The sequence below is a fragment of the Sphingobacterium haloxyli genome (genome assembly GCF_002980525.1).
GTDB lineage: Bacteria > Bacteroidota > Bacteroidia > Sphingobacteriales > Sphingobacteriaceae > Sphingobacterium > Sphingobacterium haloxyli.
In genome coordinates, this window is sequence record NZ_PVBQ01000008.1 from 1 (window position 1) to 115,343 (window position 115,343).

Consider the following 115,343-nt stretch of genomic DNA (forward strand, 5'->3'; position numbering starts at 1 on the left):
GGGATCAGAACGCTGATATACAACAGGATAGATGAATAAAATATCAACAAAAAATAGAAATAATGTGGAGAATAGTAGAAAATAAAAAAAGGCTGCTCAAAAATTACTTTTGAGACAGCCTCCTTTTTATGATTTTAGACGTCGTCTCCGTTCCTTTTCTTTCTGGATCAACTCCAGTTCACGGTTAGTTTGTCCGCCGACAGAAGTATTTTCTTGTGCCCGACGGAATAAATAAGGCATAACTGCTTTTACAGGACCGTAGGGCATGTATTTTGCGACATTGTAACCAGCTTCTGCAAGGTTAAACGATAAGTTGTCCGACATGCCGAGCAATTGGGAAAAGAAAATATGCTCATTTCGGGCGGAAATACCACGTTGGATCATTTCTTCCGCCAGTAACCGAGAACTTTCTTCATTATGCGTACCAGCTACCAATCCAATGCGATTGATATGTTCCAAACAAAAGTGGATCGCCAGATTGTAATCTCGATCACAAGCTTCCTTATTAGGTTGTATAGGTGAGGGATAACCTTTTTCCGCCGCTCGTGCACGTTCTATCTCCATATAGGCGCCGCGTACGATCTTTGCGCCTAAGTAGAAGTTTTGGTTTTGGGCATAAGCGAAGTCGGCCTGTAATGAGGCCCATTTGTCGTGACGGTACAACTGATATGTGTTATAAACGGTAACGCTATCCTTGTTGTACTTTTCCATCATTTCCCGCGCCACATCATCGATAGTGTCTTGTACCCAGGAATGTTCCGCATCAATCAATACCCTATGCCCCGCGTCGTAGCATGCTTTGCAGATTCGGTCGATACGTTTGTAGATTCGGTCAAACTCCGCTTTCTCATCCGACGATAAGTGTTCACCAGCATCCATTTTGGCAAATAAGTCAAAGCGACCCAGACCTGTCGGCTTAAATACACAGAACGAAGTGTGCTTATTGCGATTGGTGTATGCCACCGTCCGCAGGATTTCTTCGCAATTGGCGTCGAAGCTTCCTTCAGCTCCTTTTCCTTCTACGGAGTAGTCGAGAATAGTCGTGACCTTTGCTTGTCCAAGCTCCGCGATTGCTTGGTCACAATCTTCAATAGACTCACCCCCACAAAATTGTTTGTAAATGGTATTTCGGATAATTCCCTGTATGGGAAGTCCTATTTTGAGCGCAAAATTAGTCAACGGTGTGCCGATTTTGATAAGCGCATTGCTTGAAACCATTTTAAAAAGCCAGTATGCTTTTTCGAGGTCTTTGTCGGATTTATTCCGGAATGCAATTTCAGTGTTGTTAAAATCCAGTTTAACCAAGTTATTGGCAGATATCATACGTGTAAAATATTAACGGTCAAAATTAAATAATTATTTTCATCTATTTGTTCCTTTTCGGCAGCAGATAAGCTTTTATAGTTAACGATAATTATCCTTTTTTTTACTCATATTATTTACCACTTAGTATGATAACGCCTATCTTTACGAAACTGTTGAAAATAGTAGAAATAGGGATATGCAAAATTTTATATTAAAAGGGGATTATATTCAATTAATTCAATTGCTAAAAGTCATGAATTGGGTAGAACACGGTGCCATGGCCCAATTCGTGGTAGAAGAGGGATTGGTAAAATACAATGGCCAAGTAGATTATCGAAAAAGATTAAAGGTAAAAGTGGGAGACATCATCGAATTTGATGGTCAGCAAGTAAAAATTGTTTAATTTAGTGCAATAATTTATTTCAAACATCATCATACATGACAAAACAGCTTGCCAGTCTTGGTTATCAGATATTTTTCGAAAAAAATCTTGAATCTTTAGAAGCGTTTGTTACTTCACGAAACTATTCCCAAATATTGGTGTTGGTTGACCGAAATACGAACGACTATTGTTTGCCTATATTGCAGTCGGCGCTTTCAGAGATAACGGATTACGACATTATTGAAGTAGATCCCGGGGAAGAAAATAAAAATATTGATTTCTGTATTGGTGTCTGGAAAACCATGCTCGACTTTGGCGCAGATCGAAAAGCGCTTATGATAAATCTTGGAGGAGGCGTGGTGACGGATATGGGCGGGTTTGCTGCCTCTACTTATAAAAGGGGAATAGATTTTATCCAGATTCCAACGACGCTACTCTCTCAGGTAGACGCATCGGTGGGAGGGAAAACTGGAATAGATTTAGACAACGTGAAAAATATAGTAGGGACGTTTACCCAGCCTCAAGCAGTCTTTATTAGCGGTCAATTTCTTTCAACGTTGGATGAACGTCAAATGCGTTCTGGTTTTGCCGAAGTTATTAAACACGGCTTGATCCATGATAAGGACTTGTTTATAAAGGCTAAAGGAGTCAATCTGAAAACAGATGATTTAGATGATGTCATTTTTCGTTCAGTGGCAATTAAGAACGAAGTTATTACGCAAGATCCGACTGAAAAAGGTATGCGGAAAATCTTGAACTTCGGGCACACCATTGGACACGCGATAGAGGGATACTCTCTGGCTCACGACGCTGACCCACTTTTACATGGCGAAGCAATAGCGTTAGGTATGATTTGCGAGGCCTATATCGCGCACAGGATCAACGGTCTTCCGACAGCAGATTTGTCTGAAATAGCACAAGCATTTGATAGTAGGTTCCAACGGTATTCCTTTTCGGAGGATATATATCCGGAAGTTATCAGGCTGATGCAAAATGATAAAAAGAACGAAGAGAAGAAATTGGGTTTTGCCTTGCTTTCCGAGATCGGTAAATGTGATTACAATATCTATGCGGAAGAAGAACTGATTTTAGAAAGCTTAGATTTTTACAGAAATAGAGAATCGTTATGAAATATGTTTGCTTGCTAATGGGATTGATTTTTGTAGGACAGTTGTTTTTGGGATACGGTCAGGAGCGTATATTGATTTTTACGAAAACAACAGGTTATCGACACAAAAGCATTCCTAAAGGAGTGGAAACAGTTACAAAGCTGCTTAAGGCCGAAAAAATAATTCCTGTCCATTCGGAAGATGCAAACTATTTTTCGACCGACAGCTTACGTCAATTTGCTGCAGTTATATTTTTAAATACATCAGGTAGTGTATTAAATGAGCAACAGAAAGTCGCTTTTCAAAACTTCATCCGCTTGGGAAAGGGGTATATGGGTGTTCACGCCGCTTCTGATACCGAATTTGAATGGCCTTGGTATGGTGAATTGGTAGGAGGCTATTTTACTCAGCATCCTCCAGTGCAAGAAGCGAAAATTGAAGTCGTTGACCGCACACATGCCGCCACGGAACATTTGCAAGACGTTTGGTGGCATAAAGACGAATGGTATGATTTTAAAAATATACAGCCGGGATTGCATATTCTTATGACTTTAGATGAGCAAAGTTACGAAGGCGGAACAATGGGTAAGTTTCATCCGATTGCCTGGTTTAGAGAATTTGATGGTGGGCGCTCATTCTATACCGCGCTTGGACATACCGAGGAATCCTATGATGAAGTTTACTTTCAGAAGCACTTAATAGGCGGTATTAAGTACGTGCTAGGACGTTAAGTAAATTTGACTGCTTTTTCCTTATGAATAAATTTCTGTTTTCTGTAATCGTCTTATCCTTTTGGTCTTCCATTGTGAGTTCACAAGATATCAACCTAATACAGAGGGAACTCGATCGATCACCTATATTAAAAAATCACTTTTTCAGTTTCAGTCTCTATGATATCGAGCAGAATCGGTTTCTGTTGGGATTAAATGAAGATAAGCATTATACACCGGCTTCCAATACAAAAATATTTACCTTGTTCGCCGTACTTAAGCATATTGGCGATTCGATACCGGCGATTCATTATATAGAAAAGGGAGATTCTTTGCTCTTTTGGGGGACGGGTGATCCCACTTTTCTACATCCAAAGTTGGGTGCTGGTATCGTGTATAACTTTCTATCAGCAACGGATAAAAAGTTATTTTACGTAGGAGAGGTGCGGACAGAAGAGCCATTTTATCGTAAAGGGTGGGCAATGGAGGATTACGATGCGTATTACCAACCTGAAATAACGCCATTTCCAATTTACGGCAATGTCGTTACTTTTAAAAGTACTGGGAATAGACTAACGGTTTTTCCGCAGCGCTTCCAATTTGCGGTTGAAAAACAAGCCTTCGCAGAATCGAACCGCTTCAGAATTCGCCGAAAATTTGACGAGAATATTTTCCTTATTAGTAGTGCGCGAATTCCAGACAACTATCTGGTTCATAAACCTTTTAAATATTCCGATGAACTGTTCGTACAGCTATTGCAGGACACCCTACAAAAACAGGTAGAATTAATTCAATATCCCAAACCTACGAAAGTAGATACTTTATTTTCTGTCGCTACAAAAGATATATTACGAGAAATGATGTTGATCAGCGATAATTTTTTGGCAGAACAGTTGATGATGACCGCGGCAATGAATAAATATGGAGAATTTAATACTGATCGTTTAAGAAAAGACATGGAAGCTACTTACTATGCTTATTTCACGGATAAAATAGATCTATACGACGGCAGTGGCTTATCACCTTACAATAAAGTTACCGCGAGAAGCGTGGTGGAACTCCTGTTAATGATAGCGCAATCGGTGCCCGAAGAGAACAAACTTCGATATTTATTTGCCGCCGGGGGGAAAGAGGGGACCCTGAAGACAACCTACCGATTGGATGGTGGGTTGCCGTTTGTGTGGGCTAAAACGGGTACAATAAAAAGTGTACATTGCCAAAGCGGGTATATCTATACGCGTGGGGGACGAACCTTGGCTTTCTCTTTTCTCAATAATAATTTTTTAGGCTCAGCTGCTCCGGTACGTAAAGAGGTCGCCCGTATTATGACCTTTGTCCGAGAGAACTATTAGATCATCAATCACTATTTTTTTACTATCTTCGCTATTATTTATGCGTGTTATTGAAAAAAACGACAAACGCTTGATTCGCTCTTGGTCGATGTTTGATTGGGCGAACTCTGCTTACAATCTGGTTATCACATCGACCATTTTTCCGGCTTATTATACAGCCATTACACAGACAGCAGAAAATGGTGATATTGTCCATTTTTTCGGATTTAAGGTAATCAATACTGCTCTTACCAATTTTGCTTTGGCATTCTCTTATCTCTTCATGGCGTTTCTATTGCCCTTTCTCTCCTCCTATGCCGACGTACAAGGAAGAAAGAAGACAATGATGATGTTTTTTACCTATTTTGGAGCGATAGCCTGCATGGGGCTTTTCTTTTTTCGTTTGGAGACCCTTGAATTAGGGGTAATATTGTTTGGATTGGCTGCAATGGGGTACATAGGCGGTGTATTATTTAACAATTCCTATTTGCCAGAAATAGCCACGATAGATAAACAAGATAGTGTGAGTGCACAGGGTTTTGCGTACGGTTATGTAGGGTGTGTTACATTACAGCTCATCTGTCTGGTGTTTATTTTAAAACCCGAATGGTTTGGTATAACAGAGCCATCTTTTGGTCCGCGATTATCGTTCTTGCTCGTAGGTATATGGTGGGCAGGATTTTCCATCATCCCGTTCGTAGCACTTCCTAATAATCAAAAATCAACGATCCGCGCTTCTAAGAAGGTCTTTCGTACCGTAATAATAGAGTTTCGTATCGTGATGCGGCGTATAAAGAAAATGCAACGTATTCGCCGTTTTTTGCCAGCTTATTTTTTCTATTCTGCCGGTGTGCAAACAGTAATGATCGTAGCTGCTGCTTTTGGTGCAAAAGAACTTCAGCTGGAGACCTCTAAACTGATCATCACCATATTGTTAATTCAGCTCGTCGCCATATTGGGGGCTTTTCTAATGTCCAAGCTTTCGAAAAGGTTTGGTAATATTAAGGTTCTAATCGCTGTCGTATTGGTATGGATAGTTGTGTGTGTATCGGCGTTTATCATAAAAACAGAAATCGAATTTTATGTTTTAGCTTGTTTGGTTGGGTTAGTGATGGGCGGCATTCAGTCCTTATCGAGATCTACTTATTCTAAATTCCTACCGGAAAACACGAAAGATACGACGTCGTTCTTTAGTTTCTATGATGTCACAGAAAAACTGGCTGTCGTGTTAGGATTGTTTTCTTTTGGATTGATCGAGCAGTTTACACATAATATACGTTATTCGGCATTATTTCTTTCTATATTTTTTATCATTGGATGTGGTTTGCTCTTTCGTTTACTACGATTCAATAAGGCTATGACAATATGAAGGTAGAGCTATTTATCCCTTGTTTTATAGATCAAATTTATCCTGAGACTGCATTTAGTACCATTAAATTGTTGCAAAAGGCAGGATGTGATGTAGTTTATAACCCCAAGCAAACCTGTTGTGGACAGCCCGCCTATAACGCTGGGTTTTGGGACGAGGCCAAACAAATCGGACTTAAATTCCTTGATGATTTTGCTGAAGATTGTTTTATTGTGTCGCCATCGGCTTCGTGCACGGGTATGATAAAGAACGGTTATGATGATTTATTTACGAATTCTACGGTGCATAATCGCTGTCGTAATATCCAGTCAAACATCTATGAATTGAGCGACTTTTTGGTAAATGTGCTTAAAAAAGATTATTTTGGAGCGGAATTAGTGGGAACCGCAGTCTACCATGATTCTTGTTCAGCGTTACGGGAGTGCAAAATTAAAGATGAACCTCGGCAGCTATTAACGCAAGTAGGGGGGCTCGAGGTTATCCCAATGCGCGATCAGCAGACATGTTGTGGGTTCGGTGGAACTTTTGCCGTAAAATTTGAAGGCATATCGGCGGCGATGGCCGAACAAAAAATACAAAATGCGATGGCCGTAAAAGCTGACTATATTATTTCGACAGATAGCTCTTGTTTATTACAACTACAAGGATATATTGATAAACATCAACTACCAATCAAGACGAAACATATTGCAGATGTGTTGACGTCTGGATGGGCAAATATTTAACAAAACCTAATAATCCATGAACTCAAGAAGAACATTTTTAAAAAACTTAGGTCTAGCAGCAGCAGGGGTAGCGGTAGCACCTTCTTTAGATGTATTTGCAGCGACAAAACCATGGTTTGAGATTTCGTTAGCACAGTGGTCTCTTCACAAAACACTATTTGCTGGGGATCTGAAAAATATTGATTTTCCCGAATTTGCGGCGAAAAAGCTCAATATATACGGCGTAGAGTATGTAAATCAATTCTTTAAAGATAAAGCGAAGGATATGGCCTATTTGAAAGACCTAAACAATAGAGCCAAAGACAACGGTGTTAAAAATGTGATGATTATGATCGATGGCGAGGGGAATCTAGGCGACGAAGATAACACCAAGCGCCTCCAAGCGGTAGAGAACCACTATAAGTGGGTAGATGCCGCTGCTTTTTTAGACTGTAAATCTATTCGAGTAAACGCAGCCGGAAAGGGAACACCGGAGGAGGTTGCACAACGCGTCGTGGAGAGTTTAGGCGCGTTGGCGGACTACGGCAGCAAGGCGAAAATAAACGTTATTGTTGAAAACCACGGTGGCATTTCGTCGCACGGAGATTGGTTATCGGGCGTATTGAAAGCGGTAGATAAAAAGAACTGCGGAAGTTTACCGGACTTTGGTAACTTCTATGAATACGACCGTTATCAAGGTGTACAGGATTTAATGCCATATGCCAAAGGTGTCAGTGCTAAGTCGCATGATTTCGATGTAAATGGTAATGAAACGGGCATCGATTATCATCGTATGATGAAAATTGTGAAAGAGTCGGGCTTTAAAGGCTATGTCGGAATTGAATACGAAGGTAAGACACTCCCGGAGGTAGAAGGTATTTTAGCCACCAAAAAATTGCTGGAGCGATTTAAGACGTTATAAATTACCCGTGTTGCTAATGCATTTTTTATATTTTTTCAGTAAGCCGTAATTGAAATTTTACAAAATTAAAAATGGAGATAACGGAAAAAGCTAGAATTTTTATTTTCTTTGTAGCGAAGTTACCAAAATCAATTAGGAAAAACGCATCTAGATGATTTTGGTTTTGATGACTATAACTTAAAAAGATGATTCAACAAAAAGAAGACGAAGTCCTGGTAAATCACCTTACCAAGCAGGGCATTGACAACAAAATGGTGATGGGGCATCCCGCAAGTTTATTTGTCCTGTTTTTTACCGAAATGTGGGAACGTTTTAGCTATTACGGTATGCGCGCCCTATTGACGGTGTTCCTCATAACGGAAATTGTCAAAGGTGGCTGGGGATGGACAAATGCAGAAGCCATGCAACTTTATGCCTGGTACACAGGTCTAGTATACCTCACACCTTTGATCGGGGGAATGATCGCGGACAAGCTTACAGGCTATCGGAAAGCAATTCTACTCGGGGCCTTAATCATGACCTTGGGGCACTTGTCCATGGCCTTCGAAGGGTTTGGAGACAGCTTTTTTTACTTGGGATTAGTTTTAATGATCCTTGGTAACGGCTTGTTTAAACCCAATATCTCCTCCATGGTGGGCCAGTTATATCCCAATACGAGTACAAAGAAAGACGCGGGGTACACCATTTTTTATATGGGTATCAATGCAGGAGCTTTCCTGGGCATGTTGCTATGTGGCTATATCGGCGAGAAGATTGGCTGGCATTATGGCTTCGGACTGGCAGGTGTATTTATGTTCTTTGGTATGTTGCAATTCTTTTTTGCACAAAAGATATTTGGTGTCATAGGAGAGAAGCCCGATACAACGCATAAGCCCCAAGAGCACGTAGAGAAGGCTACGGAAGAGGAAACACCCAAACATGTTGTTCGTGATCGACTTATCGTTGCGGGAATCCTGATGTTGGCCAGTGTGTTTTTCTTCTTTGCTTTTGAACAGGCCGGCGGCTCCATGTCGATATTTGCCAAAGACTACACACAACGGGTTTTGGACGGAAATGCTGGACTAACTTTTAAATGGGTCGATGCAGCCCTGACTATTTTTCCAATCATGATTGTTACCTGGGTCTTGTACGGCCTAGCGAAAAAAATTGCCCCCACTTATCCTTTGACGATCTTATTTACCGCGTTATCTTTCGCTATTATCTGGGGGTTGGGTATTTGGAAGGTATACCGCGAATTCAGTGCTGATCAAACGGAAGTGACCGTTTCCTGGTTTCAAATTTTAAATTCCTTCTTCATCATCACGTTAGCTTCTTCTTTCAGTAAAATGTGGGAGAAAATGTGGAACCCTTCTGGTGCTGTTAAATTCGCCTTGGGACTGCTGCTTGTAGGTGTAGGTTTTGTCGCTCTGGCTTTCGGAGCCAGTTCCATTCCCGCGGGAGCAACAACGGCTTCGGTCAGTATGGTGTGGTTGATACTTGCCTATTTCTTTCATACGACGGGTGAACTATGTTTATCACCGGTAGGATTGTCGTATATTAGTAAGCTGTCACCCAAGAAATTTGTGGGATTGCTTTTCGGGCTTTGGTTTACTGCCTCAGCTATCGCGAATTTTATTGCTGGCATGACCGGATCCTATATTGACAGGATTTCTGAGGAGTATTCCATGTCAATATTCTTTTATATCGTTGCATCCATTCCAATCGCAGCAGCTTTGTTGTTGTTGATCTTTAGCAGCAAGTTACGGAAAATGACACATGGTATTGATTAAGAAAAGCACCTAATAATACTTCATCAAACGTGGTAGACAGTTTAGTTATTATTCCGACATATAACGAAAAAGAAAATATAGAGAAAATCATTCGAAAGGTATTTTCCCTGTCTATTCCGTTTGATATTTTGGTCGTTGACGATGGTTCTCCGGACGGCACTGCAAATATTGTAAAGACTTTACAGCAGGAATATCCTCAGCGACTGTTTATAGAGGAGCGAGTTGGAAAGTTGGGATTGGGGACAGCTTATATCCATGGATTCCGATGGGCTTTGCAACGCCATTACGCTCATATTTTCGAGATGGATGCTGATTTTAGCCATAATCCCGAGGATTTGATCCGTCTACGACAAGCGTGTTTGGAGGGTGCCGACATGGCAATAGGATCCCGTTATATCAAAGGAGTCAATGTCGTGAATTGGCCCATGAGCCGTGTATTAATGTCGTATTTTGCATCGGCCTATGTGCGGTTTATCATGCGGATTGATATCCAAGATGCCACGGCCGGATTCGTCTGCTTTTCAAGACGGGTGCTGGAAACGATTCCACTTGATAAAATCAGGTTTATTGGTTATGCATTCCAGATTGAAATGAAGTTTACAGCCATTCGATATGGCTTCAAAGTAGTCGAGATACCAATTATATTCACCGATCGCACGCACGGAGTTTCTAAAATGAGTACGCGGATTTTTAGAGAAGCATTTTTCGGAGTTATCCAGTTAAAAGTAGGGAGTTGGTTTAAGAAATATAATTAGTTAACTTCGCACAAGTATGAATGAATATCTTGACCCGAATCCAGAAAAGCTAAATCCTGTCGATAGGGATATAGAGAGGGCTTTACGACCGCAGGTTTTTGAAGATTTTACGGGGCAGGAGAAAATTCTAGAAAACCTATCTATTTTTGTAAAAGCTGCCAAACTTCGTAGCGAAGCGCTAGACCACGTACTGTTACACGGACCTCCCGGCTTAGGCAAGACGACGTTATCCTATATTATCGCCAACGAAATGGGCGTGAATATTAAAATCACATCAGGTCCGGTATTGGATAAACCAGGTGATTTAGCAGGACTCTTGACCAATTTGGAAGAAGGAGATGTGTTGTTCATCGATGAAATTCACCGCTTAAGCCCATTAGTTGAAGAATACCTGTATTCGGCAATGGAAGACTTCAAGATAGATATTATGTTGGAGACAGGACCTAATGCGCGATCCGTTCAAATTTCATTAAACCCCTTTACCCTTATCGGTGCTACGACCCGATCAGGGCTGTTAACTGCTCCACTACGTGCCCGTTTTGGAATTAATTCAAGGCTTCAATATTATGATGCTAAACTATTAACTACAATTGTGTTAAGGTCGGCTCATATCTTAAATACGCCAATTACGGAAGAGGGGGCTTATGAGATTGCACGGAGAAGCAGGGGAACACCTCGTATTGCCAATGCTTTACTACGCAGAACCAGGGATTTCGCACAAATTAAAGGGAATGGATCTATTGATAAAGCTATTGCACAGTATGCATTGAATGCCTTGAACGTAGATGAAAACGGTTTGGACGAAATGGATAATCGAATCTTAGCGACGATCATCGAGAAATTCAAAGGCGGTCCTGTCGGATTGAAAACAATTGCTACTGCAGTCGGTGAAGATGAAGGGACGATTGAAGAAGTATATGAACCTTTCTTAATACAAGAAGGTTATCTCATGCGTACTTCTCGTGGGCGGGAATGTACCGAACTAGCATTTAAACACCTGGGAAAAAATACTTTCCATAAAGGGAATACACTGTTTTAACCCATCTTTTTCAATATCCTTTTTGCCCTGCTAGCTAATGCTGGCGTCGGCTTTTTGAGCAGATGTTGGATCTGCGCTTTCAATTCATTTTCTATCCAAGGATTTCTATGACGCAGGTTGAACAGTATATCCAGACAGTTGACGACAACGGCTACTGGACATTCTGGGTCGATTAACCATTGAAAACATTGTTCGATCAGGACTTCTTCTTGTTCGACGGTGCGGATTATCGTCGTCTTTCTGTTAGTAGCTAACATCGCTATTTTAGTATAGCTCCGGATGGTTCCCCAGTGTTTTTGTTTGGGCAATCCTCCTATAAAAGAATCATATATTTGCGAAATGAGCTTTGGCTGTTGCATGCAAACATGCTCCAGCAGCCATGACGCCCGAAAAGAAACCTGATTATCGGGATGATACGAGTATGCTAACAAGCTTTGCTCGGTAAAACCATGGCGATGAATAAAGTCCAGACTAAATATTTTCGCCTGATATTGCCTAATATCTATTTTTAGAAAATTAACGAGTGTAGGGTCAAAATCGTTATTCGCCATAAAATTTAGGGTTAAAATTAACCAAAAACAACTGCTCGGTGGCGCGAGTGACGGCGGTGTATAACCAACGTAGAAATTCCGTATTTAGCATTTCATCGTTCAAATATCCCTGGTCCACAAATACACAAGGCCATTGCCCTCCCTGCGCCTTATGACAGGTAATAGCGTAAGCGAATTTAATTTGCAGGGCATTATAATAAGGATCTTTTTTGATAGCATCCAGTCGGTCCTTTCTGGCAGGAATGTCCACATAATCCAGCGCAATTGACTCGTACAGTTGCTGTTGTTGTTCATATGGCATGTTTGGTGCATCTACATGTAGACTATCGAGCAGGACGCGACATACAATCGGCTCCAGCTCATCATCATCTATTAATTCCAAGGATATATCGGCAAAGCGAAAACCATGTTGATCGTGTATATTACTTACTTTCTGTACTTTCGCTAAATCGCCATTGGCGATGAATCCCGTGTTTTTCTCGTCATGTTGCTGCAGCCAATAGTAATTGTTGCGTACAACCATGAGCAAGTCTCCGCCAGTAATTTCTTCGTCGCGAAAGAGAATTTGATTTCGGATATGTTGGTTATATAAATTTGCAGATTTGTTAGAACGGCATATCACGATGGTATTCGCTATATCAAAGCGGTCATAGCTGTAATGCAAGCCTTCAAGGAGCTTATCACCGTTCATCCGGAAGATGTCTGTAAACCCCTTGGTGTGGAATTGTGGAAATGCAAGATTAGCTTCTTGCTTTTCCAAATCAATATCGTCGCGTACTTTTGTTGCATTGTAGAGTATACCCGAAGCCTTCTGTTGTCGTACGACTTCCTTAAGTTCGTAACGAAAGACCTCTAAGTTATAATTCGTCTCGAGGTAGTTCGGGTCTAAGGCGGGGCTTTCCAACATACCGACTGGTGGAAGTTGTGCTGTATCTCCAACGAACATGAGGCAACAATTTCCGCCAGACTGTACATATCGGATCAAGTCATCCAGTAAACTTCTGGATAAGAATTGGTCCCTTGAATCAGAAATCATAGAGGACTCATCGATAATAAATAAAGTGTCTTCATGCGGATTCTCTGCTAGCGTAAAGTCTAACTCCAAGGTGGCGGCAGATTTTTTCCGATATATCTTCTTATGTATAGTCAATGCTTTTTTACCGGAATAATGACGCATCACTTTTGCAGCACGTCCGGTAGGTGCCAGTAAGACTGTTTTCTTTTGTAACACAGGTAAAATCTTCACTAGAGCGCTAATGATGGTTGTCTTTCCTGTCCCGGCGTAACCCTTTAAAATAAAGCAAGTTGTCGGACTAAACGCGCTTAAAAAATCTTCCAAAAGTATAAATGATTCCTGCTGTTGTTGGGTCGGTTGCCACACAAACTGTTGGGTAAGCAGGTTCTGAATATGCATAATCAAAGTTAGGGAAAAGGTTGGTCATATCAATTGGAAAAGCTAATTTTGTTAACATATAAAATAGCCTAGCGGTGCTGAGAATGAAATACACATCAAAGAATTTCCACTTACATTATATACCACAGTATAAACTGTTTGTAAAAGCTGACTTTTTAGAGGATACTTTAATTGTTGTGGACGAATCGAACGAAGTTCAGGCAATGTTTAGGTATCCGGCAAATGAGCCCAACGCGGAGGCGATCAAGTTGTTAGGTTTACCGTTTCAGTACGTATTTATTAGCTTGCCTGTACAAAGCTTAGTGTTTATTCCGACGGAAGTGTATGAAGAGGAAAATCACCCTTTGTATCAGACGTTTTTGATAGATGATCACGTAGAACGCACGCAAGTTTATACATTAGATAACTTACAGATAACGGCATGTTATCAATATGATCTATTGTTATACAATCGTTGGCGGGCCATCTTTCCCCATGCGAAATTTGCAGCTGATTTTCAATTTATTTTGAGTGAAGTTCAAACATATATTCCCATGCAGGGTGCGGTGTTGGGTGCTCATTTCAACAATACACAGGTAGAATTATTTGGTTTTAAAAATGGAAGGTTTTTATTTTACAATGTATTCGATATAAAGAATGTTGACGATTTAAATTATTTTGTTCTAACAACATGTCAAGCGTTCGATTTGCCTATTAAACTCCATAAAATACTTTTATCAGGCATTGATGCGAAACATGAGTATAGTGTAGCACTTTCTCATTTTACGAATCGCACCGAGTTTATGCAGGCTCAGTTGGATTTGTATGCAGATGATGAAAACATAGCGGAGGAAGCCAATAAATTTAATGTTATAGCAAATGCTCTCTTATGCGTATCATAGCCGGACAATATGGTGGGTTGCGCTTATCTCCGCCGTCAACGTTGCCTGTTCGCCCGACGACGGATATTGCCAAGGAAGCGCTGTTCAATATTTTGGACAATCGGATTGCCTTAGACGAATGTACTTGCCTCGATCTTTTTTCCGGAACAGGTAATATTAGTTTTGAGCTAGTCTCTCGCGGCGCAATATCGGTGGAGGCTGTTGATATCCATTTCAAATGTTTACAGTTTATTAACGATACAGCGAAGAAACTAAAGATCGACGTTATTCACACGCGTAAAGCGGACGTGTTGAAGTTCATTACGACATGTAAAGATCAGTATGATTTCATCTTTGCCGATCCGCCCTATGATTTAGCGTCATTGCCGCAATTGGCGAATCTCATCATAGAAAATGAATTGCTGAAATCAGGTGGGACAATGGTTATTGAGCATCCGTCTACGCGAAAAATGGACGACGCTCCATTTTACATTGAAACGAGGAAATATGGTTATTCTGCATTTAGCTTTTATAAACTTGATTCGTAAATCTCTAAATTTTGTCGCATATGAAAACCGCCGTTTTTGCCGGATCCTTCGATCCTTTTACATACGCCCATCAAAATATCGTTGAGAGAGGCCTATCCTTATTTGATAAGATTGTGATTGCGGTAGGCGTGAATAGTACGAAAAAGGGATTGATGTCTTTCGATGATCGTGTAAAAGCTATTTCGGATCTATTCCAATCAAATGGAAGAGTGGAGGTAAAGCAATTTTCAGGTCTTACCATTGACTTTTGCAAGCAAATAGAGTCGAAGTACCTACTTCGCGGTTTGCGCAATATCGGTGATTTCGAGTTCGAAAACGCGATAGCGCAGAACAACCTTTTGCTCGCACCAGAAATAGAAACGTATTTTCTCATGGCAAAATCCGGATTAGCTCACATTTCTTCGACGATAGTCCGCGATATTTTACTCCACAAAGGTGATGTTACAATGTTGGTTCCGAGAGAGGTTTTACGGTATATCGGATGAAAGTAAGGCGATAGACGTCTTGGGCAGATAGATAAAAACCCTACGTTCTACCAACCCGTACCTTCCGGCCTTTGATCTTTTGATTGTTTGCTTGTTTGATGATGCTGGCCGCTATCGAACGTTCTACGGCTACATAGGATTCCTTGTCTTTGACCTCGATTATACCGACCTGTTCTTTGGATATGTCATTCAGATTTAACAGAAAACCTACGATGTCTATCTTATTGATTTTGTCTTTTTTACCCCCAGTAACGTAAAGTGTTGCAAAAGGTGAGTTCGGTGGGAGAGGGTACTCATCTTCCAAAACTACGGTTTCGCTGTCTTCCGGCACATAAGGATATTCCTCTTCGGGTTTCAAGATAACATATACTTCTCCACTGGCCTGCATACGTGCGGTTCGGCCGTTACGATGTATAAAAGCATCCCCTTTGTAGGGTAATTGGTAATGTATAATTACATCTACTTCGGGTATATCTAGTCCACGGGCGGCTAAATCCGTCGTGATCAAAATACGATTGGAGTTGTTACGAAATTTTAGCAAGGCAAGCTCACGGTCTTCTTGTTCTAAACCGCCATGAAACATATCATGGATGATTTCCCGATTTTCAAGCAACTCACTAATGTGATCTACTGCTTCGCGATGATTACAGAAAATAAGCGTTTTCTTTTCTCCGTTCTTGCACAGCAACTTAAACAAGGAACTTAATTTATATTGCGCGGGGGTGATTACTTTCTTTATCGTAATTTTAGGGGTTATGTCTGCATCGGCGGAAAAATCAACCGTAACAAAATCACCGATTCCGGTAAAACTTGGAATATCTATCATCTTCGTTGCGGAAGTGAGAATGCGATGCTGCAGGCGCGGTAGCTGTTCGATGATATATTGCATCTGTCCTTGAAAACCAAATTCTAGCGATTTGTCAAACTCATCCAAGACAAGTGTCTGTATCGTAGAAGGATCCAAGTACGTCCGTTCGATGTGATACATTACGCGTCCGGGAGTTCCAATTAATAAGCTTGGAGCTTCGCGAAGCTTATTGCGTTCCGTCTTCGTGTCATTCCCCCCATACACGCAGGTTACTTTGAAACCGGCAAGTACTTTGCGCATAACCTGTTCTATTTGAAGCGCTAATTCCCGTGTCGGTACTAGGATCAATGCTTGCACACCCTGCTTATCTTTTTCTAGTTGTTGTGCGAGCAATAAAGCGAAAGCAAGTGTTTTACCACTTCCCGTAGGCGAATGTAAAACGAAATCTCTTGTACTATCATAGGTGTTTAGGACAGCATGTTGCATCGCATTCAATTCTGCAATCTGCATCCTATTTAGTATTTTTTGAAGCTCCATGCGTCAAAAATACGGATTATTTTTTGTGTTCTTTTTTAAAATTTGGCATATTAATTGTTATTGTATCAACAATTCATAATTTAGGTTAATAATTGGTTAGTTAGTAAAAGGCTTCAATCTCCCCGGTTGAGGCCTTTTTAATTTTCTCCGAAACATATTCAATCTTTATACGTTGTGTCAAAGAAAGGATTACCTATATGCATATCAAAACAATAGCCATCGGATTGTTATTGCTGATTGTAAGTTGCAATCAATCAAGGCAGCAGGGCGACGTGCAAGATGAAGCAGACACGATGTCGTTAGATAAACCAAGGAGCGTAGAAAATCCATTACATTATGTGCCGGCGGAGGCTCTTTGGGAGTACCAATTCGATACCCTCGCTAATGATTTTAGACCCGTTAAGGTACGGGACGTCCGCGCGGATAGTTTGACAGCAGAAAAGATAGAAGCAATCATTAATAATACATGGCCAAATGTACAAATTAGATACCTCGAGACATCGGGCGACACGGTTGCTATCGAGATAGCAGAAAGTACCATCTTGACGCAGCAAATGGGAACGGCAGGAGCAAAACAGTTTATGGTCTCTACCACCTATTCGTTCACAGAGCTATCAGATGTCCGTTATGTTAGGTTTGATTTTGAGGAGGGAGACCATGCCGTTCCAGGCGTGTATCACAGAGGTTCGTGGAATAGTCGACCACATTAAATAGTTACTTTTCCTTATAATAGATATCACCATTGATTTTAAGTGTTTTATTATCTTTAAGAGAGGTTTCAATATTTACCCTGACGGCACGTTGGTGTAGCCAAGTGAAGATTTGACCATTCCATGAATCGGGTGTATTGCTAAAATCAACTTGTATGTGAAACGGGATTGCTGTAGCTACAAAAGTTGGTGGAAATTCGCCGCGCTTATCTGTAGACAATAAGATAACGGTGTCGGTATGTGTTTTATTTAATTTATAGAATACCTTATCGGGTAGTAAAGAAGCCAACGGCACATTTCCCTTCCAAACACTTTCGATCACGGGCACGCTAGTTTCCTGTACCTCTTTTTTTTCGATACTGTTAAAATCTTCATCGTAATCGTATACTACAATAGTATCCTTCTGTGTAGTCGTTCTATTACGTATTACTAGGTCTGTATATCCATACGAATTGTCTTTCAGTATGGTCTCCTCGATGTCAGAAAGAACCGATATGTACTTAGTAAATGTAGGCATCTGCTCCAGCGAAAGTGTGCTCCAAAATAAGAAAAAAAGATCTGCATCCCGTTTAAGTTTACGTACCTGTCCACTGCTTGGATGCTCAGCATTAAATTCCCATTCGCCAGCCAAGGTTATGTGATTTTTGGACAGGTTGGCGAGTAATTGAGACTTTCCGTCGATGTCACGGTAGGTTATATGTGTATTTGTTTTTTCCGTCGAAAGGAGAGGGAGATTCCGAACATACACCCAATCGTTTTCTATCGACCATATCGCTTTCATTTTCTCCTCGCTGTCCTTTTCTGGAAGACCGATACGAAATAGTGCGTAATGTTCATTGGAGAGTATGGTCGGGAGCGAAGGAGACTGCACTAAAGTTAGCCGTTCAGAGCTGTCAACGGTTTGTATATAGTCCGCTGCATATTCTTGTAGAAAAGCTTCCCATTTGCCGATATTTTCAATACGTTGGATTGTATAGAATGTCAATGGATTTTCGCGCAATGAGAAAAAATGGATCTGTGCGGGAATCGAGACTCCTGCTTCTAACCAATTTTTAACTACCGATAAAGGCGATTTTTGATTCGCTGTAGCAAGTGTTCGGCGTTCAAACAGTTGATCTATATTATCCAATAGCAGATCATCTAATGCAATAGATACGACGGCATGGCTGTCGCGATGTACGTATTGATTATACGCCCTGCTCTTTCTGTAAACGTATAGTGTCACGAGGGCTATACCCATAACCAAAACCGAAAGGATAATAAACTGCAGCGTCTTTTTTATCAGCGTCATTCTGTCGCTAGTCTTCTATGATGTGTAGCAGTTCTTTTAAAAGGTACTGTAAAGCATTCGGTTCCTCTTTTGGGAAATCGACTGCGATCTCGCCCGTTATCCTTCCCTTTTTCGCTCCCTGCGCCGTTATCGTTACATCGCCATATTGAGCGAGAGTTTTCACCGTATTATCCCAACGTTTTATAACCGGTATACCCAATCTATTGATGGTTTCAGGTATTTCAGCGAGATGCGTAACGGCAGTCATATTGTTGCTAAAAATTTTCTTTTTAATAGACCTGTCATTTGAAGTCCGGAAACGATTCGTACGAATTGCCGAAAGCTGCTCTTCATCGTTGCTTACGAATACGATATTATCTTTAAACAAAACATGGATAACTTCTCCCCTGGGATTATCGACGATTTTATATATTCCATTGTTCTGAGTAACCTTTTCTTTATTTTCACCTAATGCTAATATTTTTTTGTATATCCGTTGATCTTCAGAAGTAAACATCCAAAGAAAGGTCGGTATATAATCGTCCTTTGTCTTTTTTATTTCTGTATAATCGAACGTGTTTTCGTCATATTGATAGTCGATATACTCTTTTTTTACCTTTTTCAGTCCATTGATAAAAACAAGGTGGTCACCACCCATGACCTGTGCGATAGCTTTCTCGTCAAGAATAACCTCGAAAGCCGTAGCCGCAATACCTGCAATATCACGGTAGGAGTAGAGGGACGGGCCGCCCCAACGCTCCATGAGCGTCGGGAAGCTTTTCAGATACGATTCTGTATTAATATTTATAGAAAAATATCCAATGTGATTTTCGGGAATATATTTCGAGAACTTACGGTTCATCTTGTTTTTATATATCGGTCTAATCATACGGTCCATTTCCGCATTCAAAGCAAGCGACCCCTTTAACCTCAAAGTATGTTTGTCCTGTACAAGATCGAGCACAATATCTTGATATGCATATATCAACTCTTCCATACCGTAACCAAGCTGCATGCTTGCCAAGGTGTAAGGCATAGCCTCCCGGTAAAACCCAATTAGGTCTTTAGCCCAAAAATGCACAAGCGTATTTTTTTTATCAAACTTCCTTAACGATCGAGAAGAAGCTGCATTTTCGTCGGGATGCAAATAACTACTAAAATCATGTGCTAACCATAGTGCGAAGGCTGCGTTGCGTAGCGAGTCATTTTTAGCATTCCGTGTCCTTTCCGTTTCGTAGGTAGTGTCTGCATATCCATCAAAATCAGAATAAACCGTGTATTCGTCGTCTTCTATCGTATCCATAACTCCATCTGAAACATTTTCAGTATGAATATCGTCCGGTGGGGTTTCGTATTCATAAACCGGTAATGCCACTGCGTTATCGTAACTCGGTAATTCGAGGCCATATCGTTGGGCAACAGAATCATTGTCAAAATAATAGTGATGAGCATCGCCGGTCAAGATCAAAACGCTATGGTCATTCCAGGCAACTTGTGTTTTCCCATCCGTGCTAACACGCCGTTCATAGCCCTGTAACGTCGGCAGCGTAGAAAGTTTGCTAAAGAGATTCGTGCCTACTTGGTGCCCTGACTTTAATGGGAGGAGAATACCGGTATAATAAGAACTATCGGTATCTGTTTTGTATATGTATGCATTTCGATCATAAGTTAAATCTAGGTCGGCTATACTTTCCAGTTGTAAGTCTTCCGTGTCAATGTTATTAAATAATCCCAGTTTTTCCAACGCTTGGTTTATTTTTTCGAAAGAACTATGCTTGACGATAGCCGGATTATTAATCACCACCACAAATGATGCATGTTCAGGTACTTGTTGGATAAGGTCGTGCTGTCCGTAGGTAATGCTTGCTATAGATAGGCCTAACAATGTGGCAATATAGTTTTTTTTGAACTTCATCTATTTGTATTTTATTTTATAAGGGTAATGGTATTTGTTAAACTTGTCTTGCCATCAATCAGATCAGGCGCACTTACTTTTAATAAGACGGCTCGTTTATTCGCAGACACCTTCGCTTCTTTATGGCTCTGCGATTGAATATCCTTATCGAAGCGAATAATGTTGGTGTAATATGCCTCCGCAAAGAGATTTTTATCTTCGTCTGGGATTTTAGAGAACTCTTTTGCTAGCTGTGGTGAGTAGGTATAAGAACGTGTAAACGTTCTTGATGCCGGATTATACCTATAGTTATTGTAGCTTGTAATCGACGTTTTAAATTGACTGGACAGAGCCTCACTAAAATCATTTAAAGCCTGCACATGTTCAAAACTGCACGACAGCGTGGCGATATAATTGTTGAAGTCAAGATGATATTGAACATTGTTTATTCCTTGAGTGGATTTTAATGTCTGTACAACTTTCCCCATTTCTTGTTTGATACTTGCTTCTGAAGGAATATCAATACCATTGAACTTTTTCATTTTCAGCAGAGAAGCGACTTTTGTACGACTCTTACTTAGATTCAAAGTCACTTTAATCGTACCAGCCCCTTTATGATTCATATCAATCTGCTCGACGAGATCGAAACAGCCGCTCAATGTCAAACAACTTATTATTAACAACAAGAAAAGTGAGGATCTTTTGATGTATACATCTACATTTTTACGCATATTATTTTTTGTGAAGCAAAGGTAATAAATAGTTAGCACTGAAAAATACCTAGAATCCGGGATTTTCTAGATGTATATATATTGTAGAGACCTCGCGCCAAGAGCTGTAACTCCTGAAAAACCGTTGCGAAGGTTTTCGCAACAGAAAAATCCCGAAGCGGGGAGCTCCGGGATTTGTACAAACCAATTATTAACCTAAATTATGAAATTATGAATCTATTATCTTATACTGTAATGAAAACGCTAACTTGGCGTCTTTCGTATGTAGAACACGCTGTATTAACATATTTTAACAAACGATCAATCCTCTTCGCGGATGTTTTGGCCAAGAAATATTTCATTTTTCTGATCGGAGGACAAGCTAAGGAAACGTTCGTACTGTTTTAATACATCGCTAATAATTTCGTCTTTCGTGAAGTACTGTATGTCATAGCCTTTCCTGCTATCACCAAAGTAAGTCCTCGGAATATATGTTCGCTGGTGCTCGATATCCGGTGCATTGTCTTCATTTCGGAAATAATCGGAAACAGCCGCCTCGACGTTTTCTACCCCATACATGAAGTCAGCCATATTTTCGTGCTGGATCTTAATTTCTACGTGATGAGGTGATTCCGTCATAGAGCTTTCAACCGTTGCAATAATACCATTCCCCTTAAACGCATCGGCCAGCTGTTCGAAAGCTACTTTTACGGTTTTGGACAGAAACTGATTGATGTCGCTCTTACCATGGTACGAGATAATCCTGTCCAACCGCTCTCTCCAATAAGTTCCCGACCATCCCGTAGTAGAGTGAGATAAAGGTCGCGTATAATATTCATTATCGATAAACAATCCTTTTACCAGGCTGTAACAAAAAAGCAGCATGATAATGGCAAAAGGTAAAGCGGTTATCAACGTCATCGTTTGAAGCGATTGGAGCCCTCCCGCATTAAGTAGGACCAGGGCCACCAGGGCCAGCATGCCCCCCCAGAAAACCAATTGCCATTTAGGCGATTTCATTGCATTTTTCGTAGAGATGTTGTTCATCACGAAAATCCCCGAGTCTGCCGATGTGATAAAAAAGATGACAAGAATAATAATCGCAAACAGACTGATTACCGGGGTAAGGGGGAGATACTTGAAAAACTCGAAAAGAAGGACATCGGTATTGTCTGCTACTTTCGAAAGAGCGCCCTGTGCAGTATGTTGATCTAACCATGTAGCGCTGTTTCCGAAGAAAGTCATCCATGCAAAATTAAACAAGGTGGGGATAACGAGCACAGCACCAATAAATTCACGTATTGTACGACCCTTGGAAATCTTGGCAATAAACAAACCCACATAAGGCGACCAGGAAATCCACCATGCCCAATAAAGAATAGTCCAATTAAAGAACCATTCCTTATGTTCTGGTTCGTATGTATGTGTAGCAAAGGTGAGATTAAAAAACTCATTGATATAATATCCTAGATTTTCCGAATAGCTCCCTAGTAGATAAACCGTTGGGCCAAATATCAGCACAAACGTCATCAGTGCGACAACGGCTACAATATTGATCTGACTTAAGAACTTTACACCTTTAGCTACACCCGTCGTTGCCGATAAAACCGCTATGGCCATAACAACGATCACAAGCATGATCTGCGAACGAAAGGTAACCTCGTCCATTACCCCGAGGTAAACTAAACCGGCACTTAATTGCGAAACACCAAAACCAAGACTTGTAGTGATTCCAAAAAACGTGCTACACAGTGCGAACATATCGATAATATCCCCGCCTTTACCATCTATTTTTTCTTTCAAAATAGGGTAAAAACAACTTCTGAGCGATAACGGCAATCGGTATCTGTACGTAAAATATGCCAGACTTAACCCCACAATGCCATATATGGACCAGGCATGTATTCCCCAGTGAAAAAATGTATACAACTCTGCGTTTTTAGCCCTTTGTATGGACGAGGCCTGTCCAAAGGCCGGATCAGTATAATGTGACATAGGCTCTGCTACGCCGAAGTACATGAGGCCAATTCCCATTCCTGCTGCAAATAGCATCGAAATCCAGGAAAAAAACGAAAATTCGGGCTTGGAATCGTTCGTGCCCAGCTTGATGCCGCCGTACTTACTAAAAAAAAGGAAAAGCAGAAAAAAGACAAACACGGTTACCACCATTACATACAACCAATTTAGGTTTACGAATAGCAAATTCTTGACAATGGATAGATAATATTCTGTCCGGTTAGGAAAGAACACTGATAAAATAGTTACACCAAATATAAAGATAAGGCTAGGTATAACAATTCCCGGAAGGAATGTCGTTTTGCTTTTTTTTAACATATTTGATTGTCTATAGTATATTAAATAGTTATTTGATAAAAATTGTTTTATTACACTATTCCTATTTTTAAACTTTCTGAACCCGGCTTTTTCCCGGTGCCAGCTGCTCGGTCATTGAAAAACAGCCCTGATATAAGTCTTCAGAGCAAACCTAAATAAATTCAATTTTATATGCAATATAATTGCGTGAGCATATGAAATGAATTTATTTCGCTCTCCTCTGCCATTGAAGAATTATTTTATAGAGGAAATATAAAAAAATCCTGGCGTAGGAGGTACCAGGATTTAACTCATAAACCAAGCGTAAATTACGCAATAACGGCCATTTCTTTTTTAATCGCTTCCTGAGTTTGCGGACTAACCGGTACCAGTGGTAAGCGGACCTCATCTGTTGTAATAATTCCCTGTTTTTTAAGAATATATTTCACCCCACAAGGATTCCCTTCAATAAAGCACAGATCGGTAATCTTCAGTAAAACGTTATGTAATTCCCGGGCTAACGCATGATTGCCGTCCGCACATTCCTTTACTAACGTTGCAACTTTTTTCGGATAGGCATTTCCGACAACAGAAATAACACCTACAGACCCTAATGCCATCATAGGCAGCGTGGCCGGATCATCTCCAGAAATCAATAAAAAATCGCTTGGCTTGTCTCGCATAATTTCGCCGAACTGGGCAAAGCTGCCCGAAGCTTCTTTAATAGCGACAATATTGCTACACGCTTTTGCCAAACGGATAGCTGTGGTTGGTAAGATATTGGTACCGGTTCTTCCCGGTACATTGTATAAGATTATTGGAAGTTTGGATACTTCCGAAATAGCTTTATAATGCTGATAAATACCTTCTTGTGTAGGCTTATTATAATAGGGGGAAACGGAAAGAATAGCACAATAACCATCTATATTAAATTGATCGACTTGTCTTACAGTTTCTCGTGTGTTATTGCCACCGATACCGGCCACAAGGGGCAGCCGTCCTGCTACATGTGTAGATGCAAACTCCCACACTTGTTTTCGCTCCTCGGCATCTAGTGTGGCGGTTTCTCCTGTTGTACCTAAAACGACCAAATAATCCATACCCTCCTTGATCTGATAATCGATTAGATTGCCTAACGATCCATAATCAACTGTTCCGTCCGTGTTAAAAGGTGTCACCAATGCTACACCCGCTCCCTGAAGCTCATTCATTATATTATGCTATCTATTTTATTTGTTTTGACTAATCATTTCCAATATTTTCTTATCCGAGATAATAGGGATTTTTAATTTTTCTGCCTTCGTCAACTTTGACGGACCCATTTTATCGCCTGCCACTAAGTAGTTTAATTTAGCTGAGATAGAGGATAACATTTTCCCTCCATGTGACTCGATAAGTTGCGCCAATTCTTCTCGCGAAAAATCAGCAAATACCCCGGAAATAAGAAACGTCTTTCCTGCTAAGTTATTGCCAGCCAATACTATCTCACTTTCTTCAATCTCAAACTGTAATCCCGCGGTCTTCAGTTTGCTTATTTCCAACAGATGTTGCTCACTGTGGAGATAATTATATACACTTTCTGCAATACGTATTCCAATATCTTGCACGTTCGCAATTTCCTCTACGCTAGCTTGCGCTAAGTTATCTAAACTTTTGAAATGCAAAGTTAGTTTTTTTGCGATAGTTTCACCAACGTGACGGATGCCTAAAGCAAAGAGAACCTTCTCAAAGGGTTTGCTTTTCGAGTTTTCGATACCGATCAGCATATTTTCGATCGACTTTTCGCCAAACCGTTCAATGGTTTTCAATTCTTCCCGGCGTTCTTTTAGCGCGTAAATATCGCTGATATTACGTAGAATACCTAAGGAATAAAACGTTTCCATTGTTTCATTTCCCATTCCTTGTATATCCATCATTTTACGACCGATGAAGTGTTGCAGTTTACCAACAATCTGTGGTCTACATCCGTTTTCATTAGGGCAATAGTGCACGGCTTCACCCTCCTGCCTTACAAGTGGCTCATGGCACTCGGGACAAGCTGTTGGATATACAATAGGAGAGGTATCTCGGGCACGTTTTTCATTATTAACACCGATTACTTTTGGAATGATTTCTCCTCCTTTTTCCACATACACCGTATCACCCTCATGCAAGTCTAATCGCCCTATTTCATTCGCATTATGCAGAGACGCACGTTTTACTGTTGTTCCTGCTAACAGAACAGGTTCAAGATTAGCCACCGGGGTGACAGCACCCGTACGACCAACTTGATAGGTTATGTTTTTCAATAATGTCTCCACGCGTTCGGCCTTATATTTATAGGATATCGCCCAACGTGGTGATTTTGCGGTAAAACCTAGTTCCTCCTGCTGCGCATAGTCATTCACTTTGATGACGATACCATCGATATCGTAGGTCAGCTGGTGACGCATCTCTTCCCAAAAATCAATAAAAGCTAATATTTCATCTATGTTGTTGCACAATTTTGTGTGTTCACATATAGGGAATCCCCAGCTTTTAACCGCTTGTATACTGTCCCAATGGCTGTCGAAAATTCTATTTCGATTATCCGCATATAAAAAATAAAGAAAACAGTCCAGTGGACGTTTGGCAACTTCCTTCTGGTCTTGTAGTTTGATGGTACCCGACGCAAAATTACGCGGGTTTGCATAGGGCTGTTCACCGTTTTCCTCCCGTTGTTGGTTCAGCCTTTCAAAAGCGGCGTGATGCATAAATATTTCGCCGCGTATCTCAAATAAATCGGGGTAACCACTCGTTTTCAACGAACGAGGGATACTCCGGATCGTTTTGACGTTATTGGTAACCTCATCTCCCTGTGTACCGTCGCCACGGGTCACGGCACGGACAAGCTTCCCTTGCTCATAGGTGATAGAGATAGAAAGCCCGTCAAACTTCAATTCACAGACATATTGCACCTCATTTCCGACAGCTTTGCGAACACGTTCGTCAAAATCACGTAGCTCCTGCTCATTATAGGTATTACCCAGCGATAGCATCGGCCAGCGGTGTTTTATCGTGTTGAATTTATGGGTAATATCGCCACCCACCTTTTGTGTTGGAGAGTTAGGGTCTTTAAATTGCGGATATTCTTCCTCCAGAGCCTCCAATTCTTTCAGTTTTATATCAAATTCATAATCTGATATAACGGAATTGGCAAGTACATAATACTGATAATTATATTCCTTCAACTCTTGTGTCAGCCGTGCTATTTTTTCCTGAATGTCTGCAAGCATAGTGGACAAAACTAGATAAATTTAGGTGTATGCGCAAAATTAAACATTAATAAAAGTTCCTGCTTTTCAATTGGGAAAACTTCCGCAGTTTATTTATATAAAAATCCCAGATAATAGATTTTTTATACAACCCAGTCCGGTTTTCCTTTACAGGGTAGCGTTTTCTCTTTTTAGCATTCTTGAAGATATTAAGAAAAACGTACTGATGCGCTCTACTGATAGCCCAGGCGTCGCGCGGTTTGCCATCGACAAGAAACTTGATCAATGCTAATAGATCCAGCCATAGACGTGCAAAGATGATCCACCAACAAGCAAAAAAACCAGCATTTTTTTGTATCATCAGCAGGTTGTTGCGAAAGTTAAGATAAGTCTTTTTAGGGTTGCTGGTGTTCAATGTTCCGCCACCTACATGATATACGGTAGAGTCGGCAACGTAACCAATACGGTACCCCATTCGTTTAAGTCGCCAACATAAGTCAATTTCTTCCATGTGGGCAAAAAAATCATCGTCAAACCCGCCGGCTTCTTGCCATACGTCGGCGCGAATGAATAACGCCGCACCCGTTGCCCAGAAGATTTCCCGATTATCATCATATTGCTGTTGATCTGATTCCACCTGATGGAGCAACCTGCCTCGGCAGAATGGATATCCTAGCTTGTCGATGAATCCGCCCCCTGCTCCGGCATGTTCAAAGATTCCTTTATCATGATAGGCCAGAATTTTAGGCTGCGCGGCGACCATATTAGGTTCTGTTTCCAAATAGCGAATAACAGGTAATATCCAATTGGGTGTGACTTCGACGTCAGAATTTAACAGTATGTAATAATCAGCCTCGACGTGCTTTAATATTTCGTTATATCCGCCTGCGAAACCATAGTTTTTATCGTTTTTAATAATTTTGATAGAAGGATAAGTATCCTGTACAAAAGATACGGAGTCATCAATCGAACCGTTGTCGCCAACGACAAATTCGATATTAGGATAGGTGCTATTATATATATAAGGAAGGAATTTCTCTAGAAAAAACTTCCCGTTCCAGTTTAAGATAACAACGGCGACTTTGGGATAATGTGTCATATTCTGCGTTTTCTTTTCCAACGTCTGTGTGTCCATAGCCAGTATTCCGGCTGTTCTCTAATTATTTGTTCTGTAAAACGATTGTGTAGCTGTGTAATTTCATGTTCTTGATAATCGTCCGGATTCTCAACTAGCGTTGTGAATTTACAAAAGTAATGCCCCCGTTTTTTCTTTCGCCCAATATGGCAATAAACAATCGGGTTTTTAGTCAGTCGGGCGATTCGTTCTGCACCTGTATACACCAGTGTTTCTTGATTTAGAAACTCTATAAAATAATCAGAATCCTGATAAGTTGGCGTTTGATCCGCTACAAACACACTGGCGAAGGGCGCCCCGTTCAGCCGAATAATATGTCGTAAGATCTGTTTCATCGGTACCATCGTCGCTCCGAAACGGCTACGCAATCCATTATAAACCTCATTAAAATCCTTATCGTTAAGTGGTTTATAGACAATCAACCGCGGACAGTTCGTCAGGAGGGACAAACTGAATATACCCCATTCCCAATTCCCGTAATGTGCCGTTACGCCGATAACGCCTTTGTTCCGTTCTAAATGCTTATGCACCTCTTCCGGATTAAGAAGTTCGATGCGCCTTAGCACCTGTTCCGCCGACATTGTTCGCATTTTAATCGCCTCGACGACTAAATCCGGAAAAAAGCGATAGAACTTCTTTGCTAGTCGGTATCGCTCCTGATCCGATTTTTCAGGAAATGAATTTTTCAGGTTATCAAATACCACGTGCTTCCGATATCGAATAATATAGAAAAGAACATAATACAACGCGTCGGATATACCATACAATATCCAAAAAGGCAATAACGAGAGCATATATAGGAGTACGTCTATACTTTTTTTTCTCATCTCCAAAAATTTGCTTTCATGTGCGATGAAGCTATCTTTCTCATGAATACGGTCAATTCTAAATCTCCTCAACCCTAGTAAAGGGGCTATTTATAGAGAAAATTCCCTAAATAAGTTTATTTTTGCCTAAATTAGTTAAAATACATGGAATCACAGTTGCTTTTACCTGCTTTTTATTTACCTGCTGTCGGTTATTTTCATATCATTCAACAAAATGAGCAACCACTACTGATCGAACGATTCGAACACTATCCAAAACAAACCTATAGGACACGCGCAAAAATAGCAACTGCAAATGGCGTACTAGATCTTATCGTTCCTATTTTACATGGAAAGAAAGAGCACGTTCCTGTGAAAGATATTCGGATTAACTATGATTTTAACTGGCAACGTCTACATTGGCTTAGTTTGCAGACAGCATATCGTAGTTCGGCATATTTTGAATATTACGAAGACGATTTCTATCGATTTTATGAGAAAAGGCATGACTTTCTCCTAGATTTCAATATCGAACAGTTACAGCTCCTGCTGACATGCTTGAAAATAAATCGTTCCGTTACGTTTACACAAGCTTATACTTCCCGGATAGAACCCGTAGATTATCGGGACGCTATCCATCCCAAGAAACCTAGCCTATTGGAACGTCCGAAACCCTATTATCAGGTATTTGAGGATAAACATGGTTTCTTGCCCGATCTTAGCGTAGTTGATCTTCTATTTAATCACGGTCCGCAGAGTAAAAGTTATTTGTAGTTATATCGCGAAACATTTTGTTGGAGTCACTTGTTGTATAAAGGCAATACAATTATTTCATGAAAATATTTTTTTCACTTCTTGTGCTATGTGCGGGCTGTCTTATGTTATCTGCACAGACAGAAGTAGACAGTTTACACCACCGTAAGATTTACTATATGGGAGGGACAGGGCTATCTTTTCCGTTGGGAAAATCAAAGAACGTATTGGGAACAAAGCTATTTTCAGGGAGTGCTGGTCTCGATATTGCCTTAAAAGATAGCCGCTATTTTCTTAGTCCCACACTCTATATGTTGACCTTTCGTTACGATCAGCAAAAACACGATCCCAAATACAATTATATAATCGAGAATGGTCGAACTAATTTTTATATGCTTAGCCTAACGGCGGGAAGAAGACACCAATATAAGCGTCTGAATACCTTTGCCTACATTGGCCCCGTAGCGGGGTTAATTGTGGAGCCCAGAGGAAATATTGTTGCCGAAAAATTGCGGATGTCTAATAAAAATTCACTGACTGTTGCGGGAAAAGTAGGTATGGGAGCAGATTACAAATTTCCCGGTTTTTTCATTGGTGGAGAAATAGGTTATATGTATAATTTTAGAGAAATCGAGGGTAACCCTATACAGTTTCTGACGATAATGTTTGGACTAAAATCTGATATTACTCGTTTAAGTGAAAAAGTCACAGAGGTAATCGGTATCGAAACGTATAAAAATTAGCATATGTATGGTATTTACAAGTTTAAACGGATAGGTCATATTCTTCAGGTATTGTCTAAACACGGGTTGGAAGAGGTGGTGTCACGTTCGAACATCGACCGGATTATCCCAGACAGCTTCTTGTTATGGAATACCCATACGCGTCGGATTTTTGAGGACGATTTTAATGTTCGTGTGCGTGCCGCCATCGAAGAACTAGGTCCTACATTTATCAAACTTGGGCAACTTCTTAGCAACAGGGCGGATATCGTTCCCCGGGATTTAAGACAAGAACTGGTAAAATTACAGGACGAAGTACCTACGACGATTATCGATATAAAAATAAAACTTCAACAGGCCTTCGATATAAATGTCGACGAGCATTTTGACCATATTGATGAAATGCCCATAGCTGCTGCGTCTATTGCGCAAGTGTATCGTGCAGTGTTAAAAGATGGAACGGCAGTCGTTTTAAAGGTGAGACGAAAAGGAATAAGCGATATTGTTCATGCTGACTTAGATTTTATACGGGATTTGGTAAAGCTTCTACGCGACAAATACGAATTTATTCAGAAAATCAACCTTTACGAAGTCGTTCAATCATTTGCCAACTCTTTACTCAACGAACTGTCCTTTACAAATGAGTTAAATAACATCGAACGCTTTCGTCGAAATTTTAAGGGAAATCAAACCGTTTACGTACCTAAAACATTCCGGGCGTATTCCAACGATGAGATATTGTGTATGGAATACGTGGAAGGAATTAAAGTAAACGATATCAATGGCCTCGATTCTTTTGATATTTTGCCCCGAACTATTTTGCAGAATTGTTTGGACTTGTATTTGGAGCAAATACTGCAACATGGTTTCTTCCATGCCGACCCACACCCGGGAAACGTATTCGTTAATAAACAAGGACAGGTGGTATTTATAGATTTTGGTTCGATGGGGTTCATGATACCGCGTGATCGCGATATTATCGAGGCTATGGTCATTAATTTTTTAATGAATGATGCTAAGGGGCTTATTCGCAATGTTAAAAAGTTAGCGGTGGTTCACCATATCGAGGACGAACGTCAGCTGGAACGTGATGCTTTTGAAATTTTTCAGATGATCGAAGAAAATACGTTGGACGATATTGATATCGCTGTTATGTTCAGAAAACTAAATAAGATACTGCAATATAATAGCATTTTGCTTCCAGATTTTGTCTATGTCCTGTTACGCGGAATTTCTTTGCTAGAAGGTACCGGAAGGCAACTCGATGCACAACTTAATATTCCGCAAAGTATCAAACCATTTGCTGCAAAAATAGCAAAAGAGAAAACCTCGGCCGGTTATCTGAAAAAACAGCTTTTGGAAAAAAGTAAGTTTATAAAGGATGTACTAACGGAGGTGCCACAAGATTTGATTACCTTATTAGAAAAAACCAAATCGGATAAGTTGACACTGAATCATAAAATTCAAGATTTTGACCGCATGCAATTGATTTTTCATCGTATAGGAAATAAATTCTTACTTTCTATATTAGCTATGACATTCGGTGTAGGAGCAAGTATTTTAGCCCACGGCAGGGTAGGCTATTTGCTGTTGGGGGTTCCTATTCTATCTTGGCTCGGGTTTATAGCCAGCTTTGTGCTGTCTACTATACTAATAATATACCTGTTGCGTAGTAAATAGCCTTATTTTTTTATTCTCTAAGTTTTCTTAACTTCACATCTTTCAACACAAACATTATGAGACATTTCATCCTATTTTTCGCCTTGCTAGGGAGTGTGCGCATTGGTTACGCGCAGGAGATTCGTTATGAAACTATTGAAAATATTAGCTACGTTAATGAAGTTGCGTCGGACTATGCGAAGGAACAATGCAAACTGGATATACATTATCCGACATCGGGTGAGGATAAGCCTATCGTGCTTTGGTTTCACGGTGGAGGATTGACGGGTGGCAAAAAAGAAATTCCTACTTTCCTAAAAGAAAAAGAACTTGTGGTAGTCGGTGTAGGCTATCGACTGGCCCCGAATGTAAAGGTAGAGGATATTATCCGGGATGCGGCTAAAGCGACATCGTTTGTCGTTCGAAATGCTCACAGGTATCGAGGAGATACATCCAACATATTTATATCAGGACATTCCGCGGGAGGGTATCTGGCCTTGATGTTATCATTGAATAAAACATATCTTGAAGCCGAGGGATTCGACGCCGATAAATTGGCAGGGATAATTCCGTTCAGTGCACAAACCATCACACATTTTACTGCTCGTAAAGAACACGGAATAAAAGAAGAGCAACCGATAATTAACGAGCTGGCTCCTTTGTTTTGGGTGCGAAAAGATGCACCTCCCATCACGTTGCTGACCGGCGATCGTGAACTCGAGATGTTAGGTCGTTATGAAGAAAATGCGTATTTAAAACGTATGTTATCCCTGATCGGACACAAGCACGTAAAACTTCTGGAATTTCAAGGATATAACCATGGTATGGTGTATCCCGGACTCCCTGTTTTGGTAGAGGAGATAAATCGCTTAGTGAAAGAAAGGGGGTGAAAACATTTTATCCGTGTCGGTAATTTCCCGGATCACACGACATGGATTCCCTGCCGCAACAACGTTGTCTGGAATACCTTTAGTAACAACCGATCCTGAACCAATTACGGTATTCTTACCGATAGTAACGCCTGGATTTATGACCGCGTGTCCACCAATCCATACGTTGTCACCGATGGTGATAGGTTTTGCAAATTCCCAACCTGCTATACGAGGCTCGGGATGCACAGGGTGTCCGGCAGTGAAAAGCGACACATTGGGTCCTATCATTACGTTGTCGCCGATGATAACGGCGGCACAATCTAAAATGATTAAATTGTAGTTTGCGTAGAAATTATCACCTAAAAAAATATTATAACCATAATCACAACGGAACGGAGGTTCAATAAAAAAGCGGCTGGTAGTCTTGCCAAACAGTTTCTTTAGTATTTGATTTCGTGCTTTTATTTTGGATGGTTCAAGACTGTTATACTGAAAAAGTTGTTCCTTTGCGTATTGACGTTCGGCCATAAGTTCTTTTGCCGTTGCTTGGTAAAACTCACCCGCGATCATTTTTTCTTTTTCTGTTTTTTCCATTTTAATACGAAGGTAACTTTTTTTTCCAACCGTAACCGGTTCATAGAGAAAGAACACGATAATTATAGAACACCTTTTAATATGACTTTATTACAACATGATAATAATTGCGTATAAAATCAAATTTATCTAAGTTTGAAAGAAACAAGCAAACGACAAACATGATATTAGAACAGATAGAACCGAAGTCGGTATGGCAATATTTTGAAGCGTTAAACGCCGTCCCGCGGGCGTCTAAGAAAGAAGAGCAAGTCATTCAATTTATGTTGGATTTCGGGGCTCGTTTGGGACTGGAAACTATACAAGATAAAGTAGGTAACGTCATTATTCGGAAAGCGGCTACCATTGGAATGGAAGACCGCAAAACGGTTGTTTTACAATCTCATTTAGATATGGTTCACCAGAAGAACAACGATACCGATTTTGATTTTGACACACAGGGAATTTCGATGTGTATCGATGGTGATTGGGTGAAAGCGAAAGGCACTACATTGGGCGCGGATAACGGGGTTGGTGTAGCCGCCATAATGGCCGTTTTAGCATCTGAGTCCATTGCTCACCCCGCTATAGAGGCATTGTTTACCGTAGATGAAGAAACGGGAATGACCGGAGCAAAGGGGCTACAGGGCAACTTACTGAAAGGGGAAATTCTATTGAATCTCGATACAGAAGAAGACACCGAAATTGACATCGGCTGCGCCGGAGGAGTGGATGTTACGGCTCGTCGCACCTATATACCCGAACAAATTTCGAATGAGGTTGTCTTTTACACGTTAACGGTGAAAGGATTACACGGTGGACATTCGGGGATGGAAATTCACAAAGGTTTAGGCAATGCCAATAAAATCATCAATCGGTTATTGTATAGCTTGTTGCCATTGGACATCCGTTTAGCTAGTATCGATGGAGGTGGATTGCGTAATGCTATCCCGAGAGAGAGTGTGGCCGTTTTTGCTGCCGACGAAACGACAGATGACCTGCTTTTGTCGGTAGTAGAACAAGAGAGCGCAGCAATAAAGCAAGAATTTGCGACAGTGGACGACAAGCTCGAAATCACGTTGAAGCGTCGTGAAAAGTCTTCGACCGGCGTATTACCGATAGACATACAGACAAAATTAATTCAGACGCTCTATGCAGCACCAAACGGCGTCTATCGGATGAGTGCTGATTTCAATAATTTGGTGGAAACATCGAATAATATTGCACGCGTGAAAGTCGGCGGGGGAAAGATAACGGTTAAATGTTTGACACGTTCATCTGTTGAATCGGCTAAAGTTGATTTGGCGAACGCGATAAAGTGCTGTTTTGAGTTGATGGATGCTGAAGTTAGCTTTTCGGGCGATTATCCTGGCTGGACGCCCAATCCTACTTCTGAAATCCTTGACGTATTGAAATCAACCTATACGAACTTGTTTGGAGACGAACCCCATGTCGTGGCTTGTCATGCTGGGCTGGAATGCGGTATATTGGGAAGTCACTATCCCCAGATGGATATGATCTCGTTTGGTCCGACCATTTTAGGCGCTCATTCACCGCAAGAACGTGTATCGATACCTTCCGTGCAAAAATTCTGGCAATTCTTGCTGGAGATCCTGAAACAGATTCCGGTAAAGTAGGTCCAATTAAAGATAGGTTGGTACTAATGCGCGAACAATGATCTTAAAAGGACGAAAGAAAGTATCGTTGGTGCTTGGTGGCGGTGGAGCACGGGGCCTTGCCCATATCGGTGTCATCCGGTGGTTGGAAGAACAAGGCTTTGAGATTGATGAGATAGTCGGTTGTTCGATTGGTGCGCTCGTGGGTGGCGCCTACGCGACGCGACGCCTCCCGGAATTAACAGATTGGATGAAGACATTAACGCGAGCACAGCTATTTAAGCTTATGGATTTCTCCAATCCACGCTATGGTCTTCTAAAAGGCGAGCGTGTATTGCATACCCTGCACGAGGTGTTCGATGATGTCAATATCGAAGACTTAAGTATAGGTTATACCGCTGTTGCAACAGATTTAAAAAACGAACAAGAAGTCGTCTTTCAGAAGGGGAGTATCTATACCGCAATCCGTGCTTCTATTGCTATTCCCGGCGTATTTCGGGGTATCGCTCAGAACGATCAATTTTTAGTGGATGGGGGGGTATTAAATCCTTTGCCATTAAATTATGTGTCCCGAGACGGAAATCTGATTATCGCGGTCAGTTTGGATGGTATACCTATTAAAGACGAACCTACTGCGCCTACGAATTTTACGGCGAGGGCCCTATTGGTTGAATCCTATTACGCAATGCGCCGTCGATTGAGTTCGTTAATGCTGCAGCTTTATAAACCTGATTATGCGGTATGCATTCCCCATAACGCAGCCGAAATCTGGGAGTTCCATCGTTCTGCTGAGTTGATCGACGTAGGTTACGAATTGGCCCGCACGGTAATTAAATCCGAATCATAAACTCCTTTATCGCCGCATTAAATTCCGCTGGTGCTTCTAAATTGGGCAAATGTCCACATCTTGCTATTTCTATAAGCTGTGCCGTTGGAATAGCCTCTTCTAAGTCCTTCATATCCTGTAGGGAGGTTATCCTATCATCACTACCGCGAATCAGCAAGGCGGGAACGCTAATGTCTTTTAATATATCGCTTGTATCTGTTCTAGCGGCTAAGGCTAACAATGTCGAACAGATACTTCGTACACTGCTTCGACGAATAGCACTTTTAATATATTCAACTGCCTCCGGTCTTTCTAAGACACTATGCGGTGAAAATACGTTTTCTACAAAACCAATCGAAAACGGCCTACGGCCGTAGTTCAAGATAGCTTGTATACTATCAAATCTCTTTTGCTTCGCCACATTAGTATCGGCTTTACTATGCGTATCAGCCAAGATGAGGCCATTTATTTTCGCTGGAAATAGCTGATAGGCGCGTAAAGCGATATAGCCACCCATTGAAATACCACAGAACACGGCCTGTTCTATATCCAGTTTTTCCATGAACACCCGGAGATCCTTTGCGAAAACATCGATGGAAAAAAAACCGTGTCCACTAGTTGTTAAACCATGTCCGCGAATGTCTAACGCAATTGCTGTGATATCTTCTGATAGTGCTTCCAGCTGATTACGCCACATGTTCTTGTTAAACGGGAAGCCGTGTAAAAATATAATGGTTTTATTTGATGTTGTTGTCGTTTTTCTGATGAGATAGGAGATGCTGATGTCTCCGATTCGTATTTTGTTGCTCTTTATTAAGCGATCGGTCATGTGGTAAAAATTAATGTTTATGTAATTATTTTTTAATCAGCAATATACATACCACGACGCTATTTTGAGTGCTTTTTTTCGAAAATAATTTGGAAAAAAGGAAAAAGTGACGATATTTGCATCACCAAAAGCAACAATTAAATGTTGTTATCGACATAAAAAGTCTGCGCTTGTAGCTTAACTGGATAGAGCACCTGACTACGGATCAGGAGGTTAGGGGTTCGACTCCCTTCAAGCGCACTTTTTACTACCTAACTTGATACTACATTTCGAAATGCTTCATGCGGCATCCTTTGTGTTTTTAACTAGACCTATTCCCGAGAAGAAGAAAATCAACGAGATAACACCAATAACAGCGAGTGATATATAATCCGTATTTTGGTTAATCAGTTCGTAGCCTGTGTATATTAACCCGATAATACCCAAGATAGTTAATATAGTTCCAAATATTCGTTTTACATTCATGGTTATGCTTTTTAATATTTGAACAATATTGATGCCTGAAAGGTTTTTATCGCCAGACGATTAAATTTAAAATCTCGTCGTAACGTTCTCCAAAGCTGGCCCTGGTTTGTAGCGAACCGGGAAGTTTTTTACGCTTTTATAGCGAAAATATATCACCTAGGTTCTTATGCAATAACTCCTCCGTAATTTGACGTTTCAGTTCTGAGAAATTCTCTCTATTAGCAGCGGCACTAAACTTTCCGTTACTTAATAAGGTAATGGAATCACAAGTTTCGGCCAGCGAGCCAAAAATATGAGAAGATAGGATCACGGTCTTGCCTTTGGAACGTAATCGATGGATGATATCCGTTAGAATGAGGCTACTTTGAAAATCAAGACCATTATAGGGTTCATCCAGAATATACAAGCTGTTACCTTGCAACAGTACACCTAGAATACCCAGTTTCTTTTTCATGCCGGTGGAATAGCTGCTTACATACCGATCTAACGGAAGATCAAAAATATTTTGATCGTTGAGGTTCTGCGGTTTCTTATTGCGAGCCTCTATTAGCAAGGTGAGATATTCTTTACCTGTAATCTTAGGTAGAAAATAGATTTCCGAAGGGAGGTAGCCGACATATTCTTTAAGCGGATGCAGATCGGCGGAGATATGTCCATCATATTTTTCTAGCCCCGCCAAACAGCGAAAAAGAGTAGTCTTGCCGGCTCCGTTGGCACCCACAATTCCATAAACTTTCCCTGCGTGAAAATCCATTTGTAGGTCTTTTAAGACCTGGTGCTTTCCATAAGATTTATATAAGTTACGAATAGTAATCATAAATATTTTTCGAGATTTTGAACGGCTTTTTTATAATAATAGGGGTAGGCGACTACGACAAGTAAGGGCATCATGACGATTATTACACACGCTATAGCTTCCGTTATGCCAACAGGACGCGGATATGCAGCATATTTCATTAAAACAACCAATATGAGCAGTAATAATCCGCTAATCCAGCTAAGAATCGCCCAAAAGAACATCGAGGTACCAAAAAGGAGCAGCAATAGCACGAGTGGCATCACTATTATACTTAATTGCACACATCCCATATGTATTTTATTTTTAATAAAACCCGAAGCTGACCGTGCGTTATTCCATACAATATACTCATCTTCGATAATATCGTAAGCGCCCAACGCCATTAGCATGACAATCCCTAACAACACAAATGGAAGATTTATATTGCCATAATAGATACTTATGCAAGCGAGTGCGTAGCCGATAAGCAATAACAACCAAAGCCGGCGGAAAAAAATAACAAACTCAAATGCTGAACTCCGAAACGGGGTTGGCGTGCTCCGGATTTCCACCCGTCTAACTGAAATAACAGTGAATATTAAGCTAAGCGTAATTAGTAGTATCGTTAGTAACCACTCCCTTCCATAAATAGCGATGGGTATAAAGGGCGAAATGCAGGCTATATTTTCTCCGCATCTTGTGATTAAGAACTTTTGTCTTGTAAATATATTTTTGAGAAAATCTACTCTATTCGGATTGGTGAGTTTATATAGTAGGGAGATAGATACGTATCCAAGTAGCCAGGGAGTATACTGGGGGGCTCTTATCGTAATCGCAAATAGAAGAATGTATAATAGCCCGAAGAGTAAGAGACCAACTAGAAAAGGAAGCCCTATATCTTCTATCTGGCGTCGGAATACTTGATATTGCAACTGAAAGTAGTATTTCATTTCCCTGTTTTAAGACGGCTATTTTTTAGCTTGTATATTCTCTTCTGCTCCGAACAGATATTGGTAAATGACTTCGGGACTTTTAAGTTCGCCTCCGTTTTTGTTCAGTTCATCGGCATAATCCAAGATTGATTCACAGCCAGATTTGGTAAAAATATTTCTCAAATCGTGATCTCCCGAGATATCATAGGTAAGAAAGGCATGCATACGATCGAGCATGAGATATTTCGTGTCCAAACGCTCCAGCTGTGTCAATCTTTTCAATTTATTGCCTTCCGGTGTACCTTCGTTGGTTAGAAATAAGAAGGTTCGTATTAACCATTTATCCTCATGGAGGGAAACCACAAAATAGCCCACTTTGAAGGGGCCAATGTAACATTCCAACAGAACGTGTCCTTTTCTTACCACGGTTCGGGCCTGGCCCTGCGAGAACGTATAACCGAGAAAAGCTTGGACATAGCCTCGTCCAAATAACGCGCGTTCTTCAAAGCGGTCAAGCGCATGTTGTTGGGCGTACAGGGGCAATGCGATCTCGTCTTCGATATCTGTGATCCCTAGTTGGCTAGGTTTGATCATCAGCCAATCAAATTCGTCCATTTTAGTACTAGAAGGTATCCCCATACGAACCACCACCCGTTTCTTGCCATCCACTTCTTGTAATAGCGAACTGTGTTTCAGACGATAGATATGGATTTCATTCGTGCCCCCCAGTCTCTCGACCGCCATCTTATCAAAACGAAATCGCACGGTACCACGATAGAAATCATATAACTGCATATCATTCAGTCCCATAACCTGTAACACCTTTGTTTTCCAGGTGTCAAACCAAACGGTTGTCGTGAAATATGGCGCGAAAGCCTCGTGCAATTTGGAAAAACCTTTGATTCGGTTGCCTATACGATATTGTATGTAATGGATTAGGACAAGGACGTCGGTCAGGAAACGGGCGAAAGATATCTGTTCGTTTAGTAAGGTATCAACGTAATGTTCACTCAAAAGACTAGTCAGCGTCTGCTTATATGCGAAGAGCTCCTCCTCGTTCATCACACGTTTCCCCTGGGGAATGACTTTAATAGGGGGGTAGCGATGCACGTATAGCAATCGTAAACTACTTTCAGGCAGAAGCTCAAAGTACCCTTTACCCACCATCTTCTCACAGGTGGTCCGGAGCCGGTGGTAGAAAACCCGGCGGTGTGCCAGTTTCTTTTGGGTCAATGATGTTTTCCTTTTGCTGGATTTTGCCATCATTCATCGTTTTTCTATGAGTGCTTTAACGGTTTTGTGTATCCGTTAGGATATTATACAGCCTAAATATAGCAAAGTCTATGGAATTATCCTAGCGGAGGATGATCGGCTGATGGAAAAGCCGGCCTATTAGTATGCTATTCCAAGAATTCATTTTAGAGGGTAGGGAGCTAGCTTGGCAGTATCTCAAACGTTTATTTAGAAAGATATTTTCTCCTTCCTCGAAACAGGCCCAATCTTAATTATTGTTAAATTCTTCGTTTTTTTTGTTGTCTAACAATCATTTTTCGATATATTCGTTTTGTTATAAAGCTGAATTTGATTCATGAAGCCTTCGAGATTAGCTGTTTATGTTTCGGATTTACAACGCATGACCGGGCAAAGCGAACGCAATTGCCGAAGACTGCTCAACAAAATCCGTGATTTATTCGGACTGGAAAAGCGACAATATGTAACAATCTATCAAGCCTCAGAATATACGGGGATGCCGGTAGCGGACATGATTCGTTTCATGAAATAGCTTAAAAGCCACAAAAAACCGACCCTAGGCTGGCCGGTGCAGCAGAAAGACCGCAACCGCGATAACAGATAGTTGTCGCGGTTTTTTTGCAATGACTAGCTCTCCATTCCTCAACACGAACGATGCATTCGTCAACATGAATAGTCCATTCCTCAACACGAATGGCGCATTCGTCAACATGAATAGTCCTTTTCTCAACACGAACGACGCATTCGTCAACATGAATAGTCCTTTCCTCAACACGAATGGTGCAGTCGTCAACATGAATAGTCCTTTCCTCAACGCGAATGGTGCAGTCGTCAACATGAATAATCCTTTCCTCAACACGAACGATGCATTCGTCAACATGAATAGTCCTTTCTTCAACACGACTGACGCGGTTATCAATGCGAAAGGACTAAACAAATTGTCCAAAAGCACGCAAATCGGCCGATATATGCCAAATACGGTCAAATCCGGACAAATGTGACCAAATGGGTCATAAACGGACAAATCGGACAGGCCTCATTTTTTTGCTTTTTACATTTGAACCATACAGCCGCGCATGTGCTGTAAATAACAAATTGTAGGATGTAATAAAAATAAAAATGAGGATACTGAAACCACCATAGGAATGAGAACAATGGCAGAAGATGGAGCCAAGGGAAACATTAGCAGAAAAAATTAATATTATCAAATTTAAAAATAGTAAGAATGAAATACACAAGAGCATTAGGTGAAACGCCCAAAGGAACGGGCGACACTGAAATTTTAAGAAGAGCTGGAGCTGTTCTGGAGGCAATGATAGTCAATGAAGAAATCTTTCCTGATCCGTTGCCTTCTCTGGAAGCGTTGCAGGTAGCTAAGGACACTTACGAATCGAGACTGGCAATCTCGAGCAAAACACGAGGTTTGCAGGATATCAGTTTAAAAAATGAAGCAAAGGCTGCGTTAGCCTATACCTTGCAAAAACTAGCCTTCTATGTCAATACTGTAGCCGATGGTCATCTACCGACGCTTTATGCATCGGGATTCCGAATTACCTCGCCGGCGGTTAAAGGACAAGTTCCATATTCGCCTTCGTGGATAAAAGGTGGAGATGGCCACCTCAGCGGTTCGGTGAATGTGGATTTTCAAAAAGTGGACGGCAATAATGTAGCTTATGAATATTGTTATGCTGTGACAGATGATTTGGATGGTGTACCAGCGTGGGGTGATATTGTCCATACCCGGACGACCAGAAAAAACATCATTGATGGATTAGTCCCGAGAACAGTCCTGCACATTCGGGTGCGCGCGGTTAATGCCAACGGCGTAAGCGAGTGGACTCCACCGATTAAACACATCGTCCGATAAATATAAAATAGGAAGACGACACAAAGAGAAAAGCATCGGGCAACCGATGCTTTTTTAGGACTTGTAAGTTATAACTTATCACTGATACCCCAGTAATTTCATCACTTGCTTGGAGTTCTGTTCTTCTCCAAATACCTCGAAATTGAACGTCTCGTCTCGATTTCTACGAACGAGGACGTGTTTCGGTGACGGAAGCAGGCAATGGTGAATGCCACCATACCCACTAAGCACATCCTGGTAAGCTCCCGTGTGAAAGAAACCCAAGTATTGCACTTTACGTGTTTTGGGCATAAAGATGGAGTCCATGTGTGCCTCCTGGCTATAGTAATCTTGGCCATCACAGGTAATACCACCCAGATTCACCCTTTCGTATTCGAAATCCCAGTTATTTATTGGCAGGAGTATATATTTCTGATTCAATGCCCAAACATCAGGCAGGTTGGTAATAAAAGATCCATCAATCATAAACCATTTTTCCCTATCGTTCTGCAGTTTACGGCCGAGGACTTTATACAGAATACCCGATGCTTCGGCTACCGTGTATTTTCCGAACTCGGTAATGATATCTGGTTCCATCACTTCATGATGTGCGCAGATCTGCTTGATACGGTTAACGATTTCATTCACCATATATTCGTAGTCAAAATCGTGCACCAACGAATCTTTGAACGGCATGCCACCACCGATATCCAACGTGTCGAGGTCTGGATTTACTTTTTTGAATTTGCAATATAAAGTCACATATTTCTCGAGCTCGTTCCAGTAATAGGGCGTATCAGAAATACCGGAATTGATAAAGAAATGCAATAGTTTTACCTTGAAGTTCGGATTTCCGGCAATCTTGCTGTTGTAGAAATCGATAACATCTTCCGAACGTATACCTAACCGTGAGGTATAAAACTGCGCATCGGGCTGTTCCTCGGAAGCAATACGAACTCCCAGGGCACAAGGTTCATCTAGCTCAATCTCATCATCATAAAGATTGAATTCTTCTTTATTGTCCAAGACAGGGATAATATTAGTATACCCATCATGTATCATATCAATGATATACTGTTTATACTGATACGTTTTGAATCCGTTACAGATCACGGTGATGTCTTTTGACACTGTCCCAGCGCGCTCCAATGAATCAATCATCGGCATATCGAAAGCGGATGAGGTTTCCAGGTGAATGTCGTTCTTCAGCGCTTCTTCAACGATGTGCTTAAAATGCGACGATTTTGTACAATAACAATATTTATAAGATCCTCGATAATCGTTCTTCAAAATCGCCGTTTGAAATAAGATCTTCGCCTGCTGAATTTTCTTACTGACAATAGGTACATAGGTAAAACGTAAAGGTGTGCCGTACGTTTCTATCATCTCCATCAAATTCAGATCGTGGAAATACAATTCGTCGTCGATAATCTCGAATCCGTCTTGCGGAAAACCAACACTTAAGTCAAGAAATTCCTGATAGCTTTGCATTTTTTATTATTTTTGGCAAAGATATACTTTCATGATGAATACTTTACTATAGTGGATTATATTTTTTGCATTCATTATCAGGAAGTTATAAAAATTACGAAATAATTACATGACGAATTCTATTCAACAAACTTTAATTGCACATACGATCCAAGCAGTGCGAGAGCTTTACAGTGCGGATATTCCTGAATCGCAGGTGACTTTGCAGGAAACCAGAAAAGAGTTTGAAGGGCATATCACCGTAGTCGTTTTTCCCGTGACACGTTTCTCTAAAAAATCGCCGGAACAAACTGGGAACGACATCGGAGAATTCCTTCAACGTACTGTACCTGCGATATCAGCCTTTAATGTAATCAAAGGCTTCTTAAATATCAGCTTTGCCGATCAGTATTGGATAGCGTTGGTTAACAAGAAGTTGATAGACGCGTCTTTTGGCATATTCCCTTCGAATGGAAAGAAGTTGATGGTGGAATATAGTTCGCCGAATACCAATAAACCGCTTCATTTAGGGCATATTCGGAACAACTTATTAGGATATTCCGTTTCGGAGATTTTAAAGGCTTATGGTTATGATGTGGTGAAAGCCAATCTTGTCAACGACCGCGGTATCCACATCTGTAAGTCGATGCTTGCCTGGCAGAAATACGGAAATGGGGAAACACCTACACTAGCAGGGCTGAAAGGTGATCATCTGGTAGGTAAGTACTATGTTGTCTTCGATAAAGAATATAAAAAGGAAATCGACACACTGAAAGCGCAGGGACAGACGGAAGAGGAAGCGAAGAAAAATGCGCCCTTGATAATGGAAGCGCAAGCGATGCTCCAAAAGTGGGAAGCTGGTGAGGAGGAGGTTATCCAGTTATGGAAAACGATGAACGGATGGGTATATGAAGGGTTTGAGAAAACATATAAACAGCTGGGCGTAGATTTTGACAAGTTTTATTATGAATCGAACACGTATTTGCTAGGAAAGGATATTATTCAGGAAGGATTAGACAACGGCGTCTTCTTTCGAAAAGCGGACAATTCGGTGTGGATTGATTTAACAGACGAGGGACTAGATGAGAAACTGGTGTTACGGGGCGATGGTACATCGGTATACATTACGCAGGACCTGGGAACAGCCCAACTGAAATACGATGAGTTCGAGATGGACGAATCTATCTATGTGGTAGGAAATGAACAGGATTATCACTTTAAGGTGCTGTTCTTGATCTTGAAGAAATTAGGAAAACCTTGGGCAGAAGGGCTTTTCCATTTATCGTATGGTATGGTCGACCTGCCGTCCGGCAAAATGAAGTCGAGAGAGGGAACGGTTGTCGATGCGGACGACCTGATGACAGAGATGATCGAAACCGCTAAAGCGCGTACCGAAGAATTGGGTAAAACGGAAGGACTGGACGAAGAAGAAAGAGCTTCGCTGTACAACACGATAGGCATGGGTGCTTTAAAGTACTTCTTGTTGAAAGTAGATCCTAAGAAACGGCTTTTGTTTGACCCAAATGAATCTGTCGATTTTCAAGGACATACGGGGCCGTTTATCCAATATACACATGCGCGTATTAAATCAGTTTTACGCAAAGCATCTTACAATGAGTCGATAGCGTTAGGTTATCCAGCGGATCTCTCTGTTTACGAGCAAGATTTAATACAAGCTTTGAGCAGATTTCCGGAGGTATTGGAAGCTTCAGCGAAGGAATTTTCGCCGGCCCAATTGGCCAACTATGCTTATGAGCTCGCCAAGCTTTATAATAAGTTTTATCACGAAGAAAGCATTATAAAAGCCGAGGATGATACTGTCAAGAATTTCCGTTTACACTTGTCGGCGATAGCGGCACGGATTATTTCGGAAAGTATGCGGCTATTGGGGATTGAGGTGCCGGAGAGAATGTAGGTTTTTCTTTTCTTTTTCTCCGCGAAAAAGAAACAAAAAGCTCGCCGCTGGGAATCTTTGCATAAGGGTGAGGTGCAAAGGCAAGTTTGTACAGATGCAAAGTTTCCAAGGCGGCATTTAGTGTTAATAAAGGGTACAACAAATTGATTATAAATCAAAATATTATGGAATCTATGCAAACCAAATATAAAATAGGTTTAATAGGCTTTTCAATAGGCGGACAGGTATTCCATGCGCCTTTTATTGTTGGAAATCCGTCTCTTGAGTTGTATAAAGTCACGGCGAGAAAACCAGAACAGCAGCAGGTTTTGGCTAATAAATACCCTGCAGCTCTTGCTGTACAAACACCGGATAAAATCATCGACGATCCCCTAGTGGATATTGTTGTGGTGGCAACGTCTAATGACGTGCATTTTTCACTGGCCAAACGAGCGTTGGAAGCGGGCAAACATGTAGTTGTGGAAAAACCATTCACCAATACAACCGCAGAGGCGGATGAGTTGATCGCGTTAGCAAAACGGAAGGGACGGATATTGACAGTTCATCATAATGCTAGATTTCACTCTGATTTTAAGACGGTAAAAAAAATTATAGAAAGTAAAAGATTAGGTCCTGTGGTTAATTATCAAGCACGGTTTGATCGTTTTAGAAACTTTCTGCGAGCGGGTGCATGGCGGGAGCAAGATTTGCCGGGTTCGGGTATCCATTATGATTTGGGTGCGCATCTAATAGATCAAGCACTGCAACTTTTCGGCAAACCCGATGCTGTTTTTGCCGATTTGCGGAAGCAGCGTGAACACGCCAAGGCGGTTGATGATTTTGAATTTATATTAAGTTATCCAACGCGCAAGATATCTTTATTCGGACAGATGCTTGCAAAAGAACCCACTCCCCGGTTTGCATTGTACGGCCTAAACGGTTCCTTCGTAAAACCAGGTGTCGATCCGCAAGAAGCGCTATTACGGCATGGCGCATTACCGCACGAGGACTTAAATTGGGGGAAAGAGCCCGAGCATATCTATGGTATATTAAATATCGTGGAAAACAGACAGGATATACGAGAAACAATCCCCAGTGAGATAGGTTCGGGACAGGATTTCTATCGAAATTTGGTAGGCGTATTGCGAGGTGAAAGTGCTTTAATTGTAACTCCTGAACAGGCCCGGGATGTTATCCGCATCTTAGAAACCGCAGAGCAATCTTGGAGGGAACAGCGGGTTATTTCCCTTAAGGATCAATTAATTGCGTATTAATGACCTACGATGCGATTATAGTTGGCGGAGGCGCATGCGGACTGATGTGTGCGGTGCAGGCGGGACTGTTGGGCAAACGTACATTGATTCTGGAAAGAAATGACAGACCCGGCGCAAAGATACTAATTTCGGGAGGTGGACGCTGTAATTTCACTAACCTATATACCGCACCGGAAAATTTCATTACGGAAAACCCTCATTTTTTGCACACCGCTTTTTCGCAATGGACGGTAGACGATACGATTTCTTTTTTTGAGAATTTCGGTGGAATCCAAGGACAGGAGAAAACACTTGGTCAGCTTTTTCCGAAGTCTAATAAAGCGAAGGATGTTGTTGCGGTTTTTACAAAGCTGATGTATGAGACCGGGCAGGATATTTGGGTGGACACCGAAGTGAAATCTGTTAAGCAACAAGAAGATGGATACGCGGTGTCTTTTGTACGACAGGGAAACGAACAACAGCTTTTTTGTAAGAAAGTCGTTTTTGCTTCCGGAGGCTTACCTGTCGCTAAACTAGGTGCTTCGGATTTTGCCATAAGGTCAGCTCGTCAATTTGGTTTATCCATCATCGACACTGCACCAGCACTTGTGCCGTTAACTATAACCGGAAAAGATGCTTCTTGGTATGCTTCGTTAGCGGGGAATAGTGTTTTTGCGCGTGTCTATAACAATAAGATTAATTTTGAAGAAAATATCCTCTTTACCCACTGGGGATTGAGTGGTCCGGCTATTTTACAAATATCGTCCTATTGGCGTGCAGGTGAAACGTTTACGATAGATTTGCTACCTAAATTTCGCTTAGTTGACCTGATCAAAAACGAACGAACAGCAGGAGGGAAGCGTACTGTCGGACAATTGCTGAACGATTATTTTACAAGAAAGATGGTAGAAGCCCTAGGAAAATATCTTCCGATCGATCTAAAGATTGCCTCGCTAAGTAAAACCGACGCTAAACTAATCTGCGACACGATACATGAATTTATAGTGAAGCCTGCAGGTGATAAGGGCTATGATAAAGCGGAAGTGATGCGGGGTGGCGTGTCAACGGATGAGCTTAACCCGCGTACGCTGGAAGCTAAAAAACAGCCGGGGCTTTATTTCGGAGGCGAAGCAGTAGATGTTACCGGATGGCTTGGCGGTTATAACTTTCAATGGGCCTGGGCTTCAGGTTATCTGATTGCGCAGGATCTATAGGAGGTGATTAGTCCCGCAGCGGACAAGCGTAGTCGTTTTTCGTCTCAACCTCACATAATTTTCGTACATTTGCATCGAAGCAAACTGGTTCTATCGCTGTCGCATCTTCGGATGGGAAAGAGGAAAGTCCGGGCAACATAGAGCAACACGCTTCCTAACGGGAAGGCTCTTACGTAAGTAAGAGACAGAAAGTGCCACAGAAAATATACCGCCCCGACTCGTCGGGGTAAGGGTGAAAACGTGAGGTAAGAGCTCACGGTCTTGCATGGTGACATGCATTGCGGTAAACCTCGTGTGTTGAAAGACCAAATAGGTTACGAACCTCGAAGGCTGCTCGTCTTCTTCCGATCTTTTCGGAATTCGTAATGGGTAGGTTGATCGAGCTTGCGTGCGAATGCAGGCCTAGATAAATGATAGAAATCCGCTCGTGTTATGCGATGGGATACAGAACCCGGCTTACAAGGTTTGCTTCTTTTATAAAAAGATAGTTTTTATTCACCAAGATAAATACATATATGACAACAATCTTAATCATCGACGACGAACGCCCCATAAGAAGCTCGCTACGCGATATTTTGGAATATGAAGATTATAAGGTGCTGGATGTCGATAATGGATTTGATGGCTTAGCTATCCTGAAAAAGGAAAAAATAGACCTTGTTCTATGTGATATCAAAATGAACAAAATGGACGGTATGGAGGTCTTGACGGAGGCACAAGATATCTGTGATACACCATTTATCATGATTTCCGGTCACGGTACCATTGAGACTGCGGTAGAAGCTGCGCGAAAGGGCGCTTTTGACTTTTTGGAAAAGCCGCTCGATCTTAATAGGTTGTTGATAACTGTTCGTAATGCCCTTGAAAAAGGGGTCTTGGTCAAGGAAACCAAAGTTCTTAAGAAAAAAGTCTCCAAAACGAAGGAAATATTAGGGATATCTCCAACTATCAGCCTTATAAAGGAAACAATAGATCGCGTGGCTCCGACAGAAGCACGTGTTTTGATTACTGGAGAGAACGGCTCGGGAAAGGAACTGGTAGCCCATTGGCTTCATGAAAAGTCTGCTCGTTCGAACTCACCTTTAGTAGAAGTCAATTGTGCGGCAATCCCCTCAGAATTGATAGAGTCCGAACTGTTTGGGCATGAAAAAGGCTCCTTCACGTCTGCCGTAAAGCAGCGCATCGGAAAATTTGAACAGGCCAACGGTGGAACTTTGTTTTTGGATGAAATTGGCGATATGAGCCTTTCTGCACAAGCAAAAGTACTGCGTGCACTTCAGGAAAACAAAATAACGCGGGTAGGAGGGGAAAAAGAAATAGATGTAAATGTCCGTGTAATTGCCGCGACAAATAAAGATTTGCTAAAAGAGATAGAAGAGGGCAACTTCCGTATGGACCTTTACCACCGCCTAAGCGTAATCTTGATTCATGTGCCACCTTTGAAAGAGCGGATTTCTGATATCCCGATTATTGCCTCTAATTTTTGTGAAGAAATATGCGGGGGATACAATACGCCAACAAAGGAAATTACAGAAGGCGCAATGCAAGCGTTACAAGCTTTGCCGTGGACGGGAAATATTCGCGAATTGCGGAACATGATCGAACGTTTGATTATCCTGAGTGATAAAAAGATTACCGAAAAAGACGTGGCTTTGTACGCGAACCCATCGAATGGCAACCTCACCATTGGGAATAACGCAGGTTCAAAAGAGGAAGGAATGCTTGATTTTGATAAATTTGAATCTTTTCAAGATTTTAAGGATTACGCAGAAAAGGAATTTATCAACTTTAAATTGGATAAGAATGGGTGGAACGTTTCAAAGACCGCTGATGACATCGGAATACAACGCAGCCACTTATATCATAAAATTGAAAAGTTCGGTTTGAAACGCGCGGAATAGTAAAATAACGGAAACGATGGACATATTAAACCATCGTTTCCGTTATTCGTTGAATTTTCGTTTTTGCCTTCTATAAAGTACAATAATAATAAGTAAAAGAATAATCGCTCCCACAATAATCGCTGCTGTGGATGACGTTTCCTCTCCTTCTGTATTTATATGTTGTTCTGCTTTTGCAAGCAACGTGATATAGCTAAATAAAATAATAAACCCCACTTTTCTCATAACTTAAATATTAAAAAACACAATGAACGTAATGTAATGTTTTCGTACACAAATAACAAATGTGTTGGTTGCAAATATGGGTTGTTTTTTGTTAAAATATGTTAAATAAGTGTTAAAGTCGTTTTATTTTTTTGTTGGCTTTAGGCTTAATGTCTTTATAACGAGACACTAAGCCGTTCGGGGCACTAACTAATATCAGCTGACGGACTGTGAATTAACTCCTGCGCCTCTATTAAAATACGTTTTTTTTGTTGCCGATTAGTTTGTAAATACTCGAGGTACTCTGGGTTTTGCACTAAATCGCGAACGAGTATACAGCTGTTCTTGAGCAGCAGATTTTTCTCTGCACCATTTAGATTAGTTAAACAGGTTATAGGATATAATTCTAAGTTATCTACTAGATGCTTAATGTTATTGTGAGTGGGGTAGTCCCAGGCCAACATATTTAATTTGTAATATTCCCCAAAACTGATGGAATCAGCGGTAAGGTACGCGTTCGTCACCAACCAACCATCCGTAAATTGTCGCGCTGTCTCAAAAAAGGAAAAGGACAGACCTTTGATGTCTTTTACCCTAGAGAGGAAATACATCGGAGTGGTCACAGAAATTTTTGCGTCTACATCGTTCCGGAATTTACACTCTATGGCTAGCATAGCATTGCCCTTTGTAGCTATAACATCAATCTCATGTGTTACAGCATGGCCTTGTACTGTCTTTCCTGTGACTGTACTATAGCCGACATTCGCAAACACCTTTCCGATCCATTTCTCAAAATAAAAACCCTCCGGACCTAAATCTCGGAGTGCTTTCTTCAACGAGTATCTTGCTGCGTAAGAATCACGGAGATTTTTTAGCAAATCAAAAGCTAATTCATAAAGTTCGCGTGTAGTGATGCCCTCATATAGGTGGGGCTGTATGCGCTGGAAAACCTTATTGACTTCGTCTTCCGAAGCTTCGGACCTGGACAGAGAATATCGTAGTTTATTTGGTTCGAAAGGAACTAGTTCTCCCGAATGTTTCTTTACGTTGATTGTCATCGTATTTGTTTAATGCCAGAAAGTACAATTTTTTATATTAACAGCAAAACATTTTAGACAAATAGTTTGTTCTATCTAAAAATCATGTTATGGGAATAATAGAACAAGCCGCAGATAAAATGAAGACTAAACTGGATGATGTTTGTGAACATGGTAAAATAGCAAGTTCAGAACGTATGCTGTCTGTGATAGCAGGGGGTTTTATCTTAGGATATGGTATCAAAAAGATATTAAAGAACCCTTTGCGTGCTATTTCTGGTGTTACGCTCGGAAGTGCCCTAGTTATGAGGGGCTTAACGGGGAAATGCCCTGTAAAGGGTGCTGTAGAAGCAGCGGCAGGTGAAGAGGAACGAAACTTGGCGTTAATTGAACGCCGCTATTTCGAGAAATAAATCAAGGTTTGTTATATACTAATTCAAGCTAAACCATCTTAAAGTGGTTTAGCTTTTTTTATTAACTTATAAAACCTTTTACATATTGCTGCGTAATTTCATGCTGCGGATTTAACAGTACATCTTCTGTCTTGCCAAACTCTATTATTTCTCCGTTGTACACAAATATAATGTAGTCCGATACACGACGTGCCTGTCGAAGAATGTGAGTAACAAGTACAATCGTGTAGTTCTGCTTAAGTGATATTAATAAATTCTCAATTGTTTGCGTAGATACGGGGTCCAGAGCTGACGTGGATTCATCTCCTAAAATAATCTCAGGCTTAACAGCCAGACCTCTGGCCAAGCATAAACGTTGTTGCTGCCCTATAGATAACTGCGTTGCAGATGCATCTAAACGATCCTTAACCTCCTCCCATAGACCGACATTCCGCAGCTGCGTTTCTACGATCTGGGTCAATACCTGTTTGTTTTTCTCCCCATGTATCCGGGGACCGTATGCGACGTTTTCAAATATAGACATAGGCAAGGGGAAGGGTTTCTGAGACAGTAGGCCCATCTTTTTGCGTATGTGGGTGACCTCTGCATTTTTGGCATACAAGTCCTCGCCGTTCACTAGAACAGATCCCGTAATCTCCACGCCTTTAGCATCGTCTACCAGACGATTTAAGGTCTTGAGCAGCGTCGTTTTCCCTCCGCCCGACGGCCCGATAATGGAAGTTACCGAATTATTAGGGATAGACAAATTGATATTCCTTAAAATACGTTTACCTTCAATCGTGACGTTCAGGTCTTTAATTTGTATGTGTGGGATAGAAGTGCTCACTAGATCTTGTGTTTCTGCTGTCTGGATGCTAGAAGATGTGTACATATAACGATTATTAAAATAATAAATGTTAAAACTAATGCGGAAGCGTAGGCACGCCCCTGTACTTCCGGAATTGGACTGCTCAACTGAAAGAATATTGCCAATGGCAACGTGGCAGCAGGTTCGTCTATATATTTTGGGAGATTATCGCTAAACCCAGTCGTCAACAAAACGCCTGCCACATCGCCTATTGCCCTGCCAAATGCCAGCAAAATAGCAGTAAAAATACCTGGTTTGATATATTTTAGAAGAACCTTAGCTAATTCCCACCGGGTCGAACCGAGCGAAAAAGTAACATGTTTTAAATCTACGGGAATTGTTTTTAACAATTCATCTATGGTACGCACTACGATGGGAATCGTAAGTAGTGTAATCGTGATAATGCCTCCCAATAAAGATGCCCTGATACCCATCCAGACCATGATACTGAAAGCAATAGCACCGTAAACAATGGAAGGGATACCGAAGAGAACGTCAAATAACAGCTTGCAAGAACGCTCCAAAAAAGATCCACTCTTTACATATACGTTGAGGAAGATGGAAATCGGAATTCCAATCACTGTAGCAAGCACGGTTGAGAATGTTGCTAAATAAAGCGACCCTAAAATAGCATTCAAAATACCGCCCTCTTTTCCAATATAAAAGCCACCTTTTGGAGCTTGGCTAATCATTTCCCATGATAAATATGGGAGCCCCTTATAAAGAATGGTGCCGACGATAAAAAATAATGAACCCGTAATTGTGATCCCAGAAAGCTGCATTGCCATCTTCGCTATTTTCTCTTTCAGTAGTCGCTTTTTTATATTAGTCATTAGGATTTCCCCTCCAATCTATTAAGAATCAAACGTGATATTAAATTAAAGCCAAAAATGAGCACGAACAAGAGTAGAGCTGCGAACATTAAAGCAGAGTCGTACAATGGTATTGACATCATCTCGCCAAAGTTATTTGCAATTAAGGCCGGCAAAGGGTAACCTGCATCAAAAAAAGATTTCGGAATTTGTGGTATGTTCCCACAAACCATAAGCACAGCGATCGTTTCGCCAAAAGCCCGAGAAATTCCTAAAACAACAGCTGCGATTAACCCTGGTTTCGTTTTTACCAGTATAACCTTAACAATGGTTTCCCATTTTGTTGCTCCTAACGAAAGAGAAGCGGCTTTCAATTCATACGGTATAGTTTGTAGGACCTCCACCATTATACTGACCATAATGGGGAAAATCATTACTGCGAGGACAATTCCTCCTGCAAATACGGTGTAGCCAGTGGTTTCCGCGCCCACGATAGGCGCAATGTAATCGCTTAAAAAAGGAACGACGAACAATACGCCCCAAACACCGTAAAGTACGGGGGGAATTGCAGCTAGCATATTCACCAAAGGTAAAACCATTCTGCGCAGTGCTTCGCTAGCGTATTCCACTAGGTAAACAGAAGCCAAAATACAAAGGGGAGCAGCAATAATAAGGGATATAAACGTTACCCAAATGGTTCCCATGATGAACGGAAGAAACCCAAAGCTTCCATTGAGTGGCGACCATACACTCTCTGTGAGGATTGCACCTAAGCTTTCCGCATGAAGCAACGGCAAAGATTTGAAACCAAGCCCTATGAGGATAAGGACAATAACAATAAGGGATATGGCCAACAGCATGCCAAAACTACGCTGAATGAGCTTATCTTTTATTAATCTCCAATTCACTTTATAACGATAATTTATTTAGTTCTTTACTCTTAATCTCTTCGTTCAAAGGCACATACCCGTTTTCGAGCAGATAACCCTGTTGTTCCTTCTCTAGGACAAACTGTATAAAAGCTGTCAATAGCTTTGTCTTTTTCTCGGCATGAATGACAAATGTTAAGTTACGAGAAGGGGGAGAGGGATAACGATCGGTGGCAACAGCATTTGTTAATGAATCAATTTGGTCATAGAAATCCTCCCCTTCATCGATACGCCCGTTGCTGTTAAGGTCCAGGGGAAGGATGGCAATATTTTCTACGGTGTGCTTTGTCTTGAGATCATAAACAAAGTTAATATTACTGAAACCGATCGAAAGCGGTTTATCCTTAATCGCCTGTACCAAACCTGGGTCTCCGAATATACCTACTCCCTTCATTCCCTCTTGATGTACGCCGAGAAACTTTGCCCATGTTTCGGCAGCTCCCGCCGCGTCTGAACGTACATATACTTCAATAGGCTTTTTCACAAAACGAGCATCTATATCGCTCCAAAGTTTATATTTTTGGTGTACAAAAATACCCTCTAGTTCTTCATGCGTAAGGCCGCGCTCTTTGATAAGTGTATAATTAGGGTGGTTACTATTGAAAGAACCTACAACAGCGTCCTTTGCTACATGTATCGGATACGCTCCACGAACAAGCTCCTGCTGATGCAGGTCGCGTGACACCAAGCCGATATCCACCATATTTGACAAAACGTCGGAAATACCCTTTCCTGCGCCCCCCGCAGAAATATTAAACCGTACGTTTGGATGCTCTTTTTTAAAATCTTCACTCCACAATACAACAATTGGATATAATGCGAATGCGCCCGAAATAGAAATATTTCCCGTGTAACCATTTACTTCATCGTATCCTTCTTTTACTTTTGGAGCGCAAGACGTTGTCAAGAATAAAAGAAATAGACTGTATATTAAACACTTAAATTTATTCACTTGTTTTATCGTTTGAATTGCTTCAAAAAAATATTTTTACAAATATATACTAAATTGGTAGATTTTATATGATTAATAGATGAAAATTTTATAACTTTGTCATCAAGTTGTTGAGAAGACGTTATTAGATGATGACGATAATTGACAAAATTAAAAAATGAGAGAATAGATTATGCAAAGCTTTCGCACAGAATTAGAGAATCCAGTAGTAGAGCAGGAGATAATTGAACTGGAAAGAAAGATAAGATCCTACCGCCAGGGGGAAATGGTAGAAGATAAATTCAAATCTTTACGGTTAGCTCGTGGTATCTATGGCCAACGGCAACCTGGCGTCCAGATGATACGTATCAAATTGCCTTTCGGTAAGCTGACATTTAAACAACTGTTAAAGATTGCGGATATTTCAGATGAGTACGCTAGTAGCAATATCCATTTTACGACACGACAGGATATTCAAATACATTTTGTAAGCTTGGAACGCACTCCGGAGTTATGGGCAAAACTAGCAGAAGATGATATGACGCTCCGCGAAGCTTGTGGTAATACAGTCCGGAATGTCACAGCTTCGCCTGCAGCTGGGGTAGATCCCGACGAACCTTTTGACGTTTCTTCTTACGCACAGAGTACTTTCGAGTATTTTGTTCGGAACCCGATCTGTGCCGAAATGGGTCGAAAGTTTAAGATAGCATTTTCTTCTAGTGTAAAAGACACCGCTTTTTCCTATATACACGACTTTGGTTTTATCCCTAAGGTTAAAATGGTAAACGGTCAGGAAGTACGGGGTTTTACCGTGATGTTCGGGGGTGGCTTGGGCGCGCAACCGATACTGGCGCATAAAACACATGATTTCTTGCCGGAAGATGAGCTTCTCCCATTGATGGAAGCAACTGTACGCGTGTTCGACCGCTATGGAGAACGCAACAATAGAAATAAAGCACGCTTTAAATATGTGGTCCAGAAATTAGGGTTAGAGGAAGTATTGAAACTAGTTGAGATCGAACGCAAAGCAAACAAAAATAAACGGGTTGTAATTGATAGTAATAAAATTGCACAACCTGAACCTCCAGCTGTATTTTCGGGTATCGTGGAGCCTCTCGATGCAAACGCTTATGAAATATGGTCAAGAACGAACGTTTTTGAACAGAAACAAAAGGGTTTTTATGGTGTATATGTCAAAGTTCCGACAGGAGATATATCCACAGCCAACGCGCGTTTATTGATAGCAGGAATTCGCGATCATGTTGCTGACGATATGCGGATTACACAAGATCAGAACTTACTATTAAAGTATGTTCGAAAAGAATCATTACCGCATATATACAATGTACTGCATCAGTTAGGTTACGCGAAGTTTGGATTCAATAGTACATTGGATGTGACGACCTGCCCGGGTACTGATACCTGCAATTTAGGGATATCTAACTCTACGGAAATGGCGCGTGTTCTTGAACAGTATATAGAGGAATTTCATGCAGATTTCGTCGATGAGACGAACCTAAAAATTAAAATCTCCGGTTGCATGAATTCATGCGGTCAGCATGGTTTAGCACATATCGGATTCCATGGAGCATCCCTTAAAGCGGGGGGTAAAGTATTGCCCGCTGCACAGGTCATGATAGGAGGCGGAACTGTCGGCGATGGAATTGGCCGGGTATCGGATAGAATAACCAAAGTGCCAACAAAGCGCGTCACACAGGTAGTGGATCTGGTGTTAAATGATTTCAAGGTAAATAAGTTAGGAGAGGAGAATTTTCATAACTATTACGACAGACAGACAAAGGATTATTTCTACCGTCTTTTAAAGCCCCTTGCCGATTTAACTAATCTGACAGACGACGAGTTTGTGGATTGGGGCCGTGACGATGTCTATAATACTGCCATTGGCGTTGGAGAATGTGCTGGGGTGGTTATTGATTTAGTTGCTACGCTGTTGTTCGAAGCTGAAGAGAAAATCGATTTAGCAAAAACAACATTAGAGAAAGGGCTATATGCTGACAGTATATACCATGCGTATAGTGCCTTTGTGTGGACAGCGAAAGCGTTGCTACTGGATAAGGGAATAAATGCCAGTACCCAAATAGCGATTATAGATGAATTTGATACGCAGTACGTCCAAACGGAACTATTCACTTTTCCGACTTCGTTCAAGGAGCGTGTGCTGCAAATCAACAAATACGAGCCGTCCCAAGAATTTGCAGAAGCATATATTACACAGTCCATTGCATTTTATGTTGACGCTGCTGCCCGGAGAGAAGAATTACGGACAGCGACGACAACTGCTTAGTTTAATAGGAGAGAAAAGAAATGCAGATTAAACCATTTATCACGCTAGTAGGAGCCGGGCCGGGAGATCCCGACTTGATTACGCTAAAAGGTATAAAAGCCATTCGTGAAGCAGACGTTGTTCTCTATGACGCTTTGGTGAATGAAGAACTATTATCCTATGCCAAACCGTCTTGCACACTGATTTATGTTGGCAAACGAGCTGAACGTATATCAACATCACAGGATTATATCAATAAACTTCTTGTTGATTACGCGTTAACCCACGGCCACGTCGTACGGTTAAAGGGCGGAGATCCGTTTGTATTTGGACGGGGAGGAGAAGAAATAGATTATGCACGCAAATTTAATATTCCTACGGCGGTTGTGCCTGGTATATCCTCATCTGCCGGTTTGACAGGATTGCAGCAGATTCCATTAACTTATCGTGGAATAAGCGAAAGTTTTTGGGTTATTACCGGATCCACATCGGATGGCCGCCTTTCAGCCGATTTAAAAGCGGCAGTACATACGAGTGCAACGGTTGTGATACTCATGGGCTATGCTAAATTGGCGGAAATCGTAGATTTCTACCAGCGACATGGAAAAGGCAAGCTGCCTATTGCACTTATTCAAAATGGTTCGCTACCAAATGAGCGCATCGCATTAGGACGAATAGACAATATCTTGGAGGAAGCAAAACGAAATTTGGTTGGCGTTCCCGCAATTATCGTATTGGGTGAGGTTGTCGCTAAACATCGAGAATTTGAAAATCTAAAAAATGGAATTCACTCACTTACTGTTTAGATGAACGAATTGTTTCCCATATATGTAAAACTTCACCAGATTCAGACGCTGTTGGTGGGTGCTGGAAATGTAGGACTGGAGAAATTGGAGGCAATCTTAGCCAATTCACCACTGACAAACCTACATATTGTGGCTACAAACGTGAGCTCAAAAGTTTATGAACTGGTAAGTGGAAAGGAAAATATAAAAATTTCTGAGCGGGCATTTAGCGACAGCGATATCAACGACGTCGATTTAATTATTCTTGCGACAAACAATGCGGCATTGAATGCCCACATTCGTCAACTGGCTACCACGCGCCATATTTTGCTGAATGTGGCTGATAAACCCGCTCTTTGTGATTTTTATTTGGGTTCGGTAGTTTCTAAAGGTAATCTTAAAATCGGTATATCAACTAATGGAAAATCCCCCACCATGGCGAAGCGGATCAAAGAGTTTCTTAACGACTTGCTTCCAGAAGAAATTGACGAAACACTGGAGTTAATGGGGCAATTAAGGGATAATTTAACAGGTGATTTCCAAGAAAAGGTACGGGTTTTAAATGCACATACAAAAGATGTCTTAAATAAAAAATCGTATGATAGCACAAATTAAGCAGGAAATAAAGGGGTTGAACGCTGCGGAAATTATCGAATATGTGCAGGCGAAATACGGTCCGAGAACAGTTTTTTCGACCTCATTTGGTATAGAGGATCAGGTTATCACGCATTTAATTGCGCAATCTGGAAAAGAAATATCCTTGTTTACCTTGGAAACAGGCCGTCTTTTTCCTGAAACATATTACGTATGGAATAGAACGTTGGAGAAATATAAACTTCCTATCAAAGCCTATTATCCAAACACCGATGCAGTAGCACAGATGGTCACCGAAAAAGGGCCGTCAAGCTTCTATGAATCAATAGAAAACAGGAAAGAATGTTGCTATATTCGTAAGATAGAACCACTGCATCGTGCGATAAAAGGTTTTGATATTTGGATTACAGGCATTCGCGCGGAACAGTCTGCCAATCGGGAGCATATGGAAAATGTCGAGTGGGATGCAGCAAACGCTATTATTAAGATACACCCGTTGTTCGACTGGACTTTAGAAGAAGTAGAGCGTTTTTTGAAAAAAAATGGGGTTCCTTATAATCCGTTGCATGATAAGGGTTTCCCAAGTATAGGCTGCCAACCTTGTACACGGGCAGTACGCGAAGGAGATGATTTCCGTGCTGGTCGATGGTGGTGGGAAGATAAAAGCAAAAAAGAATGTGGTCTACATGTTACGCAATAAACAGTAAATAGATTATAAACAGAAGATGGATTATTTAGATCATTTAGAGGCGGAGGCAATATATATCCTGCGTGAGGTAGCGGGACAATTTGAGAATCCTGCACTTTTATTTTCGGGAGGTAAGGATTCTATAACTTTAGTGCATCTGGCAAAAAAGGCATTTCGTCCAGGCAAATTTCCTTTTCCATTGGTGCATATTGATACCGGGCATAATTTCCCGGAAACAATTGAATTTAGAGACTGGCTAGTAGAACAGCTAGGAGAAAAGCTGATTGTTGGACTGGTGCAAGAAAGTATTGATCAGGGAAAGGCCGTAGAACAAAAAGGTAAGAACGCTAGTCGTAATGCCCTCCAGACCGTAACCCTTTTGGATACGATAGAGAAGTATGGTTTCGACGCCTGTATAGGAGGGGCTCGACGGGACGAGGAAAAGGCCAGAGCCAAAGAACGTATTTTTTCTGTACGTGATGAATTCGGGCAATGGGATCCGAAGCGTCAACGTCCTGAACTCTGGAACATCTTAAATGGAAAAATCCATAAGGGGGAAAACGTACGTGTGTTCCCTATTTCGAATTGGACAGAGCTTGATGTGTGGAATTATATAAAACGCGAGCAAATAGCATTGCCTTCCATATACTTTAGTCATGAACGTGATGTGGTGTTGCGGAATGGACAGTGGATGGCAGCAGCATCGTTTCTACAGATTGATGAAGAAGACACCGTAGAGCATAAATCTGTGCGTTTCAGGACGGTAGGAGACATGACTTGCACAGCTGCAGTAGATTCGGTTGCCACCGAACTCGATGATATTATCGAAGAAATAAAGGCTTCAACTGTTAGTGAAAGAGGAGCGAGGATGGATGACAAGGTTTCGGAAGCTGCGATGGAAGACCGAAAAAAACAGGGATATTTTTAAGGAAGTAAGCTAGAGGGAAATGAATATACTGAAATTTATAACAGCGGGTTCTGTAGATGACGGCAAAAGCACCTTAATTGGTAGATTGTTATATGATACCAATTCTATTTTAGACGATCAATTAGAAGCCATAAAAAAAGCCAACCGGAAAAACAACGATGGGACAGTTGACTTGGCGATTTTGACTGATGGTCTAAAAGCTGAGCGGGAACAAGGAATAACCATTGATGTTGCATACAAATATTTTCAAACGGAAAAACGAAAATTTATTATTGCCGACGCGCCCGGACATATCCAATATACCCGCAATATGGTGACAGGTGCATCAAACTCGGAATTGATTATTATTTTAATCGACGCGCGTAAAGGTGTTATTGAACAAACTAAACGTCACTCGTTTTTAGCTAAATTATTGTCATTGAAGAAAGTGCTGGTCTGTGTCAATAAAATGGATATGGTCGGGTTTGACTCCTTTGTTTACGAGCAAATCAAAGCTGACTACCTAAAGTTGGCGAACCGCTTAGGTCTGGAGAATGTCGACTTTATCCCTGTTTCTGCTTTAAGAGGGGATAATATAGTGCTTCGCTCAGAAAGAATGCCTTGGTATACCGGATGTTCTCTATTAGATTACTTGGAAACGGTCAATATAGAAGATGATAAGTTGCAACCATGGCGTTTTCCTGTTCAGTGGGTAGTACGACCGCAAACAGAAGATCTACATGACTATAGGGGATATGCCGGGCGTGTCCTAGGAGACGGCTTAAAGGTAGGAGAAGAGGTCATCGTATTGCCAAGCGGCGTAAAAAGCACCATAAAAAGCATCGCATTAGCAGAACAACAGCTGGACCAAGCGCAAAACGGGCAGTCCCTTATCGTCCATCTAACGGATGATATAGATATCTCGCGGGGAGATATTCTGGTGTCCGCCGATCATCCGGCATTAGCGGAAAGAAACTTTGAAGCCAATATATGTTGGTTTGACAACAAGTCATTAGACGTCAATCAAATTTATCTTTTGCAGAATCACAGCACGCTCACCAAAGTCAAGGTTACAGCGGTCTTGTATAAGTTTGACGTGAATACACAGGAAAAACATTATAACGGAGATATTCACTTAAACGATATTGGTAAGGTTGAAATCAAAGCCGCTAGTGAAGTCGTATTTGATTTGCATAAGGATTTCCCAGATAATTCACAAGCTATATTAGTTGATCCCAGAACGAATTTAACGGTCGGTGCCGTAATGATTGAGCGTGTGGCATGATTGATTAGCATATATGCGAGCATAGGAAGCGAGATTGGGTAATTGGTGCCTAATCTCGCTTTTGTTTTGCGGCGTGAGCTAGAGAGGACGGAATGCAATTGTTTTTCTATTTAACATAATGTCAATTATGGTTCTTTTGAATAATGGTGAATTTTATACAACAGCGGTACGTTTTTCGCAGATATTCGCTATTTGTGAAATATTTTAATAAATTAGCAAGCTGAGGGAATATAAAAAACATAATTTCTAACAAATGTCACTTAACTTTAAAAAGTTTATCAAATACGTTGAGGATAGAAATCCAAACGAACCAGAGTTTTTACAAGCTGTTGCAGAGGTCACTGAAGATTTAGTGCCATACATCAATGAACGACATCCAACATGGAGCGACTTAAAAATATTAGAACGTATCGTTGAACCGGAACGTGTTATTTCTTTCAGGGTTACTTGGTTAAATGACAAAAATGAAGTTCAAGTCAACCGTGGATATCGTGTGCAAATGAATAGTGCAATAGGACCATATAAAGGTGGTCTTCGTTTCTCCCCCACTGTGAATCTCAGTATTCTTAAGTTTTTAGCTTTTGAGCAAGTTTTCAAAAATAGCCTAACTGGAATACCCCTTGGAGGTGGAAAAGGCGGTTCGGACTTTGATCCGAAAGGCAAGTCGAATATGGAAATTATGCGATTTTGTCAGAGTTTTATGACAGAGCTTTATCGCCATGTTGGAGCTGAAACAGACGTCCCGGCTGGAGATATAGGTGTAGGCGAACGTGAGGTCGGTTATATGTTTGGCCAATATAAGCGCATCCAAAATAACTTCACCGGTGTGTTGACCGGGAAAGGACAGCATTGGGGGGGCTCTTATATCCGCCCGGAAGCAACAGGATATGGTCTGCTTTATTTTGTCGAATGTATTTTTGAAAATATAGATGAACAAATAGCAGGAAAAACTATTGCTATTTCGGGAGCAGGTAATGTGGCCTACTATGCGGCCGAGAAAGCTATACATTTGGGTGCTAAGGTAATTTCTTTGTCGAATAGTACCGGAACATTGCATGATCCGGAAGGGCTAACGCTTGAAAAATTAACGTATGTTGGAACGCTAGGACGCGAGCTAGCAAAATACCCGCAAAAATTTAAGGCGGCATCTTTCCATGCGGATAAAAAGCCTTGGCACCTTAAATGTGATATCGCCCTTCCGTGCGCTACGCAAAATGAACTAGACCATGAAGATGCTAAATTGCTTGTTAAACAAGGTTGTGTATGTGTTGCTGAGGGTGCTAATATGCCGTCTACTGCAGACGCAATCAAGGTGTTTCATAAAGCAAAGATTCACTTTGCACCTGGTAAAGCAGCTAATGCAGGTGGTGTAGCTGTTTCGGGCCTAGAGATGTCGCAGAATTCGATCGGGCAGCAGTGGGCTACAGAGAAAGTAGACGCCCGATTGAAAGGAATTATGGGTAACATTCATAAAACTTGCCTTAAATATGGGAGAGAGGATGACGGATATATCAATTACTTAAAAGGTGCAAATATAGGAGGTTTCATTAAGGTGGCCGTAGCTATGAAAGCCCAAGGGTTGGTTTAATCCATACTTTCGCGTAAATTCGAAAGCTCCACAAGTATATTGTGGAGCTTTATTTTTATCTAATTTAATATATGAGAACAATTGCAGAACTCCCCCATCCCGATTGCAAAATATCTATTTTTTCAATGAACCAAAAGTTTATCGTTAAGTTCGAACAGGGGGCGCTTGAACAATCTTACAAGCTAGCTGAGACAGATATAGTTGGTGGCGTCAACGGCTTATTTGAGCTGTTGGATGAAACATTTATAAACGACGTGCTGAAACAATTTAAGGAGATGCGTCAGCTTTTTATTGACGCCTATAATAGATATGAATAAATTGTTTTCATTGCACCTGTAACACGCTGATAACTAATTGCGTATTCGTTTATTTTAATGTAAACAGAATAAAATTTGGCAAATAGTATGCGCCAGTGATTTTACCTGACCTTTATACGTAAATCAAATATTAAGCATATTGATATAACTATTTGATTTGAAATTACATATTATATCTGTCAAAATATTATTTGGTATAGAAATGTGGCCGGTGTGTTGTTGTAAACCAAACATCCAAACAGGATGTTGTTGTTTGGATGTTTGGTATTATTTGCATTAACTGTTATAAATGGTCTAAGGGGCAAATGCTCGATCTCCTTTTTTGTACGGATAGTTGCCGTCATATTTGCCCGGAATTTTAACGTAGCGTAATGCTTTCGTCATTCCGACCTCTGATGTGAAGAATCCGGTTAGTGTCAATTGCTTCAGCATATGGAAGAAATGGTTTGGAAGCTGTTCGATTTCTTCTGGACTCTTTCCGGTCTTTTCTGCGTCTTCGTTCAATTCTCGTTGTTTGTCACCTCTTTCTTTTTGGAATTCTTTCGCTTCTTTATCTAAGATATTAACAAACTGCAATTGGTCATCTTTTGATAACTCTTGGAATTTTTTACCAAATTCTTTTTTTGCCCTGTCGTCTATTCCATCTAAACCTTCCAAAAATGCTTTTTGGTCATGCGGATCATAACAGTCCCGGATCATCACCGGAATAAACTCGCCAACGCCAGCTTCCTTCGCTCCGGGCGTAGAAGTTTGAGGTAGAATTGCTTCCGCAAGATCTCCTAAAAAATTCACATTATCTTTTTCGAACAACACGGCCACATCCTTAGAAGCGGGCCTTGTACACCCTTCCAAGAATAAATTGGCTCCGATAACAGAACCGCCGATCAGCATGGCCACACGTTGAATTGCTTCTCTTCTATTCATCTTAACTCATTTGAAATTAAATACTATAATCTATTTCCCACCCTTGGCGATATTCACGCTTCACAAACTGATTTACAAGGTCAAAATTGCTCACTTTCATTTTGTCCTTATCCCATAACAATTTAAGATTTCTGCCTGGGAACTTGCCGTCAACCTTGAGATCCGCACCGCGAATCGCCAAATTCGCCATCAGAATAGCTTCTGTAAGCGGACCCGAAATATCAAATGGTGCACTGACTTCCATATTCCCATATCCTGCAATACAAGCCTCTACCCATTGCGCGTAATGTCCACTTGCTTTGCCCGGAACGCGTGCATATTTCTGCGCCACACTTTCTTTACGACTGGTAGGTAACAAACGGGCATTATCTCCATACGTGTCAGCCAATAGTTTACCCTTTGTGCCTATAAAGAGAATACCGTTACCGCCATCGCCAAAAATCTCGTTAGGCTCTAGTTCGTCTGGACGGGCAGGCTGTATGCCACCATCCATCCAGTGTAGTGTAACTGGCCCCGCGGTTTTTTCCGTTTTCGGAAATGTCATCGTAACATGGCTTGACGGTGGACAACTCTCAGGGAAATAACCTCGTTTGAATTCATCAACGTAAATTGTCCCGACAGAGGCCTGTACATCCTGCACATACTGAAGCCCTAAGGTACTAAATGGCACTTCTAATAGATGGCATCCCATGTCGCCTAATGCCCCTGTCCCATAATCCCACCAGCCGCGCCAGTTGAATGGCACCAGCTTTTCAATATAGTCTTTATAGGGAGCTGTTCCTAACCAGAGATCCCAATCTAATTCGTTTGGCACGGGAGCCGTCTGCGTTGGCCAAGGTATCCCCGAAGGCCACACGGGCCTATCCGTCCAACAATAGATCGTGTGTACGTCCCCTATTAAGCCAGCTTCGTACCATTCTCTAATTTCACGAGGGCCATCGTTGGACGCCCCTTGGTTTCCCATTTGTGTTACGACTTTATATTTTTTTGCTGCATCTGTTAACACACGCGCTTCCCAAACATCATGTGTCAAGGGTTTTTGTACATATACATGCTTGCCTAACTCCATTGCCGCTAAAGTTTGGATAGCGTGATTGTGATCGGGTGTAGAAATAGAGATCGCATCGATATGTTTATGTTCTTTATCCAACATTTCACGGTAATCTCTGTAATATTTCGCTTTTGGAAAGCTTTTTACCGCCCCAGCTGCACGACGGTCGTCTACATCACATAAAAAAGCGATTTCCGCTTTTCCACTTTTGTGAAAAGACATAATATCTCCATAGCCTTTACCTCCAACTCCTATTCCAGCGATAGATAATTTGTCGCTCGGAGCAACGAATCCTTGTCCACCCAGTACATGACGAGGAACAATCATAAAACTAGCGGCAGCTAATGTTGCACTTTTGATAAAATTTCTCCTTGAATTACTTGTTTCTTTCATGATTTGACATTTTAATGTTTTAAACAGATTTACAGATTTCCCTTCTTCAACTCGCTAACAGCAAAATCAACTGCGCGTGCTGTTAATGCCATATAGGTTAATGACGGGTTGACACAAGATGCTGATGTCATTGCTGCACCATCTGTAACAAATACATTTTTCGCATCCCACACCTGGTTATTTTTATTTAGTACCGAGTTTTTCGGATCAGTTCCCATACGGGCCGTACCCATCTCATGAATCCCCTGGCCGAATCCATAGGTGTTATCGTAGGTTCTGACGTTTTTTACACCAATTTTCTCCAACATCTCTTTCATCTCCTCCATCATGTCCGGTCGCATCTTCCATTCATTATCTTTAATTTCCATGTCCATGGCCAAGACAGGTAGGCCCCATTTATCTTTTTTATCCTTATCCAGATAAATTCGGTTTTCATGGTACGGTAGAATTTCTCCAAAAGCGGTGAACCCAACACTCCAATTTCCGGGCTCCAACATGGCGTCTTTCCACTCCCCACCAACGCTCATTTCTGCGACCTCGCCAGACCATCTACCACGGCTGGCAGCGCCTTGATAACCAAATCCGCGTACATAGTCACGTTGTTTATTGTCACCCGGCACATTCACAAATCTAGGGACATACAGTCCAGTTGGTCGTCGCCCAAAGATATATTTATCTTCGTATCCCTCTACAACACCGTTCGCTCCACAGCGAAAATGGTGATCCATAGCGTTATGTCCGAGTTCGCCAGAGCTACTTCCCAAACCTCCTTCCCAAATATCTGTAGCGGAGTTCATCAATACCCAAGTTGAATTAAAAGCCGAAGCACATACGAATACAACTTTTGCATAAAATTCGTACGTTTTGTTTGTTTCTGCATCCACAATTTCTACGCCTGTCGCTTTTTGCGTATCCTTGTCGTACAAAATCCGTGTTACGATAGAGAACGGACGAAGCGTCAAGTTACCTGTTGCCATAGACGGCGGCAATGTAGAAGATTGCGTACTAAAATACGCACCGAAATTACATCCTAATGAACACTGGTTTTGGTATTGACAATTAACCCGGCCATGGTGGGGTTTTGTAATATTGGCTGTACGGCCCATAATAAAATGGCGTTTACCTCCATACTCTTTTTGCAGCCGGGCAGCAAGATCTTTTTCCACTACGTTAAAATCCATGGGTGGAAGAAAATCACCATCCGGCAATACATCCAAACCATCTCGATTACCAGAAATGCCGGCCCATTTCTCAGCATAACTGTACCAAGGTGCAATATCTGCATATCGAATAGGCCAATCGGTACCATGCCCGTCCTTGATATTCGCTTCGAAATCTAAATCAGAAAAGCGATAACTTTGACGACCCCACATTAGGGAGCGACCACCTACATGATACCCTCGATACCAGTCAAATCGTTTAACCTCTGTATAAGGACTCTCCTTTTCATTTACCCAAAAGTCAAGATTTCTCTCATTTAGTGGATAGTCGCGCTTTAATACAGGATAGTCTTTTTCCATCTGTTTAGTACGTCCTCCTCTATGTGGATACTCCCAAGTGTGCTTGTTTGCGTGATAGTCTTTTATATGCTCAACATTTCGTCCGCGTTCTAACATGATGGTTTTCAATCCTTTCTCCGTCAACTCTTTCGCTGCCCAACCACCACTGATGCCTGATCCGATGACAATTGCATCATAAATATTATCTGCCATACTTTTCTATTTTTTTAATTTGTTTGCGTTATACTGTTTTGTTCTCTACTTTCTCGTCTTTAAATAAAATCATGAATAAGATCATGACAACAAATGCGATACCGGCCGGCACGATCCATGTTTGTTGCCAAAATGCAGCTACATCTGTTTCTTTTACATTTTGGTATTTGTCTCCGATAAAACCGGCAACCCAAAAGCCTATCAGCTGCCCCACGCCGTATGTCGCTAAAGTAATCAGTCCTTGAGCAGCGCTTTTATATTTCACTCCCGCTTTACTATCGGTATAAATCTGACCCGAAACAAAGAAAAAATCGTAGCATATACCATGCAATGCTATACCGATAATTAACATGAATGACAAATCGCCAGCATTTCCATATGCAAACAAGAGGTAACGTACCACCCATGCCAGCATACCAATCAGAATGGTCTTTTTAAAGCCGAATCGGACGAATAACACCGGTAGCAACAGTAAGAATACGGCTTCTGAAACCTGTCCAATAGCCATTTTTCCCGTTGCATTTGATAAGCCAATTTCTACCAAGAATGGATTGGCGTTCGAATAATAAAAAGCTAATGGTATACATATTAGGATAGATGAAATAAAGAAAATCAAAAAATTTCTATCTTTTAATAGCTTTATGGCATCTAATCCAATGATAGAAGCAAATGATGGTTTTTCTGCGGAATCTACTTTTATCGGAGGTGTTTTAGGTAAAGTGAAAGAGAATAGTCCCAGTACCGCAGATGCAATACCTGCCATCAAAAAGGTGTTTCGTAGAGCGCCGTCTTGTGCACCTTCGGGTGAGTCCCATCGAAATAAGAAGCTAATAGCCAAACCAGCTATAATCCATCCAATTGTACCCCATACACGAATGCTCGAAAATTGAGTTTCCGGATTTGTTAGCTGTCTGAAAGAAACCGAGTTTACCAACGCCAATGTGGGCATATAAAGAATCATATACACTAAAACGTATGGATAAAAAGTAGCTATATCGGCAGCCTTATACATCTGGAACATCAGCACTGCACCAACTAAATGTAATATAGCCAGAATTCTCTCCGCATTAAAATATCGATCTGCGATCATACCAATGATGAAGGGCGCAATAATAGCACCTAGCGATTGTGTCGAAAATACGTTAGAAATCTGAAACGGTTCAGCTTGTAAATTTTGAATCAAGAAAGTTCCTAATGTTACGAACCATGCCCCCCAAATAAAAAACTCAAGGAACATCATGAAAGACAGTTTAAATCTTATGGATGTTGACATCTGATATAGGTTTATTTTGTATAAATATATTACTTCTCTTTTATATTATATAATGCGCTCAAAAATTGTCGACTTCACGATAGGCGTTTACTAAAGCTCTTTCTCCCTCTACACCCGATTTCGACATCCCATGTTCCATTCCCACAATACCGGTATATCCCTTTTCTTTCAACCATTTGAATACATTCTTATAGTTGATCTCCCCCGTGGTAGGTTCCTTTCGTCCCGGATTATCTCCTACTTGAATATAAGCAATTTCGCTCCAACAGAGATTCATGAGGTTGATAAGATTGCCCTCATTTTTTTGTTGATGATAAGCATCATATAAGATTTTACAAGACGGGCTTCCTACCGCTTTACAAATCTCATATGTTTGATCGGTATAACGAAGAAATAAATCCGGTGTATCGCTTAATGGCTCTAACACCATCGTAATACCGTGCGGTTCAAAAATTTCGGCACCCCGTTTTAAACCTTCTACCACGTTAGCCGTTTGCACCCCTATGGGTAAATTACGTTGATAGTTGCCGGGAACAACTGTCACCCATTTGGCGTTGACACGTTTTGCGGCCTCTACAGATTGTTTACATCCATCCAAAAAAATATCAACATGTTCCTGTTTTCCAGCAGCTAATGTGTTCGCTCCATTTCCACCTTTTGGGACAACAAACACCCCCATACGCATGCCTAATCGTGCTAAGGTCTCTCCTATCTTTGTTTGTTCTTCTACGGGCCTTGTAGGTAAACCATTGTCTTCGATACTACGGAAACCCAATTCGTACATGTATTTGATTTCGTCTACGAAATTTTTACCTGCCGTTGCGGAGAACATACCTTGATGCGGAGCATAATCTAGTTGGAAGGTCGCCCCTTCTTTATTTTGTTTTGTCGCCGCCACAACTTCATTACCTAAAATAGCTGTACCTCCGATAAACGCTGCACCGCTTTTTATAAAATCTGCTCGTTTCATTATATTAAATTTAATTGGTTGATTGTTTCTTTACGTATCGATTAAAGCCTGCTGAAAAAGCTTCTTTAAACCGGCCGTTGTCCTTATAAATAATATAGATGTCGATGTCCTCGAGGCTATTTGCTAAACTTATACCTGCCTCCGGCGTCATCGCCATAAATACGTTGTCATAGCCATCCGCATCCATCGCCGTAGACGCCACAACCGTCACGCTCGCTACATTATTCTGTACCGGATAACCGTCACGCGGATTTATATGGTGATGAATGCGACGTCCTTCTAAATCGAATGCTCGCCTATAGTTCCCGGATGTGGTCACCGCTTTATCCGTCAGTTGCAATATGATATTTGAATACTTAGCATCCTGCGGGCTTTCGATGGCTATCTCAAATGGAATGTTAACATCTTTATAACCTTTTACTTTTATTTCACCGCCTAGTTCAACCAAGTAACTTTCAATTCCTTTGCTGTCCAATAATCTAGAGATAACATCTACGGAATATCCTTGCGCTATACCATTTAAATCTAGTCTCACCCGTTTATCATTCTTAATTAGCGTATTTCCCTCTAAAATAAGTTTATCCATGCCTACGAATTGTAATATGCTATCAATCGTATGTGGTTGCGGAAATGTATTGATGCGATTAGGTCCAAACCCCCAAAGTCCTACAAGAGGCATTACCGTAATATCAAATAATCCATTAGATATCCTATTTATATAAAATGAGCGTTTCACAACATTTGCCATATGCTCATCTAATTCTAATTTTCTGTCTGCTTCATTAAAAGCTGTAATGAGCGATTGATTATTATATAACGACATCGAGTTGTCAATAACGTTCAATACGCTGTCGATCTCTATTTTAGAAACGAAGGAGTTTGGTGCATAGTATTGAATATTATAAGATGTGCCTTGAGCCTGTCCATCAATAACGAATTTAGATTGTTGGGCATAAACCAGACAGCTCAGCGTTATTAAACACGGTATGAGTGCACCTTTTAACACGTTCTAGATATAAAGACCGGTGTTTTTTCCCGGGATAGCGAAAGGATATTCACCATTTTCATTCGGAATAATTTTAGGCAATGCATTCCAAGCATATATATCGGGAGACAAGTCGACCTCTGAGGAAACTGCTTCATTCCATTTGATTACTTTGCCTGTATAACATGCTATTCTGCCGATAATACCCGTAAGTGTACTATATGCTCCATGCTGTGTGTCGTCGAAAGCATATTCGTTCTTAGCAATCGCCGCAAAAAGTTCTCTATGTTCCTGTTGATAAGCGTTTGGATTGCCTTTGGGGTCGTGGCGGTATAACTCATTTCCCTTGGCATCCCACAATACTGCTTGGTTGCTCGCCGAAAGGTATGCGCGACCATTTGTCGCCTGAAAGGTTTCGTCTACCCGATTGGACACACCCTCAAAATGCCTACATTGGCTATATACCACAGTGCCATCATCATATGTAAGTTCAATGGCGAAATTGTCATAGATTTCCCCATAATCCTTACCTGTACGATGTGCTCGACTACCTGTACCTTGAATAGAAACCGGATACTTTCCTTTCACCCAGTTGGCGATGTCGATGTTATGGACATGTTGTTCGACAATATGGTCCCCACAAAGCCAATTGAAATAAAACCAATTCCGCATTTGATATTCCATTTCAGTTTGTTCTGGTTTTCGGGGCCGAACCCATACTCCGCCACTATTCCAGTAAACCTGTCCGGAAACCACATCGCCGATGGCGCCATCCTGTATGCGTTTAATTGCTTCTCGATAATTGGTTTGGTAACGGCGTTGCAAACCCACGACTACGTTTAACTTCTTCTTTTTGGCTTCCTCTGCTGCAGCGAGCACCTTTCTTATACCCGGAATGTCGACGGCGACGGGCTTCTCCATAAAAATATGTTTGCCGGCTTTCACAGCTTCTTCGAAATGTATTGGACGAAATCCCGGAGGCGTGGTCAGTAATACGACATCCGCATCCTTAATGGCTGCTTTATAGGCATCAAAACCAACGTATTTACGACTTTCCGGTACATCAATTTTTTCGCCAAACTTTTCTTTTAAGGTTTTGTAAGTGGACTCTAGGTTGTCTTGGAAGGCATCCGCCATCGCCACCAGTTTAATGTTTTGCCCTGACGCAAAGGCATCGAAGGTAGCACCGGTGCCACGCCCGCCACAACCGATCAACGCAATTTTGATAACGTCGCTTCCAGCGGCGAATACACTAGATACCGGCGTAGACGATAATACAGCCGCGCCCGTTAGAGCCGACCCTGCTTTAATAAAATCTCTTCTTTTAAAATGTTGCATTAGTTTAGGTGTTATAATCTATTCATTAAAAATCTTTGATAGGATCTTGATTGTAGTAAGCCATAATCTCTCCTTGCGTCGGTGCATTCATTGGTCGAACAAGACGTAGCCCCACGAACGGTGCTTCTGGAAACCACCAATTAGATTTTGGTATTTGCGGATCCAGCTGCTTCCACATAGGATCAGAAGCCATGCGGGCAGCGGATCGAAGCGCACCAGCTTGACTATCGAAAGCGCCACCCCTTACACTATGGGGGTAAAGCGCTGTGGGGATAGCAACAGGGTTTTTAGCAGTTTTACCCTCAAACTGTTCGTAATAGTTCGGGATATATTGATCAAACGTCCATTCAGCCACATTCCCGGCCATATCATACAAACCCCAACGATTTGGTTTTTTCTGCCCGACAGGCGCAGTCCTATTGTTGCTGTTTGCTGCGAACCACGCGTATTCGTTTATTTGTGTAGTGTCTTCGCCAAAAAAGTATTCCGATGTGGATCCTGCCCGACACGCATACTCCCATTCAGCCTCTGTGGGTAAGCGGTAAAATACTCCGGTCCGCGTATAAAGCCATTTGCAAAATTGAATAGCATTATAGTGCGTCATCGCCAGCGCTGGATGTCCTTCCTTACCCATACCAAAAGTCATATCCAAATAAGGTTTTGTAGGTCGTGTCACAGCATCCACTTCGGCGGCTACGGTACCATTCATTGCGATAGTTTGCTCTAAGTCTTTGTAAACAAAAGGCTCATATAAATCCCAGGTAACTTCATAAGTACCCATCCAAAACGGATCAAGTTCCACTTGATGAGTAGGCTTTTCATCTTCTTTTTCAGATTTATCACTTCCCATGATAAATCTTCCTCCGGGAATAGCCTCCATAGAAAACTCCAATTGGGTACCCTCTATTTTCTGGATGTAACGCTCGTGCTTTTCCTGTGCTTTTAAAATGAGGTTAGCAACTACGAACGCGAAAACAAACACATTGATCTTTACAATTTGCATTGTCATTAATCTAGATTTTTTATAAATCGGAATTAAATATAGGAATAATATTGTAAAAAATACACTAAGTCCATTTTACAACAATCAAGTTACAAAAAAAGATAGTCTGTGATATATGGATAATATGACTGAAATATCACTAATTCAAGGGTGAGGGACCTCTTCTGGCATTATAAAAAGTAATATATTTGCCAACCTAAAATTATTGGTTTTAAAAAAAAGGTATTGAAAAAGGTATTTTTTACATTCTTATTATTAGTGGCTTCTTTTTGCCTTCGAGCACAAATGGATTCTAGTGCATTAGTGCAGAAAAATCCGTTGGTTATCGAATTGGAAATGGAGAATGGCGGGATATTGGCAGCAAAGGATATACGACGAACAACTTTTGAAAGTGCGTATTATAACGGAATAAACCTGAAAATAGGTTGGAAAATGCAAAAATCGAACGACCAGTACTTCACATTATATAACAACCCCATTTATGGAATCGGTTTCTACAGTAGTACGTTCAACACCGACATTATTGGAAGTCCTTACGCCGTCTATGGATTTGTGCAATCTCCTTTTGGGAACTTAACAAATAAGCGTTGGGGGTTCGACTATCGTATAGGACTCGGTATTTCCGGTAATTTTAGACCTTACGATCCAGAGAACAACCCGCTGAATGTTGTAATTGGCGCAAAGAATAACGTTTTCATCGATCTTGGTATACGAAGCCAATATAAAATTAATCCAAACTGGCGTATTGGACTAGGCTTGGCCTATCATCACTTTTCAAACGGTGCTCTTCGGCTGCCAAACAAAGGCGTAAATTTAGTTCCGCTAACAGCATCCGTTACATATCAACCGAATGATCATTCTATCCTCCCCGACAAGAGCAATATAGCACCCTATAGCGACAAAATACTATACCATATTAACTATGGTGCCGGCTGGAAACAATTAGATAAAGATAAAGATGAACGTTTTTTAAAAACTACTTTAAGCGCTTACGCCAGTAAGTTTGTATCACATAAATGGAGAATGGGAGGCGGTGTCGATTTATTTTACTCTTCCTCGGGAAATTACGATGAAATAGCGGGAGACAACAGCGGTAAATTAAGTGCAAAGCTATCCGGCGGACCATCTTTTTATTTAGTGCATGTATTGAACCGTAATCTGGTACTAAATGGAAACGTGGGTTACTATATCCATAAACAATATTTCAATGGAGAGATAAACCGTATCTTTCTAAGAGCAGGGGCGCGGTATTATGTTTATAAAGACTTTAATGCTGGCATCTCTATCAAAGCCCACAAAGGAAAGGCTGACTTCATCGAATGGACGGTTGGGTATACGTTTAATAGGGATTAAGTGGTTTCTTCATTTTTCCTTGATGAAAAAATGAAGAAAAAAAATCAAGGCCGATTTAGTCCACACTCACAGTAACTCTTTATTAATCGCGTTTGATCACGCATATGTACCACCCCATCTTTAACATTTAATGTCGCATCCGAATATTTGAAGTTTGTAGCAATCCTCCCTTGCACGGACCGTTGTTTCAAATATTCGAAGCGACGAGGTTTACCTTCGGTGAGCTCCACTTCGTTCCGGTTTTGCTTCTTTTTCACGGGGAAAAAGAAGATAAAAAAAATTACATTACTAATTTCCCGATGCTTTTCGCCAAATTTCTGTCTACCGTAATATAACCTGGATAGTAAATGTTGCTATTTCCGATTTTAATAGACGGTTTTATTTTTAGGACAAGAAAACCTTCTCCCTTTCTTGTAAAAAGTTCATTTAATACATTTTCTACCCCTTTTTCTTTCGCGGTGCCGAAAATGTTAGCTTTAAACGTTAAGGGCACGACGGTGCTCTCACCAGTTGCTAAATGAAGATTTTCGTTCACCGTCCCTTCGAAAAGCGGTTTTCCTTGAATTTCAATTAAGTATTTAAAGGAATTAATTTTTGTCGTAGTTGTCGTGGGGTTACTGACTTTCATATTTATCCTCGCTTCTAAAGGTAAATCCTGTCGTAACATCGCCATGGCTATTCCCGGAAGGGACGCTAAATTCACACCATCTTTTCCTGTATAGCTATCCATGTCTCTGCCTGCTAAACGGATATCTTGCATCGATTCCACCGTATAGTTAAATTTAGCTAGCGCATCAATTTGGTTTTTGTTAATAGCACAGCCGCTCAATAATAATCCTATAAACATCATGCATAGGATATTGATATTCCTTCTTTTCATATCTAATTTATTACTTTGTTTTATTCCTTTTCCCACCAAAATGGTATGTAAACCCTAACGTAAATACAGCATTTCCTGCTTTTAAATAAGTGTTGTCCAACACGTTAAAATTAAAACCGTTTGTATACTGTATTTGAAAATTCTTATTCAATTCCATGCGTGTATAAAAAAGAGGCTCAATAAACAACGCTTCTTCTGTTGGACTAGCTAAATCGTTAATGGTAAAATCTTGCATAGCTACTCGGCTAGCACGGACAGCAGTACCATAATTTAATTCGCGAGGTTTACCAAATAGATTCAGCTTTTGTCGCCTTGTGGATGAATAATTTACCTGGACAAAAATTTTGTCAAAATCCACTATTCGCGTTTCTACCGGTATCATACCTACGGTAGAAGCTCGGCGATCCATCTCTGTCGAAGACCCGATACCATAGCCTGCTTATATTTCCAGTATCTGTCTTTTTTCCTTACCGATTCGGGTGAAATAACCAAGACCACCTTCTACCAAATGTTGTCTAAATAGTTCATTTTTGTTATTGTTACCACCTTGGTCAATGTAAGATCCATTCGCTATTATGGCTATATGATTTCCTACAGCAACCCCCACACTTCCGCTTAAATTTCCTTTAACATTGGCATGAACAGCAGCATGCACCTCTCCTTTTTCCTGAAACATAGGCGTTGCTGGCACATTGGGCATATATATCGAGCTACAGGAAGCAAAAAATAGCGCTAGAGGCAAGATGATAAGATATACGAATCGGATATACATAAGTTGTTGTTCTTATGCGCTAGCAATAAGTAATTATTGTGCCAGAATTATTTCGGCTCTTTCTAACTCTACCTGCATCTCCTTTTGTAGTTTTAAAGCTTCTTCCCGCGCACGCTCTGCAAAATCCTTTCCATCAGATGCATATATAATACCGCGCGTGCTGTTTACCAACAAACCACATTCTTTATTCATACCGTACTTACATACTTCCTGTAAAGAGCCTCCCTGTGCACCCACGCCTGGTACCAGAAGAAAGTAGTCTGGAACGTGTTTCCGTACGCTCAAAAAGCCTTCTCCTCGAGTCGCTCCTACTACAAACATCGTGTTTTCAGGTGTACCCCATGCTTTTACTTTGTCCAATACATATTCAAATAATTCCACGCCCGATGCATTGGTAAAGTTTTGAAAATCCCTACTTCCTGGATTGGAAGTCAACGCTAACACAATAGACCATTTGTTGGGTATGTCCAAAAATGGAATGACCGAGTCATGTCCCATGTATGGTGCTATCGTAAGCGCGTCAAAACCTAAGCCAGAGACATCTTCATCAAAAAAAGCTTTAGCATATCTAGTAGAAGTATTACCGATATCACCTCGCTTCGCATCGGCAATGCTCAGACAGTTTTTTGGTATTACTTCCCAAGTTTTTTGCAATGATTTCCAGCCCTTCACACCATAACATTCGTAAAAAGCGATGTTTGGCTTATATGCCACGCAAAGATCTTCAGTCGCCTCAATAATCGCTTTATTAAAAGAAAATATTGGATCTTCATCATCCAAAAGATGTGCCGGTATCTTGGCTAAATCCGTATCTAACCCTATGCACAAAAAACTTTTTTTAATTTTAATTTGCTGAATCAACGCTGCTCTGGTCATTCTTATCTATGAGTTAATTCTGTAATAAAGTCGGATACATCTGTGCGAGAATAATCCGCCATACCTTCATGGCGTGCAGCAATATTTCCTGTTTTATCCAAAATGACGGTCGTCGGGATAGCTCCCGCCAACCAATCGCTTGGAATCTGACTTTCAGGATAATAAACAGGCAAATCCATATCGCTTTCTTGCATAAAATCGCGTGCCTTCTCCTTCTCAGCTTCAATCTCGACAATGAGGAAAACTACTTGATCATTGTCCTTGAATTTATCTTTTAACACCTGGATAGAAGGCATTTCTGCCTTACAAGGAGGACACCAAGTCGCCCAAAAATTTAAGAAAACCACCTTCCCTTTTAAATCGGATATGCTCATCACCTCTCCGTTATCGTTCGAGAAAGCAACTCCAGCATAGCTGCTTTCCGAGGTAACTTCAAGTTCTGAGGTGTTTGTAGATACCTCCTCGGGTTTTTCCAGATTAGGTTTAAATAGGCCTATTTTCATCAAGCCTTGTTGTATCCAAGCACGTCCAGCCGGTAAGATCAGTAAAATGATCAATCCTACAAGGAGTACGTTGCTACCTATTTTCCAAAGTTTCTTTTTATCACTCATTTTATTTAGATTTTATCTCCGAGGCTAAGTCACTACATTATTAAGCTCATAACGCATCATAATAGATTGCGCCATTAGCTATCGAACTTCTCCAGTAATTTTAACAAGGTAGCAAAATCTTTCGGATACGGCGCTTCAAAACTGTATTCTCTCCCTTCGATAGAAAAACGAATTTGATGTGCATGCAAAGCAAAACGCTTCATAATAGGTTGTTCTTCTTCTCCTTTTGCCATTGTAAAACCTCTTTTCTTGATCTGAGACAAATAGACCGGTTTACCGCGATACATCTCATCGCCCACGATAGCCGCTCGCTGGGTCGCCAAATGGATACGAATCTGGTGCATACGACCAGTAATCGGTTTACACTCCACAAGCGTAAAATGTCTAAAGTGTTGTATTGAATTAAAAATAGTTTCGGCGGCTTTTCCATTAGTGCGATCGATGGACACATTTTTATTTCCCTGATTTAATATAGGCAAATTCACCAACAAATCTGTAAATGTATGTATACCATCGATAATTGCATGATATTTTTTATCTACACGTCTGCGTTCAAATTCAATAGAAACCAAACGATACGTTTCGGGGTTCTTCGCTAACAGAAGCAAGCCGGAAGTATCTTTATCTAAGCGGTGGCACACTTGAGCATCTGGATGGTACTTTTTAGCAAGACGTAAAATATTAACCTCATCTCCACTCCTGTTGTCCAGTGAAGCTACAAATGGCGGTTTATTGATGACAATTAAATCGTCGTCTTCAAAAAGGATGAGATCCTGAAATTTCGGAAATTTAAATAAACGATTGTCGCTTTTTTGCATAAACGCAAAAATACAGAAATACCTTTAACATCCTCGACTTCTATAACTTTTTATTAGCTTTGTCTCTTTAAACTACAAGCAAATGTCAGTAAATAAAATAGTCAAACGAGTAACCACAAATACCATTTTGGCAATGAAAGCAAATGGTGAAAAAGTTAGTATGCTCACGGCGTATGATTACTCTACTGCGCGTGCATTAGATGAAGCTGGAATCGACGTTTTACTGGTCGGCGATTCTGCCGCCAATGTTTTTGCGGGATATGAAACCACCTTGCCTATCACATTAGATCATATGATATACCACGCCAGTGCTGTAGCTAGGGGCGCGCAGCGAGCGCTAGTATTGGTTGATCTTCCCTTCGGCGAGTACCAGGGCACGCCGGAAGATGCTTTCAAATCGGCTGTCCGGATGATGAAAGAATCCGGTGCACATGCAGTGAAAATGGAAGGCGGGATTGAGATTCTGGATAATATTAAAAAGATTATTGATGCGGGTATTCCTGTATGCGGCCATTTGGGGCTTACGCCGCAATCTATTAATAAATTCGGCACGTTCGGTGTTCGTGCACAAGATGAGGCTGAAGCAGAAAAACTGAAATCAGACGCGCTGGAACTTCAAAAGCTAGGCTGCTTCGCTGTTGTTCTGGAAAAAATACCGGCAAAGCTCGCTAAGGAAGTCAGTGAATCACTTTCGATTCCTACTATTGGTATCGGCGCTGGAAATGGCTGTGACGGTCAAGTGCTGGTAGTTAATGATATGCTTGGATTCACCAAAGATTTTAAACCAAAGTTTTTAAGACGTTACATGGAAATGTACGATGGTATGGTGGAAGCGGCGACAAAATACGCAGAAGATGTAAAATCGGGAAACTATCCCAATGAATCTGAGCAATATTAACGAGCTTAATTTTTTCAAGATAGGGAGATGAAGATATTTATAATTATAGCATTAGTTGGACTTTTGGCCTATCTTATTGCCAGAAGGTTTATGTTGACAAGTGCGAGCAATACGTCAATTGTGAGAACTAATCAACACCAACGTTTTGTTGTGATAGATACTTCGCCTCAACTTATCAGTCGCGTAACAAAAAGTACCTTACGTACAGTTGGAATAGGTTTCTTACTTCTTTTGATCGCGTTGGTTCTGGGGATGAAAATTAAAATACTCTGGATACTTATGCCATTAGCTCTTTACCTTATTGGTCAACTTTTCGTTTACACGAATCATGTCAAGTCCACTAAGGATCAGCGCATCTATTTTAACGCCGCGACATATGAGGTGTTGGTCGATCACGTAAAAAATCAGCCGCTGTCTTTTAATTTGGTGAGCGACGTTGTGAGCGTATCCGAAATAAAGTCGGTACAGAAAAACCGGGATACACTATTTGGTTATTACAAAATTCGTTTAAAGCAAGGCACGATTGTTATCCCCTATTTAATCGAGCAAAACGAAAACAGTGTGAATAAACTCTTTTTTACGTACCTCAATGAAAATTTTAAGATCGAGGTAGAAAGTAAATTGTTCCCTATTATATAATCCTATCAATCGTTAAGTGCTCGCCAAATGTGATCTTTGAGCTGTTGGATATTTTTACCCGACACGGAAGATATGAAAATCGAAGGTATTCCTTTCGGTAACGTCTCAGCCATCTCCGATTCAAGCTCATCATCGAGCATATCTGATTTTGTAATTGCCAATAGGCGTGGCTTATCCATTAACTCAGGATTGTAAGCGGTTAATTCATTTAATAAAATTTGGTATTCTGCAGCAATGCTACGGTCGGTATCCGCAGGAATCATAAATAGTAAAACAGAATTACGCTCAATGTGTCGTAAAAACCGGTGTCCTAAACCTTTTCCCTGCGACGCTCCTTCAATAATCCCCGGGATATCGGCCATTACGAACGATCGGTTGTCACGGTAACCGACAATCCCAAGATTTGGCACCAAGGTAGTAAATGGATAATCTGCAATCTCAGGTTTTGCGGCCGATAAAACGGACAGCAGTGTAGATTTTCCAGCATTTGGGAACCCAACCAATCCGACATCTGCTAATACTTTTAATTCCAATATAATCCATTGCTCATGTCCCGGCATACCCGATTGTGCAAAGCGTGGTGTCTGCTGTGTGGCAGATTTAAAGTGCCAGTTACCCAACCCACCTTTACCACCAGGAGTCAATATCTTGGTTTCTCCGTCTTCTGTAACGTCAAATAAAATCTCTCCGGTTTCTGCGTCCTTGGCGACCGTTCCTAAGGGAACCTCCAATATTTCATCTTTACCGTTGGCCCCCGTACGTAAAGCGCTTAACCCTGGCCCGCCGTGTGCGGCGATGATATGTTTTCTGTACTTTAAATGGAGTAAGGTCCAATGTTGTGAAGAACCTTTTAGGATAATATGGCCACCACGGCCACCATCCCCACCGTCTGGTCCGCCTTTAGCCGTAAATTTGTCCCGATGTAGATGTGCGGAACCGGCTCCGCCATGCCCAGATCGACAACACACCTTCACATAATCCACGAAATTTGAACCCTGAGCCATATCCTACTATCTTATTTGTTACTTTGATCTCTAATTAATAGCTATCAATAATTGCTGTCAACGATTGGAAAATCGTATCAATCTCACCGATACCATTTATCTTGGACAACTTGCCCTGAGCCTCATAATACGGTAGTACGTGTATGGTTTTATTGAAATATTCCTCGATACGTTTCGTCAACTTATCGGCAGCATCATCTGCCCGACCGGATACTTCTTGACGTTTCGCAATACGTTGCTTTAACTCTACTTCGGTTACATCCAACGCCAACACACCGGTGATACGTTCATTGATTGATTCCATAAACTTGTCTAAAGCTTCTGCCTGTGCAACCGTACGAGGGAATCCATCAAAAATAAATCCTTTAGCGTGTGGATTTTTATTGATTTCCTCTTCCAGCATCGCGATAGTAATGGAGTCGGGAACAAGGTTACCGTCAGCAATAATCTGACTCACTTGCTGACCCAATGCTGTTTGGTCTTTGATATGAGCGCGAAATATATCGCCTGTGGAAATATGAACTAATTGGTATTTTTCAATGAGTTTTTCAGATTGGGTACCTTTCCCTGCACCGGGAGGACCGAATAAGACGAGGTTTAGCATAAGTGTTATTTTATGTTCAAAAAAAAGCCTAATCCCGATAAAGAATTAGGCTTCGCTTGTGCGCTCAAAGGGAGTCGAACCCCTAACCTCCTGATCCGTAGTCAGGTGCTCTATCCAGTTAAGCTATGAGCGCGGCAACCATCACATCTTGACATATTAGCCCGTTTTGTTTTGGTGATGCAAATATAGTTAAACAGAATGGCTATGCAAATTTTTTTTTATTTTCGTTATTAGGTGTAACTTTTATAACTATTAAAGGATGGGCTATTCGGAATGCTTTATCGCCAGTCAAACATACGCTCGATGACGAACAGGCCTTGATTTGAGCTAGGTCTTTTTTAGATTGAAAGTGTAGCCAATACTTGCGTTGATAATTAAAGGCGAGAACTTTATACCCGAAGCTAACGTCTTCAACTGTTCATTACTTCCCGTATTTCTATTTTGGTAATGGAACCTGTTGTTGTCAAAACGTGTGTCAACTGTGGGCCAAAACCTAATACTTGGTGCTACTGTAACGCCCTTAAGCACATTTCCTTTCTTTTTAAAAGGCTGGAAAAAACCGTACACTCCAAGCCCGACACTATAATTGTTGGGATCCGCTGCAACTCTATTGAAAGCAGTTTGAGGCTCACCTTTGTAGTAGAACTCAAAACTATGCCATTTGGATTCTACCCGTAAATTGAGCCACTCCGTCAGACGGTAGCCAATTCCGAACCCGGTTGAAAAAGGCATATACACCTCGACTCCCTGGTTTCGCAAATAATCGGGTAGTAAATTTCCTTGAAAATCCAGCGACATGCCGTGTGAATAATCGAAGACGAAACGACGGTAAATGTAATTTACCTCCAGGTTGAAGCCGCTCAATGCGACGGGCTGCGTAAGTCCAAAAACAACCGCAATTTTTTTATCACTATGCCATTGGGGGCTTTGTGCATGAATGTTTTGACTTATAAAAAGACTAAAAATAAGTATCAAAAAAGAACCTTTAATTTTTTTCATTGTTTACAGAGACTTAGTGTTTGATATCGCAAAGCTCAAAATCTCCGTGCAAGATTTCATTCACATTTGTGAAGAAATGATTTAATATATAAACTTTTTTCTAATCCTGCTTAACGATTGCGGTGCGACCCCTAAGTAACTGGCAATGTAATATTGAGGAATACGCTGAACGAGCTCAGGGTTGTCTTGGGCGAACTTAATGTACCTTTCGTTGGCTCGCAAATTTTGTAATTCGTCGTTTCTCGATAGCGACGAGAAAAATGCCTTTTCAATGATCTTTCGGGCTAACAACATAACGGTGGGCACTTCCTCGTACAGCTGCTGTAGTTTATCAAACGAGATAACCAGAATTTCAGTAGGCTCAATAGTCTTAATCGATATCGGCGATAAGTCCTGGTTGACAAAACTTTCATACTGTGTAATCCATTCACCTTCTTTTGCAAAGTCGCAAATAACTTGTCCGATATCCGCTATTTTGTAATACAAAACAATTCCTTTTTCAATAAAAGCCACGCTTCTACACAACTCTCCTTGCCTGATAAAATATTCGTCTTTTTCAAGTTTTTTATATTGAAAGAAACGCGCAAAATCTTCGATTTCAAACTCGCTGGGTATTTCTTTCTTTAATAAATTAAATAGGGTCGTTTCTATCATAGCGTCTTTGGAAATCCTTCGCGTCGTTAAATTGCATCAAATATATTCATCATTATGGATACAAACAACCTTGTGCGAACAAGTAAGTTTCGACTGAACAGACGTGCTCTTGTAATGTCTTTGACGAATCAGCGATTGTTTTGATCGCGGTCCTGTTGGCCCAGCCATAAAAAAAGCCCAACTTTCGTTGAGCTTTTGAGCCTCCTATCGGGATCGAACCAATGACCTACTGATTACAAGTCAGTTGCTCTACCAGCTGAGCTAAGGAGGCTTTTGAACCGTCTCCGATTCAGTGATGCAAATATCACAGTTCTATTTCGATTATCCAAATACTTTTTTAAAAAACTCATTGTATAGCATGTATAGATCATAAATGCAGACTATGAGATGCAAAACAAACAAGCTGGAAAGCAATTCATCGGTCATTTTGACATCTAAATATATTTTCACAAGACAAAATTTCTGATTTGTTCAATACAATCAAAAAGGCACTTAAATTGTTTACCAATAAAACGACGTCAAATAGCGTATTTACATAGATTAAAAAGATATCACTATATGAACTTTAACAACTATACAATCAAAGCACAGGAAGCCATACAAAAAGCTTCCGAAATGGCTGTAGGCAATCAGCAGCAAGCGATTGAAGCTCCACATATATTGAAGGCACTCCTAACCGTTGATGAACACGTCATCGGGCATTTACTAAAGAAGTTAAATGTAAATATTAACTATCTGGAAACCGAAGTCGATAAACAAATTGCTTCTCTTCCTAAGGTAAGTGGTAGCAACGTATACCTAAGTAACACAACAGCTTCGGCGTTGCAAAAGGCACAAAGCTATTTAAAGGAATTTAATGACGAATTTGTTTCTATTGAACATATTCTCTTGGGACTTCTTTCCTCGGGTGATAAAACTGCTTCCTTTCTGAAGGATCAGGGTGTAAACGAGAAAGATCTCAAATTAGCTATTAAAGAGCTTCGAGGAAATAACCGCGTAACCGATCAAAATGCAGAAGCAACGTACAATGCCCTTGGAAAATACGCCCGTAACCTCAACGATTTTGCGGAGTCTGGGAAATTGGATCCGGTTATCGGTCGGGACGAAGAAATTCGGCGCGTGATGCAGATTCTATCACGTCGTACGAAGAACAATCCGATTTTGGTTGGTGAGCCGGGTGTCGGCAAAACAGCTATTGCAGAAGGTATTGCACACCGAATTATCAAAGGTGATGCGCCAGAGAATCTAAAATCCAAAACGGTGTTTTCTCTAGATATGGGAGCGCTTATCGCCGGTGCTAAATACAAAGGCGAGTTCGAAGAGCGTTTGAAAGCTGTGGTGAAAGAAGTGTCGGACAGTGCCGGTGAGATTATCCTATTTATCGATGAAATCCACACCTTGGTTGGCGCCGGTGGCGGCGAAGGCGCTATGGATGCTGCAAACATTCTAAAACCTGCTTTAGCTCGCGGCGAGCTTCGGGCGATTGGTGCAACAACCCTGAATGAATATCAGAAATACTTTGAAAAGGATAAAGCTCTGGAGCGCCGATTCCAAAAGGTCATGGTCAACGAGCCGGATACACAGGATGCTATTTCTATCCTTCGTGGCTTAAAAGAGCGATATGAGACACATCATAAAGTCCGTATCCTGGATGAATCTATTATAGCGGCAGTGGAATTATCACAACGCTATATCACCGATCGGTTCTTGCCCGATAAGGCAATCGATTTAATAGACGAAGCCGCATCTAAACTACGTTTGGAGATGGACTCCGTGCCAGAGGCAGTGGATGAACTGGAAAGACGCATCATGCAATTGGAAATAGAACGCGAAGCGATTAAACGCGAACGTGACGAGAAGAAAGTGAAAGAGCTTTCTGAAACCATCGCCAATCTTTCCAACGAACGGGATTCATTAAAAGCATCCTGGCAATCGGAGAAGGGCCTGGTCGATAGGGTCAATCAAGAAATTCAAAATATCGAAGATTACAAGCTGGAAGCAGATCAAGCGGAGCGTGCTGGCGATTATGGCAAGGTAGCGGAATTACGGTACGGAAAAATCAAAGAAGCACAGGATAACGTTGAAAAACTCAAAGCCGAACTAGCGGAGAAGCAACTAGATAGTCGTATGCTTAAGGAGGAAGTTACTTCGGAGGATATCGCGGATGTTGTATCTCGTTGGACCGGTATCCCAGTAAGTAAGATGGTACAGTCTGAACGGGAAAAATTGCTTAATCTGGAAGAAGAATTGCACAAACGTGTTGCCGGACAGGAAGAAGCAATTGAAGCAATTGCCGACGCCATCCGTCGCTCAAGAGCGGGGCTGAGCGATGCGAAACGTCCTATAGGTTCTTTCATCTTCCTAGGTACTACCGGGGTAGGTAAAACAGAGCTTGCCAAAGCATTGGCCGAGTTCTTGTTTGATGATGAACAGGCCATGGTACGGATAGATATGTCGGAATACCAGGAGCGCCATGCGGTATCCAGATTAATCGGCGCTCCTCCGGGATACGTCGGTTACGAAGAAGGCGGACAACTGACAGAAGCCGTTCGTCGTCGACCTTACTCGGTCGTGTTGTTGGATGAGATCGAGAAAGCCCATCCGGATGTATTCAATATTTTATTGCAAGTATTGGATGACGGACATTTGACAGATAACAAAGGGCGCGTGGTCAATTTTAAGAATACGATTATCATCATGACGTCGAACACCGGATCGCATATCATTCAGGAGAATTTCTCCAAATTGGATGACAGCAACCGTGACGAGGTGATTGCAAAAACCAAGGACGATGTATTTGAACTCTTACAGAAGTCTATCAGACCGGAGTTTCTGAACCGTATTGATGAAGTGATCATGTTTACACCGTTGAGCCGGGATGAAATTGGCGACATTGTGCGCATGCAGTTTCAGAAGATACAGAAGCAACTCGCGGAACAGAATATATTCTTATCTGCCAGTGAAGACGCACTTGACTGGCTAGGTCAATTGGGCTATGATCCGGTATACGGTGCGAGACCGTTAAAGCGGGTTATCCAAAAACGGGTTCTCAATGAGCTCTCGAAGGAAATCCTATCGGGTAAAGTTTCAAGGGATTCCGTTATCCAACTGGATGTATTCGACGGTAAATTTGTGTTTATGAATAAAAGAAACGGGGAGTAATATTCCCCGTTTTTTATTCCTTAATCCGCCAGACCGAAATAGCGCCTAGCAACATAAACATCCCTCCTAACATGATCCCATATATTGGCTGGCTATCAAAAAAATATTTAATAATCATTCCCCCGAAAAATCCGCATACGATTTGTGGGAAGGTGATAAAGAAATTGAAGATCCCCATATATACCCCCATTTTGCGCACAGGCAGGCTGTCACTTAAGATCGCATAAGGCATGGAGAGAATGCTCCCCCATGCAATACCAACCCCTAACATCGTTAACAGCAAGATATTCGGCGAGGAAATGAAGAGTATCGAAATCAAAGAGACTCCGCCAATTATCAACCCGATCGCATGTACCTTTGTTCGCCCAAAACGATTCGCCAGACGCGGCAGGAACATGGCGTACACTGCGGATACACCATTGTATACGCCAAAAAGCACGCCTACCCAATTGCCGGCTTGTGCGTAAAGACGACTACGTTCTCCATCCATCTTATAAAACACATGTTCCGCAATAGCGGGGGTCATGTATACCCACATCATGAAAAGCGCGAACCAAGAGAAAAACTGAACCCATCCAAGCTTTTTCATGGTTCGCGGCATCCGTTTAAAATCCTGCAAAATAGCGCCCAGACTATGATCAGCTGAAGATTGAGGTTCCGCTTCGGTCTCCTCCTCCCCTACAAAAGACTGTAGTTCTTTCGGCGTATATTCCTTTGTGGTGAAGACGGTCCACAGAATAGTCGCGATCAATACGAAGGCGCCGAAATAAAAAGAATAAATCACATTTTGAGGAACAACGCCGCCTCCCCCTTCAGCAGGGACATGTAGGTATTCTGCAAACACATATGGCAACCAAGAACCCACAACCGCCCCCAATCCAATCAAAACCGTCTGAACAGAAAAGCCCAAGCTTCGTTGGCCACTGGGAAGATTATCCCCTACAAGCGCCCGAAACGGCTCCATGGTTACATTGATAGACGCATCCATCAGCATCAGCATACCGGCACCAATCAATAATGGTGGAAGTATCGTGGTAAACAAGGCTATATTGGGCATAAATACTAATGCAATCGCCGTCAATATAGCACCAACCAAAAAGAACGGCCGTCTACGTCCCATCTTTGTCCACGTGCTGTCGCTATAGTGCCCAATAATCGGTTGTACAATCATACCTGTAATCGGCGCGGCAAGCCAAAATAACGACAAATGTTCTACATCAGCGCCGAATGTCTGGAGGATACGGGAAGCGTTGCCATTTTGCAATGCGAAGCCCATTTGGATGCCCAAAAAGCCCATGCTCATATTGATGATTTGAGTCGTGGATAAGTTGGGTTTAACGCGTATGTTGTTCATGTCTAAGCTTTAAGACTTCAATTCAGGTTCAACCAAGAGCTGTTCTCCGTTAAATATAATACTAATTTTAGTATTTGACAGGTTTTTAACCTCCACATCCTCTTGTTTCACCTTAATAAACAATTTCGCTCCCCGAAACTGTACATGAAAGGCATAGCTTTGCCAGTTTTTTGGAATAAAGGTCCGGAAGTGTAATTTACCGTGACGTACACGCATACCTGCAAACCCCTCCACAATGGCAAGCCATGTACCCGCCATGGAAGTGACATGCAATCCGTCGTCGGTATCGTTGTTATAATCGTCTAAGTCTAATCGTGCTGTGCGAAGATAGAATTCATACGCTTTATCTTCCTTGCCCAATTTGGCGGCGAGAATAGCATGCACACAAGGTGAAAGCGAACTTTCATGCACAGTTAACGGTTCATAAAAATCGTAATTTCGGCGAATGGTTTCTTCGTCGAACTCATCCTCAAAGAAATACAGGCCTTGCAACACATCTGCTTGTTTGATATAACAAGAGCGTAATATCCTATCCCAACTCCAGTGTTGATTTAACGGACGCACTTCTGCAGGAAGATCCGTAGTCGGAATCAACTCCTTGTCCAAGAAACCATCTTGCTGTAAAAATACACCCCGTTCGTTATCTTCAGGGAAATACATATTGTCCACAATACGTAGCCATAATGCACTTTCCTTTTCTTTAAATTGCAACTTAGACAGCAAAGCATACAAACGATCCTCCTGTTGTGTTTGCTGCTGCGCAATGACATCCAACGTATAACGTAAGCACCATACGGCGATTCTATTCGTATACCAGTTATTGTTTACATTATTCTCATATTCATTGGGACCTGTTACCCCAAGCATCACATAGCGTTGTTTCTGCTCGCTCCAATTGACACGTTGTGCCCAAAAACGGCTGATCCCAATCAAGACTTCCAAACCATGGGTTGTGAGATACGCGCTATCATTCGTGTAACGGATATAATTATAAATCGCATAAGCGATGGCACCGTTTCGATGGATTTCTTCGAATGTAATTTCCCACTCATTGTGACATTCTTCACCGTTGACGGTAACCATCGGGTATAATGCCGCCCCATTGTTGAAACCCAGTTTACCCGCATTTTCAATGGCCTTTTCTAAATGCTGATAACGGTAGAGCAACAGATTTCGGGCTATGCTGGGTTGTTGCGTCGCCAAATAAAAAGGCAAACAATATGCTTCCGTATCCCAGTAAGTTACCCCACCATATTTTTCTCCGGTGAAACCTTTCGGCCCAATGTTCAGTCTTGCGTCTTCGCCCGTGTACGTTTGATTTAACTGAAAAATATTAAACCGGATAGCTTGTTGTGCAGCGATATCTCCTTCGATTTGTATATCACTTTCTTCCCAGATACGTGCCCAGGCAGCTGTTTGCAATTGTATCAATTCAATATAGCTTTTGGAGGCGATTTGTTTCAGGCTATTTTGCGCCGCTTCCGTTAGCTTATCCAAAGGATGATTGAGGGAACTGACTATCGCTATATATTTTTCAATGCGGATGGATTCCCCAGCTTTCAAATGTGCACTTAGCTCCTCGCCCACATAAAGCGTTTCTTTTCGTTTACTCCCCGACGATTGAGCTACACCGCCAACATAAAAAACATTTCGTAAACGCGCTTCTACACGGAATTTCGTCTTCTTAGTCTCGGTTACCAACACAAGATCATCTTGAATATCTTCAGCAATAGGTACCCAAAAACGCTCATCGTAATTGCTATCCCGATTAATGACGTCACCATTTAAATAAGAGCAGATAGATACCGCCGCATCTCTGTTAACGACACGTAGCGTGTATTGCAAGGATGCAGTATCTGATTGAAACAGATGATACATCCGTTTAGCTGTCACTTCTACTACAGCACCGCATGGCATCTTTGCCATAAACGTACGATAGAGTACGCCAGCTTTCATATCCAAACGGCGTTCGAAACCCGATATTTCGCATTGTGCTAGATCTAAGAGCACACCGTCGATACGAATATCGAGTCCAATCCACTGCACGGCATTGATGACTTTCGCAAAGTAGTCCGGATAGCCATTTTTCCACCAACCTACTCTCGTTTTATCGGGATAGTAAACACCGGCCAAATAAGAGCCCTGCATTGTCTTTCCGGAGTATGTTTCTTCGAAATTTGCCCGCTGTCCCATCCTTCCGTTGCCAATGGAAAATATACTTTCCGAAAATTCATTGTGTTCTGCTCTAAATTGATCTTCAATAATATGCCAAGGATCGTGTATGATGTAATTCTTCATGTTCTCTGTTAATATTCACTTAACCGTATTTCGGACAAATTCTCCACGCGTGCATCGTAGTTTGCTAATGCAGATGAGGCGTCTACTGCTATTACTCGCATATTGGCCGCTCTCGCGGCTTCAATACCAGCCTGTGCATCTTCAAGCACTACGCAGGCGGTAGGCGATGTGCCTACCGATGCGGCCGCTTTCAAAAAGACTTCGGGATCCGGTTTCGAACGAATCACTGCATTCCCATCTATGATAGCATCAAAATAGTGCAGGATACCGGTTTTCTCTAGGATCCGAACAGCATTTTTACTCGCCGAACCTAATGCTATCTTTTTTCCGGTAGTTTTTAAATAGATGAGCAGTTTAGTTGTGCCGGGAAGCACATCTCCGTCTTTCATGTTCTCCACTAGTTCCAAATACCAGGTGTTTTTTAGCATCGCCAGTTGTTCTTTCTCTTCGGCCGATACGTTCTTATTTGCCCATTTTAAGATCAGATTCAGTGAATCCACACGGCTCACACCTTTTAATTGCTCATTTTCTGCTTCGGTGAAATCAAAATCAAGCTGTTTTGCCAATCGCTTCCAAGCTTGATAATGAAATACAGCGGTGTCCACCAACACCCCATCTAGATCAAATATTACGGTGGTTGCCTCGTCTATTATTCTCCTCGCGTTCATTCGTTATTTTAGTTCAAATACCAATGTTTGTTTGCTTTTTAGCGCAACGCTTTCCGGTAAGCCAAACGATTCATCTGTTAAAATATTCCTCATCTGGCGCGACTGCCCGATGCCTTGATCAAAACGTGCTAACGTGACATGCTGTTCCTCATCACTACAGTTCATCACGACCATTACTTTTTCTTTTTCGTTGTAGCGGAAATATACATATACATCATTTTGCGGTACATAATGTAACAACTTGCCATCCTGTAACGCAGGGGTCTGTTTTCTATATCGCGCCAATGTGCGTACATGGTTAAACATGTCGTTTTCAGCTTCTGTACGCCCTTGGGAAGTGAACTTATTTATTTCATCTCCGGGAAAACCACCTTTAAAGTCATCCCTAACCAAACCATCCGGCCGGCTAAAGTTTTTCATTAATATTTCTGCACCATAGTACATTTGCGGAATACCTCGGTAGGTTAATAACCAGCTAAAAGCGCTTTTGTATTTTTCGATGTCCTCGCCTACCGTTGAAAAGAAACGATCTTTATCATGGTTATCGAGGAAAATCACATTTGCCAAAGGGTTCGGATAAAGATAATCGCCACTTACGGTGTTATATAGTTTGTTGGCACCATCTTTTTCCAGATTAAGTGCATCTCCAATAGCGTAGTTTAACTGGAAATCCGTTACACCCTCCAGTTTCGTATCTACATCCTGCCCTACTTTTTGACCGCCTAAGAAATACGCTTGGTTGGGAACAGCGTGCACCCATGTTTCCCCAAAAAACGAGAAATTCGGGAATTCTGCACGGATTGCATCTGTCCACTGCCCCATAAAAGCTAAATCATTGTAGGGGTACGTATCGATACGAAAACCGTCCACGCCCGCTTCCTCAATCCACCAAATATGACTTTGTGTGATATATTTCTGCATCTTTTCGTTTTGATGGTTTAGATCGGGCATCGTTTCCACGAACCATCCTTTCTCCATCAGATCTTTGTCTGCCTGCGCTCCATACGGATCAAACATGGTCTGGTCCTTATAAGTCGTTTGCGTGAATGTATCCCACTCATGTAGCCAATCGGAAGATGGACGATCAATTACCGTCCAGTGATATAGCCCAACATGGTTAGGTACGACATCGTGCACCAATTTCATGTTGCGCTTATGCAGCTCTTTTCCTAGTTCGCGGTATGTATCCACTGATCCGAATCGGGGATCTATTTCGTAATTTTCTGTATTAGCATAGCCGTGATAAGAATAGCCCGGCATATCGTTGGTCAAGACGGGGGTCATCCAAAGAGCCGTTACACCCAAATCCTCGAGATAATCCAAATTATTAATAATTCCTTGCAGATCGCCTCCGTGTCGGTAATACATGGAGTCCCGGTTTAATGCGGTTTCACGCAAGTCTTTTACAACATCATTGGTAGGGTCGCCATTGGCAAACCGATCGGGCATGATCAAATAGATAAGATCAGCCGCCGTCACACCTTGTGCTTTCACGAGATCCTTGTCCCGATTCTTCAACACATAATCGCGGGTTAACACTTTCTTTCCGTTCTTATATAGCTCTATAGGATACGCTCCAGATTGTGCGTTATTCAAAATTTTGACATCCAAGAAAAGGTAGTTCGAATTTTCTACCCGTTGCACCTGATTCAACTGGATACCCGTTTTAGGTAATTTCACTTCACAATCGCCGATATCCGAACCGTACAATACGATTTGTAGTTCCGGATTGTGCATTCCTACCCACCAATGCAGGGGTTCTGCCCGTTGTATGGATTGACTTTGTGCAAAGGCAACCCATAACATCGAGCATATTAGAGTAATCGCTATTTTGATGTTGTTCGTACTTAAAACCATTTTATATTACTTTTTTGTAAGACTATATTTCAAATTTGCCAAATCAATGACGACATCATAAATCCCCGCTTGCGTTATGGCGATATCATTATCGTCTTTAGTATTTAAATTGCCGTTTGCACCACCATAGCTCGTACCCCAGTCGCGGTTTTTCCGGAATTTCATTGCGCCCACTTTCAGTTCTACGGTCGCTTTCCACAGCTGTGTATTATTTTCGTAGCGCATATCGGTGTCGTTATCCCATCCAGTAGCCGCGTCACCGACAATTCCCCAACTATGGTCTTTATAAGAAATGGTATTTTCGTTGGTATTTACGGTGAGCTCAAGGTTTCCTGCTCTGGGCGCCTTGATATTTCCCGATGCACTCAATGAAATTCTTCCCGCTCCATCGTCGCCATAGGAAACATCCCAACTGCGCGCAGGTGTTATCTTAAATTCGGAACCTGCTTCGGGGAAGTAAATAATACCAGTGTAGAGGCCGTTGCTTGTAGGCGACACCAAACTTTCGGCAGTTTCGATGGCCCAGTCGGCTCCCGGTGGAATAGCCTTTTGGTAAGCACCCGGCACATAGAGGTAGCTGATGGCTGCATAAGGCGTAACCGCCAACGACAACGTATTAGAGTAAAGCGGTGTAAACGACGTCGAGATCGTAGACTTTAAACGCAATTCCAGATCGGTAACTTCATCTACAGGTAACTCCATAGCGAGCAAGAGGGCATTCAGTTCAAGGGTATTAAAACTGTAACGATCATCGCCAGCTGAAAATGCGATCTCTTGAGCTCCTTCAAAATCCTGTCCTTTCAATCCAATTTGTAGCGCATTGATGATAGCGGCGTTAAAGCCGAAATCAGCGGATTCCCATTGTATCGTTAATGCTTCCTGATCCGCATTTTCTTTGGTGAGCACCACCGAAGATACCGAGGCTTGTAGCGACGCACCATCAGCCGGAACAGCCACCAGTTTGGTTTCATCTTTGCTGCAGGATACGCCCAGTAGCCCAAGAAGTACAGCAATACATGCAATTATATTAAACGTTCTCATTATTTCCTTATTTGAATAGATATTGTATTAATACCCCGTATTTTGTTCTAGATTTGGATTAGCGATTAGATCCGCCGCAGGTATAGGGAAAAGCGTCCGAAAGGATTCAACCGCGCGACCCGCCGCTTGCCCACCTTTAAATGGCCATAAATAACTACCACCCGTATACCGACCATAACGAATCAAATCTGTCCGGCGGAAGGCTTCCCAATACAGTTCTTTACTACGCTCGTCCAGCACAATATCTAGAGAGATGGTGTTCAGATTTCCTGAAGAGTTGCCATAAGCACGCGCTCTAAGGAGGTTAAGATAAGCCAAGGCCTGCGTATTGCTGCCGCCAGACCCTCCACGTAGTACTGCTTCCGCGTATATTAAGTACTGTTCGGCCAAACGGAATAATGGAAAATCGGTAGAAACAAAAGTACCATTGATCGATTTTCCATCTTGATTTGTGGAGGTTTTATTGCTGAACTTCGTCACAGCCAAGCCCTCTGTGAATACAGCCGGATCTTCAATATTCGGATTATTACCGAAAAACATCGCCCGCTTATCAGTATTTCCACTGACATCTTCAAAAGTGCCGGGTAAGGTGCTACGACTACGGTTACCGCCCCATCCCCCACCAGGGATACCGAAGTTTGCTGGCGTCATCGATCCGTGCACAGATGAGTTGATGATGAATGTTGTCCCACCGTTATTTTGCGTCTGTATGCCGTCATAAGCAATTGGAAGAATCATTTCTGGGTTATTCTGATCATTATCAGCCAAGAAGAGATGGCGATACTGCGTCATCAGACTATAACCGCCCTCCTCAATCACTTTAGAAGCATAAGCCACAGCCTCGGTATATTTGCCGCTGCCTTGTCCCAAATATACCTCGGCGTTGAGGTATAGACGAGCTAATAGGGCCCAAGCCGCCCCTTGATCAACACGTGCATACTCATTTTGCCGAGGAGCTGCCAATAATTCTTCAATAGCAAGCAATTCGCTCTCCACGTAAGCAAAAAGTTGAGCTCTGGTGATCTGATTAGGTGGCGTCACACCTATTTCGTTTTCCTCGGTTATAAAAGGCGGATTACCGTACAGATCCATTAACACCCAATACTGGTAGGCACGCAGGAATCTGGCTTCTGCACGGTATTGCCCTATAACTATCGCATCATTTCCCGCAATACCTCTTCCCGCCAGCTTTTCGTCGGTGCTTTCACGTAAAAACTCATTGATAACCGTTATATGGTAAATACTTCTTGTATAAAGCCCTCGGAGCATAATGTTGCTTGAATTCCATGTCTGGTAATTGAGGTCAGCTACCCCTGGGTCGCCTAACCATGCACAAATACCTTCATCCGTGGTCAGTTCCTGTGCATTCCAGTAAAGACGCAAAAAATCAGATGTTCCCGCATCAATTCCCCCTAAATCACTGTCTCCTGGGCCCGTTCCACTGGTCAGGGCAAAGCTACCATACACCTTTGCTAACGCATTTTTATATCCCTCCGGCGAGCCATAAGCCACATCCGCCGTAATATCATTTGTTGGCGCCAAGTCTAGATTCTGACTACAACTTGTCCAGATTAGCGCTACACTTATCCCTAAAAATATAGTACGTTTCATTTTTCTTCAGTTAACGGTTAAAAATCTAAGTTTACACCTAATACATACGTTCTCGGTCTTGGATAAAAACGGTTATCGATACCCCCGTCTATTTCCGGATCCACCCCTTTGTACTTACTTACCGTAAATACATTTTGCATATTGGCAGATAGGGTAAGCATACCGTTACCATTCCGGAAAATATTTCCTGCAGCATAGCTTACCGAAAGGTTGTCCATTTTTAGGAATGATGCGTTATGAATGTAGAAATCACTATTGTATTGTTTTTGCTCAAATTGCGCTCCTAAAAAGCTCGTAGGTGCATTATTTATAGGCCCATTCGGATCCAGCACATTATAACGACTCGCAAAATTAGAAGACACGTTATCGTAAACATAATTTCCAATGTTGGAGCGTAATACCGTGTTCAACGTCCACTTCTTATAATTCAGTTGCGCTGTAAAACCCAACATATACATAGGAAGCGGCGATTTATAGAAATACCGGTCATTATCGTTGATGATTCCATCACCATTCAGGTCTTCATAAATTCCTTCTAGCGGGCGACCATCTTCTGCATATACTTGTCTATATACCCGATAGCTGTAGGGCATGTGGTTTACCACATGTGCTTGTATGTTATTACCCGTGCTACCCAATATGCCGCCTTGTTCGACGAGATAATTTGGGTCGTCTACCGCCGTTAGATTGGTTACCTTACTGTGATTATACGTAAAGTTAAATCCTAAATCGAGATTAAGATCGTCTTTACGGATAGCAGCTCCGTTTAAACTAAACTCCACGCCCTTGTTTTCCATATTTCCGACATTCGTCAATAAGAGGTTGCTGAAGTTGGTACCCACAGGGATGGGAATCGTGCTTAATAAATCCTTGGTCTTTTTGAAGTACACATCCACGCTACCCGATAGGCGTCCGTTTAGGAAACCGTAGTCGATCCCAGCGTTGTATGTTGCTGTACTCTCCCACCGGATATTTTTATCGTAGGCTACCGGCGTGTACATATTATAAAACATGTTACCAAATTGATACAACGACTCGTTCATACTACGAACATAATTCGGTAGGTACGAATAGTTTGCAATACCATCCTGCTGGCCGGTCACACCATAGCTCAAACGCAATTTCAAGTCAGAAACGGTATGGTTGTCTTTTAAGAAGCTTTCTTCTTTAATGCGCCAAGTGGCACCCAGCGAGGGGAATACCCCCCATCGGTTTTCTTCACTAAAACGCGAAGAACCATCCGTACGCAATGTCCCTGACAAGATATATTTGTCAGCATACGTATAAATTAAACGACCATAATAAGAGATAAGCCTGTTATGCGGAATATCAAATGGAAAGATTGGCGTACTAAGCACCGCGCCGTCGGCACTGGTACGGTCAAAATTGTATTCCTTCGATCTGTTATCGTAATAACCATAACCAGCAGTAGCGTTAATATTACTCTGAATAGCGGTTAAGTCCTTCGTATAGTTTAAATAAAATTCACCTACTGTATTTGTGATTTCTTTTTTATAGCGGCTAACTTCTCCTCTCGTATTAATATTTGAAGCTGCATATTCAGGAATAAAAACACCACCCTGCCCTCTGGACACATCGTATCCGAGGTTCAAATTGGCATGCAACTCAGGAAGAAAAGGCAATGCATAATCGAATTGAATGTTACCAAAACTTCTAGCCACCTCTCCATTATCATCTTTCAGGTCTATCAGTGCCACCGGATTTCGTGGAGCATTCGGGTTCGGATCGTCTACCCCCGTATTATTGTTAAATTGCGTCCATTCATAATAATTACCAAACCGGTTTTCGGTATGTACAGGTTTCGTTGGGTCAAACTGGATCGCGGCCCCAATCGCATCTTGATTGCCAAATTGCGACTTGGAAAGCGACCCTTTCAGATTGATATCAATTTGCAGGCTATTATCAAAAAGCTTAGGTGCAAAGTTGATGCCCGCTGTGGTGCGTTTCATATGATCGCGCTTTAATATACCCTGTTGGTTCAGATAGCCTAACGATACACGATACGGTAGATTGGGTTTAATAGCTCCCGCGACGCTCAGATTATTATCCGATGCAAATGCTCCACGGTAGATTTCATCCTGCCAATCCGTATTCGCTTCCCCCAGCGAAACACGTTGGGCGTCATTTCCATTTGCATGCACATATTCCCGGATTTGATCAGCCGAGAGTAAATCTACCGTTCTCCCAACCTGTGCCAACGAATTTTGCGAGCTGAAATTAAAAGATGGCTTACCGCTGGTACCTTTTTTTGTTGTAATCAAGATAACCCCGTTTGATGCACGCGAACCGTAAATAGCCGTTGCATTCGCATCCTTTAGCACCGTGAATGTTTCAATATCATTTGGGTTAATCAGACTCAACGGATTCCCGACGCCCGAAATTTCTCCTGTCGATAAAGGAACACCATCTACAACGATCAAGGGGTCATTACTGGCATTCAGTGAGGCACCCGCGCGAACCCGAATTGTAGCTCCACCACCCGGTTGTCCACCACTAGTGGTAATCTGTACACCCGCTACCTTACCGGCGATGAGTTGCTCGGGTGAACTAATGAGTCCTTTCTGAAAATCTTTTGAAGATACCGTCGTCAATGAACCCGTTAAATCTCCTTTTTTCTGTGTACCATACCCGATGACTACAACCTCATCTAGGCTACTGGACGTATTTTCCAGCACAAGATTGAGCATGTTATCCCCCGCCGTTAAGGTTACGTTCCGTTCGGCAGTCTCATATCCCATCATGTTAACCACAACCTTGTGTGCGCCTGCTGGAATATTCCCAAGGCTGTACTCCCCGTTCGCACCTGAGGATGTAGAAACCTGTTGACCAAGAATCTGTACGGTTGCTCCCGGTATACCTGCTCCTGCGCTGTCCGTAACCCGACCTTGTAGCCGTGCCGTCTGCGCGAAAGTAAGTGTACTAAGCAACATCAGTAAACCAATGGCCATTACCCTGCGTAATGTAAATTTGTTCATCATGTGATTAGTTTGTTATTGTTTATTGTTCAGTTTATTTATGCTTAGAATATAATACTGCCCGGGTGAAAGAGCAATCGCTCCCGTCGTACGCCAATCGCATGCTACACCCGGCAGGTTATCGTACCAGTTTTTCTTTAAGTTTGCAGGCAGAGTGAAATCATGCGCCACCACATCGAAGTTTCCGATAACAAGTACCTCCTGTTCAGCTTCTTTCACGACATAATATTTCACGGCGCCATTTACATGGTGGCTTACCGTTCCATTTCTGAAAATAGGATTCTGACGTTTCCAATCAATCAGTTTTGCATAATGTGCAAAGAGGCTATAACGTCTGGGGTCTTTCAAATAATCCCATTTCACGGGTTTTTCGCCTGTTCTCCCATTCTCATCAATCGAGATATCATAACCTAACTCTCCGAATTGCCAAATCATTTTCGGACCAGGCGAACAAAGAAGAAATGCCGCCGCCTGTTTCATACGCTCCAACGCTGTTGTCAAAACCTTGGTCGAATAATTACCATTGGTATTGCCATATTGCAGGTTTTTGTACATCAGGCGTTCTTCGTCATGCGATTCCATATACGACACGAATTGCGCTTTTTCGAAACCATGTGCATCGGCGAAAAGGCGTTTAAGATCGGAGTTATCATTCCAACCCATAGTGGCTTCATTGAATGCATGGTTTAGGTTGTTCCACAAAAGCATACCTTCACCCGCCAATTCACGTTCCTCGCTGTCTTCTGCAAAATGCTCCAGAATGACATAGAAGTCTTGATCCCGTTCGCGAATAAAATTATGGTAGTTTTTCCATAGTGCGATACGGCTTGCATCATAAGCTGACCATTGTTGTACCGCCCCGTCGCTTTCGTCCGTACCCGAATTTTTCTGTGTAAAGCCTTTGGAAAGGTCAAAACGGAAACCATCTACCTTAAACTCTTCCATCCAGAATGCGATCACATCTTTGGTAAATTGCTGCGTAAGTGGGCTTTCGTGATTGAAGTCGTAACCCACGTTATATGGATGGGTAGGTACAATATTAAACCAAGGATTATTTGTGAGCGAACCTGATTGTTGATACAAACGTACCATAGGTGACTTTCCAAAAGCATGGTTTAATACCATATCGAGTATCACGGCAATCCCTTCCTGGTGGCATTCATCAATAAATGCTTTCAACTCATTAGTGGTACCGTAATATTTGTCCAGCGCAAAGTGAAAAGAAGGGTTATAACCCCAGCTCGAATTTGCCTCAAATTCCTGTACAGGCATAAGCTCGACTGCGTTCACGCCCAATCGTTTCAGATAAGCAATAGAATCTCGTAATGTTTTGTAATTGCGTTGATCTAGGAAATCCCTTATATGCAGTTCATAGATTACCAAATCGAATATATCGGGCCGATTGAATGTTGCGGTTTGCCAGGTATATGTTGTGTTATTTAACGCCAACACCGAAACGATGCCCGTCGTTGCTTCCCGTGGATAATCTGGTAAACCCGAGTTGGGTGCTACGTCCCCGTCATGATTCGGGTCCAACACCAATTGTGCGTACGGATCAGCAATTTTCAACTGCCCGTCTATCAGAAATTGGTAGGTATGGCTCTTTTGAAAATTCAAATCCTTCAACGTAATCCACCAGATATTACCATCTGAAGTACGTTTCAGTGCATAATCTTGCGTCGCTTGAAAATCGTTGAAACTCCCCAACAAAAAGACAGAAGATTTATCTGGAGCGGTAAGTACAAAAGACACTTCGTGTTTATCATGATTGATTGTTACACCGTTTTTATTTATCTCCTCCGGTAATTCAGCTACTTCCACATCGCCCTCCACAAACACAGTAAGCTTCTTAATGGCACGCTGTCCATTCGCATTTATACGTGCTTGTATATCCTGTTGTCCCGTACCATTCAACTGCAGTTTGTGGGCAAGCTCATAGCCTTGGTTAGTCGCGACTTGCTGTCCATTTAGAAAAAGTGTTAATGTACCCGACTGAGAAGCTTTTAATCGGATCGGGAGTTCTTCTCCCTTTGCGAACGATGGTTTTTCCGATTGCGGAACAAAAGTAGGCCGCACAGTAGGTGCTTTAAAGGTTATATCGGGTCTTTGCTTCGACGAAACCGGCCAATACATGTCCGATCCATCTGCATTGCGCAACACTTTACTTCCATCTGCATTCCGTACCAAAAAGGCAATATGGGTGACGTCATTTGGTTGTGTCCGCTTGAAAAAGCTCGCAGGATGAATAGCAATACTATACTTACTATCCGATTCCCGTTTTAATTTATAGCTATCGAGATTGCTATCCCATGATGTCGCGACTTCTTTCCATTCCTTTTCCGATCTACTACCGGTCAATAACAAACCGGCATGTAGGTATAGGTCTCCGGAATGGTTAAGAAGTTCTTTGTTGCCTTTCTCCAGATCAAAAGTGAGCGTAGTGGTTTCGTCCCAAAATAGAAAATCATCGGACAAGGATACTAAACCCAGTACGGTATCCTCCCCGATTTGGTCTACATCTGGTTTCACATCCTTTTTACAGGCGATGATCCAAAGTACCATGACGAGCAGATACCCTAATTTTTTGTTCGTTTTCATTTACAAAGCGGTTAGCCAAAACCTATTGGGAATGTTCCCGAAAAAACTCCATTTAATTTATTATCGAAGAATAAAAGGTATTATAAAAACAGCTACTCTTGTGATTCCTCTATAATTGTCAGCATTACGGGAATGTTCCCGAAACATATCAAAGGTAACACGTTTCAGGAATATTCCAAAGTAAAAAATATTTTTTTTTCAGAAAAATTAAAGTTTCCGGCTGGAATCTTGAAAAATGAGGCTGGATTGTAATAACGTAGTTTCTTGTTGGCGAAGCTCCGTCGGTTTATCCAGTATCCGGAAAAGAAAATTGGCAGCTTCCTTTCCCATTGCAAAGGCCGGTTGTTTCACGACACTAAGCGAGGGACTCAATAAATCAGCGATGTCCAAACAGGAAAAGCATATCAGTTTTAAGTTTTCCGGAATCTGTACGCCCTCTTGCTGGGCAACCCGGATCGTCGATATAGCTAGCCTTTCCACCGAAGCAAAAATGCCATCGGGTTTATGCTGTTGAATGAGATTCCTGATAGCTGCTCTGTTTTTTACTTCGTCGTTTTCCGTGTCCAATATCAATTTCTCTTGAAACAGTATACCGTTATCTTCCAATGCTTTCCTATAACCATCCATCCGAATCTTACCAATGGACACCTTTCGATTGATGACAAGATAAGCTATGTTTTTACATCCGTTGTCAACAAGATGCTGGGTGGCGAGCCTACTGGATTCAAAATCATTTCCGGTAACGAAATGACCATGGAAATCGTCATAACTCCTATCGAAAAATACAATGGGAACATCATGGTCTACTAAGGTTTGTAAGTGGCTGTGATCTTTTCCCTCTCCCGAAGCAGAAATCAATACGCCGTCTACCCGGCCATTTACTAACGAACGTACAATAGATGCTTCATTTTGTACACTGTTGTCCGTTACATATATCAATGTATGGTATTTTTTTGAACGGGCAATCAGTTCGATGCCTTTTATCGCCTGACTGAAAAACTTATTCCCGAATTCGGGGATAATAATGGCAATGGTCTGGCTGCGATTCCCCCGTAAACTACTTGCATATAGGTTTGGAGAAAAGCCCAGTTCTTCTGCCTTTGCCAGAATACGTTCTTTCGTTTTCGGACTGATGTCACTACTATCCCGAAATGCCCGGGATACCGTAGATTTGGATAGCCCTAATGTCTCTGCTAAATCAACTATTGTTATCTGTGACATATCGTTATTCTTACTTCAAAGATAGCAATAATTCGTTGTTGTGTGGATGCATGTGACGTGTTTATAGCATACGCTTACGCTAAAAAAGCCGTATCTAATAAATAGAAGGCAGCAAATATGACAGACGCGACACCATTGGTCGTCATAAACGCTCTATTTACGCGGCTTAAATCGGCGGGACTGACAATACGATGTTGATATATCAATAAAAGTCCGTAGAATGCAACACCCAAGTAATAAAACCATCCCACCGGCATATAGAATACCGGTAGCAATACGAATATAAAAGAGAGAACATGTAGCAGTTCCGAAATACGTAATGCTTTGTTTCCCCCAAAATAGGCTGGAATAGAGTTCAGTCCGTTTGCTCTGTCAAATTCTTCATCTTGCAAGGCATAAATAATATCAAAGCCGCCAGACCAGCACATCACGGCTATGCCGTAGAATATTGGTACAATGTCAAATTGGTTGGTCACCACCAAATAGGCTCCTATAGGCGACAGCCCCAACCCTATCCCTAATACAATATGGCATAATGGGGTAAATCGTTTTGTATAACTGTAAAACAATACCACAAATAGCGCTATAGGCGATAAATAGAAACACAATGTATTTATAAAATAAGTGGCCCCTATAAAAATCAAGCAATTAATAACCGTAAATGCTAGGGCGTTATTGGCCGAAATTTTTCCAGCAGGGATATCACGCATAGCGGTGCGGGGATTTATAGCATCAATATCACGGTCTAAAAAACGATTAAATGCCATGGCTGCATTCCGGGCAGTTACCATACATACCAACATCAGTAAAAGTTTTTTCCAATCAAAGCCATGTTGTGTGGTTTGTATAGCTAGAAAAAAACCGATAATAGCAAAAGGCAAAGCAAAGATGCTGTGTGCAAACAGCACGAGCGACATATACTTCTTCATGGTTACTACTGGTCAACTATAGGCGAAACGAAATTTTTATTGATGCCATCTATCGTAGCCAAGATTTCATCCATTCCTTGCCTCTTCTCGGCAGAAGTCAGGAAAAGAGACGGTACTTCTTCAAACCAGGCTAAAAGCGACTTTTTGAATTTCGCAATATTTTGATCGGATTTCATTATGGATTGCTTGTCTGCTTTTGTAAATACCAACAAAAACGGTAGACCCTGCTCTCCTAGCCAACGGCAAAATTCCAAATCTATCTTCTGCGGTTCGAGCCGGCTGTCTATCAATACAAAAATACACTGAAGATTCTCACGTTTTGTCAGATACCGTCGAATAAAACGTTCCCATTCTGCCCGATTTTTTTTAGACGTCTGGGCAAATCCGTATCCTGGAAGATCGACAAGATACCAGGCTTTGTCTATTATAAAATGATTGATAAGTTGCGTCTTCCCGGGTTTTTGAGAAGTCTTAGCTAAACCTTTTTTATTGACCAAAGCATTGATCAGTGATGATTTGCCGACATTGGAGCGGCCTATAAAGGCGTATTCTGGCAACGATGGTTCCGGAAGCTTCCGCACATCGGTATTGCTCATGACAAATTCTGCAGTTTTTACAAGCATAGAACAAAGGTAGTATTTTTTCCGATTTTGTCTCACGCTCGCAAACATTATCCATTCCTGAATCGTTAGGTACTATACTAGGAAATCTTATTAGAGAAAAGCAGTATAGCATAAAAACCCTCAGCGATGGAAAATGAGAATTTAAACGAAAATAGCAAATCAAACGAAGCGACACCACAGCGTCCGGAAGGTGAACGCATTTTAAACGCGCCACTCGTAGAAATGAATTTGTTTGCATTCATTGAGCAGATAAAAAGTGAAACGACGTGGGCTGATAGCGACCGGAATTCTATTACCATTTTTAAATCGGAGGCTATGACCATGGTATTAATCGGGCTACATGAAAATGCGGAATTAAAACCGCACAAAGCAAACGGAACAATAAGTGTACAAGTGTTGGAAGGAAAAATCGAATTCAGTACAGAAGATCAGTATGTACAAATTGAGCGAGGACAAATGATTGCATTGCAGGAGAATTTGATGCATCGTGTAAAAGCACTCAAAGAAAGCTTTTTTCTACTCACGCTTACGGGTAGTTAAACAATAAGCACCGACGACACAAACATCGCTGATGGTATGTTACTTGAACGTTAAAACATTTCATAGTATTAACTATTCTATGGAGACGATATGAATATAATCGATATCATACTTTTACTCATTTTCCTGATCTCGATATGGAATGGGATCACTAGGGGTTTCTTTGCAGGAATGGCCAGGCTTGTATCTTGGTTAGGAAGCTTGCTAATTACTTTTGCATTATATAGATATGTAGTCCACTTTTTTGAAATATACATCACAGATAGCATTTGGACAATGCCCTTATCATTCCTGATTACGTTTCTTATTGTCGGTTCCATCCTGTCACTGCTTACTGCCAAAGCTTTGAATGCTATTCCATTAAAAATACGAGTGCATCGCGTGAACAACGCTTTTGGATTTATACCCGGAGTTGTTGTGGGATTGCTCTATGCAGCTATCGTCTCCACTCTTTTACTTTTATTACCCTTTTCAGAAACGCTGACTTCACGAACCAGAGACAGTAAAATTGCAGATCAGCTGACCAACGGATTGGGTTGGATAGAGCGACCTTTCGCCCCCGCGCTTGAAGCCGTAAACCGTTCTATCAATAAAATGACTATTGAGCCTGGTTCGTCTGAAAGCATAAGTCTTCCTTTCGTAGTGGAAAATCCAGAGCCTAGACCAGATCTGGAAAGCCAGATGCTCGAGCTAGTGAACGAAGAACGGGCGAAAGCGAACCTGCCGGCGCTCACCTTGGATGCGGAACTGACGCCGGTGGCCCGTCAACACTCGAAAGACATGTTTGCAAGAAGTTATTTTTCGCACATTTCCCCTGAAGGGGGAACACCCTTTGATCGTATCCGTGATGCTAACATTAAGTTTCTGATCGCAGGTGAAAATTTAGCGCTTGCACAGAACCTGCCCTTGGCCCATGATGGCCTGATGAATTCACCAGGACACCGCGCCAATATCCTTCGACGTGCGTTCGGTCGGGTAGGAATCGGCGTTCTCGATGGCGGAGTATATGGTTTGATGGTTACGCAAAAATTTCGTAATTGAGTACGTCTGCTTAGACGATCTCACGCTTAATCAGCTTACGAGGATTGAAAAAATGATTTAATGGTCCATTACCCTCCCCCGTCTGTACATCAGCGCCGTTCTCGATAGCGTTAAAAACATACTGTTGCCCTAATTCTACGGCTTCATGCAAAGCTTTACCACGCGCCATAAAAGATGCTATAGCGGAAGATAATGTACAACCAGAACCATGCGTGTTATCTGTATCGATTTTATTAAACTCAAACGCATGATAACGACAAGCTTCGTCGAGCAAAAGGGAAGTAATGACTGTCGACTCCTGATGGCCTCCTTTGAGCAGGATATTTTTGCAACCTAGTGCTTTAATATCCATTCCGGCGGTCTTCATTTGCGCTAACGTTTTGACTTCTGTTTTGGCCAAGACAGCGGACTCGTCCATATTCGGGGTGATGAGGTCCGCTAACGGAATCAATAGTTTAATAATTGCTTGTATGGTTTCTTCTTCAATCAGACGGTGGCCACTAGTAGCAACCATAACCGGATCAAATACAACGGGCACTTTTTTGTACCTGGCTAACGTACTTACGATGGTTTCTACCAATTCAGAAGTATGCACCATACCTATTTTTATGGCGTCTGGAACGACGTCTTCCATTAGCGATGCGATCTGGTCTTTAACAGCCTCAATAGGAACAGGATATATCTTTCGGACTCCTTTCGTATTTTGTACGGGTAGGGCGGTCAATACAGACGTAGAAAAACACCCTAAAGCGGAGGCAGTTTTGATATCAGCCTGTATTCCGGCCCCACCGCTCCCGTCAAACCCGGCGATGGTCATCACGGTAGGATATTTATTTTTTTTCATCAGTATATAGTTTGTCTAAGAATGTGTTTCATTTCAATAATTCATTTTTTAGTTCATAAGCTGCTTTTAGGGGGTCTCTGGCGCCACACACAGCAGATACCACCGCAATACAATCTGCACCTGCGCTTACTACCGCCCTCGCATTGTGTTTATCAATGTTGCCGATAGCGACCAGCTTCTTGGACGTCAGCTGCCGGATCTGGGTTATACCATCCAAACTCCATTCGGTAACGGTATCGGATTTGGTCGCTGTACGAAAAACGGGGCTTATACCCAAATAGTCAGAAACTGCGGCCTGTTTATTCGCTAACTGATCAATATATTCAATTGAATAGCCCACATATGCCGATGAAGCGTCCCACTGGCTGCGAATTTGCACCGGTGGTATATCACTATTGCCAACATGTATACCTGCAGCAGGAAGAGACATTGCCACTTGGAGATTATCATTGATAATAAGTGGTATGTTATGCTTGTCGGTGATATCCTTGAGTCGTTTGGCTGCCTCCAAAAAACCAGCGGTTCCAAGCAGCTTTTCCCGGAGCTGAATAATATCAACGCCACCCAAGATAGCCTGTTCAGCTACTTCCAGATAACCGCGTCCGCCGCAATCGGCCTGTGAAATCACTAGGTATAGTTGATACGGGAAGTGCGCTCGGGTGTTCATTGCGGGGTACATTTGATATACGCGTAAAACTCATTGTCTGTCATACTGTATAATTTGTCAAGAAGATTTACCTGCAAGCTACCCGGTCCTTTAGATTGTTGTTCGGCCAATTCACCTGCTACGCCCAATAAGGCCATAGCTGCAACCGTCGCTTCGGTTTTATCTTCAACTACACCAAGCATTGCCGCCACAAGGGCGGATGCAGTGCATCCTAAACCTGTTACCTTGCCCATCAGCGGATGTCCGTTGCTGATATAAAATATTCGCTGCTCGTCGATAATAATATCCGTTGCTCCCGAAATACATACGACGGCTTGATAGGCCCTGCTAAGTACATGGGCATCGTCTATTGCAGTATGGCTTTCAACAGTGCTGTCCACACCTTTAGTAGACGACTGATGTGTGTTAGCGAGCGCCGCTATCTCTGAAGCATTCCCCCTGATTACGGTTGGTCTAAATTGCAACAGTTCTTGTAAAACAGTATTCCGGTACGGAGTGGCTCCTGCTCCTACGGGATCAAGCACCCAAGCCTTGCCTGATGTATGGGCTGTCTCCGCAGCGGTAAGCATACTTTGATGCCAGTATTCGTCTAACGTGCCGATGTTAATTACTAGTGAACTCGCGATCTGCACCATTTCGCGAACCTCCGATTGCGCGTGCGCCATAACTGGTGATGCGCCGACGGCGAGCAAGGCATTAGCGGTATTGTTCATAACGACATAGTTGCTTATATTATGGACAAGAGGCGAGCGATGTTTAAGGGATTGAATATGTTTCCAGAGTGTTTTTTCCATTGCGATTACTTTTAAATATAGTGCTTTAGGAAACTCGAAACAGCCTTTCCCTACGTCGGTATGATCCGAATCAGGTTCGAAGGGTGTCTCTCAATTCCTTTCAGAATACCCCCAAAGCTTTACAAACTTAACGAAAATGCAGCAGATTAGCGAACAGACAAAATAGGTTCATTTTTCTCGCGGTAATTAACTCTCCATCTTACATTTGTTGACAATCAAAAAAATACTATCTTTAAGCAGCAAATTGGAAATTATATGCTAGACATTCGTCATATCGTTAAACAATATAGTGGCCACCGCGCGCTGGATGATGTATCCCTGCAGGTGCCTCAAGGAAGTATTTTTGGCCTTTTGGGACCAAACGGTGCCGGAAAGACGTCGCTCATCCGTATCATTAATCAAATTACCGCACCCGATAGTGGAGAAATATATTTCGACGGCGAGCTCCTTCAACCTAAACATATCGAACGCATCGGTTATCTGCCCGAAGAGCGGGGGCTATATAAAAAGATGAAGATCGGCGAACAAATGCTTTATTTGGCGCAGCTCAAGGGACTATCCAAAAGTGATGCCGCCCAACGCATCCGGAAATGGTTTGAAAAGTTGCAGATCGAAAGCTGGTGGGACAAAAAAGTCGAAGATCTCAGTAAAGGCATGCAACAGAAAGTACAGTTTGTAGCGACGGTCGTGCATGAGCCAGATCTTATTATCCTTGATGAACCTTTTTCTGGTTTCGATCCAGTAAATGCACAGGTGATACAGGAGGAAATTTTGGAATTGAATAAAAAAGGTGCTACTATTATTTATTCTACTCACCGCATGGAATCTGTCGAAGAACTTTGTGATTATATTGCACTTATCAATAAATCTAAAAAAGTGTTGGATGGTCCCGTCCGGGCAATAAAACGTTCTTATCAGAACCAAATGTATGTCATTGAATGTAAAGAACCAGGTGGCCTCGTTCTAAACTTTATGGAAACATCTTTATTTGAAGTGGTCGAAGAGAACAGAACAACTGAAAACTATGAAGTAACCATTCGTATAAATCAAAATAATTCATTGAACGATATATTATTATATCTTATACCTAAAATTGAAATTAACCAAGTAAGAGAAGTTATTCCGTCTATGCACGATATTTTTATTGACCAAGTTACAACGCCTTCTAACAAGACGATCCACCATGCATAAGATATTATTAATCATTAACCGGGAGTATTTCAGTCGCGTAAAGAAAAAATCTTTCCTACTTGTGACCTTTCTTGTTCCGATGCTTTTTATCGGGATGTATGTGGCTATATTTTTCCTTACGAAACAGAGTTATGAAGACACACATACGATTGTACATGTAATTGATGAAGAAGGCTCTATATCTGATCAATTAAAAAGCAATAAGCATATTGCATATTCATTTTCAAACACCGGCTTGCAAGAGCAAATAAACAGTTTAAAGGATGGAGCGAAGAATACGAATTTACTCATCATACCCGCTGACTTTTATACCTCCAGGAAAATCGAGCTGTTATCCGCCGGTAAACCGAATATCAGTACACAAAACGAGGTTCGATCACAGCTTCGGGAAATTATCCGTAATGAGCAGTATCGCAAAATGGGATTAGACATAGATCGTATCCGTAATATTAATGACAATATTCAAATTGCGGCAAAGGAGATAACCGAAACCGGAGATGCCAAAGATAGCCATACAGAAGTTGCCATGGGGATAGCTATGGGATTGTGCTTCTTGATTTATCTGTCACTGGTGCTTTTTGGCACGCAAGTTATGCGTGGTGTTATAGAAGAGAAGTCCAACCGTATTGTTGAGGTCGTTATCTCTTCGGTAAAACCATTTCAATTGATGATGGGCAAGATTATAGGAATCGGCATGGTCGGTATCACCCAGTTTGTACTTTGGATTATGCTCTCTTTAGCGTTAATGACAGTCTTCTCAACAGCGTTGTTTAACGATAAAGAAGTCGCTCAACAGGCTATGGGTCGAAATATGGATGAATTACCCAATGAGCAGGCCGCTACCGGAAGTACCGACTTTGATTGGATGGCGGCACTCGATTCCGTGAATTTCACAGAACTAACCATTTGCTTTTTTGTTTTCTTTCTTGGAGGATATCTCCTATATAGTGCTTTATTCGCGGCGGTAGGTTCTGCTGTCGATAGTGAAACGGAAGCCGGCCAATTTACCATGCCGATAACCATGCCTTTATTGATACCCTATGTACTGTCATTCGGGGTACTAATCAATGATCCTCATGGAAGTATCGCAACATGGTTGAGCATGATTCCGTTTACGTCGCCAGTAGCGATGTTAGTACGTATTCCTTTTGGTGTGCCGACTTGGCAGATTGTACTATCTGCTTCATTGCTCATCGGAGGATTTGTTCTCACGACTTGGTTTGCGGCACGTATTTATCGTGTAGGAATCTTGATGTATGGAAAAAAAGCGAGTCTAAAAGAACTTGTAAAATGGTTTAATTATAAAAGATAACGCAAGAAAATAGAACGTCATGACAACATCTCAAAACACAGAAAAGAAAAGGTCGGGAGTTTTCGGAAAAATCCTGGCTTGGCTATTGATCATCGTATTTTTGGCTGTCGGTGGTCTGGTTTATTATCGATACTATTTCGTATTCGGGGAAGGTGTAAAGTCAGGTTATCTTAATTTTGCCGTCAAAAAAGGAAATCTCTTTAAAACGTACGAGGGGAAATTGATTCAAGAAGGGCTACGGACCCAAACTGGTAGTGGCGTGTCGAGTAATGAATTTGAATTTTCGGTGGAAAGTGATTCGATCTTCAGGATACTGGAGTTAAACAGCGGCAAATATTTTGACCTACATTACAAAGAATATCATGGGGTTCTGCCATGGCGCGGCAACACCCGGTATATCGTAGATGAGGTGATTAATATGAAGTAATTCTATTCTGACACAAATCGACAAAAACTATCTCATTAAAAATGAACTTATTCGCATTATACCCGCGTTTTTTGTTTAAAAATATTTGGAGTATATGGGGAATTGTCCTACTTTTGTGTCATCAAAATCACGGTGGGTATAGCTCAGTTGGTTAGAGCACTAGATTGTGGTTCTAGGGGTCGTGGGTTCGAGCCCCATTACTCACCCGAAAAGCGAAGTCGATTGACTTCGCTTTTTTATTTCTCAATGCTGGAATCTTGATTGCCTCCGATTATCACCCGTGACATTTGCGGAGCCAAAACTACAACTTTATCCTTTGTCGAATATTATCTAAATATTAATTTTTCGTTCTCCGTTGATTGACTGATATCCTTGTTTTTATTATTTTAGGGCATAAACCGATAAGAAGCATGTTTAAAACCAATTTTGTGCATTTTTCTGATGACCATGTTATATATAATTGTCGCCCGTTTGATGGCTATTTAGCTTTTCTTCCCCAACCTATTGAAACCGCGCCGGAAACGCATCTATCCTACCGCAGTTTCGGTGGCAAAGATTTCTGCTGGTTTGAATTTAAAGATACGAAGCTGTCTGCCGACTTATCTATGCAGATTACTGCTCCGGGGAATTACCTCTGGCTTCTTATCAATATGCGCACCGGAATTTCGCTGACATTAGACACTAGACATTTGGTCCCTAACGATATGTTGCTCTGCTACCAAACGCTGATCGATGACCATATGATCTCTTTAGATAACAACAGCTCCTGGTTTCTATTAGTAGGAATGGATGGCCTTAAGTTACAGGAACTCACAACGGAATACGCACAACTGAAGCCCCTGTTTGCGACCGTCGCTGAAGAGGACATTTCGCATCGTATTATCGGAACGATGAATCTCCATGCGAAGCTTAAACGTATATTGAACGGCCTTCAACAGATGGAATTCCGACCATTTAGTACCTACTACCAATTGGCCAATTGGAACATCCGGTTCTTCCGGCATGTATTTCAGGAAATGGAACCACCATCGATCGATAGAACAGATCACGAAATCGAGCTGTATTATAAAGCTATGGCCTATATACGGGACAACTTCTATGACGACCAAATAAATATCAAAACCGTTGCTAGCGCACTGCATGTAAGTGAAAGTACATTAAAAAGGGCTTTCCAAGACAAACCTTTTAAGGTGACCGAACAGATTATCGAGTTTAGACTTCAGGAAGCAAAGGAATGTATCCGGAACTCCGATAAACCGATTGCAACGATCGCTTCTTCTTTAAATTTTGCCTGTCCCAAGAACTTCAAACGCCTTTTTATCAAACGCTTTATGATAAGTCCGCTACAATATCGAGATAGCATGCGATTGAAGCGGTTGTTTTGACCGACGCTGGTACGGACCATGCTCTCTGCTTGCATGTGTCCTGTCTGATAGGTCATGATCAACGACTCAACGCACGTCGCTTTTGACGCATTGCGCTATACCATTGTGCCATATGAATAGAACAACGCCGTAACGATACACAGCAACAAGTCTATGGACATCGCCAATGATATGGATTACATCAACGATGACCCGATGCACATGTGCTTTCGTCCAGCTGTCATTACCCGTAACTCCATGTACCAGTCCAATGAACCAAAATACATCACCTTTGGCATATTGGTACATACATCTGATTCGTTGTTGATGCACAATGAGCCATTGTTGATGCACAACAGTAAGTAAACACTCACCACAAAATGTGATTTTATTTACCGGAAACGCCGTTTTTGAAACAAAAATAAAGACAAAGGGGTTAATCGGGTCACAACTATCCGATGTTGGTGAAAAAGTTGACCCAAATAGCCCCCCTTCTAGGAAACGTCCTTCCCTATATTTGAGGCGTTAATTCATTTTTTTAAACAATTTAAATTTAATCATTATGGCAAAACCAGTACTAACATCAAAAACGCGTACGGAATCAAGGTTGGTTCAATACGCCTCCAACGTGGTCAAAAAATCAAAGGAGAATGCAGATCTGTTTCCTGATGCCGCGGAGAAAGTAACACTATTGGAAACTGCGTTAGCGGATTACACGGATTCTTTATCCGAAGCAGCGTTCAGAGACATGCGGCAGGTGGTCATCAAAAACCAGCAAGCAGTTTTGGTCAGACAACTGCTCTATGACCTGTCGTTACATGTAGAGTCTGTCGCTAAAGGCGACCCCAACATTGTGTTGGCGGCAGGGTTCGTGCCTGGCAAGAACAACGCTCCCAACGCAGGGATATCGCCCAAGGCCAACGACCTGCGTGCTCTAGTTACCCATCCAGGAACGAACACTGTACAGTTGCGTGTCAACCCATGGCGCCCGGCAAGATTCTATCAGTTTGAATACCGCAAGGCTGGTAGTCTCAATGAATGGACAGCGGTACTTAGTACAAAATCCAAATTGGGCGTTTCGGATTTGAACTACCTACAGGAATACGAATTTCGGGTAACCTATCTCGGCACCAATCCAACACCTAATTACAGCGACACGGTACGCTGTGTAGTGGTATGACTTTTATTGATCCGACCTGCATGTAAGCAGGTCGGATATTTAGTTTACCGTATTTTTTTAGTATGTTTAAAAACCAATATATAAAGATGAAGAATATCATAATAGACCATCCGCTCCGTACCATCAGCTATCAAACACACGACGATCGCTACCCGCTAAATCACGAGACCCAAGCCTTGGATGATTACAGATTGGCACACGACCAGGCCTGGCGTATGAAGCTCCAATTCGAAAAAGAAAAAGGTGAGGCTCAACTTGCCCTCATCAATCTCCATAAATTGGATGAAGAGCGCCATGAATTCAACAATATGTTTGATTTTTATAAAGAGCAGATTGATTTCTCCAGCAAAAGTTTGCACACCGAACTGGAAGTTGGCTTTCAGGTCGAATTACGAAACTTCTATAACAGCGTCATCGGACAGCACCATAAACTAGTACAGTTTTACGATGTTATCGGTGCGCGTGACAGAGAATATACCCTCATCACGGATACCTATGTCAGAGGAGAAAAACCTATCGATCCATTGCATTTTGACGTACTCGATTCGGTCTTTAGGCATCACGAAGATATGCACGTGGATGTCGTTTCACTCGATAAAGATCTCCAGCAGTTTCTTGCTGTATTAACAGATGTTTATCTCCTCCTGGATAGTTATGTCCAGCAATACAACATACTGTACACCAGCTATAGTGATATCTTGCAAAAAACTGCGCAGTTGACAAAAGATGTGCAGGTGCTACATGCTGTTTGGGGAGAGCAGTAGAATTTCTACTGCCCTACTGTACTGCCTTCACTTGAAAAGCATCTAATCTATTCGCTTCGTCTGCTGCTATTTGCAATTTCGTAAACGGCTTCTTCGTAAAGAATAAAGCACTCATATTGCTTTTTCCTCCGTCAGCAAATAATTCGATGGAATTACGGTCCAGCAAGAAACGAATATCCAAATCACCTCCCTGAACCAATCGCGGCGCAACCGGATGATGGATAAATTTATCGCTGAAATTTGCGTCACCCGCTTTTGAACGATCGATGAAATACTGCTGCTTATCCCCATCATAACCAAATATCAAGGCATCCCCATCTTCATTCGATAACGTTACTTGGAAGCCGGTAGCTTTTTTCAACGTAAACGACGCGTCAAAGGTATTTTGGAGGGAAACGATAGCATCACTTAAATCTGCTTCATTGGCTAATTCTACCGACTTGGATTTGGTCATTATCTCGCTTACCTTATCAATTTCCGAAACAGGCATAGAGGTTAACAACCAGTTATCGCCTTCTTTCACTAAACCCAATTCCCTTACAATGGTCATCCCGCTTCGCCAAGTGGACGCCGGAACATCGTTGGCATATTCCCAGTTACTCATCCAGCCGATCAACAACTTGCGATCGTCGGTATTCGAAAAAGTGACGCCAGCGTAATTGTCGGGACCGTAATCCATCCAACGGATATCGTTGTGTGCACTCGTAAACGTTTTGCCATCAAAATCGCCTACAAAATATTGCGTCGCCGAGCCAGTGTTCGGTCCGCCAGGATTGATGCTAACTAATAATACCCATTTCTCGCCTTCAGCTGTAGAGAACGGTAGTAAATCCGGGCATTCCCACACACCACCGTGTGCACCTATCCCCTCACCAAATTCGCTTAGTCTTTCCCAAGCTTTCAGGTTTTTGGAACCATAAAAGGTTATGGACTGTTTAGTCGCCAACGTCATGATCCACTGTTGTGTTTCATCATGCCACATCACCTTAGGATCGCGAAAATCCCAAATGCCCGGATTAGGCAATACCGGATTACCATCATACTTCGTCCATGTTTTACCCTGATCCAAACTATAGGCGATACTTTGGGTTTGATGCAATCCGGTTTTCTGATCTTCAATTTCGTGGCTATGGTTGGTATATATAGCTACTAACGCGTTTGCGCCAAAACCTGCAGTATTGTCTTTGTCAATAACGGCACTTCCGGAGAAGATTGTTCCCAAACTATCAGGAAAAAGTGCAATCTCCTGCTCCTCCCAGTGTACTAAATCCGTACTCGTGGCATGCCCCCAGTGCATCGGCCCCCATTTTGCATCATCCGGATTATGTTGGAAAAACAAATGGTAGGTTCCATCCAGATAAACCAGACCGTTGGGGTCGTTCATCCAGCCATTTTTGGGAGAAAAGTGATAAGCCGGGCGATAGTCTTCCAAACTATCAATCTGCTGGTTTTGCTCTGTGGAGGTTTGCTGTGGTTGGCATCCGATTAGAGCAAGAGCCAATAAGCCAATTGTCAATTTATTCATCGTTATTCCTTTAATAATTTGTTTATAAAAGTATTTCATTAAACATCCCTATCAGGTTTTTGTTATGGCCATTCCCGATATTCTTATTGTTCCGTTATCTGCAAAAATAGCCCAAGGATTTTCATTCATTTTGTAAATACGATTGGTAAACGCAACGTTGTTATTTACGTAGACCGCACAAATCGAGTTTTCGATTACGATCTTGATATCAAACACTCTATTTGCAGGAACAACGAGCGGTGTAAAATTGAGTTCTTTCTTCGTTACAGTGTTTCTACTTTCCTGATGCATAAATAGGGAAGGCATGCCCCAACGATTGGATGAAGTTAAGTCAAAAGATACACTATAAACCTCTGATAGATCATCACAGGCCCCGAATGAAAAACCAAAACGTTCAGATTGTGACGCATCTATTTTCATCGAAATTTTTACCGG

Annotated in this window: 108 protein-coding genes, 4 tRNA genes, 1 other RNA gene and 1 riboswitch (1 of these 114 running past the window's edge); of the genes, 52 read left to right on the top strand and 61 right to left on the bottom strand. The window is 41.7% G+C overall.

The features are described 5' to 3' along the window. Positions 1-126 precede the first annotated feature (126 nt). The gene (locus C5745_RS11375) at positions 127-1,323 is read right to left on the bottom strand and encodes a proline dehydrogenase family protein (RefSeq protein ID WP_105717136.1); all 1,197 of its coding nucleotides are present in this window, start codon (positions 1,321-1,323) and stop codon (positions 127-129) included. A gap of 178 nt (positions 1,324-1,501) precedes the next feature. Between C5745_RS11375 and C5745_RS11380 the strand changes: the two genes are divergently transcribed. From C5745_RS11380 to ruvB, 10 genes are all read left to right on the top strand, one after another. After that, on the top strand, positions 1,502-1,708 hold the full coding sequence (locus tag C5745_RS11380; RefSeq protein ID WP_105717137.1) for an RNA-binding S4 domain-containing protein: 207 nt from the start codon (positions 1,502-1,504) through the stop codon (positions 1,706-1,708). Between the two features lie 35 nt (positions 1,709-1,743). Then, complete coding sequence (gene aroB, locus C5745_RS11385; RefSeq protein WP_105717138.1) at positions 1,744-2,817, top strand: 3-dehydroquinate synthase; 1,074 nt, start codon at positions 1,744-1,746, stop codon at positions 2,815-2,817. Continuing rightward, positions 2,814-3,527 carry a ThuA domain-containing protein gene (locus C5745_RS11390; RefSeq protein WP_105717139.1) on the top strand — a complete coding sequence of 238 codons (714 nt, stop codon included), beginning with the start codon at positions 2,814-2,816 and terminating at the stop codon, positions 3,525-3,527. The genes aroB and C5745_RS11390 overlap by 4 nt, the downstream gene beginning before the upstream one ends. Before the next feature lie 23 nt (positions 3,528-3,550). Continuing rightward, positions 3,551-4,858: a D-alanyl-D-alanine carboxypeptidase gene (locus C5745_RS11395; protein ID WP_105717140.1), complete on the top strand. Its 1,308-nt coding sequence runs from the start codon at positions 3,551-3,553 to the stop codon at positions 4,856-4,858. Between the two features lie 40 nt (positions 4,859-4,898). After that, complete coding sequence (locus C5745_RS11400) at positions 4,899-6,206, top strand: MFS transporter (RefSeq protein WP_105717141.1); 1,308 nt, start codon at positions 4,899-4,901, stop codon at positions 6,204-6,206. Continuing rightward, positions 6,203-6,931, top strand: coding sequence for a (Fe-S)-binding protein (locus C5745_RS11405; protein ID WP_105717142.1), 729 nt, complete (start codon positions 6,203-6,205; stop codon positions 6,929-6,931). Before C5745_RS11400 ends, C5745_RS11405 begins: the two co-directional genes overlap by 4 nt. 16 nt (positions 6,932-6,947) lie before the next feature. Continuing rightward, positions 6,948-7,832 carry a sugar phosphate isomerase/epimerase family protein gene (locus C5745_RS11410; RefSeq protein WP_105717143.1) on the top strand — a complete coding sequence of 295 codons (885 nt, stop codon included), beginning with the start codon at positions 6,948-6,950 and terminating at the stop codon, positions 7,830-7,832. Between the two features lie 185 nt (positions 7,833-8,017). After that, positions 8,018-9,601 carry a peptide MFS transporter gene (locus tag C5745_RS11415; protein WP_105717144.1) on the top strand — a complete coding sequence of 528 codons (1,584 nt, stop codon included), beginning with the start codon at positions 8,018-8,020 and terminating at the stop codon, positions 9,599-9,601. Positions 9,602-9,630: 29 nt separating this feature from the next. After that, on the top strand, positions 9,631-10,356 hold the full coding sequence (locus C5745_RS11420) for a polyprenol monophosphomannose synthase (protein WP_105717145.1): 726 nt from the start codon (positions 9,631-9,633) through the stop codon (positions 10,354-10,356). 16 nt (positions 10,357-10,372) lie between these two features. Further along, on the top strand, positions 10,373-11,395 hold the full coding sequence (gene ruvB / locus C5745_RS11425) for a Holliday junction branch migration DNA helicase RuvB (protein ID WP_105717146.1): 1,023 nt from the start codon (positions 10,373-10,375) through the stop codon (positions 11,393-11,395). Here ruvB and C5745_RS11430 read toward each other — a convergent pair. Both C5745_RS11430 and C5745_RS11435 read right to left on the bottom strand, forming a co-directional pair. Further along, positions 11,392-11,946, bottom strand: coding sequence for a hypothetical protein (locus tag C5745_RS11430; RefSeq protein ID WP_105717147.1), 555 nt, complete (start codon positions 11,944-11,946; stop codon positions 11,392-11,394). The genes ruvB and C5745_RS11430 overlap by 4 nt on opposite strands. Next, positions 11,936-13,360, bottom strand: a complete 1,425-nt coding sequence (locus C5745_RS11435) for an ATP-dependent DNA helicase (RefSeq protein WP_105717148.1) — start codon at positions 13,358-13,360, stop codon at positions 11,936-11,938. The genes C5745_RS11430 and C5745_RS11435 overlap by 11 nt, the downstream gene beginning before the upstream one ends. Positions 13,361-13,443: 83 nt before the next feature. On the opposite strand from C5745_RS11435, the gene C5745_RS11440 reads away from it, so the two are divergent. Genes C5745_RS11440 through coaD form a run of 3 tightly spaced genes read left to right on the top strand, consistent with a single transcriptional unit; the run spans position 13,444 to position 15,253 of the window. Then, the gene (locus tag C5745_RS11440) at positions 13,444-14,241 is read left to right on the top strand and encodes a DUF3822 family protein (RefSeq protein ID WP_105717149.1); all 798 of its coding nucleotides are present in this window, start codon (positions 13,444-13,446) and stop codon (positions 14,239-14,241) included. Next, on the top strand, positions 14,229-14,768 hold the full coding sequence (gene rsmD / locus C5745_RS11445; protein ID WP_105717150.1) for a 16S rRNA (guanine(966)-N(2))-methyltransferase RsmD: 540 nt from the start codon (positions 14,229-14,231) through the stop codon (positions 14,766-14,768). Before C5745_RS11440 ends, rsmD begins: the two co-directional genes overlap by 13 nt. A 20-nt stretch (positions 14,769-14,788) precedes the next feature. Beyond that, complete coding sequence (coaD, locus tag C5745_RS11450; RefSeq protein ID WP_105717151.1) at positions 14,789-15,253, top strand: pantetheine-phosphate adenylyltransferase; 465 nt, start codon at positions 14,789-14,791, stop codon at positions 15,251-15,253. A 40-nt stretch (positions 15,254-15,293) separates the two neighbouring features. Here coaD and C5745_RS11455 read toward each other — a convergent pair whose 3' ends face one another. Continuing rightward, positions 15,294-16,571: a DEAD/DEAH box helicase gene (locus tag C5745_RS11455; RefSeq protein WP_243403322.1), complete on the bottom strand. Its 1,278-nt coding sequence runs from the start codon at positions 16,569-16,571 to the stop codon at positions 15,294-15,296. Between the two features lie 224 nt (positions 16,572-16,795). On the opposite strand from C5745_RS11455, the gene C5745_RS11460 reads away from it, so the two are divergent. Beyond that, the gene (locus C5745_RS11460; protein WP_105717153.1) at positions 16,796-17,308 is read left to right on the top strand and encodes a hypothetical protein; all 513 of its coding nucleotides are present in this window, start codon (positions 16,796-16,798) and stop codon (positions 17,306-17,308) included. A 4-nt stretch (positions 17,309-17,312) separates the two neighbouring features. Here the strand turns inward: C5745_RS11460 and C5745_RS11465 are convergent, their stop codons facing one another. From C5745_RS11465 to C5745_RS11500, 8 genes are all read right to left on the bottom strand, one after another. Then, positions 17,313-18,599 (bottom strand): hypothetical protein, encoded by a 1,287-nt coding sequence (locus tag C5745_RS11465; RefSeq protein ID WP_105717154.1) that lies wholly within the window; start codon positions 18,597-18,599, stop codon positions 17,313-17,315. A gap of 7 nt (positions 18,600-18,606) precedes the next feature. Next, positions 18,607-20,493, bottom strand: a complete 1,887-nt coding sequence (locus C5745_RS11470; RefSeq protein WP_105717155.1) for a hypothetical protein — start codon at positions 20,491-20,493, stop codon at positions 18,607-18,609. An 11-nt stretch (positions 20,494-20,504) separates the two neighbouring features. Further along, positions 20,505-21,203, bottom strand: coding sequence for a hypothetical protein (locus tag C5745_RS11475; protein WP_105717156.1), 699 nt, complete (start codon positions 21,201-21,203; stop codon positions 20,505-20,507). A gap of 300 nt (positions 21,204-21,503) precedes the next feature. Continuing rightward, positions 21,504-23,516: a BCCT family transporter gene (locus C5745_RS11480; RefSeq protein WP_105717157.1), complete on the bottom strand. Its 2,013-nt coding sequence runs from the start codon at positions 23,514-23,516 to the stop codon at positions 21,504-21,506. 308 nt (positions 23,517-23,824) lie between these two features. Then, a complete protein-coding gene (gene dapA / locus C5745_RS11485) occupies positions 23,825-24,706 on the bottom strand; it encodes a 4-hydroxy-tetrahydrodipicolinate synthase (protein ID WP_105717158.1) in 882 nt (293 codons plus the stop codon). 18 nt (positions 24,707-24,724) lie between these two features. After that, complete coding sequence (gene ligA / locus C5745_RS11490; RefSeq protein ID WP_105717159.1) at positions 24,725-26,749, bottom strand: NAD-dependent DNA ligase LigA; 2,025 nt, start codon at positions 26,747-26,749, stop codon at positions 24,725-24,727. Between the two features lie 46 nt (positions 26,750-26,795). Then, positions 26,796-27,863 carry a glycosyltransferase family 2 protein gene (locus C5745_RS11495; protein WP_243403323.1) on the bottom strand — a complete coding sequence of 356 codons (1,068 nt, stop codon included), beginning with the start codon at positions 27,861-27,863 and terminating at the stop codon, positions 26,796-26,798. Beyond that, positions 27,824-28,690 carry a lysophospholipid acyltransferase family protein gene (locus tag C5745_RS11500; RefSeq protein WP_105717160.1) on the bottom strand — a complete coding sequence of 289 codons (867 nt, stop codon included), beginning with the start codon at positions 28,688-28,690 and terminating at the stop codon, positions 27,824-27,826. The genes C5745_RS11495 and C5745_RS11500 overlap by 40 nt, the downstream gene beginning before the upstream one ends. Before the next feature lie 144 nt (positions 28,691-28,834). Between C5745_RS11500 and C5745_RS11505 the strand changes: the two genes are divergently transcribed. Genes C5745_RS11505 through C5745_RS11520 form a run of 4 tightly spaced genes read left to right on the top strand, consistent with a single transcriptional unit; the run spans position 28,835 to position 32,693 of the window. Next, positions 28,835-29,443: a WbqC family protein gene (locus C5745_RS11505; protein WP_105717161.1), complete on the top strand. Its 609-nt coding sequence runs from the start codon at positions 28,835-28,837 to the stop codon at positions 29,441-29,443. Positions 29,444-29,502: 59 nt separating this feature from the next. Then, on the top strand, positions 29,503-30,165 hold the full coding sequence (locus tag C5745_RS11510; RefSeq protein WP_105717162.1) for a hypothetical protein: 663 nt from the start codon (positions 29,503-29,505) through the stop codon (positions 30,163-30,165). A gap of 3 nt (positions 30,166-30,168) precedes the next feature. Next, on the top strand, positions 30,169-31,824 hold the full coding sequence (locus tag C5745_RS11515; RefSeq protein ID WP_105717163.1) for an ABC1 kinase family protein: 1,656 nt from the start codon (positions 30,169-30,171) through the stop codon (positions 31,822-31,824). 56 nt (positions 31,825-31,880) lie between these two features. Next, the gene (locus tag C5745_RS11520) at positions 31,881-32,693 is read left to right on the top strand and encodes an alpha/beta hydrolase (RefSeq protein ID WP_105717164.1); all 813 of its coding nucleotides are present in this window, start codon (positions 31,881-31,883) and stop codon (positions 32,691-32,693) included. On the opposite strand, the gene C5745_RS11525 is transcribed toward C5745_RS11520, so the two are convergent. Then, positions 32,673-33,269, bottom strand: a complete 597-nt coding sequence (locus C5745_RS11525; RefSeq protein ID WP_105717325.1) for a sugar O-acetyltransferase — start codon at positions 33,267-33,269, stop codon at positions 32,673-32,675. The genes C5745_RS11520 and C5745_RS11525 overlap by 21 nt on opposite strands. A 161-nt stretch (positions 33,270-33,430) precedes the next feature. Here C5745_RS11525 and C5745_RS11530 point away from each other — a divergent pair, with 161 nt between their 5' ends. Continuing rightward, a complete protein-coding gene (locus C5745_RS11530) occupies positions 33,431-34,885 on the top strand; it encodes an aminoacyl-histidine dipeptidase (RefSeq protein ID WP_105717165.1) in 1,455 nt (484 codons plus the stop codon). A 37-nt stretch (positions 34,886-34,922) separates the two neighbouring features. Continuing rightward, positions 34,923-35,711, top strand: a complete 789-nt coding sequence (locus C5745_RS11535; protein WP_105717166.1) for a patatin-like phospholipase family protein — start codon at positions 34,923-34,925, stop codon at positions 35,709-35,711. On the opposite strand, the gene C5745_RS11540 is transcribed toward C5745_RS11535, so the two are convergent. Further along, positions 35,695-36,519, bottom strand: a complete 825-nt coding sequence (locus C5745_RS11540) for an alpha/beta fold hydrolase (protein ID WP_105717167.1) — start codon at positions 36,517-36,519, stop codon at positions 35,695-35,697. The genes C5745_RS11535 and C5745_RS11540 overlap by 17 nt on opposite strands. Positions 36,520-36,685: 166 nt before the next feature. Here C5745_RS11540 and C5745_RS11545 point away from each other — a divergent pair. Continuing rightward, positions 36,686-36,759: transfer RNA gene (locus C5745_RS11545), tRNA-Arg, on the top strand. Positions 36,760-36,798: 39 nt separating this feature from the next. On the opposite strand, the gene C5745_RS11550 is transcribed toward C5745_RS11545, so the two are convergent. The 4 genes from C5745_RS11550 to C5745_RS11565 form a co-directional block, all read right to left on the bottom strand. Beyond that, positions 36,799-36,984 (bottom strand): hypothetical protein, encoded by a 186-nt coding sequence (locus tag C5745_RS11550; RefSeq protein WP_105717168.1) that lies wholly within the window; start codon positions 36,982-36,984, stop codon positions 36,799-36,801. A gap of 136 nt (positions 36,985-37,120) precedes the next feature. After that, entirely contained in the window at positions 37,121-37,801 is a 681-nt protein-coding gene (locus tag C5745_RS11555) for an ABC transporter ATP-binding protein (protein ID WP_105717169.1), read from the bottom strand. Next, complete coding sequence (locus C5745_RS11560) at positions 37,798-38,712, bottom strand: hypothetical protein (protein WP_105717170.1); 915 nt, start codon at positions 38,710-38,712, stop codon at positions 37,798-37,800. The genes C5745_RS11555 and C5745_RS11560 overlap by 4 nt, the downstream gene beginning before the upstream one ends. A gap of 18 nt (positions 38,713-38,730) precedes the next feature. Further along, the gene (locus C5745_RS11565; protein ID WP_133166341.1) at positions 38,731-39,960 is read right to left on the bottom strand and encodes a hypothetical protein; all 1,230 of its coding nucleotides are present in this window, start codon (positions 39,958-39,960) and stop codon (positions 38,731-38,733) included. Positions 39,961-40,282: 322 nt separating this feature from the next. On the opposite strand from C5745_RS11565, the gene C5745_RS11570 reads away from it, so the two are divergent. From C5745_RS11570 to C5745_RS11580, 3 genes are all read left to right on the top strand, one after another. Next, the gene (locus C5745_RS11570) at positions 40,283-40,477 is read left to right on the top strand and encodes a hypothetical protein (RefSeq protein ID WP_105717172.1); all 195 of its coding nucleotides are present in this window, start codon (positions 40,283-40,285) and stop codon (positions 40,475-40,477) included. A gap of 136 nt (positions 40,478-40,613) precedes the next feature. Next, positions 40,614-40,946, top strand: a complete 333-nt coding sequence (locus C5745_RS11575) for a hypothetical protein (RefSeq protein ID WP_165793077.1) — start codon at positions 40,614-40,616, stop codon at positions 40,944-40,946. Positions 40,947-41,170: 224 nt separating this feature from the next. Then, complete coding sequence (locus C5745_RS11580) at positions 41,171-41,812, top strand: fibronectin type III domain-containing protein (RefSeq protein ID WP_105717174.1); 642 nt, start codon at positions 41,171-41,173, stop codon at positions 41,810-41,812. A gap of 78 nt (positions 41,813-41,890) precedes the next feature. On the opposite strand, the gene C5745_RS11585 is transcribed toward C5745_RS11580, so the two are convergent. Beyond that, entirely contained in the window at positions 41,891-43,282 is a 1,392-nt protein-coding gene (locus C5745_RS11585) for a type III PLP-dependent enzyme domain-containing protein (protein ID WP_105717175.1), read from the bottom strand. A gap of 109 nt (positions 43,283-43,391) precedes the next feature. Between C5745_RS11585 and argS the strand changes: the two genes are divergently transcribed. From argS to C5745_RS11610, 5 genes are all read left to right on the top strand, one after another. Further along, positions 43,392-45,176, top strand: a complete 1,785-nt coding sequence (gene argS, locus C5745_RS11590; RefSeq protein WP_105717176.1) for an arginine--tRNA ligase — start codon at positions 43,392-43,394, stop codon at positions 45,174-45,176. A 164-nt stretch (positions 45,177-45,340) separates the two neighbouring features. After that, a complete protein-coding gene (locus C5745_RS11595; protein ID WP_243403324.1) occupies positions 45,341-46,429 on the top strand; it encodes a Gfo/Idh/MocA family oxidoreductase in 1,089 nt (362 codons plus the stop codon). Further along, on the top strand, positions 46,429-47,622 hold the full coding sequence (locus tag C5745_RS11600; RefSeq protein WP_105717177.1) for a BaiN/RdsA family NAD(P)/FAD-dependent oxidoreductase: 1,194 nt from the start codon (positions 46,429-46,431) through the stop codon (positions 47,620-47,622). Before C5745_RS11595 ends, C5745_RS11600 begins: the two co-directional genes overlap by 1 nt. A gap of 77 nt (positions 47,623-47,699) precedes the next feature. Next, positions 47,700-48,097: RNase P RNA component class A (gene rnpB, locus C5745_RS11605), an RNA gene on the top strand. 40 nt (positions 48,098-48,137) lie between these two features. Then, positions 48,138-49,523, top strand: a complete 1,386-nt coding sequence (locus C5745_RS11610; RefSeq protein WP_105717178.1) for a sigma-54-dependent transcriptional regulator — start codon at positions 48,138-48,140, stop codon at positions 49,521-49,523. 42 nt (positions 49,524-49,565) lie between these two features. On the opposite strand, the gene C5745_RS11615 is transcribed toward C5745_RS11610, so the two are convergent. Together C5745_RS11615 and C5745_RS11620 are read right to left on the bottom strand one after the other, a co-directional pair. After that, complete coding sequence (locus tag C5745_RS11615; RefSeq protein WP_105717179.1) at positions 49,566-49,748, bottom strand: LPXTG cell wall anchor domain-containing protein; 183 nt, start codon at positions 49,746-49,748, stop codon at positions 49,566-49,568. Between the two features lie 185 nt (positions 49,749-49,933). Further along, positions 49,934-50,785 carry an ATP cone domain-containing protein gene (locus C5745_RS11620; RefSeq protein ID WP_207795788.1) on the bottom strand — a complete coding sequence of 284 codons (852 nt, stop codon included), beginning with the start codon at positions 50,783-50,785 and terminating at the stop codon, positions 49,934-49,936. Between the two features lie 89 nt (positions 50,786-50,874). Between C5745_RS11620 and C5745_RS11625 the strand changes: the two genes are divergently transcribed. Then, complete coding sequence (locus C5745_RS11625; RefSeq protein ID WP_105717180.1) at positions 50,875-51,177, top strand: YgaP-like transmembrane domain; 303 nt, start codon at positions 50,875-50,877, stop codon at positions 51,175-51,177. A 61-nt stretch (positions 51,178-51,238) separates the two neighbouring features. On the opposite strand, the gene C5745_RS11630 is transcribed toward C5745_RS11625, so the two are convergent. The 4 genes from C5745_RS11630 to C5745_RS11645 are packed head-to-tail and all read right to left on the bottom strand — an operon-like array spanning position 51,239 to position 54,717. After that, complete coding sequence (locus tag C5745_RS11630) at positions 51,239-52,048, bottom strand: phosphate ABC transporter ATP-binding protein (RefSeq protein ID WP_105717181.1); 810 nt, start codon at positions 52,046-52,048, stop codon at positions 51,239-51,241. Further along, complete coding sequence (locus tag C5745_RS11635) at positions 52,003-52,857, bottom strand: PstA family ABC transporter permease (protein WP_105717182.1); 855 nt, start codon at positions 52,855-52,857, stop codon at positions 52,003-52,005. Before C5745_RS11635 ends, C5745_RS11630 begins: the two co-directional genes overlap by 46 nt. After that, positions 52,857-53,744 (bottom strand): phosphate ABC transporter permease subunit PstC, encoded by an 888-nt coding sequence (pstC, locus tag C5745_RS11640; RefSeq protein ID WP_243403325.1) that lies wholly within the window; start codon positions 53,742-53,744, stop codon positions 52,857-52,859. The genes C5745_RS11635 and pstC overlap by 1 nt, the downstream gene beginning before the upstream one ends. 1 nt (position 53,745) lies before the next feature. Further along, positions 53,746-54,717: a PstS family phosphate ABC transporter substrate-binding protein gene (locus tag C5745_RS11645; RefSeq protein WP_105717184.1), complete on the bottom strand. Its 972-nt coding sequence runs from the start codon at positions 54,715-54,717 to the stop codon at positions 53,746-53,748. A gap of 172 nt (positions 54,718-54,889) precedes the next feature. Here C5745_RS11645 and C5745_RS11650 point away from each other — a divergent pair, with 172 nt between their 5' ends. From C5745_RS11650 to C5745_RS11685, 8 genes are all read left to right on the top strand, one after another. After that, positions 54,890-57,001, top strand: coding sequence for a HEPN domain-containing protein (locus tag C5745_RS11650; RefSeq protein WP_105717185.1), 2,112 nt, complete (start codon positions 54,890-54,892; stop codon positions 56,999-57,001). A gap of 20 nt (positions 57,002-57,021) precedes the next feature. Further along, entirely contained in the window at positions 57,022-57,786 is a 765-nt protein-coding gene (gene cobA / locus C5745_RS11655; protein WP_105717186.1) for a uroporphyrinogen-III C-methyltransferase, read from the top strand. Next, positions 57,787-58,380: a precorrin-2 dehydrogenase/sirohydrochlorin ferrochelatase family protein gene (locus C5745_RS11660; protein WP_105717187.1), complete on the top strand. Its 594-nt coding sequence runs from the start codon at positions 57,787-57,789 to the stop codon at positions 58,378-58,380. Continuing rightward, complete coding sequence (locus C5745_RS11665) at positions 58,364-59,059, top strand: phosphoadenylyl-sulfate reductase (protein WP_105717188.1); 696 nt, start codon at positions 58,364-58,366, stop codon at positions 59,057-59,059. Before C5745_RS11660 ends, C5745_RS11665 begins: the two co-directional genes overlap by 17 nt. A gap of 25 nt (positions 59,060-59,084) precedes the next feature. Next, positions 59,085-59,975, top strand: a complete 891-nt coding sequence (cysD, locus tag C5745_RS11670; RefSeq protein ID WP_105717189.1) for a sulfate adenylyltransferase subunit CysD — start codon at positions 59,085-59,087, stop codon at positions 59,973-59,975. A 19-nt stretch (positions 59,976-59,994) separates the two neighbouring features. Next, positions 59,995-61,239 (top strand): sulfate adenylyltransferase subunit 1, encoded by a 1,245-nt coding sequence (locus tag C5745_RS11675; RefSeq protein WP_105717190.1) that lies wholly within the window; start codon positions 59,995-59,997, stop codon positions 61,237-61,239. Between the two features lie 253 nt (positions 61,240-61,492). Further along, positions 61,493-62,827: an NADP-specific glutamate dehydrogenase gene (gene gdhA, locus C5745_RS11680; RefSeq protein WP_105717191.1), complete on the top strand. Its 1,335-nt coding sequence runs from the start codon at positions 61,493-61,495 to the stop codon at positions 62,825-62,827. A 71-nt stretch (positions 62,828-62,898) separates the two neighbouring features. Beyond that, positions 62,899-63,144 carry a hypothetical protein gene (locus C5745_RS11685; protein WP_105717192.1) on the top strand — a complete coding sequence of 82 codons (246 nt, stop codon included), beginning with the start codon at positions 62,899-62,901 and terminating at the stop codon, positions 63,142-63,144. Positions 63,145-63,438: 294 nt separating this feature from the next. Here C5745_RS11685 and C5745_RS11690 read toward each other — a convergent pair whose 3' ends face one another. The 8 genes from C5745_RS11690 to C5745_RS11725 are packed head-to-tail and all read right to left on the bottom strand — an operon-like array spanning position 63,439 to position 72,799. Beyond that, positions 63,439-64,068: a gluconate 2-dehydrogenase subunit 3 family protein gene (locus C5745_RS11690; protein WP_105717193.1), complete on the bottom strand. Its 630-nt coding sequence runs from the start codon at positions 64,066-64,068 to the stop codon at positions 63,439-63,441. A 16-nt stretch (positions 64,069-64,084) separates the two neighbouring features. Next, positions 64,085-65,512, bottom strand: coding sequence for a Gfo/Idh/MocA family protein (locus tag C5745_RS11695; protein ID WP_207795789.1), 1,428 nt, complete (start codon positions 65,510-65,512; stop codon positions 64,085-64,087). Between the two features lie 29 nt (positions 65,513-65,541). After that, positions 65,542-67,224 (bottom strand): GMC oxidoreductase, encoded by a 1,683-nt coding sequence (locus C5745_RS11700; RefSeq protein ID WP_105717195.1) that lies wholly within the window; start codon positions 67,222-67,224, stop codon positions 65,542-65,544. A 28-nt stretch (positions 67,225-67,252) separates the two neighbouring features. After that, positions 67,253-68,497 (bottom strand): MFS transporter, encoded by a 1,245-nt coding sequence (locus C5745_RS11705; protein WP_105717196.1) that lies wholly within the window; start codon positions 68,495-68,497, stop codon positions 67,253-67,255. Positions 68,498-68,555: 58 nt separating this feature from the next. Beyond that, a complete protein-coding gene (locus tag C5745_RS11710; RefSeq protein ID WP_105717197.1) occupies positions 68,556-69,467 on the bottom strand; it encodes a hydroxypyruvate isomerase family protein in 912 nt (303 codons plus the stop codon). A 10-nt stretch (positions 69,468-69,477) separates the two neighbouring features. Next, positions 69,478-70,473, bottom strand: coding sequence for an FAD:protein FMN transferase (locus C5745_RS11715; protein WP_105717198.1), 996 nt, complete (start codon positions 70,471-70,473; stop codon positions 69,478-69,480). 3 nt (positions 70,474-70,476) lie between these two features. Beyond that, positions 70,477-71,790, bottom strand: a complete 1,314-nt coding sequence (locus C5745_RS11720; protein ID WP_105717199.1) for a Gfo/Idh/MocA family protein — start codon at positions 71,788-71,790, stop codon at positions 70,477-70,479. Between the two features lie 25 nt (positions 71,791-71,815). Then, a complete protein-coding gene (locus C5745_RS11725) occupies positions 71,816-72,799 on the bottom strand; it encodes a formylglycine-generating enzyme family protein (RefSeq protein ID WP_243403326.1) in 984 nt (327 codons plus the stop codon). Positions 72,800-73,018: 219 nt separating this feature from the next. Here C5745_RS11725 and C5745_RS11730 point away from each other — a divergent pair, with 219 nt between their 5' ends. After that, the gene (locus C5745_RS11730) at positions 73,019-74,146 is read left to right on the top strand and encodes an acyloxyacyl hydrolase (protein ID WP_243403327.1); all 1,128 of its coding nucleotides are present in this window, start codon (positions 73,019-73,021) and stop codon (positions 74,144-74,146) included. A 280-nt stretch (positions 74,147-74,426) separates the two neighbouring features. Here C5745_RS11730 and C5745_RS11740 read toward each other — a convergent pair whose 3' ends face one another. From C5745_RS11740 to C5745_RS11760, 6 genes are all read right to left on the bottom strand, one after another. Next, positions 74,427-75,026 (bottom strand): hypothetical protein, encoded by a 600-nt coding sequence (locus C5745_RS11740; protein ID WP_133166342.1) that lies wholly within the window; start codon positions 75,024-75,026, stop codon positions 74,427-74,429. A 10-nt stretch (positions 75,027-75,036) separates the two neighbouring features. Further along, positions 75,037-75,435: a hypothetical protein gene (locus C5745_RS20640; protein ID WP_243403328.1), complete on the bottom strand. Its 399-nt coding sequence runs from the start codon at positions 75,433-75,435 to the stop codon at positions 75,037-75,039. Between the two features lie 30 nt (positions 75,436-75,465). Continuing rightward, positions 75,466-75,798 carry a hypothetical protein gene (locus tag C5745_RS20645; protein WP_243403329.1) on the bottom strand — a complete coding sequence of 111 codons (333 nt, stop codon included), beginning with the start codon at positions 75,796-75,798 and terminating at the stop codon, positions 75,466-75,468. A gap of 33 nt (positions 75,799-75,831) precedes the next feature. Further along, a complete protein-coding gene (gene pyrF / locus C5745_RS11750) occupies positions 75,832-76,674 on the bottom strand; it encodes an orotidine-5'-phosphate decarboxylase (RefSeq protein ID WP_105717204.1) in 843 nt (280 codons plus the stop codon). Positions 76,675-76,676: 2 nt separating this feature from the next. Continuing rightward, positions 76,677-77,285 (bottom strand): TlpA family protein disulfide reductase, encoded by a 609-nt coding sequence (locus C5745_RS11755; protein ID WP_105717205.1) that lies wholly within the window; start codon positions 77,283-77,285, stop codon positions 76,677-76,679. A 74-nt stretch (positions 77,286-77,359) separates the two neighbouring features. Then, a complete protein-coding gene (locus C5745_RS11760; protein ID WP_105717206.1) occupies positions 77,360-78,103 on the bottom strand; it encodes an RluA family pseudouridine synthase in 744 nt (247 codons plus the stop codon). Between the two features lie 82 nt (positions 78,104-78,185). On the opposite strand from C5745_RS11760, the gene panB reads away from it, so the two are divergent. Next, complete coding sequence (gene panB, locus C5745_RS11765; RefSeq protein WP_105717207.1) at positions 78,186-79,001, top strand: 3-methyl-2-oxobutanoate hydroxymethyltransferase; 816 nt, start codon at positions 78,186-78,188, stop codon at positions 78,999-79,001. Between the two features lie 27 nt (positions 79,002-79,028). Continuing rightward, a complete protein-coding gene (locus C5745_RS11770) occupies positions 79,029-79,640 on the top strand; it encodes a hypothetical protein (protein ID WP_105717208.1) in 612 nt (203 codons plus the stop codon). Between the two features lie 5 nt (positions 79,641-79,645). On the opposite strand, the gene obgE is transcribed toward C5745_RS11770, so the two are convergent. The 6 genes from obgE to C5745_RS11800 all read right to left on the bottom strand — a co-directional run bounded on the left by obgE (position 79,646) and on the right by C5745_RS11800 (position 83,172). Then, positions 79,646-80,644 carry a GTPase ObgE gene (gene obgE / locus C5745_RS11775; RefSeq protein WP_105717209.1) on the bottom strand — a complete coding sequence of 333 codons (999 nt, stop codon included), beginning with the start codon at positions 80,642-80,644 and terminating at the stop codon, positions 79,646-79,648. Between the two features lie 34 nt (positions 80,645-80,678). Next, a complete protein-coding gene (locus C5745_RS11780; protein WP_105717210.1) occupies positions 80,679-81,248 on the bottom strand; it encodes an adenylate kinase in 570 nt (189 codons plus the stop codon). A 59-nt stretch (positions 81,249-81,307) separates the two neighbouring features. Continuing rightward, positions 81,308-81,381 (bottom strand) — tRNA-Arg (locus C5745_RS11785). A 194-nt stretch (positions 81,382-81,575) separates the two neighbouring features. Beyond that, entirely contained in the window at positions 81,576-82,247 is a 672-nt protein-coding gene (locus C5745_RS11790) for a hypothetical protein (RefSeq protein WP_105717211.1), read from the bottom strand. An 81-nt stretch (positions 82,248-82,328) separates the two neighbouring features. Then, positions 82,329-82,901, bottom strand: a complete 573-nt coding sequence (locus C5745_RS11795; protein ID WP_105717212.1) for a Crp/Fnr family transcriptional regulator — start codon at positions 82,899-82,901, stop codon at positions 82,329-82,331. Positions 82,902-83,099: 198 nt separating this feature from the next. Then, positions 83,100-83,172, bottom strand: a tRNA-Thr gene (locus tag C5745_RS11800). 287 nt (positions 83,173-83,459) lie between these two features. Here C5745_RS11800 and clpB point away from each other — a divergent pair. Beyond that, positions 83,460-86,063 carry an ATP-dependent chaperone ClpB gene (gene clpB / locus C5745_RS11805; protein WP_105717213.1) on the top strand — a complete coding sequence of 868 codons (2,604 nt, stop codon included), beginning with the start codon at positions 83,460-83,462 and terminating at the stop codon, positions 86,061-86,063. A gap of 13 nt (positions 86,064-86,076) precedes the next feature. Here clpB and C5745_RS11810 read toward each other — a convergent pair whose 3' ends face one another. The 11 genes from C5745_RS11810 to yihA form a co-directional block, all read right to left on the bottom strand. Beyond that, positions 86,077-87,417 (bottom strand): MFS transporter, encoded by a 1,341-nt coding sequence (locus tag C5745_RS11810; RefSeq protein ID WP_105717214.1) that lies wholly within the window; start codon positions 87,415-87,417, stop codon positions 86,077-86,079. A 9-nt stretch (positions 87,418-87,426) separates the two neighbouring features. Then, a complete protein-coding gene (locus C5745_RS11815; RefSeq protein WP_105717215.1) occupies positions 87,427-89,715 on the bottom strand; it encodes a family 65 glycosyl hydrolase domain-containing protein in 2,289 nt (762 codons plus the stop codon). 8 nt (positions 89,716-89,723) lie between these two features. Then, positions 89,724-90,383 carry a beta-phosphoglucomutase gene (gene pgmB, locus C5745_RS11820; RefSeq protein WP_105717216.1) on the bottom strand — a complete coding sequence of 220 codons (660 nt, stop codon included), beginning with the start codon at positions 90,381-90,383 and terminating at the stop codon, positions 89,724-89,726. Positions 90,384-90,386: 3 nt separating this feature from the next. After that, complete coding sequence (locus tag C5745_RS11825; protein WP_243403330.1) at positions 90,387-92,240, bottom strand: glycoside hydrolase family 13 protein; 1,854 nt, start codon at positions 92,238-92,240, stop codon at positions 90,387-90,389. A 6-nt stretch (positions 92,241-92,246) separates the two neighbouring features. Next, positions 92,247-93,281, bottom strand: coding sequence for a SusE domain-containing protein (locus tag C5745_RS11830; RefSeq protein ID WP_105717218.1), 1,035 nt, complete (start codon positions 93,279-93,281; stop codon positions 92,247-92,249). 27 nt (positions 93,282-93,308) lie between these two features. Then, the gene (locus C5745_RS11835; protein ID WP_105717219.1) at positions 93,309-94,892 is read right to left on the bottom strand and encodes a RagB/SusD family nutrient uptake outer membrane protein; all 1,584 of its coding nucleotides are present in this window, start codon (positions 94,890-94,892) and stop codon (positions 93,309-93,311) included. Positions 94,893-94,909: 17 nt separating this feature from the next. Beyond that, complete coding sequence (locus tag C5745_RS11840; RefSeq protein WP_243403331.1) at positions 94,910-97,891, bottom strand: SusC/RagA family TonB-linked outer membrane protein; 2,982 nt, start codon at positions 97,889-97,891, stop codon at positions 94,910-94,912. Between the two features lie 12 nt (positions 97,892-97,903). Beyond that, a complete protein-coding gene (locus C5745_RS11845) occupies positions 97,904-100,486 on the bottom strand; it encodes an alpha-amylase family glycosyl hydrolase (RefSeq protein ID WP_105717221.1) in 2,583 nt (860 codons plus the stop codon). Positions 100,487-100,693: 207 nt separating this feature from the next. After that, positions 100,694-101,707, bottom strand: coding sequence for a LacI family DNA-binding transcriptional regulator (locus C5745_RS11850; RefSeq protein ID WP_105717222.1), 1,014 nt, complete (start codon positions 101,705-101,707; stop codon positions 100,694-100,696). 74 nt (positions 101,708-101,781) lie between these two features. Continuing rightward, positions 101,782-102,636 carry a 4-hydroxybenzoate octaprenyltransferase gene (locus tag C5745_RS11855; protein WP_105717223.1) on the bottom strand — a complete coding sequence of 285 codons (855 nt, stop codon included), beginning with the start codon at positions 102,634-102,636 and terminating at the stop codon, positions 101,782-101,784. Between the two features lie 5 nt (positions 102,637-102,641). Continuing rightward, complete coding sequence (gene yihA / locus C5745_RS11860; RefSeq protein ID WP_105717224.1) at positions 102,642-103,259, bottom strand: ribosome biogenesis GTP-binding protein YihA/YsxC; 618 nt, start codon at positions 103,257-103,259, stop codon at positions 102,642-102,644. A gap of 126 nt (positions 103,260-103,385) precedes the next feature. On the opposite strand from yihA, the gene C5745_RS11865 reads away from it, so the two are divergent. Together C5745_RS11865 and C5745_RS11870 are read left to right on the top strand one after the other, a co-directional pair. After that, entirely contained in the window at positions 103,386-103,799 is a 414-nt protein-coding gene (locus tag C5745_RS11865; RefSeq protein ID WP_105717225.1) for a cupin domain-containing protein, read from the top strand. 90 nt (positions 103,800-103,889) lie between these two features. Further along, on the top strand, positions 103,890-104,840 hold the full coding sequence (locus C5745_RS11870) for a CvpA family protein (protein WP_105717226.1): 951 nt from the start codon (positions 103,890-103,892) through the stop codon (positions 104,838-104,840). A gap of 10 nt (positions 104,841-104,850) precedes the next feature. On the opposite strand, the gene thiD is transcribed toward C5745_RS11870, so the two are convergent. Genes thiD through thiM form a run of 3 tightly spaced genes read right to left on the bottom strand, consistent with a single transcriptional unit; the run spans position 104,851 to position 107,145 of the window. After that, entirely contained in the window at positions 104,851-105,684 is an 834-nt protein-coding gene (gene thiD, locus C5745_RS11875; RefSeq protein WP_105717227.1) for a bifunctional hydroxymethylpyrimidine kinase/phosphomethylpyrimidine kinase, read from the bottom strand. A 28-nt stretch (positions 105,685-105,712) separates the two neighbouring features. Then, on the bottom strand, positions 105,713-106,351 hold the full coding sequence (thiE, locus tag C5745_RS11880; RefSeq protein ID WP_105717228.1) for a thiamine phosphate synthase: 639 nt from the start codon (positions 106,349-106,351) through the stop codon (positions 105,713-105,715). Then, complete coding sequence (thiM, locus tag C5745_RS11885) at positions 106,348-107,145, bottom strand: hydroxyethylthiazole kinase (RefSeq protein WP_207795790.1); 798 nt, start codon at positions 107,143-107,145, stop codon at positions 106,348-106,350. Before thiM ends, thiE begins: the two co-directional genes overlap by 4 nt. Before the next feature lie 30 nt (positions 107,146-107,175). Then, positions 107,176-107,268: riboswitch (TPP riboswitch) on the bottom strand. Positions 107,269-107,400: 132 nt separating this feature from the next. Here thiM and C5745_RS11890 point away from each other — a divergent pair. The 8 genes from C5745_RS11890 (at position 107,401) to C5745_RS11925 (ending at position 113,383) form a co-directional block, all read left to right on the top strand. Beyond that, positions 107,401-108,336 (top strand): ABC transporter ATP-binding protein, encoded by a 936-nt coding sequence (locus C5745_RS11890; protein WP_105717229.1) that lies wholly within the window; start codon positions 107,401-107,403, stop codon positions 108,334-108,336. After that, complete coding sequence (locus C5745_RS11895; RefSeq protein WP_105717230.1) at positions 108,329-109,648, top strand: ABC transporter permease; 1,320 nt, start codon at positions 108,329-108,331, stop codon at positions 109,646-109,648. The genes C5745_RS11890 and C5745_RS11895 overlap by 8 nt, the downstream gene beginning before the upstream one ends. A 19-nt stretch (positions 109,649-109,667) precedes the next feature. Then, positions 109,668-110,075 (top strand): hypothetical protein, encoded by a 408-nt coding sequence (locus tag C5745_RS11900; RefSeq protein WP_105717231.1) that lies wholly within the window; start codon positions 109,668-109,670, stop codon positions 110,073-110,075. A 132-nt stretch (positions 110,076-110,207) separates the two neighbouring features. Continuing rightward, positions 110,208-110,281: transfer RNA gene (locus C5745_RS11905), tRNA-His, on the top strand. 204 nt (positions 110,282-110,485) lie between these two features. After that, positions 110,486-111,460, top strand: coding sequence for a helix-turn-helix transcriptional regulator (locus tag C5745_RS11910; protein WP_105717232.1), 975 nt, complete (start codon positions 110,486-110,488; stop codon positions 111,458-111,460). 153 nt (positions 111,461-111,613) lie between these two features. Next, positions 111,614-111,805 (top strand): hypothetical protein, encoded by a 192-nt coding sequence (locus C5745_RS20095; protein ID WP_133166343.1) that lies wholly within the window; start codon positions 111,614-111,616, stop codon positions 111,803-111,805. Positions 111,806-112,001: 196 nt separating this feature from the next. Then, complete coding sequence (locus tag C5745_RS11920) at positions 112,002-112,619, top strand: hypothetical protein (RefSeq protein WP_105717234.1); 618 nt, start codon at positions 112,002-112,004, stop codon at positions 112,617-112,619. Between the two features lie 86 nt (positions 112,620-112,705). After that, complete coding sequence (locus C5745_RS11925) at positions 112,706-113,383, top strand: hypothetical protein (RefSeq protein WP_133166344.1); 678 nt, start codon at positions 112,706-112,708, stop codon at positions 113,381-113,383. A gap of 13 nt (positions 113,384-113,396) precedes the next feature. Here the strand turns inward: C5745_RS11925 and C5745_RS11930 are convergent, their stop codons facing one another. Further along, entirely contained in the window at positions 113,397-114,908 is a 1,512-nt protein-coding gene (locus C5745_RS11930; RefSeq protein WP_105717236.1) for a glycoside hydrolase family 32 protein, read from the bottom strand. A gap of 51 nt (positions 114,909-114,959) precedes the next feature. Continuing rightward, on the bottom strand, positions 114,960-115,343 hold the 3' end of the coding sequence (locus tag C5745_RS11935; protein WP_105717237.1) for a glycoside hydrolase family 32 protein. 1,212 nt of this gene lie beyond the right edge of the window; 384 of the gene's 1,596 nt are visible here — the last part of the coding sequence; the start codon falls outside the window, past its right edge — the gene reads right to left on this strand; it ends in the stop codon at positions 114,960-114,962.

Bases quoted from the DNA above. Each gene is read 5' to 3' on its own strand.
- C5745_RS11375 (WP_105717136.1), bottom strand. From the start codon at position 1,323: ATGATATCTGCCAATAACTTGGTTAAACTGGATTTTAACAACACTGAA.
- C5745_RS11380 (WP_105717137.1), top strand. From the start codon at position 1,502: ATGCAAAATTTTATATTAAAAGGGGATTATATTCAATTAATTCAATTG.
- aroB (WP_105717138.1), top strand. From the start codon at position 1,744: ATGACAAAACAGCTTGCCAGTCTTGGTTATCAGATATTTTTCGAAAAA.
- C5745_RS11390 (WP_105717139.1), top strand. From the start codon at position 2,814: ATGAAATATGTTTGCTTGCTAATGGGATTGATTTTTGTAGGACAGTTG.
- C5745_RS11395 (WP_105717140.1), top strand. From the start codon at position 3,551: ATGAATAAATTTCTGTTTTCTGTAATCGTCTTATCCTTTTGGTCTTCC.
- C5745_RS11400 (WP_105717141.1), top strand. From the start codon at position 4,899: ATGCGTGTTATTGAAAAAAACGACAAACGCTTGATTCGCTCTTGGTCG.
- C5745_RS11405 (WP_105717142.1), top strand. From the start codon at position 6,203: ATGAAGGTAGAGCTATTTATCCCTTGTTTTATAGATCAAATTTATCCT.
- C5745_RS11410 (WP_105717143.1), top strand. From the start codon at position 6,948: ATGAACTCAAGAAGAACATTTTTAAAAAACTTAGGTCTAGCAGCAGCA.
- C5745_RS11415 (WP_105717144.1), top strand. From the start codon at position 8,018: ATGATTCAACAAAAAGAAGACGAAGTCCTGGTAAATCACCTTACCAAG.
- ruvB (WP_105717146.1), top strand. From the start codon at position 10,373: ATGAATGAATATCTTGACCCGAATCCAGAAAAGCTAAATCCTGTCGAT.
- C5745_RS11430 (WP_105717147.1), bottom strand. From the start codon at position 11,946: ATGGCGAATAACGATTTTGACCCTACACTCGTTAATTTTCTAAAAATA.
- C5745_RS11435 (WP_105717148.1), bottom strand. From the start codon at position 13,360: ATGCATATTCAGAACCTGCTTACCCAACAGTTTGTGTGGCAACCGACC.
- C5745_RS11440 (WP_105717149.1), top strand. From the start codon at position 13,444: ATGAAATACACATCAAAGAATTTCCACTTACATTATATACCACAGTAT.
- rsmD (WP_105717150.1), top strand. From the start codon at position 14,229: ATGCGTATCATAGCCGGACAATATGGTGGGTTGCGCTTATCTCCGCCG.
- coaD (WP_105717151.1), top strand. From the start codon at position 14,789: ATGAAAACCGCCGTTTTTGCCGGATCCTTCGATCCTTTTACATACGCC.
- C5745_RS11455 (WP_243403322.1), bottom strand. From the start codon at position 16,571: ATGCAGATTGCAGAATTGAATGCGATGCAACATGCTGTCCTAAACACC.
- C5745_RS11460 (WP_105717153.1), top strand. From the start codon at position 16,796: ATGCATATCAAAACAATAGCCATCGGATTGTTATTGCTGATTGTAAGT.
- C5745_RS11465 (WP_105717154.1), bottom strand. From the start codon at position 18,599: ATGACGCTGATAAAAAAGACGCTGCAGTTTATTATCCTTTCGGTTTTG.
- C5745_RS11470 (WP_105717155.1), bottom strand. From the start codon at position 20,493: ATGAAGTTCAAAAAAAACTATATTGCCACATTGTTAGGCCTATCTATA.
- C5745_RS11475 (WP_105717156.1), bottom strand. From the start codon at position 21,203: ATGCGTAAAAATGTAGATGTATACATCAAAAGATCCTCACTTTTCTTG.
- C5745_RS11480 (WP_105717157.1), bottom strand. From the start codon at position 23,516: ATGTTAAAAAAAAGCAAAACGACATTCCTTCCGGGAATTGTTATACCT.
- dapA (WP_105717158.1), bottom strand. From the start codon at position 24,706: ATGAATGAGCTTCAGGGAGCGGGTGTAGCATTGGTGACACCTTTTAAC.
- ligA (WP_105717159.1), bottom strand. From the start codon at position 26,749: ATGCTTGCAGACATTCAGGAAAAAATAGCACGGCTGACACAAGAGTTG.
- C5745_RS11495 (WP_243403323.1), bottom strand. From the start codon at position 27,863: ATGGACACACAGACGTTGGAAAAGAAAACGCAGAATATGACACATTAT.
- C5745_RS11500 (WP_105717160.1), bottom strand. From the start codon at position 28,690: ATGAGAAAAAAAAGTATAGACGTACTCCTATATATGCTCTCGTTATTG.
- C5745_RS11505 (WP_105717161.1), top strand. From the start codon at position 28,835: ATGGAATCACAGTTGCTTTTACCTGCTTTTTATTTACCTGCTGTCGGT.
- C5745_RS11510 (WP_105717162.1), top strand. From the start codon at position 29,503: ATGAAAATATTTTTTTCACTTCTTGTGCTATGTGCGGGCTGTCTTATG.
- C5745_RS11515 (WP_105717163.1), top strand. From the start codon at position 30,169: ATGTATGGTATTTACAAGTTTAAACGGATAGGTCATATTCTTCAGGTA.
- C5745_RS11520 (WP_105717164.1), top strand. From the start codon at position 31,881: ATGAGACATTTCATCCTATTTTTCGCCTTGCTAGGGAGTGTGCGCATT.
- C5745_RS11525 (WP_105717325.1), bottom strand. From the start codon at position 33,269: ATGGAAAAAACAGAAAAAGAAAAAATGATCGCGGGTGAGTTTTACCAA.
- C5745_RS11530 (WP_105717165.1), top strand. From the start codon at position 33,431: ATGATATTAGAACAGATAGAACCGAAGTCGGTATGGCAATATTTTGAA.
- C5745_RS11535 (WP_105717166.1), top strand. From the start codon at position 34,923: ATGATCTTAAAAGGACGAAAGAAAGTATCGTTGGTGCTTGGTGGCGGT.
- C5745_RS11540 (WP_105717167.1), bottom strand. From the start codon at position 36,519: ATGACCGATCGCTTAATAAAGAGCAACAAAATACGAATCGGAGACATC.
- C5745_RS11550 (WP_105717168.1), bottom strand. From the start codon at position 36,984: ATGAATGTAAAACGAATATTTGGAACTATATTAACTATCTTGGGTATT.
- C5745_RS11555 (WP_105717169.1), bottom strand. From the start codon at position 37,801: ATGATTACTATTCGTAACTTATATAAATCTTATGGAAAGCACCAGGTC.
- C5745_RS11560 (WP_105717170.1), bottom strand. From the start codon at position 38,712: ATGAAATACTACTTTCAGTTGCAATATCAAGTATTCCGACGCCAGATA.
- C5745_RS11565 (WP_133166341.1), bottom strand. From the start codon at position 39,960: ATGATGGCAAAATCCAGCAAAAGGAAAACATCATTGACCCAAAAGAAA.
- C5745_RS11570 (WP_105717172.1), top strand. From the start codon at position 40,283: ATGAAGCCTTCGAGATTAGCTGTTTATGTTTCGGATTTACAACGCATG.
- C5745_RS11575 (WP_165793077.1), top strand. From the start codon at position 40,614: ATGAATAGTCCATTCCTCAACACGAATGGCGCATTCGTCAACATGAAT.
- C5745_RS11580 (WP_105717174.1), top strand. From the start codon at position 41,171: ATGAAATACACAAGAGCATTAGGTGAAACGCCCAAAGGAACGGGCGAC.
- C5745_RS11585 (WP_105717175.1), bottom strand. From the start codon at position 43,282: ATGCAAAGCTATCAGGAATTTCTTGACTTAAGTGTTGGTTTTCCGCAA.
- argS (WP_105717176.1), top strand. From the start codon at position 43,392: ATGACGAATTCTATTCAACAAACTTTAATTGCACATACGATCCAAGCA.
- C5745_RS11595 (WP_243403324.1), top strand. From the start codon at position 45,341: ATGGAATCTATGCAAACCAAATATAAAATAGGTTTAATAGGCTTTTCA.
- C5745_RS11600 (WP_105717177.1), top strand. From the start codon at position 46,429: ATGACCTACGATGCGATTATAGTTGGCGGAGGCGCATGCGGACTGATG.
- C5745_RS11610 (WP_105717178.1), top strand. From the start codon at position 48,138: ATGACAACAATCTTAATCATCGACGACGAACGCCCCATAAGAAGCTCG.
- C5745_RS11615 (WP_105717179.1), bottom strand. From the start codon at position 49,748: ATGAGAAAAGTGGGGTTTATTATTTTATTTAGCTATATCACGTTGCTT.
- C5745_RS11620 (WP_207795788.1), bottom strand. From the start codon at position 50,785: ATGACAATCAACGTAAAGAAACATTCGGGAGAACTAGTTCCTTTCGAA.
- C5745_RS11625 (WP_105717180.1), top strand. From the start codon at position 50,875: ATGGGAATAATAGAACAAGCCGCAGATAAAATGAAGACTAAACTGGAT.
- C5745_RS11630 (WP_105717181.1), bottom strand. From the start codon at position 52,048: ATGTACACATCTTCTAGCATCCAGACAGCAGAAACACAAGATCTAGTG.
- C5745_RS11635 (WP_105717182.1), bottom strand. From the start codon at position 52,857: ATGACTAATATAAAAAAGCGACTACTGAAAGAGAAAATAGCGAAGATG.
- C5745_RS11650 (WP_105717185.1), top strand. From the start codon at position 54,890: ATGCAAAGCTTTCGCACAGAATTAGAGAATCCAGTAGTAGAGCAGGAG.
- cobA (WP_105717186.1), top strand. From the start codon at position 57,022: ATGCAGATTAAACCATTTATCACGCTAGTAGGAGCCGGGCCGGGAGAT.
- C5745_RS11660 (WP_105717187.1), top strand. From the start codon at position 57,787: ATGAACGAATTGTTTCCCATATATGTAAAACTTCACCAGATTCAGACG.
- C5745_RS11665 (WP_105717188.1), top strand. From the start codon at position 58,364: ATGATAGCACAAATTAAGCAGGAAATAAAGGGGTTGAACGCTGCGGAA.
- cysD (WP_105717189.1), top strand. From the start codon at position 59,085: ATGGATTATTTAGATCATTTAGAGGCGGAGGCAATATATATCCTGCGT.
- C5745_RS11675 (WP_105717190.1), top strand. From the start codon at position 59,995: ATGAATATACTGAAATTTATAACAGCGGGTTCTGTAGATGACGGCAAA.
- gdhA (WP_105717191.1), top strand. From the start codon at position 61,493: ATGTCACTTAACTTTAAAAAGTTTATCAAATACGTTGAGGATAGAAAT.
- C5745_RS11685 (WP_105717192.1), top strand. From the start codon at position 62,899: ATGAGAACAATTGCAGAACTCCCCCATCCCGATTGCAAAATATCTATT.
- C5745_RS11690 (WP_105717193.1), bottom strand. From the start codon at position 64,068: ATGAATAGAAGAGAAGCAATTCAACGTGTGGCCATGCTGATCGGCGGT.
- C5745_RS11695 (WP_207795789.1), bottom strand. From the start codon at position 65,512: ATGAAAGAAACAAGTAATTCAAGGAGAAATTTTATCAAAAGTGCAACA.
- C5745_RS11700 (WP_105717195.1), bottom strand. From the start codon at position 67,224: ATGGCAGATAATATTTATGATGCAATTGTCATCGGATCAGGCATCAGT.
- C5745_RS11705 (WP_105717196.1), bottom strand. From the start codon at position 68,497: ATGTCAACATCCATAAGATTTAAACTGTCTTTCATGATGTTCCTTGAG.
- C5745_RS11710 (WP_105717197.1), bottom strand. From the start codon at position 69,467: ATGAAACGAGCAGATTTTATAAAAAGCGGTGCAGCGTTTATCGGAGGT.
- C5745_RS11720 (WP_105717199.1), bottom strand. From the start codon at position 71,790: ATGCAACATTTTAAAAGAAGAGATTTTATTAAAGCAGGGTCGGCTCTA.
- C5745_RS11725 (WP_243403326.1), bottom strand. From the start codon at position 72,799: ATGACAATGCAAATTGTAAAGATCAATGTGTTTGTTTTCGCGTTCGTA.
- C5745_RS11740 (WP_133166342.1), bottom strand. From the start codon at position 75,026: ATGAAAAGAAGGAATATCAATATCCTATGCATGATGTTTATAGGATTA.
- C5745_RS20640 (WP_243403328.1), bottom strand. From the start codon at position 75,435: ATGGATCGCCGAGCTTCTACCGTAGGTATGATACCGGTAGAAACGCGA.
- C5745_RS20645 (WP_243403329.1), bottom strand. From the start codon at position 75,798: ATGTATATCCGATTCGTATATCTTATCATCTTGCCTCTAGCGCTATTT.
- pyrF (WP_105717204.1), bottom strand. From the start codon at position 76,674: ATGACCAGAGCAGCGTTGATTCAGCAAATTAAAATTAAAAAAAGTTTT.
- C5745_RS11755 (WP_105717205.1), bottom strand. From the start codon at position 77,285: ATGAGTGATAAAAAGAAACTTTGGAAAATAGGTAGCAACGTACTCCTT.
- C5745_RS11760 (WP_105717206.1), bottom strand. From the start codon at position 78,103: ATGCAAAAAAGCGACAATCGTTTATTTAAATTTCCGAAATTTCAGGAT.
- panB (WP_105717207.1), top strand. From the start codon at position 78,186: ATGTCAGTAAATAAAATAGTCAAACGAGTAACCACAAATACCATTTTG.
- C5745_RS11770 (WP_105717208.1), top strand. From the start codon at position 79,029: ATGAAGATATTTATAATTATAGCATTAGTTGGACTTTTGGCCTATCTT.
- obgE (WP_105717209.1), bottom strand. From the start codon at position 80,644: ATGGCTCAGGGTTCAAATTTCGTGGATTATGTGAAGGTGTGTTGTCGA.
- C5745_RS11780 (WP_105717210.1), bottom strand. From the start codon at position 81,248: ATGCTAAACCTCGTCTTATTCGGTCCTCCCGGTGCAGGGAAAGGTACC.
- C5745_RS11790 (WP_105717211.1), bottom strand. From the start codon at position 82,247: ATGAAAAAAATTAAAGGTTCTTTTTTGATACTTATTTTTAGTCTTTTT.
- C5745_RS11795 (WP_105717212.1), bottom strand. From the start codon at position 82,901: ATGATAGAAACGACCCTATTTAATTTATTAAAGAAAGAAATACCCAGC.
- clpB (WP_105717213.1), top strand. From the start codon at position 83,460: ATGAACTTTAACAACTATACAATCAAAGCACAGGAAGCCATACAAAAA.
- C5745_RS11810 (WP_105717214.1), bottom strand. From the start codon at position 87,417: ATGAACAACATACGCGTTAAACCCAACTTATCCACGACTCAAATCATC.
- C5745_RS11815 (WP_105717215.1), bottom strand. From the start codon at position 89,715: ATGAAGAATTACATCATACACGATCCTTGGCATATTATTGAAGATCAA.
- pgmB (WP_105717216.1), bottom strand. From the start codon at position 90,383: ATGAACGCGAGGAGAATAATAGACGAGGCAACCACCGTAATATTTGAT.
- C5745_RS11825 (WP_243403330.1), bottom strand. From the start codon at position 92,240: ATGGTTTTAAGTACGAACAACATCAAAATAGCGATTACTCTAATATGC.
- C5745_RS11830 (WP_105717218.1), bottom strand. From the start codon at position 93,281: ATGAGAACGTTTAATATAATTGCATGTATTGCTGTACTTCTTGGGCTA.
- C5745_RS11835 (WP_105717219.1), bottom strand. From the start codon at position 94,892: ATGAAACGTACTATATTTTTAGGGATAAGTGTAGCGCTAATCTGGACA.
- C5745_RS11840 (WP_243403331.1), bottom strand. From the start codon at position 97,891: ATGATGAACAAATTTACATTACGCAGGGTAATGGCCATTGGTTTACTG.
- C5745_RS11845 (WP_105717221.1), bottom strand. From the start codon at position 100,486: ATGAAAACGAACAAAAAATTAGGGTATCTGCTCGTCATGGTACTTTGG.
- C5745_RS11850 (WP_105717222.1), bottom strand. From the start codon at position 101,707: ATGTCACAGATAACAATAGTTGATTTAGCAGAGACATTAGGGCTATCC.
- C5745_RS11855 (WP_105717223.1), bottom strand. From the start codon at position 102,636: ATGAAGAAGTATATGTCGCTCGTGCTGTTTGCACACAGCATCTTTGCT.
- yihA (WP_105717224.1), bottom strand. From the start codon at position 103,259: ATGCTTGTAAAAACTGCAGAATTTGTCATGAGCAATACCGATGTGCGG.
- C5745_RS11865 (WP_105717225.1), top strand. From the start codon at position 103,386: ATGGAAAATGAGAATTTAAACGAAAATAGCAAATCAAACGAAGCGACA.
- C5745_RS11870 (WP_105717226.1), top strand. From the start codon at position 103,890: ATGAATATAATCGATATCATACTTTTACTCATTTTCCTGATCTCGATA.
- thiD (WP_105717227.1), bottom strand. From the start codon at position 105,684: ATGAAAAAAAATAAATATCCTACCGTGATGACCATCGCCGGGTTTGAC.
- thiE (WP_105717228.1), bottom strand. From the start codon at position 106,351: ATGAACACCCGAGCGCACTTCCCGTATCAACTATACCTAGTGATTTCA.
- thiM (WP_207795790.1), bottom strand. From the start codon at position 107,145: ATGGAAAAAACACTCTGGAAACATATTCAATCCCTTAAACATCGCTCG.
- C5745_RS11890 (WP_105717229.1), top strand. From the start codon at position 107,401: ATGCTAGACATTCGTCATATCGTTAAACAATATAGTGGCCACCGCGCG.
- C5745_RS11895 (WP_105717230.1), top strand. From the start codon at position 108,329: ATGCATAAGATATTATTAATCATTAACCGGGAGTATTTCAGTCGCGTA.
- C5745_RS11900 (WP_105717231.1), top strand. From the start codon at position 109,668: ATGACAACATCTCAAAACACAGAAAAGAAAAGGTCGGGAGTTTTCGGA.
- C5745_RS11910 (WP_105717232.1), top strand. From the start codon at position 110,486: ATGTTTAAAACCAATTTTGTGCATTTTTCTGATGACCATGTTATATAT.
- C5745_RS20095 (WP_133166343.1), top strand. From the start codon at position 111,614: ATGGACATCGCCAATGATATGGATTACATCAACGATGACCCGATGCAC.
- C5745_RS11920 (WP_105717234.1), top strand. From the start codon at position 112,002: ATGGCAAAACCAGTACTAACATCAAAAACGCGTACGGAATCAAGGTTG.
- C5745_RS11925 (WP_133166344.1), top strand. From the start codon at position 112,706: ATGAAGAATATCATAATAGACCATCCGCTCCGTACCATCAGCTATCAA.
- C5745_RS11930 (WP_105717236.1), bottom strand. From the start codon at position 114,908: ATGAATAAATTGACAATTGGCTTATTGGCTCTTGCTCTAATCGGATGC.